Source organism: Mixta tenebrionis (genome assembly GCF_006517625.1).
GTDB lineage: Bacteria > Pseudomonadota > Gammaproteobacteria > Enterobacterales > Enterobacteriaceae > Mixta > Mixta tenebrionis.
The window spans coordinates 1-115343 of record NZ_VHQI01000011.1 but is presented as its reverse complement, the minus strand read 5'-3'; the positions used below and the strand labels follow the sequence as shown (position 1 = coordinate 115343).

Sequence of the window (115343 nt, the reverse complement as noted above, 5' to 3'; positions counted from 1 at the left end):
GCACCATCTGACTACCGATAATAAGCTGGCTTTTCTCTCCGGTAACGTTGATTTCAGCAAACGGAGGCTTAGCCATAGTCACTGAGTTTTTACCTGCCAGCGTAGTTGATGCGCTAACTCTGCCAGCGGACAACTTACCACCATCAGTGATATTGATAATACCGTTACCTATGAATCCTAAATACAAGGTTCCATTTTCAACCGAATCACCATAGTAGGGCGCGTTGTTTATCAGATGCAGAGCGCTACCAGCGCCGGAAATATTAATTATCCCGGTATTACTGATATTACCGGCACCGACGTATGCTTTATTATTAGAAAAGTTTTCGGCTTTTCCAACATTCATTACCGCGCCATCAACTATATTAAGCGTCCCTGTTACCGTGCTTTCCCGTTTTGTGTGCCAGTCAGAAAAACCGCTACTTCCTATATCGAGACCGAGCGTTGTCACTTCACCAATATCTGCCCCAACAAGGTTTAATACGCCTTCAGTATTACTGAGCGTCACATTCTCTTTAGTGACCGAGCCTACGGAGAAATAAGTAGTATCATTTACGTTACGAGAAAACTCTGAAATAGTCAGCGTGCCTTTACCTCCGTCCTTACCGGCAGAGAAATCGTGATCGTAACCTGACGTGCCTTTTAACGTCAGATCGCCGCTATTATTTTCTCCTGCGCCAATGATATATCCCAGAGATTGCCAGTCCCACATGCCTGCGCTATGTTCGCCGGTAGTGTTATAATAAAGGGTTTCAGCAAAAGCTGTGGAGGTACTATTTATTAGCGATACTGCTATAGCAGCAGACAGAACCTTTATTTTCAAAGTCATCAACATCTCCCTGTAAAATCTACCCTGCTTAAAAACACTCAAAAAGGATAACCAGCAATTATATTATCAACCCTGTTTCATCAGCGCTGATATAAGCGATGATAAACAATAATTCAAATTACCGCCTTCACAAAATATATCATACCCTTTTTAGGGATGATTCAAACTTCAAATCTCATTGTCCGTATATTGGCGCGCTTATCCACATCAGCCAGATGCCTCGCTGAGCGGGTAATTTATAAACAGGCAGCGGCCCAACCAGTAGAGAATCCTTTATCGGCGCTATAATCATACATCGCCTGAAAACCTGAGTATTGATCTGTTCAGCGTAAAGCAGCTCAATATAGCTTCACAAAGGCGGGAGACTCATTGCATCCAGCGCTATGGCAATTGATCATCGCCCGCTGGCGCAATCGCTTCGATTCCCTGTCGGGATAAATAACTTTGATATTGATCATTAATAGTGAAATCGGAAATCACCATATTAATCAGCCCGGTTGGACCAAGGGGATGTGGATGAACCACGCCGAATTTTGAGCTATCGGTTAATATTATATTTGTTGCCTGTTTTTGTAGCGCGCTGTTGACAATATCCGCTCGCAGCATATCTCTGCCGGTAAATCCGGTATCAATACGGAAGCCATCAATACCGATAAACGCCTTACTGAAATGAACGTTTTTCAGCGCCAGCTGGGTAAGAGGGCCAACCATGCTTTCGCTGCGCTTTTGCAATACTCCGCCCAACAGAATAATTTCGCACTGGCTGTGGCGCAGCAGATTAGCGATGTAGGAGCTTACCGTTACAATAGTTAAATCCCTGCGCTTACTTAAAATACGCGCCAGTATCGCATTGGTACTGCCGCTTTCAATAAAAATGGTTTCGCCGCTATTCACGATGGAGGCGGCATATTCGGCAAGGATTTTTTTCTGATTGAAGTTATTCAGCATCCTGGTATCAACGCTGTCGCTGTCAATTGCCACAGCGGAGCCGTGCACGCGGCGCAAATAAGCATTTTTCTCCAGCACGTTCAGATCGTGGCGAACGGTAACCACAGATACGCCGGTGAGTTTAGCAAGCTCCGCGACAGAAATTTTCCCGTTTTCTGTTACTGTCTGTAGTATCAACTGCTGCCTTGAATTCATCACCGTCCCAATCCATAACGTCCATTTAACGAAAAATCAATAAAACTCGAATTTTCAATCCGTTAGCAAGAATAACACAGATAATCAGAAGGACAAATCCTCACATAAGAAAGAGGATCACGTTTCGAAAGAAAGTTTGCTGCTACGGTGTTTAAAGTAATGAGGGTAATAACACCTTAAAACTTACTTTGTGAATACAGTCCGATAAGGGGAACCGATATGGCTAAGTTTGTATATTCATCACCGCGTAAATATGTTCAGGGTATGGGCGTAATCGCTGAACTGGGTAAATATGTCGCAGAGCTGGGAAATTCAGCATTTGTGGTTGCTGACGATGTCGTCTGGGGTATTACATCCGGTTGCGTAACGGAGTCCTTAAGCCAGGCACATATTAACTTTAAAAAAGAAGCCTTTAGCGGCGAATCCTCCGCTAACGAAATTTCCAGGCTGACTGAGCTGGCTAAAAGCTGTAAAACCACCACGGTAATTGGTCTGGGTGGTGGCAAAACCTTAGATACGGTAAAAGCGGTTGCCGATGAACTTAAGCAGCCGGTGATTATTGTTCCTACCGTCGCTTCCACTGATGCTCCCTGCAGCGCGCTTTCAGTGATTTATTCGGATGCCGGCGTATTTGAGAAATACCGTTTCTATACCAAAAACCCCGACCTGGTGCTGGTGGATACCGCTATTTGCGTTAAAGCGCCGGTTCGCCTGTTTGCCTCCGGCATTGCCGATGGTCTGGCTACCTATATTGAAGCGGCGGCCGTTAAGCGTAGCCATGCCAAATCGATGGTGGATGGAGCGCCTACCGTTGCGGCGATGGCCATTGCCGAAGCCTGCGAAAAAACCCTGCTTACATGGGGGAAAAGCGCTTATCAGGCGGTCAGCAAACAGCTGGTAACGCCGGCCGTTGAGGCGGTTGTTGAAGCAAATACTCTGCTTTCCGGGCTTGGCTTTGAAAACGCCGGCCTCGCCGGCGCGCACGCCATTCATAACGGCTTTACGGCGATTAACGGCGATATTCATCATCTGACGCATGGTGAAAAAGTTGCCTACGGCACGCTGACGCAGCTGGTTCTTGAACAGCGCCCCGATGAAGAGATCGCAAAATATATCGCTTTCTATCGCGCCATAAAAATGCCAACTACGCTTAAAGAGCTGCATCTTGAAACGGCCAGCTGGAGCGATCTGGTTAAGATTGGCAATCTGGCGAACAGCGCCGGCGATACCTTACGCAACCTTGACGCCACGCTCAGCGGGGAAGATGTCGCCCATGCCATACTGGCTGTTGACGCCCTCAGCCGTTCGCTGTAAAGCGCGGTTGTCTGGCGGTTAAGTTTTCGGCGGGGGGCGGCTGAAGGAAAGACTTCCGCCCCTGCCGTAAATATTCCCCGGCTATTTTTTAATTGCGGGCCGGGTATAATCCCATTGCATAACACTATCAAGCATCGCCTCACGCCGCGTGGCGCTAAACAGAATAGAAAACCAGTTCGTTGCATTTTCGGTAGCTGAGAAATAGGAACGATAAAATTTTTTGCTTTCGTTTTTCATATAAACTCCATATTGCGATAGTTGTCGGCTGTAAGCCGGCGGGTGAATATTCACGCCTTCCATAGTTCTTATTAACGCCGTTTTTAACCGCTGGCTGGCGTTACGTCATTTTGCCGCTATAAAAGTACGCTTAGCTGAAAACAGTTCTGTCCATCCCCTGAGGTAATAAGTGTGATCAAAAACGCGGAAGTAATAAACTGATGGGTTAAGCGAATGTTGTTCCCCTTTTTCGTCTCCTGTTGCACAGGCATGGGGCAGCGGGAGCAAGTTGAAATTATCCCTGCTGTGGCCGGTAGCAGTGATTTCAGAACAACATAGCGCAAGGCGTAGCGGGAGAAGCGCGCCGGGATAATATGGCAGGTTAGTCGGAACGGCCCTGCTCTTTCAGATAAGCGCAGCGTTAAAAACCTGGGCGGATAATTATGGCGCCAGGATCACGCCGCGCAGCAGGCTGTCAGCAACCACAGCCTGCTGCGGATATCAGAATGTGTAGGCCACGCTTAAATTACCGCTGAAGCCGTGACTGTGGTTGCCGCCGGCAACGTCCGCCTGCCCGCCGAGATTCAGGCTAAACGCCCCGCGCGTTACGCCAATATTTGCCCCGGCGTTAAAGGTGTCGCGGCTGTTGAATGCGGAGCGCTGGTCAACGTCGTAGCCGTGCAGCTGGGCGCGGCTGTGGGCGGAAGGCGCGCTGAAGCTATGCTCATAGCCAACAGACACGGCGGGAGTCAGGGTCCAGCTCCCGCTGCTGTAGGGATTAAAAGTGATATTGATATTAGCCAGGCCGCTGGAGCGGTTTTCGCTGATACCGTCAACGTTCAGCGCCAGTTCGCTGCCGTGTTCGCGGAAGCCGTCCATATGCAGATGCGTGAGCCGGGCGCCAACTGAAGTTTCAACGCTAAACATCTCATGCTGGCTGACATAGCCAACACGAAGCGCGCCGGAAAACAGCTGCCCATGCGTATCGCCTGCGGCCGTATCTAATCCTCCACCCAGACGACGGGTGCTGCTGTAGTCTACCCAGCCGGCGTTAATATCGGCGGCGGCAAAAGGACCATACGAGAGATCTTCGAAAGCGTATCTGGCGCCGGCGCCCAGCATCGTCGTATTGGCATCCGCCTCGGCGCCGGCGCTGCCCAGCGAGCCCCAGCTATACCCCAGCGCGCCATAGCCGCTAAGCCGGGCGTTAACCCGCTGGGTATAGCCGAGCAGCGTGCCGGTGCTGTGCTCATTACTGCTGGCCGCCTTGTCTGAGCCTTCGTTGCCCGTATAGCCGTTAAGGGCGGTGATCCACAGCTTCCCTTCCCCATTTTGCAGCTGACGGCTGTCAAGGTTTGGCGCCAGCGCTCTGTCCATCCGCGCACCGCTGCGCAGCAGATAGCTGGCCGTATCGGCATGGATCTGTCCGCCGATCCGGGCTTCCACGCCGCCAAGGCTTCCACTGTCAATCGCGGATTGCAGGTAATAGTTATATGCGGTATAGCGTCCTGACAGTTCGCTGTTTTGTAACGCGTTGAGCAGCGCTGCGCCCTGAGCGGCGTTCCCACGCAGCGCGGCCTGCCCCGGAAGCTGGCTATATTGCACCATCCGGCCGCGCAGCACGTAGATCGTCTCCTGTGATAGACCCAGCCCTTCCCTGATATAGTTATCAACTGAGCCGTACAGACGCGCCACCTCATCCAGGCCCGCCTGCAAATAGCTGGCGTCGGCATACAAAAACGGCGTGTAAATCTCAGCCAGCGGCGGCGGCAGCCTGGCGATAGTTGCTTCAATATGCTCACGCGAGTAATCATTGCTTGCCAGATAATCAGCCATAATCGCGCTATCGTCAGCTCCGGCGATGCTCATTAGCACCATTGAGATCCAGCCGGTACGATCTTTGCCCTCGGTACAGTGGAATACGGCGGCCCCATCGGTCAACGCCATGCTATTAAGCAATTTCGCAAACTGCGTATGCAGCCCGGTATCGCCGGCAAAGGCAATATTGGCCTGCAGCATCAACGATTTCGTCTCTTCACCGCTTTGCGGCATCGCGACGGGCAAACTTTCATCATCTCGTCCAAGTACCGCCATAATCACGTTGATATGGGTATAGTCAGCGCCATCAATTTTTGTATTAGGCGTTTTAGCGATTTCCTTCAGCGTTCGCAAATCGTAAATGTTGGTTATACCCAGTGAACCGAAGGCGGCCTTATCTGCTTCAGTTAAGGTTAGCGCGCTGGAACGGTAAAATACGCCGCTACGCATAAGGCCGCCGCCCCTGGTTTCATAAACAGACGTAGTACCGGCAATATCCCGGAAATTATCAACGCCTTTAAATATCGGGGTATTTACTGGCGCCGCATTAAGCGCGCCAGAGATAATAACTGAAATAAGTGACACAGGTATTGGAATATAGCGAATCAAAATAGACCTCAATTTTAAATTTCTGATTATGACAAAACATGGCTAAAAGCCATTTGAAATTTTTTCTTATCTGTTTCTGTTACAGAATGAATTTTTATTAATGTTGTTTTCGTTATTCGCGTTAATGCTTAACTTGCTGTTGTTGCTTCACCCGGTTTTACTACCATGCTGGATATTTTTCAGGACATTATTAGTTTCATTGCCGTAATTATCACCACATAATCCAGCTGCAGATATTTGTTACGACAGTAAATCAGGCAATACGGTCTTGATATACAGAAAAAATCGCTACAGTCATTAGCGGTAAAAACTAAATAGCATCTTTGCTATTTACGTATAAAATTTTTATTAAACTAATATAATTATTTCCATACGCTTACGCACGGCTATTACAACCTTAGCTGCTATTAATCAGATCATCAACGGCGTAGCGTTCTCTGTTTCCGGCGTCACGACATCATCAAATACATTGGCGTTTTTGCTTTATGTTGCTGATTTATCTTTAAACGTCTGCCGGCATGAAAAGCTGACGCCGCAGCCCTGTAGATTACTGGAGACAGACAAGCTGCCGGATCGCTACCGATATAACGAAACGAAAAGCGCTTGCCTGAGCCGCAAATTTCTATACCGCCTATTAAACGCCGACATCTTAAGTGAGTTTATTGCATTCGTGAGATATTTATTTTCGATATAAGTTTATCATTCTGCTTCATTAGTAATTTACTGATAATATTAATACATTAATAATGAGTTAATTAATTATATTTTATCTACGATGGCGGATAATTACTCATTGCTGAAGCATTCAAATAAGAGTTTTAAGGAATGACAGGCTCAGGCCAAAAAACGTCGCCTCAGCTTTTGCCAACGGCAACCGCCTGTGGACTGAGCCAGCTGCGCGCAGCGAGGGAAAATGGGAACACATCGGCACTTTGCCAGGCAGGAAGCAGGTCAGCAAAGAGGCCGCTGACCGCTGTATTTCCCTGGTGTTGGAAGAAAAGACAAAAAATTAAAAATTATTGTATAGCGAACGTACGCTTTATGTAGACAACCTAATATTTTATGGCATATAAAGTCAACACAAAAAGAGACAAAATGAAATTAAAAATGACCACCAAAGATAACAAACATTAGTTAACTTATTAAAATTTAAAGACAAAGTAATAAAATGGCGTATACATTAATTATGGCTAAATGTATAGTTCCTCTCAGATCTGAAAACAGTGCTTATTGAAACACAGCAGCTTTCTTTATAGCATGCCGTGCGCCACTACCGACGGGGATGTTTATCAATGAAGTTATCGGGTTCTCAAAGAAAAGAAAACATAATCAATAACATAGAATATATTATGAGAAGCCGGGGCGAGACCAAAGTCTCATTCGCCAATCGTACCGGCGTCACGCGCGCCACCTTATACAAGATCCTCGATGGTAAGGTGAACAATGTGCAGCGCTCCACCATCTCGCGCATTGCCGACTTTTTTGGCGTCCCCTGCGACGTTATCGAAAACTATGATTTAGAACATATTGAAACAATAGAAAACACGCTATCCCCGGAAGGAAATAAAAATCCCGCAGCGGTTCCGATCATTCCGCAATCCGCTTTTCTGATAAACGCAGGAAAAAGGGTTGGCGATCTGGCAACGCAATGTCCCTTAACCTGGTTTTTTGGCGATGTGTCGAATATGGTCGCCATGCGGGTAGAAAATAACATGAGCAACATTTTCTTCCCTGGCGATATTTTGCTTATAAAGAGAAATACCACGCCTAAAAACAAGCAGCTGGCGTTATACCATGCGGAAGGCAGGGGAATGTTCATTAAAAAAACGGATGACAGACTCCAGCCTTTTAACGCGGAGCAGGAATGGCTGTTAGGCACAATTATTGAAGAAAGAATCCAGTAACAGAGTATAGCTTTAATAATTTTAAGGATGAAAACAGGATGGAACAGAACCAAAAGTATAAGCTACTCGGCTTTAACCGGGCGGATACTATAACCGCTAACGTTATGGTGCTCGCGACCGGAAAACATATTACCATTGGGTTACAGGAACTGGAGAGCAGCGAAATTTCAGACGACTTTAATCCTAATGAGCTTAAGGCGCTTTACCGTCGGCTTTACGGCGATGGCAACACCGTTACCGCTTATGATCTTGGCGACAGACATGAACGTTCCTGGTACGCCTACCTGATATTAAGCGTTGCGCTAACGGTAATCTATCTGCTAAGTACCGTTAGCGGCGTGAAACCTATCCTGATTCCGGTGGTAAATTTTGTTGTACCACCCGCTATATTTATCTATCCGCTCTCGTTTATCTTTGTTGATATTATCAACGAGTTCTATGGCTTAAAGATGGCGCGCAGAACCATTCTTATTTCATTTGTTTCTAATACGCTTTTCGTGACCGGACTATGGATTACCAGCCTGCTGCCGGGCCTGGCGGAATGGGAGCTGAACGCCTCCTATAGCGCGTTTGTGCAAAGCATTATCGCGGTACTTTTCGCCTCTTCCGCCGCCTATCTGATATCTGAAAACATCAACTCAATGATACTGTGCAAAATTAAAGAGCTGACCAACTCCAGATATCTTTTTATCCGCGTTATCACCAGCAACGTCATCGCTTCGGCTATCGACAGCGTCATTTTCTGTACGCTGGCCTTTTATAATGTACTGAGTATCGAAACCATCAAGACGATGATTATATCTCAGTTCATTATTAAGCTGATGTATGCGCTGATCGGCGTTGGTCCGATCTACGCGACAAGGGCGCTATTCAGGAAATATATTAATAAGGAAATCACCTTAAGCCGTGTGAAACCCGCAAAAGAGTGTGTGGAAATCTAAATAAGCGGCGCGTTCGGGCAGGCTGCCGGCACGGTTGAAAGGCGGAATCTGGCATGGCGCGGGGCTTAAAACCGCTATGCCAGGCCAGCGGCTATAAAGCACGGCCCTGCCGATATCGCAATGTTAAGCCTGGTTCCACGCGCTTAAATCACCGGCTTTACGCCTCCTGCCGCCGCCACGACGTTACCGTGACTCCCGCCAGCAGCCCTTCCGGGCTAAATAAACGGGTTAGGGTCCGGCCCCGGACTCTTCTCGTTTAGCAGCCGGAAACCTTTCTCGCTGAGGCAGCGCGTTGCCGCATCGATATTGCTGACTTTAAATTCAATTCACGCCTGCGGTACGGGAAGAGCCGTTGGCCACTGCTCGCTGGCAATGCAGGAAGCGGCCGCCGGCGCCGGCGGCCCTTATCTGCCCGCGTCCGCAGAGCTTCCCGTTACCAGAATGACCTCAACGCCCGCTTTCTGCAGCTCCTGCAGGCTCTCTGCCGGTACGCCGCGATCGGTAATAATGGTATGAATACGTGGAATATCGATAATCTTGTGCAGGCTGGAGCGGTTAAATTTGCTGGAGTCGGTGACCACGATAATCCGCTCCGCCACCTCGCACATGCGGCGATTCAGGCGCGCCTCATCTTCATTGTGCGTGCTAACGCCGCGCTCAGCGTCAATGGCGTCCACGCCAAGAAACAGCATATCGAAGTGATAGTTTTGCAACGACTGCTCCGCCTGATCGCCATAGAAAGAGAGCGACTGACGGCGCAGGTGCCCGCCGGTCATCAGCAGTTCCACGCCTTCCGCCTCCAGCAATGCATTGCCGATGTTGATACCGCTGGTCATCACAATAACGTCCTGATGCTGACGCAGCATACGCGCCACTTCATAAGTCGTCGTTCCCGAATCGAGGATAATGCGATGGCCCGGCGCAATCAGCTTAGCCGCTTCCTGAGCGATTTCGCGTTTTAACGCGGGATTAAGCGAGCTTTTATCCTTAACGGACGGCTCAACGGCTGGCGTATTGCTGTCGCAGATCAGCGCGCCGCCATAGGCGCGAACCGCAATGCCCTGCTTCTCCAGAAACGCCAAATCGTTACGAATCGTCACGGTTGAGACATTAAATAGCGCAGAGAGATCGTTAACCTGGACGCTTCCCTGCTGCCGCAGCCGCTGAATAATCAGTTCACGCCGCTCGCTGGTTCCCACGACGCGCTTATCTAAGGAAATATCAGTGCTACCCATAACGGCCCCTTGCTAAAAACTTTCGTTTCATTTCGAACATTCTATTAACACCTTTCTTTGCGCAAAATGCAAGCCGCTTTCACCGCGTAAAGGTGACCTGCCTTACGTCTTACTGCTTTCATTATGCTTCTTTTGTGAAACAGATCGAAAAACCACTATCTTTCGTTTTGTTTTCATGACGCGCTAATGCAGCATAAATAAAAGGAATCGAAATGCAAGCATCCTGGCATCTGAGACGGAGACGAAAGTGAAACTTCTTACTGAAATGGTAACGCGGCACAAGCAGGGCGCAACGAACGGGATTTATGCCGTCTGCTCCGCCCATCCGCTGGTACTGGAATCCGCATTACGCTTCGCGCAAAAAAATCAGCACACCCTGCTGATTGAGGCGACGTCTAACCAGGTCGATCAGTTTGGCGGCTATACCGGTATGACGCCCGCAGATTTTTACGGTTTTGTCGGCCGGCTCGCCGATTCATTAAACTTCCCGCGAGCGCAGCTGATTCTGGGCGGCGATCATCTGGGTCCCAACCGCTGGCAAAACCTGCCGGCGGCAGAAGCGATGGCCAATGCGGATGCGCTAATTGAAAGTTACGTCGCCGCGGGCTTTAAAAAGATTCACCTTGATTGCAGCATGTCCTGCGCCGACGATCCGCTGCCCCTGACCGATGAAATTGTCGCTGAACGCGCGGCGCGACTGGCAAAAATAGCCGAAGAGACCTGCCAGCGCCACTTTGGCGCATCCGATCTGGTGTACGTTATCGGCACCGAAGTGCCGGTACCCGGCGGCGCGCATGAAACGCTGACTGAACTTGCCGTCACCACGCCTGAAGCGGCGCATGCCACGCTGGAGGCGCATCGTCAGGCTTTTGCGCGCCAGGGCCTGCAGGCGGTCTGGCCGCGGATTATCGCCCTGGTGGTTCAGCCTGGCGTAGAGTTCGATCACACCAACGTGATCGATTACCGGCCGCAGGCCGCCGCCGCGCTGAGTAAAGTAACCGAAGGCAGCGAGACGCTGATATTTGAAGCCCACTCCACCGATTATCAGACGCCCCATGCGCTACGTCAGCTGGTAAAAGATCATTTTGCCATTCTGAAAGTCGGCCCGGCGTTAACCTTTGCCCTGCGCGAAGCGTTATTCTCACTGGCGGCGATTGAACAGGAGCTGCTGCCGGAAAGCGCCTGTTCCCGGCTGCGCCAGGTGCTGGAAGAGGTAATGCGCAAACGCCCGGAATACTGGAAAAGCCACTATTTCGGCGACGATAATGCCTGCAGCCTCGCCCGCAGCTACAGCTATTCCGACCGGATACGCTACTACTGGCCGGACAGTGAAATTGATGAAGCCTTCTCCCGGCTGGTAAGCAACCTGGCGGAAAGCCCGATTCCGCTGCCGTTAATCAGCCAGTATCTTCCACTGCAATACCAGAAAGTACGCCAGGGCGAACTGCTGGCGACGCCGCACGAGCTAATTATCGATCGCATCCAGGATGTACTGCATCACTACTTTGCCGCCTGCCAGGGCGAGCCTCGCGATAACGCATAACAAATAAGAGGAATATGACTATGCCAAATATTGTTTTAAGCCGCATTGATGAGCGCCTGATTCACGGTCAGGTTGGCGTTCAGTGGGTTGGATTTGCCGGGGCGAATCTGGTGCTGGTCGCTAACGATGAGGTTGCTGAAGATAGCGTACAGCAGAATCTGATGGAGATGGTGCTGGCGGAAGGCATCGCCGTTCGCTTCTGGCCCTTACAGAAGGTGATCGACAACATTCATCGCGCCGCCGATCGGCAAAAAATCCTGCTGGTCTGCAAAACGCCCGCCGATTTTCTCAAGCTGGTAGAGGGCGGGGTGCCAATCGAGCGCATCAACGTCGGCAATATGCACTACGCCAACGGCAAGCAGCAGATTGCTAAAACCGTCTCGGTAGATGCCGACGATATCGCCGCGTTCCAGGGCCTGAAAGCCGCTGGCGTGGAATGTTTTATACAGGGCGTCCCAACGGAACCCGCTTTAGATCTCTTTAAAGCGCTTTAAGGAGCTGACGATGGAAATCAGTCTGTTACAGGCCTTTGCTCTTGGCATTCTCGCCTTTATCGCCGGTCTGGATATGTTCAACGGCTTAACGCATCTGCATCGCCCGGTGGTGCTTGGTCCGCTGGTCGGCCTGGTGCTGGGCGATCTGCAAACCGGTATCCTTACCGGCGGTACGCTGGAGCTGGTATGGATGGGTCTGGCGCCGCTGGCCGGCGCGCAGCCGCCTAACGTAATTATCGGCACCATTGTCGGTACCACCTTCGCTATTACTACCGGCGTCAAACCGGACGTCGCCGTCGGCGTGGCGGTGCCTTTCGCCGTCGCGGTGCAGATGGGCATCACCTTCCTGTTCTCGGTAATGTCCGGGGTGATGTCGCGCTGCGACCGTATGGCCGCCAACGCAGATACGCGCGGGATTGAACGCGTGAACTATCTGGCCCTGCTGGCGCTCGGCACCTTCTATTTCCTCTGTGCGTTCCTGCCGATTTACTTCGGCGCCGAACATGCCAAAACCGCCATTGACGTACTGCCGGAGCGCCTGATTGACGGCCTTGGCGTGGCGGGCGGCATTATGCCAGCCATCGGCTTCGCCGTACTGCTGAAGATCATGATGAAGAATGTCTACATCCCCTACTTCATCATCGGCTTTGTCGCCGCCGCCTGGCTGAAGCTGCCGGTACTGGCGATTGCCGCCGCCGCGCTGGCGATGGCGCTGATCGATCTGCTTCGTAAAAACCCGGAACCCGCCGTTTCTAAGCCACAGCAGGAGGAATTCGAAGATGGCATCTAATCAAACCACCCCGAGCAATGCCGCAGTAAACGAAACATCGCTGCTGACCGGCGTAAACGAAGATGTGTATGAAGATCAGTCTATCGGCGCCGATCTGACGAAAAAAGATATTAATCGCGTCGCATGGCGCTCGATGCTGCTGCAGGCCTCTTTTAACTATGAACGTATGCAGGCCTCCGGCTGGCTGTACGGCCTGCTGCCCGCGCTGAAAAAGATTCATACCAATCCGCGCGATCTGGCGCGCGCCATGAAAGGGCATATGGGCTTCTTCAATACCCATCCGTTCCTGGTGACCTTTGTGATCGGCATTATTCTGGCGATGGAGCGTTCCAAACAGGACGTCAACAGTATTCAAAGCACCAAAATCGCCGTGGGCGCGCCGCTGGGCGGCATTGGCGACGCCATGTTCTGGCTGACGCTGCTGCCGATTTGCGGCGGTATCGGCGCCAGCCTGGCGCTGCAGGGTTCGATACTCGGCGCGATAGTTTTTATGGTGCTGTTTAATGTGGTCCATCTCGGCCTGCGCTTTGGTCTTGCCCATTACGCGTACCGCATGGGCGTTGCGGCCATTCCGCTGATTAAGGCCAACACCAAAAAAGTAGGCCACGCCGCCTCAATCGTCGGTATGACGGTTATCGGCGCGCTGGTCGCCACCTATGTACGCCTGGCGACCACGCTGGAGATCACCGCTGGCGACGCGGTTGTTAAGCTGCAAACGGACGTGATCGATAAGCTGATGCCCGCCTTTCTGCCGCTGGTTTACACCCTGACCATGTTCTGGCTGGTGCGTCGCGGCTGGAGTCCGCTACGTCTGATTGGCATTACCGTACTTCTTGGCATCGTCGGCAAGTTCGCCCATTTCCTGTAAGCAGAAGGAGCTTCTATGTTAGGTATTATTCTTTGCGGTCATGGCGGATTCGCCAGCGGTCTGGCGCAGGCGATGAGGCAGATTCTGGGAGAGCAGCCGCAGTTTATCGCTATCGATTTTCCGGAATCCTCAACGACCGCGCTGCTGACCTCGCAGCTGGAGGAAGCCGTCGCCGCGCTGGACGCTCAGGAAGATATTGTTTTTCTCACTGACCTGCTGGGCGGCACGCCGTTCCGCGTCGCCTCCACGCTGGCGATGCAGAAACCCGGACGCGAGGTGATTACCGGCACGAATTTACAGCTGCTGCTGGAAATGGTGCTGGATCGCGACGGACTCAGCGGCGAAGCATTCCGGCTTCAGGCGCTGGAGTGCGGCCACCGCGGGCTGACCTGCCTCGCGGACGAACTGGGGCGCTGCCGCGAAGAGACGGTGGCTGAGGAAGGAATATGACCCAGCTGCTGCGCGCCAGACGTCTGCTGAGCGAGCAGGGCTGGCTTGATGACTGTCAGATTCGTATCGATAACGACACGATAACGGCGATTGAGCCGATTCCCGCTGGCGTGAAGGCGCGTGATGCCGAGCTGCTCTGCCCGGCCCTGATCGACATTCACGTGCACGGCGGCGCCGGGGATGACGTGATGGATGAGGCGCCGGAGACGCTGGACAGGCTGGCGATGCATAAGGCGCGGGAGGGGGTCGGCGCCTGGCTGCCGACTACGGTGACCGCGCCGCTGGCCGGGATCAAAGGCGCGCTGACGCGCATTGCCCAGCGCTGCCAAAGCGGCGGCCCAGGCGCAATGGTGCTGGGCAGCTATCTCGAAGGCCCTTATTTTACGCCGCAGAACAAAGGCGCTCATGCGCCGGAACTGTTTCGCGAGCTGCAGCTGACGGAGCTGGCGGAGCTGATCGCCATTTCGCAAAACACGCTGCGCGTGGTGGCGCTGGCGCCGGAGAAACCGGGCGCCCTGGAGGCGATTCGCTACCTTAAACAGCGCGGCGTCCGGGTAATGCTCGGCCACAGCGCCGCCAGCTATGCTCAAACCGTCGCCGCGTTTGATGCCGGCGCCGATGGCCTGGTTCACTGCTTTAACGGCATGACCGGCCTGCACCACCGCGAACCAGGGATGACCGGCGCCGGGCTTAGCGACAGGCGCGCCTGGCTGGAGCTGATTGCCGACGGCCATCATGTGCATCCGGCGGCGATGCAGCTGTGCTGCAACTGCGCGCCGCAGCGGCTCATCCTGATTACCGACGCCATGCGCGCAGCGGGTATGCCGGACGGCTCCTATACGCTTTGCGGCCAGGCGGTAGAAATGCGCGAGGGTATTGTACGCACCGCCGCCGGCGGACTGGCGGGCAGCACCCTGTCGCTGGATGCCGCCGTCAGAAATATGGTCAACCGCGTCGGCGTCCCGCCGGAGGAAGCCATACATATGGCCTCGCTGCATCCGGCGAAACTGCTGGGCATCGACCAGCGACTGGGGTCAATTCGCGAAGGGAAGCAGGCCAACGTTATTGCGCTAAACGACGAACTGCGTTTACAGCGGATCTGGATTCAGGGGCAGCCGGTCGCCCTGTAGCGTTATGGCGCTGTAGCGTTGCGGGTTTCTTTACCTTACTGGCGATAGCGATATCGCCAGCTTTCTTTTCCTTTAGGCGGGAAAACATCCTTTTCCTTTCAATTAATTTATTACTTATCAGCAAGTTATTTAACCACCTTTTACCCCGATCACAGTTTCCGCTTTCTTTCATTTTCCTTCGTTGAACTTTCTTTTTCTTTGCTATACATTGCCATTAATGATTTAAATGACTCAATAGAAATGAAACGAAAGCAGGGTTTCTCGCTTCGCTACCTGCCAGGTTTCATCCCACTAAGGATTGCGCTATGTCTGAAATCTATGTTCCCTCCCCCGCTGCCACCGGCACCTGGACAGAAGAAGAGATCCGTCAACAGCCCGCCAGCTGGATGCGATCGCTTGCCCATATCGATACGCTGCGTCATTCAATCGACGCTTTTCTTGCGCCGCTGCTGCAGAAAGAGGATTTGCGTATTGTCCTGACCGGCGCCGGCACCTCGGCCTTTATCGGCGATATCATTGCGCCCTGGCTGGCGAGCCATAGCGGAAAAAATTTCAGCGCTATCCCAACGACCGATCTGGTGACCAATCCCATGGATTATCTGGCGCCGGAAAAACCGCTGCTGCTGGTCTCCTTCGCCCGCTCCGGCAACAGCCCGGAGAGCGTGGCCGCCGTCGATCTGGCGAACCAGTGCGTTAAACAGTGCTATCACCTGGTGATTACCTGCAATGAAGCGGGCAGCCTCTATCAAAACGCGACCGGCAGCGATAACGCTCTGGCGCTGCTGATGCCTGCGGAAACGCACGATCGCGGGTTCGCCATGACCAGCAGTATCACCACCATGATGGCGAGCTGCCTGGCAGTGTTTGCCCCTGAGGTTATCAACAGCCATACCTTCCGCCAGGTGGCCGATCGCTGCCATGCGATTCTGACCTCGCTGGGCGATTTCAGCGGCGGCGTATTTGGCGACGGCCAGTGGAAAAGGCTGGTTTATCTCGGCAGCGGCGGCTTACAGGGCGCGGCGCGTGAATCGTCGCTGAAAGTGCTGGAGCTGACCGCCGGTAAAATCGCCGCCTTTTATGATTCGCCGACCGGCTTCCGCCACGGGCCTAAATCGCTGGTTGATAACGAAACGCTGATCGTGATGTTTATTTCCAGCCATCCCTACACCCGTCAGTACGATCTCGATCTGCTGGCCGAGCTGCGTCGTGATAATCAGGCGATGCGCGTGGTGGCGATCGCGGCGGAAACGGACGCCGTCATTGAGGCTGGCCCGCATCTGCTGCTGCCGCCGTCGCGCGCCTTTATCGACGTTGAGCAGGCGTTCTGCTTCCTGATGTATGCACAGGTCTTTGCGCTGATGGAGTCGCTCAAGGCGGGCATTACGCCGGATACGCCTTCCGCCAGCGGTACGGTAAACCGCGTGGTTAAAGGCGTGGTTATTCATCCGTGGCAGGCATAAGAGGATTACTGTATGGGAATTATCTCTACCAAATACCTGCTTCTTGATGCGCAGGCGAAAGGCTACGCCGTACCGGCGTTCAATATTCACAACGCCGAAACTATTCAGGCCATCCTGGAGGTTTGCCGCGAGATGCAGTCGCCGGTGATCCTGGCCGGTACGCCCGGCACCTTTAAGCATATCGCCTTTCAGGAAATCTTCGCGCTATGCGAAGCCTACTCCAACAGCTATGGGATGCCGCTGGCGCTGCATCTCGATCATCATGAAGCGCTGGATGATATCAGGCGCAAGGTTGATGCCGGCGTACGCAGCGCCATGATCGACGGCAGCCACTTTCCATTTGAGGAAAACGTCGCGCTGGTTAAATCGGTAGTGGATTACTGCCACCGCCACGATTGCAGCGTTGAGGCGGAGCTGGGACGACTGGGCGGCGTGGAAGATGATATGAGCGTTGACGAAGAGAGCGCCTTTCTCACCGATACGCAGGAAGCGCGCCGCTTTGTGGAGCTTACCGGCGTGGACAGCCTGGCCGTAGCGATCGGTACGGCGCACGGCCTCTATACCAAAGCGCCGAAAATCGATTTCCAGCGGCTGGCGGAAATTCGCGCCGTGGTTGATGTGCCGCTGGTACTGCACGGCGCCAGCGACGTACCGGACCCGCTGGTGCGGCGCGCCATTGAGCTGGGCATCTGCAAGGTTAACGTCGCTACCGAACTGAAAATCGCCTTCGCCGCGGCGGTAAAAGAATGGTTTGCGGAAAACCCGCAGGGCAACGACCCGCGTTACTACATGCGCGTGGGCATGGACGCGATGAAAGAGGTAGTCAGAAGCAAAATTAACGTTTGCGGATCCGCCGGACGGGCGCAGCTCGCAAGCGCTGCGGTAGCCTGATCGCCCGCGCGGGCGCGCTGACCATCAGCAGCCCGCACTCCCCGCCGCCAAACCCTGCGCTTAGCAGGGTTTTTCCATTAGCCGCCGACTTAAATCCGCTTCTTCTCCGCGCCGTTTTCAGACCCGCATCATAAAATAACGATTTCCTTTGGCTGCATAAGAAATTTCCATTGCCTAAAGATCGTCCCTGCATAACGATGAGTAGAACGTTCTAGTAAAACGTTTTACTCATCATAAAAAATCTCAGGCATCGCTGGCTATTCCACCGGGGGCACTATGCGGCTGTTCACAGGGTTATTCACCTCATTATCGAAGTTATCTATGATCGGACGCGCGCTAATGCTGCCGATTTCGCTGCTGCCTGCGGCGGGCCTGCTGCTGGCGTTTGGCGATAAGTTTCATTTACCGCTGATGATGAACGCCGGCGGAATCATTTTTGACAACCTGCCGATGCTGTTCGCCATCGGCTCTGCGGTGGGTCTTGCTTCGGAATCGGGTATTGCGGCGCTTTCCGCTGCGGTATCGGTGCTGATTACCAATGTCACCATCGGCACGGTGATGCATATTACGCCGGAGATGGCGGCCAGCGGCGGTAAATATGCGCTGGTGATCGGCATTCCCACGCTGCAAATGGGCGTGTTTGGCGGACTAATCTGCGGCATTCTGGCGGCGTGGTGCTTCAACCGCTTCCATACCCTGCAGCTGCCGGAATTTCTCGGCTTCTTTTCCGGCAAGCGCTTCGTCGCCATCGCCACCGCCTTTCTCTCCTTCCTGCTCGGCCTGACGCTGCCCTATATCTGGCAGCATATTCAGAACGGCATCGATGCGCTGTCGATGCTGGTAAACGGCGATAATCAGGCTGCCTCGACTTTTATTTTCGGGCTGGTAGAGCGCGCGCTGATTCCGCTGGGCCTGCATCACATCTGGTATCCTTCGTTCTGGTACTCCTTTGGCGATTACACCACCCAGGGCGGGCAGCTGATTCATGGCGACCAGACTATCTGGTTTAAGATGCTGGAAGAGGGGGTGAAATCGTTCAGCAGCGACAGCTATCACGACGCCGGTAAATTTATGCAGGGCGAATTCCCGCTGATGCTGTTTGCGCTGCCCGCCGCCTGTCTGGCGATGTACCACGAAGCGAACAGTAAAAATAAAAAGATCGCCTCCGGCATTCTGTTTTCCGCCGCGCTGACCTGCTTCCTGACCGGCATTACCGAGCCGGTGGAGTTCACCTTTATTTTTGTGGCGCCGCTGCTGTATATCTTTAACGCCGTAATGGCCGGGCTTTCCTATATGTGCATGTATCTGCTGCATGCCCATATCGCCAAATCTTTTTCCGCTGGCCTGATCGACTATATTTCCTTCGGCATCCTGCCTTCACTTAACGGCTTTCAGACAAACTATCTCAATGCAGCCATCGTTGGCGTGCCGATGGGGCTGATTTATTACTTCACCTTTCGTTTCGTTATTCGTCGTTTTGATATCAAAACGCCGGGGCGCATCGATGCCGCGGCTAACGCCGGCGCCAGGAGCGACGAAGCGCTGGCGCAGGAGATCGTCGGCCTGCTGGGCGGCGAACGTAACATTACCAGCGTCGGCTCCTGCATTACGCGCCTGCGCCTGGAGGTAGCTGATGGTCAGCCGGTTGATAAGGATGGCCTGCATAACCTTGGCGCGCGCGGCGTAGTTTTTGTCGGCGACAGGGGAATTCAGGTTATCTTCGGCGCAAGGGCACAGTTTATCGCCCAGCAAATGCATAAACTAACGGGGCGTTAAACAGAGCAGGCGTCCCTTTTCCGGCGCTGCCGGAAAGGGGCCATTACAGGGATCGCCATGAGAAAGGTGGGTATCATTGACGTGGCAAAAGCAGCGGGAGTGTCGGTATCAACCGTCTCGCTGGTGCTGCGTCAAAAAGGAAAAATCTCAGCGCAGACGATTGCAAGGGTGCAGGCGGCTATCGCCGATCTCGGCTACGTGCATAACGTTGCCGCCGCTAACCTGCGCGCCAGCACCTCTAATTTGATCGGCCTGATCGTCAGCGACCTGAGCGATACCTTTACGCTTAAGGTCATGACTCACCTGGTGCAGGCGCTGGAGCAGCAGGGTTATATGACGCTGCTGGCCCATCCACAGGATGAAGAGACACAGCTGGCGCAGTGCCTGCTGGCGTTCAACCGCCAGGGCGTGGCGGGCGTTATCTTTCTGAATGCCAACCCTCGCCGCCAGACCCTGCCGGAAGCGCTGCGTCAATCGCCGCTGCCGCAGGTGGTGGTTTCGCAGACGCAGATTAACGATCCCTGCGATCTGGTGATGCGTGATAACCGTCAGGCGGCGGCGCTGGCAACGCGCTATCTGATTGGCCGCGGTCACCGCAATATTGGCTATATCGGCGGCGAAGCGGGTTCGTTAATTCGTGAACAGCGGCTGGCGGGCTATCGCCTGGCCCTGCAGCAGCATGGCCTGCCGTTACGCGCCGAATGGACGCCCGCCTGCGCGGAAGAAACCGATGCCGCCCGGCTGGCAAGCCGTCGCCTGCTGGAGAGCAATAACAAAATCACCGCCCTGCTCTGTCATTCCGCGCACGCCATTATTGGCTGCCTGAGCGGTATTTATCAAACCGGACGCACCGTTGGTAAAGATGTGTTTCTTACCCAACAGGTTTCGCTGGTCGGTTTTGAGGATATGCTGCAAATTAATCTCAGCTCCCCTGCTTTTACCTACGTCTCCTCCGCCAGCGAAGAGGCGGGACGCCAGGCGGCCGCCGTAATCATCGGCAAACTCCGGCAGCCCTGTTTAACGCCGCAGCGTATTACGCTATCGGGAGAGCTGGTGCTACGGGAATCGGGCTAACTTAAAGGGCGCTTTACTCAACGGGACGCTTCTGAAATCAGCAAAAAAGTCTCTTATTAGCGCCTGTTTTCTCACGGTAATATTAGCGCCGGTTATTCTTTGGTGAAAACGGGCTGGCGGTCAGCCGCAGGTAAACCGGCTTTTAAACAGGCGCACGCGTTATTGTCGATGACTATTGCCGATAACCATCCGCTAATTTATTTCCGAACGGTTAGTAACTAAAAAATGAGCTGAGCGACGGTTCATATTTGGCGTTCGGCTTCCCCAGATTAAGTCGTCGGGCCATAGTGAAATAATCTGCCGCTCAGGTCCTGCTATTAGTGAAGAGTTAATATCCAGCCAGCTGGCTTAGCTTACGGCGAGATTTTCATTACCGGATATTCAGACGGGTTGATTTATTGCTCATCCCTTTTCTGTCGTATTACCGCTCAAATGCAACATTTTTGATCACAATATTTTACAGTGGATGCCATTTTGTTACTCGTCATTTTGTTACATTCATCACCCGCAAAACCGTATCTAACAAAACTATAACAATAGTTACTGTCTGGGTGGCAAAATGGGCGCAACGCAAAAAACGCAGTACATTCAGGATCTGATCGCGTGGATTGAAGATAATCTGACGGAAGCGTTGAATATCAACACCATTGCGCAAAAATCGGGCTATTCAAAGTGGCATATGCAGCGGCTGTTTAAGGAGATGACCGGCCAGACCGTTGCTGCCTACGCCCGCAAGCGGCGGCTCACCAAATCCGCGATGGCGCTGCGGCTAACGCGCCTGTCGCTGATCGATATCGCTCTGCGTTACGGCTTCGATACGCAACAGAACTTTACCCGCGCGTTTCGCAACCAGTTTGCCCTGACGCCCCATGCTTATCGCTACGCCAGCGAACTAAATACCGCCGCTTTTCACAGCCGTTTCCAGCCGGTACGGGATAATGCGCCGCAACCTGAGCTGGTCACGCTGCCCGAACAGGTTATTTATGGCGAGAAAGAAGAATATCACTGTCTGTATGGCGATTTTGTCGAGGATAAGCAGCGAATTCTGAGCCGTTATTTCAGCGATTTTATTCGCGATAATAAGGGAAGCCGCGCCTCAGCTTTCGTTACGCTGGAGTTTGGCGCCTGCGCGCAGCGCAAAGAGTATCACCGGGTTTCATTAATGCGCGGGCTGAAGCAGCGGGAAGGCGAATATTCGCTACAGGCACAGCGCGATATTTTAGCCGCCGGGCTTTGGTTAAAGCTTCCTTTTCAGGGCGATCCGCGCGATTTCAGCGCCTTTATTATCGAGGCCTATTACCGTCATCTGGCGCAGCCGGGTTTATCGCGCCGCCCCGGCCCCGATCTACAGACGTTCGACCTCATTAACTGCACGCCGGAACGGCTGACGGGATATTTCTTTATGCCGGTTAGCTGCCATTTGCCTGCCATAGTTCCGCTGGCTTCCTGAACCATAAATACCATCGGATAATTCAGCGCTGCGCTTTCTCTGCGGCGCAATAAATGAGCAAAAATAATCCGGCCTGCGATCGGGATAAAAAAACGCTTTCTCTTTGTTCATCAGCATAGCTGACGCTTATTTTTCGCCCACAAATCAGCCACAGCTGCTATATAAAAAAGCAACGAATGAATTTTTCGCCAAAAAAATCGGTAAAACGCAACCTTTGTTCATATAAAACTTAACATATCAGGAACATTAAGCTCACAGGAAGAGCGCTAACAGGAACACTGAACACCCGTACTTTATCTATCTGCTGGTACGCAACCGGACTGGTTGTTTACTTAAGTTTATGGCAACACTCAAGAGGACTACATTATGGGGAAAGACTCCTCATCTTTACGCGTGATACGGTTTTTGACCGTATTGTTCGCTGTGCTTTGCGGCGCGTATTTGCTGGTTGGCGGCCTGTGGCTCTCAACGGTAGGAGGTAGCTGGTACTACATCATCAGCGGCGTGGCGATGCTGGTGACGGCGTTTCTGCTCTGGCGACGTCACAGCGCCGCGCTGATCCTCTACGCGCTGCTGCTGCTTGGCACGCTGGCCTGGGCGGTATGGGAAGTCGGCTTCGATTTCTGGGCGCTGACGCCGCGTACCGATGTCTGGGTGATTTTTGGTATCTGGCTGATCCTGCCGTTTGTTTATCGCGGCATTTCTCAGCGCGGTAACAAAACGGCCGGCGTTGCGCTGATGGCTATCAGCCTGATTGTCAGCGCCGCGGTGCTGAGCTGGGCGGTGTTTAACGATCCGCAGGAGATCAACGGCACGCTGCCGACGGCGGATCAGGCGGCACCGGCCGCCGCTGACGGCGCCATTTCGCCAGGAGACTGGCCAGCCTACGGACGCGATCGGGCCGGCACCCGCTACTCCCCGCTGAACCAGATCAACGAGAAGAACGTGAAGGATCTGCAGGTTGCCTGGACATTCCGCACCGGCGATCTGAAAACCCCGAACGATCCGGGCGAGATCACTAACGAGGTGACGCCGATCAAGGTTCGCGACACGCTCTATCTCTGTACCGCTCACCAGATCCTGTTCGCGCTGGATGCGGTTACCGGCAAGGAAAAATGGAAGTTCGATCCGGGCCTGAAACCTAACCCAACCTTCCAGCACGTTACCTGCCGCGGCGTTTCTTATCATGAAGCCCCGGCGGCGGCCGATGCCGGGGCAGCGACGCCAGCGCTATGCTCGCGCCGCATTATTCTGCCGGTGAATGACGGCCGTCTGTTCGCGCTGGACGCGGAAAGCGGCAAGCGCTGCCCGGATTTTGCCGACAACGGCATGCTCGATCTGCAGCACAAACAGCCGGTCACTACGCCGGGCGCCTATGAGCCGACTTCTCCACCGATTATTACCGATAAGGTAATTGTGATCGCCGGCGCGGTAACCGATAACTATTCGACGCATGAGCCGTCAGGGGTGATTCGCGGCTTCGACGTTAATACCGGCGCCCTGCTGTGGGTATTCGATCCTGGCGCGAAAGATCCTAACGCTATCCCGGCGGACGGCCAGAGCTTTGTGCCGAACTCGCCGAACTCCTGGGCGCCGGCGGTCTATGACGCGAAGCTGGATATAGTTTACCTGCCGATGGGCGTCACCACGCCGGATATCTGGGGCGGCAACCGCACGCCGGAGCAGGAACGTTACGCCAGCAGCGTACTGGCGCTGAACGCCACTACCGGTAAGCTGGTATGGTCTTATCAAACCGTGCACCACGATCTGTGGGATATGGACCTGCCCTCGCAGCCGACGTTAGCGGATATTACCGATAAAAACGGCAACACCGTACCGGTGATCTACGCGCCGGCGAAGACCGGCAATATCTTCGTGCTGGATCGCCGCAACGGACAGCTGGTAGTGCCGGCGCCGGAAACGCCGGTTCCGCAAGGGCCGGCGAAAGGCGATCGTCTCTCGCCCACCCAGCCTTACTCTGAGCTGACCTTCCGCCCGCAGCAGCATCTGTCCGGTAAGGATATGTGGGGCGCGACCATGTTCGATCAGCTGGTGTGCCGCGTGATTTTCCATCGCCTGCGCTATGAAGGACCGTTTACCCCGCCGTCCGAGCAGGGCACGCTGGTCTTCCCTGGCAACCTCGGCATGTTTGAATGGGGCGGCATCGCGGTAGATACCGACCGTCAGATCGCTATCGCGAATCCAATGGCGCTGCCCTTTGTCTCTAAACTGGTGCCGCGCGGCCCAGGCAACCCGATCGAGCCGCCGAAGGATGGCGCGGGCGGTTCAGGTACCGAAACCGGCATCCAGCCGCAGTATGGCGTACCGTTCGGCGTAGAGTTGAATCCGTTCCTGTCGCCGTTTGGTCTGCCGTGCAAACAGCCGGCCTGGGGCTATATCTCCGCGCTGGATCTGAAAACCAACCAGGTGGTGTGGAAGAAACGTATTGGCACGGTACGCGACAGCTCGCCGCTGCCGCTGCCGTTCAAAATGGGGATGCCGATGCTTGGCGGTCCGGTAACCACTGCCGGCCATGTATTCTTTATCGCCGCGACAGCCGATAACTACCTGCGCGCGTTCAGCACCAATACCGGTGAGAAGCTGTGGGAAGGACGGCTGCCGGCGGGCGGCCAGGCCACGCCGATGACCTATGAAGCGAACGGTAAGCAGTATGTGGTTATCGCTGCCGGCGGTCACGGTTCTTTCGGCACTAAGCTCGGCGATTACATCATCGCCTATGCGCTGCCAGACGATAAATAAACGGTTCTGTGCTTAACCAACCCCGGCCTGCGCCGGGTTTTTTTTATCTCTGCGCCCCCGGCCGCCTGCTGAACCGGTATCCTCATCATCCATGGGATCTGTGCGCCCGCGCGTAAAGCTGCGCTTTGCAAGGCGTATAGCCAGGCCCTTCGTCTGTCTCTGTTTATTGCCTGGGTGTTGGTTTGCCGGTTTGCCGGTTTGCCGGTTTGCCGGTTTGCCGGTTTGCCGGTTTGCCGGTTTGCCGGGGCAGTTAATCAGACGGGCGGCGCCGGTCAACCAGCGGCGTCAGCAAAGAAGCGGAAAAGGCGGGCAAATTAAGTAATGAAGGAGGCCTGCGCGGGACAGAGCAGGGCCGCCCTGAGGCGGCCCGAAACGGCTATTTTTTCGGCTGCTTCAGATCGTCGCCCGGCGGCTGCGATCCCAGCTCGGTGCCGGTAGTCGGATTAATATCGGGATTCGAACGGGTACGCAGTACCATGCTTTCCAGATCGGCTTTTTCGCCTTCTGAAAGCATTACTGAGGCCAGCCCGTCGCCGCCGTCAACCGCCGGCTGCGGATTTGCCACGTAGTCGAAGTTCTCGTCGGAATTCCAGCTGCCGCGCACTTCCCCACCTTCAGACATATTAAAGTAGGTGTTCGCATACTGCTCAATCGGCGGCAGTTTGCCCGGCGGGAAGTTATTACGAATCGCGTAGAGCGCTTTCTCAAAGGAAATCTGATGCGCAACTTCGCGCGTCATCAGGAAGCCCAGCGCATCTTTCACGCCCGGATCGTCCGTCAGGTTGATCAGACGCTCATAAATAATCTTTGCGCGCGCCTCGGCGGCGATATTCGAGCGCAGATCGGCAGTCACTTCACCAATCGTATCGATATAAGCGGCGGTCCAGGGCACGCCGGCAGAGTTGGTCAGCGGCGGCCCGCCGCCGTACAGCAACGCGGTAGTATGGCTGTCGTTGCCGTTGCCGGTTAAAGAACGATAAAGCTCAGCTTCCTGTTCGGTTCCTTCCGCCAGGGCGCCTTTAGCCCCTTTGTTCAGCATCCCTACCAGCGAACCGATAATTTCAAGATGGCTCAGCTCTTCCGTTGCGATATCCATCAGCATATCTTTACGGCCGGCATCATCATCGCCAAGCCCCTGGGTGAAATAGCGGCAGGCGGCGGCCAGCTCGCCCTGCGGTCCACCAAACTGCTCAAGCAGCAGGTTTGCCAGCCCAGGATTAGGCTCGGCAACGCGTACCGTGTACTGCAATTGTTTGACGTGTCTGAACATTACTCACTCCTCTATTGGGATTGCCAACTACGGCAACCCCGATACAGTGAAATGCCATTTCTGGCTTTGGTTTTATTTTTTTGCTTCGGTGTCCGGCTGCGCCGAGCGCACCATAAACTGTTCGGTAACATCGGGCAGGTGCGTCAGCGCCCAGTCGGCCATCGCTTTTTCCTGCTCGCGGATCTGTTCGAATACGCGCGCGCCTTCGCTGTCGCCTGCCAGTTCAGCGGCGGCAATCAGAGAGGTATAGCAGGCGATTTCAAACTGTTCGAAGACATAGCCGCTGATAGCGCCTTTAACCACTTCGTCAGAGGCAAACATGCCGCCAACGGCCTGGCCCATCGCCGCCACTTTGCCCATCATGTCTTTCATGGTGGAGTTGGAGGTATCCTGACGATCGATAACCTGTTGCAGCATCTGCTGCTGTTGACGGGTTTCTTCAATATGCTGTTGCAGGCGGGCTTTCAGATCGGGGTAATGTTCCAGACGGGAGGACATTTTCTCCAGCATTTCTTCTGCTTGTTTTTCCATTGCATGCGCATCGCGCAACCAGCTGAGATAGTTTTCCTGATAAGTCATATATTCACCTCGTGATAAGTGAGTCAGAAAATAAAGCGGAAGCCGTTATAAAACCGGACTTCAGAATTATCTCTCTGTCATTATTCACCGATAATCAGCCAATAAAATTATATTTAACCCTTAAAAAGCGTAGGCAGGCGAGCCGCAAATAACAACCCTAACGGTAAATTTTTTGGCGGTTTGTTTCCTGACGCGGCAGGTTTAGGAATAAACCTAATGAGTAACGCAGAATGCATCGGGAAAGGGAAAGGATAAAATCCCGGCGCACGCGGAGGTGCGCCAGGAGGAAATAAAGCGTTTAGCAGGTTAAGAAATTAACTGCCCTGCGGACGTCCGCCGCCGTGGCTGTTCTGCCCGCCTTTTTTACCGGCTTCGGATGCTTTTTCACGGTCGTTTTTAAAGTTACCGCCGCTGTGCTGTCCGCCTTTCTTACCGGCTTCAGAAGCCTTTTCACGGTCTTCAGCGAAATTACCAGGATTGCCACGATGTTCAGCCATTGTATTCCTCCTCGATATTCCATAAATAATATTCTTATCCAGTACCAGAGCAGTGGAGAAGAATATCTGCGTCTTCGGATCTAAATCTAGTCGACGAGCAGAATAAAGCAAATGGCTAACGCAGCGGTAATAAGCTGATGATCTTAATAAAAACAGGGCAAAAAATACGCTGTTTTGAAAGATTTAATTACAATCAGACGTAAAAATAATAATATGCAGCCGACCGCTAAACAGACGCAGCGGTAAATAACGCATCAGCGTTCTGCTTATTCCATTGCGTGGGAAAGTTTTAAAATAGCCTGGCCCGACAGCCAGCTATATTGTCACAACGCATTACTGTCGACATTTTTGCCGAAACTCGCCGGGCGTCATACCATAGTGACGAACAAAGGTCTTATGAAAAGTATCGTGCGAAGAAAACCCATGCTGTACAGCAACATATTCAATGGTTACGTTATCTTCGATCAACATACGCGCTGAAGCAACCAGCCGCTTCTCCCGGCAAAAGGCAGCCAGGGTTTTACCGGTTGCGGCATGGAAATAGCGCTGCAAATACCACTTCGAATAGCCGGTTTTTTCCGCACAGTCATCTACGGTAATACGCCGATGCGGATTGCTTTCGATCCAGCGCATCAGCTCGCGGATCACGCCATAGGTAAATATTTTTTCATTTGCTACGCTTACGCCCATTATCCTCTCCCTTTACGATACGTCCATTGTTGGCTGTAGCTCCAGCCGGATAAGATGAAGCAGATTACTCTTCACGACATCCGGCTGGCCGTTCAGCATGCCGTGCATCGCCAGTGAATCCTGCCCCAGCGTCTGGCCTATTAATCGCCATGCCGTAGCCGACGGCGAGTCGTGGCAGCGCAACAGTTTCTGTCGCATACCGCGCTCAATAGTGCTGCTGACCGAACGGTGCCAAAGGTGCAGCGCGTACACAAAAATTTCATGCAGTTCTTTATCCTGCTGCGCCAGAATGGATACCTCGCGCCACAGCTCCATGCGGTGATCTTTCTTGTCAGGTTCGACCAACAGCGCCAGCACCGAATCTACGCCTTCCCGCGCGGCGCTGGCTGCCTGATGCTCGACGACTTTTTCATGAACGATGGCGAGAAAAGCCTGACACTTCAGCTGGTTGAGCGAAGTGAAATGACGATTGATATGTCCGATCGCCGCCCCGCTCGCCTGCGCGATTTTCCGGGCAGTGACGGCGGCATAGCCTTCCTTTTGAATCAGTGCGCGGGTGGCGTCGATCAGTAACTCCGTACGTGCATCCGCCTTTAAATAGCTCATCCTTTCGCCTCGTCTGTTTTCACCGGCCTACATTGTGCCGATTTTTGAACAGGCGTTCAATATTTTTCCTGAACATACGTTCAAGATTTTTGCGACATTATTTATCTACCGCTACATTCTGCCCGCTGTGGAGCGCGGGTAAAACGCCGACGATTAAACGTTTTCGTCCGCTACGTAAGCGTTTGCCTGTAGTTATAAACTGATTTTATGACGGCCGTTTTACTACTAATCGAACCGTTAGTGATCTGCATCACAAAACAACTGAATCAAAATGAAACAAACTTTGACAAACGTGAGCAATATCTATTTTCTAACGGCTGGATACGGGCACCCTAGGCGGGCTGCTCAGACATATCCGTAAGCCTTCCCTGGAGTGGCGTATAACAACATCTTCCCGTTCAGCAATGAACACTGGTTCGTGGCCATCTCTGACTCAGCAGAGCGGCCTTTAAGCATGTGGTAACCCATGAAAAAGAAATTATTGATGGCCGGCGCGCTGCTGGCAGCGTCCTATAGCCTCACTTCCCAGGCCGAAACCAACGGCCCTGACTACTTGTCAGACTGGTGGCATCAAAGCGTTAACGTCGTGGGAAGCAACCACACCCGCTTCGGGCCGCATCTGAACAACGACGTCTACCTGGAATATGAAGCCTTCGCGCATAAAGACTGGTTCGATTTTTACGGCTATATCGATATCCCTAACTTCTTCGGCGCGGCGAACAGCTATCAGCAGGGGATCTGGGATAAGGGTTCGCCGCTGTTTATGGAAATCGAGCCGCGCTTTTCTATCGATAAGCTGACCGGCACCGATCTGAGTTTCGGCCCGTTCAAAGAGTGGTACTTTGCCAACAACTATGTCTATGACATGGGCCGCAACAGCGCTAACCGCCAGAACACCTGGTATATGGGCCTCGGCACCGATATTGACACCCATACCAAAATGTCGCTGGCGCTGAACGTCTATGCAAAATATCAGTGGGAAAACTACGGCGCAGCCAATGAGAACAGCTGGGACGGCTACCGTTTCAAAGTGAAGTATTTCCTGCCGTTGACCACGCTGTGGGGCGGGAACCTGAGCTATATCGGCTTTACCAACTTTGACTGGGGCTCCGATCTGGCGGATAAAACGCCGGGCTCTTCCCGTAGCAGCAACTCTATCGCCTCCAGCCATATCCTGGCGCTGGGCTACGATCACTGGCACTACTCGGTAGTGGCGCGTTATTTCCATAACGGCGGCCAGTGGGCGGATGGCGCTAACCTGAACTTTGGCGACGGCCCGTTTGAAGTGAAATCGACCGGCTGGGGTTATTACCTGGTGGTGGGTTATAACTTCTGACCGGCGGCGGCCGGGACGAACATATCGTCCCGGCTACGCCTTTTGCCGCCGGGCTGGCCGCTGCCGGGCGGCGCCAGAATAGTCGTCAGCTGCCGCTGACAACGCGCCCGGTCGCTACAGCGATCGTCAGCGATAACTATTTTTTAAGCGCGTTAGATACTGTTCCCGGCAGAAGCAATAAATATTACTTTTCCTTATCTGTTATTTAAGACTTAAGCTAACCTGAGCGATGAATTATATTGCGTATATAATGATGAATATTAATTTTTGCAGCAGGCAGTCAGGATATACATAGCAGGAAATTTATTTACCCCGCCTAATTATAGTAAACCCATTAAGCGCGCCGGCATCCATCCGATGAAAATAACCTTTTATCCGCCATCAGAAGCGCCATTTTTTAGTGCTTCCCGGCACGCTTTAACGCATGAGGAAAATCACAGTTTCTATAAATAAGCGTGCAGGGCTATTTATTTTCTAAGCCACTGTGCTAGCGTAATTGCTCTGCGGATTGTTACTGTAATACAGGCAAAACCTGCTTTGCTGAACGAACTTCCCGGTGAACTTTCACCCGTGGGAAGCGTTCAGCAAGGCAGGTTTTTTTTCGCCTGCAGTACATCATTGCTCCTTTTATCGCTTTTTAAATAAGGAAGGTTATATGAAAAAGTGGCTTATTGCGTTTGCTCTGCTTTTTTCTACCGGTTCCGTCTGGAGTACGGAACCCATTCCTGCTTCGACGCCGGAAAACAGTGATGCCATTACCATCTGGCTGGCGCGCCACGGCGAAACCTGGCTAAACCGCTTTGGTCATGCGCAGGGCTGGGCGGATACCCCTCTTACCGCAGAAGGTAAGGAAACCACGCGCTATCTTGGCGAAGGCCTGAAGGGCATTCCTTTCGACAGCTTCTATACCAGCGATGCCGGGCGCCAGCGCGAAACCATGCAGATTGTAATAAAGCAGGCCGGGCTGCAGGCCAGCCAGGTCCGTGAATTAACCGGCCTGCGTGAAGTCTTCTTCGGCAGTTTTGAAGGCGCCCCCGATGAAGTGATGCAGGATGCCGGCGCCCGTAAAATGGGGCTAAGCGGGCGTGATGGGCTGTTTGCTCAGCTTAAGGCGGGCGCCTTCAGCATCGATCGCTATATTGACGGCATTGCCGCGGCCGATCCTCAGGGCTACGCGGAAAATTTTAGCCAGGTTAAATCCCGAACCCAGCAGGCCCTGCATACCATTATCGCTAACGCCAAACAGAACGGCGAAAAAAATGTGCTGGTCGTCTCTTCCGGCATGGCTTTGATGGTAATGATTTCCGATCTAACGGACGATCCACGTAAAAATCACCCGCTGGCCAATGCCGCCGTGATCAAAATGACTTATCAGAATGGCAAATTTAACGTTACTGAACTGGGCACGCAGCGCTATATCAATGAAGGAAAACGCGCGCTTGATAAAAATAGCGCTCGCCAGGCCAAAACGCTTTAGAAAATTTAACGGATAACATTACGTCAGCTACGTTTTTACGGCTGTGCGCATGGCAAAGAAGCGCGACAAATAACGGCGGAATTAATTATTCCCCCTTTACTCTGCACGCTACACCTGGCTAAAAAGTTAAGCTTATAAAATTATATCGCTCGTGCTTATCAGATCATATCAGTTAATTATTAATCATTATGGCCAGACATTCACCAGCAAAAAGGTAAGCCGGAGGGAAACAGAAATTTTCAACCACCAGCCTGTGATTTTTATGCTAAGTATTCATGAGGAGAATCACAAAGTTTACAAATAATCGCGCTGGCCCATTTATTTTTTTAAATGCTGTGCTAGCGTAACGGCTCTGCGGATTGTTACTGTATTTACAGGCAAAACCTGCGTTTCTGATTAATTTCCATGACAGACACTGTTTCTGTATTGGCGATATCGGAGGCGCAGGTTTTTTTATATCTGTCGACCGTCATAAAGCTCAATGCGGGCGGCAAAAAATAATAAGGAACAAGGTATGAAAAAATGGCTGATTGCGCTGACGCTGCTGCTGGCAGGTAGTTCGACATGGGGCGCTGAAACCACCGCGCCCTCTCCACAGGAAGAGGGCGAAACTATTACCTTCTGGTTTGTTCGTCATGGCAAAACGTTGCTTAATACCCTGGATCGCGTTCAGGGCTGGGCCGATTCGCCGTTAACCGAGGAAGGAAAACAGGTGGCGCGCTATTTAGGCGAAGGATTAAAACCCATCGCTTTTGATGGTTTCTATACCAGCGATGCGGGACGCCAGCGGGAAACGATGCAAATAATTTTACAGCAGGCAGGAAAAAACGGCATTCGTCCGATTGAACTGCCCGGCCTGCGCGAAGTCTTTTTCGGCAGTTTCGAAGGCGGCTTAAATAAGGATATGGCCGCTGCCGGCGCCGCTCAGCTGGGCCTGCCGGACGCCGCCGCGTTATTTGCCGCCATGAAGGCCGGTACCTTATCGATCGAACGCAATATTAACGCTATCGCCGCTGCCGATCCGGCCGGCCAGGCAGAAACCTATCAGCAGGTAAAAGCGCGTACTCAGGCGGCGCTGCAAATCATGATTGAGAATGCGCTGCGTGAAAAGCAGAAGAACGTACTGGCGATCTCTTCTGGTTCATCCATTCAGATAATGATTTCCGACCTTACCACCAATCCGCAAAAGAATAAGCCGCTCGCTAATTCCTCCGTAGTGAAACTTATTTATCACAACGGAAAAATAGAGGTGACTGAAATTGGCGACCTTTCCTGGATTGCAGCGGGCAAAAAAGCGCTGGAACAGGCATCCCGCCATTAAGCTCGACCATGATATTTCAGCGCTTATAAAGCTTAACCGGCACGTTTATTTCAACATCAGCTAACTTATTCGGCTAATAAAAACTGGCCAGCGAAACGTGCCGACATAATTAATCTGACGCAGTCTGTTTATCACTTTGCGGGCGGCGTCCTGCCGCCCTGTCACAGGGAAAAGAGATGAAAAAGAAAAAAATAGCTATATTATCCGCCAGCCTGCTGCCTCTGTTTTGCGCGGCGGAAAGCGGCGATAACCGTTTTATTGATCGTGTGGCCGCATTACCGTTATTAAGCGAAAGCTCGCTCGACGTATCGTTACGCAACCACTGGAAATATCTGAAGGAAGACGCCGCTAATCCGAAAACCGTTCATGCCGCCTGGGGACAGGGCCTGACGCTGGACTATAAATCGGGCTATCTGGCGGATGTTATCGGCTTCGACGCCTCATGGTACGGTGCGGCAAAGCTGGGAGCGAGCGATCACTTCGGCAGCCGCGGCATTTTATATAAGTCAGGCAGCGAAAATAAAAAAAGTAACGCCCACGGCTTTAATAAATTTGGTCAGCGCTACGTGAAGCTGAAATATGGCAGCGATGATTTTCAGCTTAAGGCGCAGGGCGGCTGGCAGCGGCTGAAAGAGCAAGGCGTGATTTCCACATCGCTGCGCCTTTCGCCAGTTACCTATCGGGGCTGGAGCGGCGACATGACGCTGGGTGATTTCTCCCTGCTGGGCGCCTGGGTCGATCGTTCCCTCTATCGGGATTCACCCAGGCAAAGCGTTTTAAAAACTAATGACGGACGCCCGATCGATCATCTTGCCAGCGGCGAACTGCGCTACAAAAGCGAAAGCTTCAGCGCGCGCTATGCGCTGGGCGAAAGCGATGGCTATTTGCGCCGTCAGCACATTTTTCTGTCCATGCCGCTAACATCCAATTTCACCTTAGGCAGCCAGCTCTACTTTACGCGCGCGCTGGAGGAATACCGCGCGATGGCGCCGGGCAAGCGCGATTTCGATCGCTCCGCGCGCCACTACGCGCTGGATTTGACCTGGCAACAGGAGAAGTGGCGTTCCAAATGGGGGCTGGGCTATACCGAAGCGGCGAAAAAAGACAGCATCGGCTTTTATCCGCGCCATATGAGTAAACAATCCTTTGGCACCTTTATCTCTATGGCCTCCGCCGGCGAAGACTATTTACATGATAAAGAGCTGATGATCGCCACCATGACCGATTACCGGCTGAACAAAGATCTGTTGGCGGGGATAGCGGCCAATGCCGGGCGTATTAATTATAACGGCCGCCCGATCGCCACCGCCGAAATTAATCTCTACGGACAGTGGACGCCCTCTCATCCCAGCCTGAAAAATCTGCGCGTCTGGGCAATGTTCGGCCCCGGCTGGTCGTATAAAAACATCAAACGTAAGCCGGTTATGCATAACGGCGACTACAGCCATTCTCACTTCCTGGCTGGCGAAGTCATCATCGATTACAAATTCAAGATGTTCTGACCGCCAGCGGCGAAGCGCCCCTGACTCCGGCCCCGGCTGCGCAGCCGGCAGCAGCGCTTCAGCCGAAGGAAGCAACGAACGGCAACCTGTCCCGCGCAAGGGAGCGCGCGGGCCGGCAGCGCCGTTTTGCCTCTCTGCACACGGCTCAGTCTCCTGCCAGCGCATAAACAAAAGCCAGCCCCTGGGGCTGGCTTTAAAGAGCGACTCGCGCTTAGCAGTAGCGGAAACTGGCTTATTTAGCCTGGCCCAGCACTTCGCGCACAAAGTTTTCGATCTCTTTATCCTGGCAGTTTGCAAAGAAGCACTGCTGGAAACGCTCGCCGCTAACGGCGGTTTTCACCAGTTCAGGATCGATAGCGCGCAGCGTATCCAGATAGTTCTCTTTCACCACGGCCGCTTTCACCTGGTTCAGAATACCGGCATTACGCACCTGCGGTTCTTTACGTTCCGGCGGATAACCCTGGCCTTTAACGCCGCTGAAGGCTTTTTCAAAGATAAAGCGCAGGTTCAGCTCGGCGCCCCAGCCAAAGCCCTTAGCAAAAGGCAGCGACAGCGCATTGCCGTTATTGATTTGCGCGAACAGATAGGCATCCGCCGGATCGATACAGTAGCCGCACACTACGCCAGGATGAATATTCAGCGACATCAGCGCGCCCTGACCGGTGCCGCAGCCGGAAACAACAAAATCCACCGCTTTAGAATTCAGCAGGATGCTGGCCATAATCCCCAGATGGATATAGGTCAGATGATGATCCTGTTCATCGCTCATGCCAACGTTGAATACCGGGTAATCCAGCCCGCTCGCGACCTGCTGCAATTCTTTCAACACGATGGCATTTTTCGCCGCCTGGCTGTTCTCCATCATCAACGCAATTTTCATCATTTATCCTCTTCGTTACCTAGCGTTTATCAGGCCGACAGAACTCAGAGTTCCCCGCCCACGTTTCCTGCATCATACTCATCCAGGCGCAACCGCCGCTGCTACCGCTACGGTCGCCCTTTATAATTATGAAACAACGTTTCATAAATTAAGATTCGACGTTCCTTATAGAGATCGGCTGGCTATTTTGCTGTGACTACACTCACATTTCCTTTGATATGCCTTTTTGTAAAGTGCGTTTTGCGAGCCAGGCAACACTCTTTTGCGGCATAAAAATTTATGTGATCCGCCTTACATTTTCCGTTGAGGCTATGCCGCAACTTTGCCGAACAGGTTATTATCGCAAATTATGAAACATCGTTTCATTTTTAAACAAGGCTGAATGTGGAAATAGTATGGCAGGCGAGGCTTATCGCCGATAACGCAGACCAGCGGGCGCCCATCAGCGATAATTTTTTAGCTCAGCAGAATAACGGATAAGCGAATGTTTACTTTCAAAAAAGATACCAAACTGGAAACCGTAGGCGAAGGCGTTACGCGCCGCGTTCTGGCGCACGGCGGCGGCATGATGGCGGTTGAGGTGACCTTTGAGAAGGGCGCCATCGGCCCGCTGCACCATCATCCGCATGAACAGCTAACCTATGTGCTGTCGGGCCGTTTCTCCTTTACTATCGATGGCGAAACGCATGAGGTCGGCGCGGGCGACACGCTGTATAAAAAACCTGACGTGGTTCACGGCTGCGTCTGTCTGGAAGCGGGCGTGCTGCTGGATACCTTTACCCCGCAGCGCGATGATTTCCTCTCCTGACAGCAAAAGGCGGCGATGCGCTAAACATCGCCGCCGTTAGTTAGCGGCGGGCCGTAGCGCTTTGCCGCCTGGCTTCGGCGGTCAGCGCGCCGCCTGCGGCAGCTGCTCAATGTCGACGCTGCCCTGCCGCCGCGCGACAAAACTCTCTTTACGCACTTTAGCAACCTCGCCTGCCGTTACCGGTTTCTGCGCCTTATTGCCCCAGCTGGTGCGAATAAAGTTCACCACCTCAGCCACCTGACTGTCGTTCAGGCGCCAGCCGAAGGCGGGCATCACCACGCTGCTCGGCGCATCCTTTACACCCGGCAGCGTACTGCCGCTCAGCACGATGTGGATCAGCGAAGTGGCATCGTCGGCCAATACCACCGGGTTGCCGCGCAGCGCCGGGAAAAAGCGCTGATAGCCGCGGCCATCGGTACGGTGGCAGGCGGCGCAGCTGTCCACATACTCCGCCGCGCCCGCTTTACCGTCATCGCCTTTCCACAGCGCCTGGGCGACGGTATCGTCAGGCTGGAAGCCGGTTTGCGCCGGATCCTTCGCCCCCAGCGATTTCAGATAGCGCGCAATCGCCCGGATATCCTTATCGTCAAGATATTGCAGACTGTGCGCTACCACATCGGTCATGCCGCCAAAGGCCGCGGTATCGTTATTGCGTCCGGTGCGCAGGAACTGCACCAGATCCTCTTCGCTCCAGCGCCCCAGACCATCGCGGTTATCGCCGCGCAGATTGCGGGCGGTCCAGCCGTCGATCGGCGCATTGCTGCCGGAAAGGTAGTCGCTGCCCTTGTCATCGCTGAGCGCCTTTTCCTGCATGGTGATGCTGCGCGGCGTATGGCAGGCGCCGCAGTGGCCCAGCCCTTCTACCAGATAACGCCCGCGCGCCAGCTCGCGATCTTCACCGCTGCGCGGCTGAAAAGCGGTGACGTCCGGTGCGAAGATCCCACGCCAGATCGCCAGCGGCCAGCGCATGGAAAGCGGCCACGGAATATCGCTCTGCCGGTTCTGCGCCGCTACCGGCGCTACGCCATGCATGAAGTAGGCGTAAAGCGCCTGCATATCCTCATCGCTTACCACCGCATAGGAGGGATAAGGCATCGCCGGATAGAGCGTATCGCCGTTTTTCGCCACGCCGTGACGCACCGCCTGCTGAAAATCATCGTAGCTATAGTCGCCGATACCGCTCGCTTTATCCGGGGTGATATTGGTGGAGTAGATGGTGCCGATCGGCGTCGCCATCGCCAGGCCGCCCGCAAAGGGCTTGCCATCCTTGCTGGTGTGGCAGGCGATACAGTCGCCGGCGCGCGCCAGATATTCACCGCGCTTAATCAGATCGCCAGCCTGCTCGTCAGCCGCAATCGCGCCGGTAGCGCTCGCCAGCAGGCAGAACGCCAGTAATAGATTTTTCATCGCCATCGTCCTTATGCCTGCACCAGCGGCCCTGGATTTTTCAGATACTGTTCACGAATCGCCTGTGCTGACCAGTAAGTGAGCGCGGCGACCATGCCGGTAGGGTTATAGCCCAACCCTTGCGGGAAGGCGGAGGCGCCCGGCACAAAGACGTTGGGCACGTCCCAGCTTTGCAGATAGCGGTTCAGCGCGCTGGTTTGCGGATCTTCGCCCATAATGGCGCCGCCGTTCATATGGGTGGTTTGATAAACGGTAGTGTCAAAATGAGCGCCCTGCGTTTTCGGCGCGCCGATGATCTCTTTCGGATTCATCGCCACGGCGATTTTATGCATCCGATGGTGCATAAACTGCGACATTTTGATGTCGTTATCCTGCCAGTCGAAAGTCATACGCAGCAGCGGCTGCCCATAAGCATCCTTATAGTTAGGATCGAGATCGAGGTAGTTGTTGCGGTAGGACTGATGCGCGCCGTGCGCATCCATAGAGACATGGTGCGTGTAGTGATCGGCCACCGCCGCTTTCCATTTGCTGCCCCAGCCCGGCGTGCCCTGCGGCACCGGCAGGCCGGAGATCGGCTTCACGCCTGCCTGGTTAACCCAGAAAGGCGAGCCGCCGACAAAGCCATATTTGCCGTGATCAAAATTATCGGCGTTGAAATCATCCACGCCGACGCCCGCGCCGCCGGCGCCGATAAAGTTATTGGTATGCACATCCTTGCCGAAAAACGCCTTGATAGTGGAGATATTCTGATAGGCGAAATTGCGCCCTACTACGCCTTCATTGGTTATCGGGTTGTAGGGCTTGCCGATGCCGGAGAGCAGCATCAAATGAACGTTATGGAACTGGAAGGCGGAGAGAATCACCAGATCGGCTGGCTGCTCAACCTGACGTCCCTGGGCATCCACATAGGTCACGCCGGTAGTTTATCGTCGGTCAGGTTAACGCGCAGCACGTGCGAGTTATCACGCAGCTCGAACTTCGGCTCCTGGCGCAGCGCAGGCCAGATATTCACGTTCGGCGACGCTTTGGAATACATATAGCAGGCGTAGCCGCTGCAGTAGCCGCAGAAGTTGCACGGCCCCATCTGCGCGCCATAGGTGTTGGTATAGGGACCGGTGGTGTTGGCCGAAGGCAGATCGTAAGGATGGTAGCCCACCGACTCGGCGGCTTTGGCGAACAGCTGGGCAGAATAGGTGCGCTTTTGCGGCGGCAACGGGAAATCATCCGAGCGATCCGGCGCAAAGGGGTTGCCTCGTCCCTGACCGACGATTTTGCCTCTGATACTCCAGGCGGAGCCGGAGGTGCCGAACACCTTCTCCGCCTTAGCGAAAAACGGCTCCAGCTCGTCATAGGTCACGCCGAAGACCTGAATGGTCATGCCTTCAGGGATAAAGTTCTTGCCGTAGCGCTCCTCATAGTGGCTGCGCATCCGCAGCTCAATGGGATCGACGCGGAAATGGACGCCGGACCAGTGCAGGCCCGCGCCGCCGGTGCCGGTGCCGGGCAAAAATGCCGCCAGCTGGCGGTAAGGCTGCGCGGTCTGCGAGACGTTGTGGCGAATAGTGACGGTGCTTTTCGACAGATCCTGGAACAGCTTTTTGCGTATGTTGTAGGTCAGCTCATCGATGACCTGCGGATAGGCGCCGTCCGGGTAAGTATCGCGACGCGGCCCGCGCTCCAGCGCCACCACCTGCAGGCCGGCTTCCGTTAGCTCTTTCGCCATAATAGATCCGGCCCAGCCGAAGCCGACGATCACCGCATCCACTTTTTTCATTACCTTTGCCATGCTTACGCTCTTTCTCCACGAATCGATACTGCCGGGAAGGGATAGCGCTCGCCGCGCTCCACCCAGTCCATAAAATCAGCGCGCGCGCCGGGAAAGCCGATCAGCTTCCAGCCCGCCATATGCTGATTGCCGCCGTGCAGCGGATCGCAGAAAAAGCCCTCACGGGTGTTTTGCAGCAGGTAGGCGAAAAAGGTTTTCGCCGGTAGCTGTTTAAAGCTGGCTTTATTGCTTTCGAAATCGCCCAGCAGCGTATCCTGCTGCTCCGGCGCTAGCGCGGCAAAGGCTTTACCGTGCTGCTGTTGCGCCCAGGCATCCGCTTCGGCAATACCCAGACGATAGATCTGCTGCGGCACCAGCGGCAGCTGGTAGCCCAGCTCTTTCGGCGCGTCAGGATCGAACGGCCCCTGCATATACCAGTTGTTGCCGATGGCGTAAGGCGTATTCATTTGGCGATCGATAAACTCCGGCACGCCCGCTTCCAGCGCACCTGGGCCTCGTTCATCGGCTGGAATGAGCCGAGCGACCGCCGCTTTAATAAAGGCGAACTCTTCCGCTGAAAACCACGCTGGCTGATAATCTCTGGCGGTTTGCGCCCCGGCTGGCGGCGTATCTTCCTGCGCCTGGGCGCTCTTGCCGAGGCCCAGCGCTGCTATTCCGCTACCGCCCATCGCGACGGCGGGCGCCAGCGTAATAGTTTTCAGAAGAAAATCTCTTCTGGAGGTGCTTGTTTTTTCTTTCGACATGACATTGCCTTAGCGCGCGTCACCATACGACGCAACAGTTGATCGTTTCGGATTTATTGTAGTTAGGGATAAATACAGGGTTTTCCCGAATGGAAAAAACCAGACTGTTACCGGTAACAATGACGCGCATTGTAACAGCATTTATGCAAAAAATTCAGCTTAAGAAAACAAAACAGAACAAATTAATTAACATTATTCCTTCTACAGCGGAGATTTTTCCGCCCTTCCCGCGGGCACGCTTTTGGCAGGTTGATTTGCGCCATACCCGAACACCATGAACATCAAATTAGCGTCTGGTCTGCACCGCGCGTGCCTGAGCTTCATGCCAGGCAGATTCGCCGCAAGATCATATGGTGAAGATGGCGCCCAATATCAGGAGGAACTGATGATTGATCATTTTACCCTCACCCTTAGCGGCGTAAACGCCAGCACGCCAGGGCTGGAAGATGCGCTGTTTGAAAGCGGCTGCGATGATGCGCTGCTTTGCTTCTATGACGATAACGTTTATCTGGAATTTGACCGCGACAGTAAAAGCGTTGAACGGGCAGCGCTATCGCTAATATTGAAAGCGGCGTGCCGTTAGCGCGGGGCATGTCTGTTGATGCTACCCCTGCCCGGCCGGAGTGATATCGCCCAGCGTAGCCAGCTTTCCCGCCAGGCGATTGCGATGTTAAAAGACGGCGCCTATTTAAGCGCGGCGAACACGCGCTCTACCGCGTAAGCGCCCGGATCCTTGACGCCGTTAAGGCTCTGCTGGTTAAGGTAAGAGGAGCGGCCCGCTTTTGCGGCGCTCATGCTGGCCGTCGCGTCTGCGCCTTTTTCCGCCGCCGCCGCCGCCTCGCTCAGCCCTTTACCTGCGATAAGCTGCTGTAACGCCGGCTCCAGCGCATCAATCAGGGTACGATCGCCAACGCGCGCGCCGCCGTAGTGCTTCATGCGATCCAGCCCGGCCATCAGCGCCTGCGCCAGCGGCTTGCCCTCTGACAGCTGCTGTCCGGCGGCGGTAAACATAATCGACATCAGCACCCCGCTGGAACCGCCCATCACCACCGCCAGCTGCTCACCAATCAGCGTTAACAGGCGGGCAGGCTCATTCAACGGCAGCGCCTTTTGCTGACAGCCCTGCAAAATTTTACGCGCGCCGGCGGCAAAGGTGGAACCGGTATCGCCGTCGCCGACTTTAGCATCCAGCTTATTCAGCTCGCTTTCCAGATCGATTAATGTCTGGCAAGCCGTCATCACCACGCGCTGCGCCGCCGCATTTTCAGAAGGCGTCGCTTCCTGCCGGCGCGCTATCGCCGCGCCCTTTATTACTTTCGGCGCGCTCAGCGCCTGTACCGGCTGCCAGCCGCTCGCCTCAACCGGCGCCTGAAGCGCCCGCAGCCGCTCTTCATCCAGCAGCAGCGTCGTCAGAGAAAAACCTTTCATATCCAGCGAGCTGACCAGCGTTGCGGGGCCGATAAGGTGGCTGACGCGCTCGCCCAGCGGCGTGCGCAACGTTTCACGTAACAGTACGCCCAGCTCCAGCACAGAGAAGCCGCCGAGGTTATTGATTAACAGCAGCGCCTTTTGCCCCTGAGCAACCTTTTCCGCCAGTTTTTCCGTCATAATCTTTACGATTTCACGACTGTTCTGCGTTTTTAGCGTAGAGACGCCCGGCTCGCCGTGGATACCCATCCCCAGCTCGCTTTCCCCTTCCGCTACGCGGTTATCCGGCGCTTCGCCGGGAATATGGCAGGTGGAAAACGCCAGACCGATACTGGCCGTAGCTTCAATCGCCTGTTGCGCACGGCGCGCCACCTCTTCCAGCGTTGCACCCTGTTCGGCGTAGTAGCCCGCCAGCTTATGGATCAGCACGGTGCCCGCCAGGCCGCGCGGCTGCGGATTCTCCGGCAGAGCGATATCATCCTGCACAATCGCCAGCTCAACTTTGTAGCCCAGCGCGCGCGCTTTCTCTGCCGCCAGGCCAAAGTTAAGGCGATCGCCGGTATAGTTTTTCACAATCAGCAGGCAGCCCGCCTCGCCGGTAACGTTGATAATGGCGCTCAATACCGCATCCACGCTGGGCGAAGCGAAAACGTCACCGCAGACCGCAGCGGTCAGCATGCCCTTGCCGACAAAGCCGACATGAGCAGGCTCATGCCCGGAACCACCGCCGGAAATCAGCGCCACCCGGCTTTTATCCCAGTCGTTACGCACTACGACGCGAATGTTGTCGCCCACCTCAAGCCAGCTGAGGTTATGCCAGGGGGTGCTCAGCAGCGCGCCTTCAATCGCTTCGTTGACCAGTTCGCTTTTAGCATTCATGAAAAACTGACTCATCGCTTCCTCTCTTAGTGTTGGTTCGCCCGGACGCAGCGGCGCAAAAGATTAACTGTAGTTGAAAAGCGATCGGCCAGGTACGGGCACGCCAGGCAGCGGGCGACGGGCGGTAAACAACAGCATGCGTCGGGCAGGGCCGACGCGTAAGGGCTAACGCTAATCGCCGCTGGCTAACGGAAAACGCTAATCGCCTCTACCAGGCGAGTCGCCTGACGCGTCATGCGTCCTGAAGCTTCAGCGCTCTCCTGCACGCGCGCGGCGTTGTGATGGGTAATATCATCCAGGTTTTCGACTGCGGTACTGACCTCGCTCAATGCGGCGGCCTGCTCCGCCGTTGCGGCGCTAATCTGACCAATCAGCGTCGAGACATCCTGCACGCGTGCCACAATCTCCTGCATGGTGCTGCCGGTCTGATTAACCTGCCCGGCGCCCGCCTGCACCCGCTGCACGCTGGTTTCCACCAGCGCTTTGATTTCGCTGGCCGCTTTGGCGCTACGGCTTGCCAGGTTACGCACTTCTCCGGCAACCACGGCAAACCCTTTCCCCTGTTCGCCGGCCCGCGCGGCTTCAACCGCCGCATTCAGCGCCAGGATATTGGTCTGAAAAGCTATGCTGTCGATCACGCTGATAATGGTAGCGATTTTCTGCGAACTGTCGGCGATATCCGCCATCATACTAACCATTTCCTGCATCGCCGCGCCGCCTTTTTGCGCCGCCTGGCTGGTGCTGGCGGCAAGACGATCGACTTCATCCGCGCTCTGCTTATTGCTTTTTACCGTTGCGGTCATCTCATTCATCGTGGCGGCCGTTTGCTGTACGTTGGCCGCCGCCTGTTCAGTCTGCTGGCTGAGCTCATCGTTGCCGCGCGCTATGGCGTCGCTGGCGCCCAGCACGTTTACCGCCTGCCCGCTGACATCATCCACCAGCCAGCGGAACATCAACCCCAGCTGGCCGATAGCGCGCAGCGTCATACCGATTTCATCGACGCGATCGAGCGGTTCCACCTTATGACAACTGCCGGTAGCGACGTTCAGCGCCTGCTGGCAGACGCGTTCAAGCGGGCGCGCAATCTGCTGCTCCAGCCAAAGGCCCGTCAGCAACAGCAGGCTGGACATACCGGCGCTGAACAGGCCCAGCACGCCGGCATCCACCCCCAGCGCCCAGACGCCGCCGATGCTGAGCGGCAGCAGCGTCAACAGCGCGGCGCGAATACGCCAGCGCAGCGGCATGGTTTTACCTGCCGAGCGCCAGCGCCGCCAGCCGCTGTAAACCAGCAGCCCGCGATGCAGCTTGCGCCCCTTTTGCCGCCCGGCGCGAAAGTCAGCATAAAGCCGCTCCGCCGCATCGATTTCTGCAGCTTCAGGACGGGTGCGTACCGACATATAGCCGTGAATGGCGCCGTTACGCATTACCGGAATGGTATTGGCGCGCACCCAATAGTGATCGCCGTTTTTACGTCGATTCTTAACCAGCGCTGACCAGGGCAGCCCCTGCTTCAACGTCGCCCACATATCGGCAAAGGCTTCCGGCGGCATATCGGGATGGCGTACCAGATTATGCGGCTGACCGGCGATCTCCTGTGGCGTAAAGCCGCTGACATCGATAAAGGCGTCATTGGCATAGGTTATATAGCTGTTAAGGTCGGTCGTTGACATCAGGGTCGCATCATCGCTGAACGCAAACTCCTGTTGGGTGACGGGTTGATTGTTACGCATGAAATAATCCTTGAACGGAGTATGCAGCCAGTCGCGGCGAATAGATTACGTTTTTTTATATTTTCGGCACCCTGCGCCAGGATCTTTAGCGCTAAAAAAGCGGATTATTTCGAGGGAGATCGCAATTCTCTGCCTTCGGGCCGGCAGCACAACGCGTTTTAGCGCGTCTGCGACTTAACGCTGAACGGTAAATTTTTATTCAGGATAGATAAAAAGTAAGCTCAGAATGTTGATGATAAAAAGAAACGCCCCGCCAGCTGCATATGGCGCCATGATAAAAAGGCCGTCTGCGGCTTATCGCAACGGCCTGCTGCTGGCGTTCCTCTGCCGCTGGCGGCTGCCGCGCGGATTAACGTTGTGGCCTGGCGGCCTGACGCAGCGCCTGGCGGATAAACCCCTGATGCTGAGTCAAAAGCCGGGTCGCCTCCGGCGCGGAAAGCTGGCCCAGCACCATTAAAATAGCGGTTTTACAATGACCGTTGCAGGCCGCCAGCGCCGCCTGCGCCTCTTCTGCGCCGCAGTCGGTCGCCTGACGAACAATATTGATCTGACGCTGCACCAGCTTCTGGTTGGTCGCCTCAACATCCACCATCAAATTGCCGAACACTTTACCGCTGCGGATCATCGCCCCGGTGGTCAGCATATTGAGCACCAGCTTCTGCGCCGTTCCGGCCTTCAGGCGCGAGGAGCCGGTTATCACTTCCGGTCCCACTACCGGCGTTAAGGCGATATGCGCCACGCGCGCCATTTCGCTGTCAGGATTGCAGCTCAGCGCTACGGTAGTCGCTCCCTGTTGCCGCGCATAGCCCAGCGCCCCCAGCACATAGGGCGTGCGTCCGCTGGCGGCGATGCCCACCAGCACGTCGCGGGCGCTAAAACCGATATCCTGCAAATCAGCCGCTCCCATTTCCGCTTTATCTTCCGCGTTTTCTACCGCCTGCAGTATGGCGCGCTGTCCGCCGGCGATTAATGCCACCACCTGCTCGCGCGGCGTACCGAAGGTGGGCGGGCATTCGCTGGCATCCAGCACGCCCAGCCGCCCGGAAGTACCGGCTCCGCTGTAAATCAGCCGTCCGCCCTGTTGAAAGGCGGCGCTGATAGCCTCTACCGCGCTGGCGATTTGCGGCACGATGGCCTCGACCGCCAGGGCCACTTTTTTATCTTCATTGTTGATAACCCGCAGCATCGCTTCCGTGGTCAGCTCATCGATATTTTCGCTGGCCGGATTGCGGCTTTCGGTGATCATACGTGACAGATCGAGACTCATCGCTACTCCTGAATAGTGCTGTTACCCATGGTGGGCGCATCGTTCGCCCGGCGCCTTATAATGAGCAACTTGCCGCCAGAGTTAAACCACTTAAGCCGCAGAAACCGGCGCCAGCTGGCGAAGATATAGCGACGCGGGCAAAAAAAATGCCGCCCGAAGGCGGCATGACAAGATAAAACGACTTAGTGAGCGGAGCGCGGATGCAGCATCTGCCGCTCATATTTCTCCGCCTGCAGATCGTCAAACTGATCTTCCCATTTGGCGATAACCAGCACCGCCAGCGCGTTGCCTACCACGTTCAGCGCGGTACGCGCCATATCCATGATACGGTCGACGCCGGCGATAAACGCCAGGCCTTCCAGCGGAATGCCGACGCTGCCCAGCGTCGCCAGCAGCACCACAAAGGAGACGCCCGGCACGCCGGCGATACCCTTCGAGGTCACCATCAGCGTCAGCACCAGCACGATCTCATCGGTCAGCGAGAGATCGATGCCGTACAGCTGCGCAATAAAGATCGCCGCGATGCTCTGATAAAGCGTGGAGCCATCGAGGTTAAACGAGTAGCCGGTCGGCACCACGAAGCTGGTGATCGCCTTCGGCGCGCCGTAGGCTTCCATCTTCTCCATAATACGCGGCAGCACCGTTTCAGAGCTGGAGGTAGAGTAGGAGAGGATCAGCTCATCCTTCAGGATGCGCATCAGCGTGGTGATTTTCAGCTTACAGAAGCGCGCCACCGCGCCCAACACCACGAAAGCGAAGAACAGGATGGCGGCATATACCAGCAGCACCAGTTTCGCCAGCGGCCACAGCGAGGCAAAACCAAAGTTCGCAATGGTCACGGAGATCAGCGCAAAGACGCCGATCGGCGCATAGCGCATGATCATATGCGTCACTTTAAACATGGTTTCTGAAACGGAACGGAACACTTTCACCAGCGGATCGCGATGTTCCGACGGCAGTGAAGAGAGCCCCAGACCAAACAGCACCGAGAAGAAGATAATCGGCAGCATATCGCCTTTGGCGAACGCCGCGAAAATATTCTGCGGGATCAGCGACAGAATGGTCAGCACCAGACTGTGCGCCCCGCTCTGTACCTGTTCGGTAGTCGCTTCATATTTAGAGATATCCACCGTTGCCAGCGTCGACATATCAATGCCGGTGCCAGGCTGGAAAACGTTCGCCAGGGTAATCCCTACCACGATGGCAATGGTGGTAATCACTTCAAAGTACACAATTGTTTTGACGCCGATTCGTCCAAGCTTCTTTGCGTCGCCCACGCCAGCGATACCCACCACCAGAGTGGAGATTACGATAGGCACAACAATCATCTTAATCAGATGAATAAAGATATCACCGGCAGGCGAGAGGATATTGGTGATTAACCATTCACGATCCCCAGGCTGATTATGCAAAATCGCACCAACGATGACACCCAGCACCAATGCAATCAGTATCTGCCAGGCAAGGCTGATTTTAAAACCTTTCATAGTGTTTCATTTCCTTAACAAACCCTGTTACCGCAGTGAGATAGCGGACATTTACACACTTAAGGGAAATGGACAAAGTCCGGTAAAATCGAGGGTTATTGATGGTAACGCCCGGAAAAGGGCATTTGATAAGTACCATTATCAATGGGCGAAAAGCAACCTTTGCCGCTATCTCTTTCGTCAGGTTGAGCTATGGCGCGATAAATTCCTTCAGGTTATCAATTCACTAACTCTATGTTCTAAAAAGTAATATAGCTGACGCTTTTGGCATAGCTATGCAATAAGGACCACAAACCGTTTGCTGTTTTTTTCAACAACTTCTTCCCCGCTTACCTACACTTTATTGAAAACTGAAAAATAAAACGCCCACCCCTGGCTGTTAAAAAAAGCAGCTTGTTCTACCGCAACGGGTAATCACGTGATCTGTCGCGCAAAAAGGAAACAAAGCGCAGCTCCCCGCTGTTATTAACCTTTGTTTGACATATCATTAACATATCCAAGGAGATCAGCCATGAGCCAACTATTCAAACACCCGATTCCCGCCGCTATTGCGGAAAGCGCCCTGATAAACGCAGAGCAGTATCAGGCGATGTATCAACAATCAGTACAGGATCCTGACGCTTTCTGGGGCGAGCAGGGCAAAATTCTGGACTGGATTAAACCCTACACCAGGGTGAAAAACACCTCTTTCGCCCCCGGCAATATCAATATCCGCTGGTATGAAGACGGCACGCTGAACCTGGCGGCAAACTGTCTTGACCGCCATCTGCACGAGCGCGGCGATCATCCGGCGATTATTTGGGAAGGCGACGACGCCAGCGAAAGCAAAACATTGACCTACCGCGCCCTGCATCGCGAAGTATGCCGTTTCGCCAATGTGCTGAAAGAGCTGGAGATCAAAAAAGGCGACGTGGTGGCGATTTATATGCCGATGGTGCCGGAGGCGGCAATAGCAATGCTGGCCTGCGCCCGCGTCGGCGCGATCCACTCTGTTATTTTCGGCGGCTTTTCGCCGGAGGCGGTGGCCGGACGTATTATCGATTCCAGCGCCAGACTGGTGGTGACGGCCGATGAAGGCATTCGCGCTGGCCGCGCCATTCCGCTGAAAAAAAATATTGATGAAGCATTAAAAAATCCTGGCGTGACCAGCGTTGAGCAGGTGATCGTGCTGAAACGCACCGGTAGCGAGATCGGCTGGCAACACGGCCGCGACAGCTGGTGGCATGAGCGCATGAACAGCGCCTGCGCGCACCATCAGCCGGAAGAGATGAACGCGGAAGATCCGCTGTTTATTCTTTATACCTCCGGCTCTACCGGCAAGCCAAAAGGCGTGCTGCATACCACCGGCGGCTATCTGGTTTACGCCGCCGCCACATTTAAATATGTTTTTGATTACCACCCCAACGACATTTACTGGTGTACCGCCGACGTCGGCTGGATCACCGGGCACAGCTATCTGCTGTATGGCCCGCTGGCCTGCGGCGCCACCACGCTGATGTTTGAAGGCGTGCCGAACTGGCCGCAGCCAAGCCGCATGGCGGAAGTGGTGGATAAGCATAAGGTGACGCTGCTGTATACCGCGCCCACCGCAATTCGCGCTCTGATGGCGGAAGGCGATAAGGCGGTTGCCGGCACCAGCCGCGCCTCGCTGCGCATTATGGGTTCGGTAGGCGAGCCGATTAACCCGGAAGCCTGGGAATGGTATTACCAGAAGATCGGCAACGGCCGCTGCCCGATTGTCGATACCTGGTGGCAAACCGAAACCGGCGGCTTCATGATCGCTCCCCTGCCCGGCGCTACCGAACTGAAAGCGGGCTCGGCCACTAAACCTTTCTTTGGCGTCCAGCCGGCGCTGGTGGATAACGAAGGCACCTGTCAGGAAGGCGCCTGCGAAGGCAACCTGGTAATTGTCGATTCCTGGCCTGGCCAGGCGCGCACGCTGTTCGGCGATCACGATCGCTTTGAGCAAACCTACTTCTCCACCTTTAAAAATATGTACTTCAGCGGCGACGGCGCACGACGCGACGAAGATGGCGACTACTGGATCACCGGGCGCGTGGATGACGTGCTGAATGTCTCCGGCCATCGTCTGGGCACCGCCGAAATTGAATCCGCGCTGGTTTCCCATGCAAAAATCGCCGAGGCGGCGGTGGTGGGCATTCCCCACAGCATCAAGGGCCAGGCGATCTACGCCTACATTACGCTGAACCACGGCGAAGAACCCACGCCGGAACTCTATGCCGAAGTGCGCGGCTGGGTACGCAAGGAGATCGGGCCAATCGCCACGCCGGATGTGCTGCACTGGACCGACTCCCTGCCGAAAACGCGCTCCGGCAAAATTATGCGCCGCATCCTGCGCAAAATCGCCGCCGGCGACACCAGCAACCTGGGGGATACCTCAACGCTGGCCGATCCGGGCGTGGTGGAAAAACTGCTGGAGGAGAAACAGGGCATCACCATGCCATAACCCGTCAACGGCATACGCCGTCTACCCTGAGCAACAAGCGGCACGGCTGGCCCTGCGCCAGCCGGTAAAACAGACGTCAAAACCCTATAAGATCCCCCAAAAGGTTGCTGCAGCCTTTGATACCCTGGAGACGCTGTAATGAACGACGCTATCTACGCCCGGATAGAGAAGAGCGCGCGCTTTAAACAGCTGGTGCATAAGCGCCAGCGTTTCGCGCTGATCCTCTCCATCATCATGTTAATCCTGTACGTCGGCTTTATTTTACTCATCGCTTTCGCCCCCGGCTGGCTGGGCGCCCCGCTGCATGAAGGCACCAACGTCACGCGCGGTATTCCTGTCGGCATCGGTCTGATTGTGATCTCCTTTTTGCTGACCGGCGTCTATGTCTGGCGCGCCAACGGCGAGTTCGATCGTTTGACCAAACAGATCATTGATGAGGTGAAATAATGCGCGTGTTGAAACGCTTTGCCACGGCGGGCGCCCTGCTGCTGCCTCTGCCGCTGCTGGCCGCTGACGCCATTAGCGGCGCGGTGCAAAAACAGAGCACCAACTATCAGGCGATTATCATGTTTCTGATATTCGTCGCCGCAACGCTGGGCATTACCTGGTGGGCTTCTAAACGTACCCGCTCGCGCAGCGATTACTATACCGCCGGCGGCAATATTACCGGTTTTCAGAACGGGCTGGCGATGGCCGGCGATTTTATGTCCGCCGCCTCGTTTCTCGGCATCTCCGCGCTGGTCTATACCTCCGGCTACGACGGTCTGATCTATTCGCTGGGCTTTCTGGTCGGCTGGCCGATTATCCTGTTTTTAATCGCCGAGCGGCTGCGTAACCTGGGGCGCTACACCTTTGCCGACGTCGCCTCTTACCGTTTACAGCAGAAGCCGATCCGCACGCTTTCCGCCTGCGGTTCGCTGGTGGTGGTAGCGCTTTACCTGATTGCGCAGATGGTCGGCGCCGGCAAACTGATTCAGCTGCTGTTCGGCCTGGATTATCACGTCGCCGTGGTGATGGTCGGCATCCTGATGGTGCTCTACGTGCTGTTCGGCGGCATGCTGGCCACCACCTGGGTACAGATTATCAAAGCGGTGCTGCTGCTGTTCGGCGCGACTTTTATGGCGGTGATGGTAATGAAGACCGTCGGCTTTAGCTTTAATTCGCTGTTTACCGAGGCGATGGCGGTGCATCCGAAAGGCGCGGCGATTATGCGTCCTGGCGGGCTGGTTAACGATCCGATATCCGCCCTGTCGCTGGGGCTGGGGCTGATGTTCGGCACCGCCGGCCTGCCGCATATTCTGATGCGCTTCTTTACCGTCAGCGATGCCCGCGAGGCGCGGAAAAGCGTATTCTGGGCTACCGGCTTTATGGGCTATTTTTATATCCTCACCTTTATTATCGGCTTCGGCGCGATTCTGCTGGTGGGCGCCAACCCGGCATTTAAGGATGCCACCGGCGCGCTGATCGGCGGCAATAATATGGCGGCGGTGCATCTGGCGAACGCGGTAGGCGGCAGTACCTTCCTCGGCTTTATCTCCGCGGTCGCCTTCGCCACCATTCTGGCGGTCGTCGCCGGGCTGACGCTGGCGGGCGCCTCCGCCGTATCGCACGATCTTTACGCCAGCGTGGTACGCAAAGGTCAGGCGACCGAACGTGAAGAGCTGCGGGTATCGAAAATTACCGTACTGGCGCTGGGCGTGGTGGCGATTGCGCTGGGCATTCTGTTTGAGAAACAGAATATCGCCTTTATGGTCGGGCTGGCCTTCTCCATCGCCGCCAGCTGTAACTTCCCGATCATCCTGCTGTCGATGTACTGGGCGAAGCTGACCACGCGCGGCGCGATGACCGGCGGCTGGCTGGGCCTGCTGACGGCGGTGCTGCTGATGATCCTGGGGCCGACGGTATGGGTACAGGTGCTGGGCCACGCCGCGCCGGTTTTCCCCTATGAGTACCCGGCGCTGTTCTCAATGCTGGTAGCCTTTATCGGCACCTGGTTTTTCTCGATTACCGATAGCTCGGCACAGGGCGCGCAGGAGCGCCAGCTGTTCCGCGCGCAGTTTGTGCGCTCACAAACCGGTGTCGGTATCGATCGGGGGAAAGCGCATTAATGATGGTGATGGACAAAGGCCGCTGATGCGGCCTTTTTTCTGACGCTTAGCCAGCGGCCCACATCAGCTGGCTGATTAACGGCGCGGCGACCACGGTTAACACGCCTGACAGCATCATTACCAGACTGGAGACGACGCCCTCCTGCTGACCGATTTCATAAGCCCGCGCCGTGCCGGCGCCGTGGGAAGCGGCGCCAAAACCCGCGCCCTTCGCCACCCCGGCTTTCACCGCCAGGCGCAGAAACAGCACGTCGCCTGTCGCCATGCCAAAAACGCCGGTGATAACCACAAACAGCGCCACCAGATCGGGCTGCCCGCCGACCTGCGAGGCCGCCGCCAGCGCAAACGGCGTAGTAATCGAGCGTACCGCCAGGCTGCGCTGGATCACTTCCGGCAGCGCCAGCAGCCGCGCCAGCCAGACTGAGCTACATACCGCTACCAGCGTCGCGGTCACCACTCCTGCCGTCAGCGACAGCCAGTGGCGACGAATAATCGCCAGGTTTTCATACACCGGCACGGCAAAGGCCAGCGTCGCCGGGCCAAGCAGCCAGATCAGCCAGTGGCTTTCACCGATATAGTCCTGCCACGAAATATGGGCGATCAGCAGCATGGCTACCAGCACCAGCGGCGTCAACACCAGCGGCATCAGCACCAGCTTGCGCCAGCGCCGGTAAAGCCGTTTATTAAGAAAATAGATGCAGAGCGTGGCGATAAAACAGAGCAGGCTCAGTATAAGATCAATCATGGCGCGCCTGCTTACGCTGCGCCAGCCGCATTTCCAGCCGGTAAAAGCGATCAACCACCAGCGCCGTAGCGCCTAAAACCATTATCGTGCTGAGGGCGATCACCACGCAAATGCGCCAGCCTTCCACCTTCAGCAGATCGCCATAGTTCACCACCGCCACTACCGCCGGGACGAAGAACAGCAGCATCTCGGCCAGCAGCCAGTTGCCGCCGGCTTTAACCCACTGCAGCGGCACAATGCGCAGCATAATCAGCGCCAGCATCAACAGCATACCGACGATATTGGCCGGCAGCGGCAAATGCAGCCAGCTCACCAGCTGCTGGGCGAAAATAAACAGAACGATATAAATTCCCACCTGTAACGGCACCTGCAAACGCTGTAGCCAACCCGTGCGTTGCGGGCTTATTGCAACCGCCATAATTCGCTTCTCCTGCTCTGTCTATGACGGCTGTCATTATACGGCGCGGTGAAAGGGTGAAAAAAATGAATTAATATTATTCGAACTATTCACTATTGGAATGATTTATGGACGTTCGGGCGCTACGTTATTTTGTGGAGGTGGTACGGCAGCAAAGCTTTACCCGCGCGGCGGAAGCCCTGTTCGTCACCCAGCCGACCATCAGCAAAATGCTGCGTCACCTGGAGGAGGAGCTGGGCTGTACGCTACTGCTGCGCGAGGGACGTCGACTGCATCTGACCGACAGCGGCGAAGTGGTCTACCAGCGCGGCCAGCTTATTTTGCAGGAATTCAAACAGCTGGAGATGGAAATCGCAGATATCAATCAGCTTAAAACCGGCGAGCTGCGCCTTGGCGTGCCGCCGATGGTGGGTATGCAGATCGCCGGCTCCGTTTCCGCCTTCCGCCAGCGCTATCCCGGCATTGCGCTGAAAATTGTCGAGGCGGGCGGCCTGGCGGTACAGGAGGCGCTGCTGTCCGGCAGCCTCGATCTCGCCTTAACCGCGCTACCGGTAGATGCGTCGCTGCCGCTGAATACGCTGACGCTGATGCGTCATCCGCTCTGCGTGCTGGTGCCGCACGCTACGCCCTGGCGCACGCGCAAAAGCATCTCGCTGGCGGAGGTGGCTCAACATCCGCTGCTGATTTTTAATGAGGAATTCTCCCTGAACCGCCAGTTAAAGCAGGCGTTCCAGCGCGCCGGCCTGGCGCCGCAGATTGCGGTGCGCAGCGGCCAGTGGGATTTTCTCGCCGCGATGGTCCAGGCGGGAATGGGCGTAGCGATTTTGCCGGAGCCGATCTGTCAGCGGCTGGATCGCCATTCGCTGCTGTGGCTGCCGCTGGAGTCTGATTTAACCTGGACGCTGGGGTTAATCTGGCGCGAGGGGAGCTATCTTTCCCGCAGCGCCCAGGCCTGGATTGACTGCTGCCGCGCCTTCTGGCCGGACGAGGCGCCGAAGCTGTCGGTATAAAAAAACGGGCGGCCTGGGCCGCCCGTGATGACGTTGAAGGTTAGTGATCGTCTTTTTCTACCAGCAGCGCTTCCATCAGATCGAGATCGCGCAGCAGCTTCTGCATGGTCTCATTGCTGATCTGCTGCGTTGCCCGCAGGTGATAAAGCTCGGCGCGTTCAGCGCGCAGCGCGGTAAGGCGGAAACGGCGCTCCAGATCCTCGGCGATATGCGCGTTCTCCAGATCGCTTTGCCCATCGGCGCGGCGGCGCAGGTTGCCGATCACGCGCGAACTTACCTCTTTCAGCAGCTCGTTATCGATGTTCTCTTCCGTATCATGCGTCAGGCGCTCTTCCATCTTATAGAGGCTTTCGATCGCCACGCCCGCCATCATCGCCCGCGCCTGCTGCAACTCACGGCGATCGCTGCTCTTATCAACGCCGCCAACGCCGCGCAGCAGCATCGGCAGCAGGATAACGCCCACCAGCAGCGAGAACAGGATCACGCCGGTCGCCAGGAACACCAGCTCATAGCGCCCAGGAAACGCATCGCCGTTGGGCAGAAACAGCGGAATAGACAGCACGCCCGCCAGCGTAATCGCCCCGCGCACGCCGGCAAAAGAGGCTACCAGCAGCTCGCGCGTGCTGTAGTTGCCAAACTCCATCGGCTTTTTCGCGAGGAAGCGTTTGCTGAAGCGCTGCATCGTCCACAGCCAGCCGAAACGCACCACCATCAACGCGGCGTAAACCAGCAGGATATCGGTAAACAGCATCCACAGCTGCACGTTCGGATCGGCGTTCGCTTCGGTAATCGACGTTTCCAGAATGCCCGGCAGCTGCAGGCCCAGCATCAGGAACACCATGCCGTTAAACACAAACTCCAGCATCTGCCAGACGCTGTTGGCGCGCAGGCGCATCGCCAGCGGCGCACGGCGCATAATGCCGGAGCGGGTAATCATCATGCCGGCGGCGACCGCTGCCAGAATGCCCGATACGCCCAGATGCTCGGCAATCAGATAAGAGGCGAACGGCAGCAGCAGCAGCAGCACGGTTTGCGTGGCGGGATCGTCGCCGCTCAGGCGGCTGAAGAGACGCAGCGATTTACCGAACAGCCAGCAGACCGCAGCGCCGGCCAGCAGGCCGCCGATGGCCACTTTGAAAAACTCCACCGTGGCGCCGGACACGGTAAATACCATCGTCCCCATCGCCACCGCCACGGCAAATTTCAGCGATACCAGACCGGAGGCGTCGTTCATCAACGCTTCGCCCTGCAGAATAGACATGATTTTTTTCGGGATGCGTCCTTCGCCGACGATGCCCGACAGCGCCACGGCATCGGTAGGCGACAGCACCGCCGCCAAGGCAAAGGCCGGCACCAGCGGAATGCCCGGCACCATCCAGTAAATCAGGTAACCGATGCCCACCACGGTAATCAACACCAGCACCAGCGCGAGGCCGATAATTTCTCGTCCGTGATGCAGGAATTCATTAACCGGCGTTTTCCAGCCGTCCGCAAACAGCAGCGGCGGAATAAACAGGACCAAAAACAGTTCCGGATCGAAGTCGACATGCAGGCCGAAAGTCGGCCAGGCAAGCAATGCTCCCGCAGCGATTTGCACCAGCGGCAGCGGAATCTGGAACGGAATAATGCGTGCGGCGACACCGGATAGCGACACCACCAGCGTCATAATGAGAATAGTAAAAAAGATTTCCATGCTTTCCTTATAGCCTCTTCCAACAGGCGTTATGAGTCGATTACCCTGGGTTGCCCCTCCGCAGTGTAAAACAAAACGCTAAATCTGTTAAAAACAAGGCGTGCGATCGCGGAAGCTTCAGGATGATTCTCTGTTTATCAAGCGGAAGGCAGGAAATGCCACGGGAGCGCGGCGGCAGGCGCGGCATTATGCTGCCGCGCCCAATGCGGTTACAGCGCCCAACCGCCGGCGTAAAACACCACCAGCGCCACGGCGATAATCACGGTACCGACGTTCAGCCTGCGCCATTCGCCGGCGAACAGGCGGCCAATAACCAGCGAACCGAAACCGAACATAATACCGGTAACGATATTACAGGTCAGCACGATAAAGACCGCCGTCAGCAGCCCCGACATCGCATCGACAAAATCGTTAAAGTCGATTTTCGCCACGTTGCTCAGCATCAGCAGGCCGACATACATCAGCGCCGGCGCTGTCGCATAGGCTGGCACTAAATAAGCCAGCGGCGACATAAACAGAATCAGTAAGAACAGCAGACCGACAACGATCGCCGTCAGGCCGGTTTTACCGCCCGCCGCCGTTCCGGCCGCCGATTCAATATAAACCGCCGCAGGCGAGGCGCCCACCAGGCCGGCGAAAATGCTGCTGACGGAGTCGGTAGTCAGCGCCTTGCCGCCGCTGATGATCTGCCCGTCTTTATCCAGCAGGTTAGCCTGCCCCGCCACCGCGCGAATGGTGCCGGTGGCGTCAAACACCGCCGTCATTACCAGCGCCAGCACGCTGGGCAGCACCGCAGCCTGCAGCGCGCCGCCGATATCCAGGCTGAACAGCAACGACTGGCCGTTAGCATCATTCAGGCTCGGCATCGCAAACAGCCCTTTAAAGCTGACCGCCGGATCCACCGCCAGGCCAATCAGCGAAATGACGATAATCGTCAGCAGGATGCCGCCCGGCACGCGGCGTTTTTCCAGACCGAAAATCGCCGCCAGCCCCAGCAGGGACATGATGACCGGAAAAGAGGTAAAGTGGCCCAGCGCTACCGGCAGGCCCGCCGCCGGATTTTTTACTACCAGACCCACGCCGTCAGAGGCGATCAGCAGCAGAAACAGACCGATACCGATACCGGTGCCGTGCGCCACGCCCATCGGCAGGTTACGCAGGATCCAGGCGCGAATGCCGGTGGCGGAAATCAGCGTAAACAGCACGCCCATCAGGAATACCGCGCCCAGCGCTACCGGAATGCTGATCTGCTGCCCCAACACCAGACTGAAGGCGGTAAAGGCGGTAAGCGAAATCGCACAGCCAATCGCCATCGGCAGGTTAGCCCACAGCCCCATAATGATCGAGCCAACGCTGGCTACCAGGCAGGTTGAAACAAATACCGCCGCAGGTGGAAAACCAGCTTTGCCCAACATTCCCGGCACGACGATAACGGAATAGACCATCGCCAGAAAGGTGGTCAGGCCAGCGATAATCTCCTGGCGCACGCTGCTGCCGCGCGCGGAGATCTGAAACCAGGCGTCGAGCGAGCGACGCGCGGGTTGTGATGGAGTCGACATGAAAAACCTCGTTATTGTGGATGGCGGCCTGCGCGACGCGGCGTAACGCTGCGTTGTCTTGATCCCTGGAAAGACCAGCGTGAAAAGGTTCGCTCTACGCCAATGAAAAAAAGCAAACGTTTACCTCGCCGCGCGAAAAAGGGCCGAATAGCGACCTGTAAAAAGGCAAACGATTATCCTGTCTTTGCTAACAGATTTTCAACTGCTCTTTACCCTTGATTCAGGATAATTCGCGAGTAGAGGCGTCGGAGGAAGGGGATCAGCTAGCGGAGTCCGCCAGATTCAACTCGCCGCCCTGCTGTACAGCGCGTTGCCAGGCAGGGCGACGGGTAATCTTATCCAGCCACGCCTGAGTAGCGGGCATCTCATGCAGCCCGCCGCGCGCCGCCAGCCCCTGCACGGGAAAACTCATCTGAATATCCGCCAGCGATAGCCGCTCGCCGGAAAACCACGGGCGGTTTGCCAGATGTTGCTCAATAAACTGACGGTGCGTCGCCAGCTGTTTATCAATAAAGCCCTTACGTACGCCGTTGCCCAATGCCGCGCCGATCGGACGCAGCAGCCAGGGCACCGGCGGCTTGCCCAGACGGCTAAAGATCAGACGCATCACCACCAGCGGCATCAGCGATCCCTCCGCATAGTGCAGCCAGTAGCGGTTCTCCAGTTTCGCCGCTTCATCCTGCGGCAGCAGCAGACGCTGTGGGTCATAACGTTCGGCAAGATATTCCAGAATAGCGCCCGACTCGGCCACTACCCGATCGCCGTCGGTGATAACCGGCGCTTTTCCCAAAGGATGCACTTTTTTCAGCGCCTCAGGCGCCAGCATCGACGCCTGACGCTGGTAGCGCCTGATTTCATACGGCAGCGCCAGCTCCTCCAGCAGCCAGAGAATGCGCTGAGAGCGGGAATTGTTCAGATGGTGGACCACAATCATACAAGGCTCCGGCAACGAGGCGTCAGCCTCCAGTATAGCGGCTACTCCTCATCGCGGTGAGGATCGAGCAGGATAGCGCCGGTGCCCTCCTGCGCCAGCTTATCGCCGGGATTGCGCAGCGGGCAGTCGCGCATCGATAAGCAGCCGCAGCCGATGCAGCCGTCGAGGTCGTCGCGCAGATGGGTCAGGGTTTCAATTCGCCTGGTCAGCTCCTGCCGCCACTGCTCGGTCAACGCCTCCCACGCTTTAGTGGAAATACGCTTATCGCCGGGCATATGCGCCAGGTTTTCGCTGACCGTAGAGAGCGGAATACCGATGCGCTGGGCGATTTTAATAATCGCCACCCGGCGCAGCACGTCACGGTTGTAGCGTCGCTGATTGCCGGCGTTACGCGTACTGGTAATCAGCCCCTTCGATTCATAGAAGTGCAGCGCCGAAACGGCCACGCCGCTACGCTTCGCCACTTCCCCCGGCGTCAGCATCGGTTTGGGATAGGAGTTTTTTTTCATTTTGCGCTTTACCTCAAGTTAACTTGAGGAATTATACTTCCCCACCATCAACCCGCAAAGCGCAAAATCTCATCAAAGGACGTAGTCATGATGCATAACGATATTATTCATTCTCTGACTGACTGGATTGATCGGAATCTGGACAAGAACCTTTCTATCGACGAAGTCGCAGCCAAAGCTGGCTACTCCAAGTGGCACCTGCAACGTATGTTCCGTACCGTAACGAAACAGACGTTGGGCAGCTACATTCGTGAACGTCGCCTGACCCTGGCGGCCGAAGCGCTCACAATGACCCAACGCCCGGTATTTGATATCGCCATGCAGTATGGCTTTGATTCACAACAGACTTTTTCGCGCGTTTTCCGTCGTCAGTTCTCTCAGACGCCAACGGCCTATCGCCACAGCATGCGGCGGCAGAACGCGCTGCGCCAGCGCCCGGTCAGCTTTCCCCGCGTTGAGAATATGGGCAGCTTTACCCAGCGCACTACCGGCGTTTGCTGTCCGGTAAGCGGGTAAGCGTCAGGCCGGTTCAGCCTGCGCCTGGCTCTGCCTGAGCGGCGACAGATACCAGCCGCCGCCCAGCATCTTGATGTGATACATGGCGGCATCGGCCTGAGCCAGCAGCCCCTCCGCCGAGCGCGCGCTTTTACCCAGCGCGATACCGATGCTTAGCGACCAGACGATCGGCTGACCATCCGGCAAAATTAGCGGCTCTTTCATCGCGCGCATCAGATGCCGCACCACGCGCGCAACCTGCTCCGGTTCGCTGATATCATGCAGCAGAATGGCGAACTCATCGCCGCCCAGCCGCGCCACCATATCCGTTTTTCTCACCTGCGCGCGCAGCCGTCGCGCCGTCGCGGTAATAATAGCGTCGCCGGCGGCGTGACCCCAGGTATCATTGATCTCTTTAAAACGATCGCCATCGATAAACAGCAGCGCCAGCTTTTGACGGCGATCGCCGTCGGCGAAAGCGCGTTCCAGCGCGCGCTCGAAAGCGATACGGTTGGGCAGGCCGCTCAGCGCATCGTGGCTGGCCTGATGCGCCAGGCTGGCGTGCTCCTGTTTAATACTGTGCTGCCACTCCTCCAGCTCCTGCAGCAGGCTGTTGAAATCGTGGCTCAGCGCATCCAGTTCGGCAATCTGCGCGGCGGGCACCCGCTGTGCGAAAGCGCGGCGCTGCCGTACATCGCGCGTCACCGAGGTAATGCTCTGCAACGCCTGCAATATTCCGGCATGCATACGTCGCGACAGCAGCGAGGCGAGCGTGGCGGTCATCATCAGGCTGGCCGCCAGCCAGGCAAAAGTTTTGTACAGGTACTCAATCACGTTGCAGGCGTCGCCGATCAGCCAGATGCGCCCAATCGCCTCTCCGGCATGGATCACCGGCACGCTAACCGGCGCCGGGAAAAGCCAGCGCGTAATCAGACGTTCGACGCCATTTTGTCGCTGCCGCGGCGAAGCATGCCAGCTTGCCAGCAGTTCGCCACGGCGGTTGTAGACGCGTCCGTAGGCAAAACTGCCGCGTCTGCCGATTTCCGCCAGCGCCTCGCGCACGGTTTGTGCGTCGTTCCTGAGCACCGACGGCTGTACGGTAAAACTAAGCGTCGAGGCGAGCAGCTCCAGATTGTTTTCCGCATAGTTACGCAGCGCGATCAGCGAAAGCGTGGAAAGCGAGATGCCGGAGATGGTCATCGAAACGATGATGATGATCAAATGGATACGCTGCAGCGATTTACGCAGCGTGGGGCGTGCAGGCGGCGCGCCAGCGTCTCCCTCGCTCAGGCTACGTTCGATCATTACATCCTCCATCCATTTTGCCGCCAGATACAGCGTTATTCGGTAACAGACAGCGCCCCTGGACAGCGTCAGAGGCGGCAAGCAAGCTGGTCATAATAGCGTCCAATAAGATAGATGATGCTGTGTGATAACGCTGGTCCTGTTTTCCACCGCTTCAGCTAATGCTGTCGGCGCAAAACGCGGCTTCGAAAGCCTATCCGGCCGCCATCATGCGTACAACGACTCCGACGGTCAGATTCATCCCAAAGCCAGCGGTCACGCTAAAAATAGTTTGTGATAACAGCGACCTGCGCGCCTTTTCTCAGCGATCGCTTCCTGCGGATCAGGATTTATCCTGGACCGATCCATTTAATAGTTAAGAGGTTTCTGTTTCCGGCACGAAGGCCGCTATTAAGCTCCATTCTCTGGCGGAAAAAGGATGTCAGCTCTCCGAGCTCTGGAACGAAATCCGTTTAATCTTTTGAATAATATATATTTTTACGCAAAGTGCTATTCAGTTTCGCATGGCGTAAATTTCGTTCAACTTTTAAAAAGCGGTGATATAATGTGACTCAAGTCACACTTTGGTATGGCAGGTCATGACCGGTAAAGACTCCCTGGCATCTTTATCGCGTCTCTTCTTTGGGACGTCAGGGTTGATAAAAAACAGAGGTTGCATGTTATGGCTACGCTTACCGCCAGCCTTGTTGTAATGCGTTGGGAGTTGCTGAGCGCCGTTCTGATGTTTTTCGCCAGCACGTTTAAAACAAAGTGTCGCCAGACAAGCCATCCGGTAATGGCTTTTATGTTCAGCGGCATCGGCGTTGGCCTGACCTGCTGGTTTGTTGCCGGGCTGCTTGGCATGACGTTCAGCATGGAAAATATCAATAATTTCCTGAACATTACCAAAGATGCGTTTGTTAATATTATGAGTCAGACGCCGCCTGAGTGGCCGATGCCCTGAGCGGATGCGCATAAAAAAGCGAGCATGCCAGCTCGCTTTTTTTATCTGCGATAAGATCCAGCCAAACGCCTACACCTTTTTTAACATTGCCGGCAGCGTAACATCCGCCACATCAGCAGAGCTCGGCGGCAGCATGGGAATAATACGATCCTGCAGCCACATCTCACCCATCATACGATTCAGACCACGATCGAGACCGGTTACCAGCCCGGCCCCCGGCGTGAACGTTAATTCGCCGAACCAGATCTGCTCTTCATGGATATACCAGTCGACACGCACGTAATCAAAATCTTTTGCCAGCGTTTTACTCAGCGCTAACGCCTGCTCCAGCTTCGGCAGCGTCTGACTGATATCCAGCCCCGTATCGCGAATTTTATACCAGGCTTCATGCAGATTATTGACGTAGAAATTCATCGACAGCGCCGGATTGCTGCGGTTATAAATTACCTGCAGCACATACTCAAAGCTGCCGTCCTTTTTATTGAACATATGAAATTTATAATCGATCGGCGCGCTCTTACCATCGCCAATATATTTTTCCACCAGGATACGCGGCTTAATATAGCGGTAGTGGATCTCGCGCGCCTCTTCGGAAAAATCTTTGCGTAGCCACTCATGACAGCGATTAACGATCAGCTGCTTTTGCAGGCTGTCCGGCTCTTCCAGCAGGATTTCTACCATATTGGAGCCGTGGTTCGGCTTAACTACGGTATTTTTCAGGCCAGGCAAACTCAGCAGGGTCGCAGGATCGCAGGTTTCATGCACTAACGGAATCAGGTACTCGCTACCGATCGTATTAGCGATATAGTCGCGTACGGTAAACTTGTCAGACAGCTTGCTGTAGCGCGCATAGTCACCGTTAACAAACTTACGGTAGAGCACTTTTTCGTTGAACAACTTGGGTTCACGAATATTAGGTAGTCTTTTAAACTTACGAAAATAGTGAATGCGATCCTGGTATGCCCACGGCATTTTTCTAACAAAATAGAGAACGCTTCTTCTTAATTCATCTTTAAACTTAGACATCTTAACCTCATTTGTAAGTTTTGTAGTTGAGTGAGGAAACGTGAATCTTGCGTATGACGCCATGTTTGAAGAAGTAATTCATTACGGTCAGGGACAGAATTTCTGTGAGTAAAACACTCCACGCGGCGCCCTTCAGTCCGAAACCGGTAATCAATAACCAGGATAGCGGAACGCTGAATAACATCAGGCAGAGAATTTTCTTCAACAGGTAATTAAAACCTCCTTCTTTGACCATATAACGATATGCGACTGTCCCCATCGACGAAAAGCAGGTTGCTAACGACAATAACGTAATGAGACTTCCCGACTGTGTGTAATCTTGCCCATAAAGGGTAATAATGAGTTGCTCACCGTACAGAGAGACGATGAGAAACATCAATAGCGAAACAACCATGACATAGCCATTCAAACGCGCGGTCAGTTTTAAAGCTCGCTCTGACTGCTCTCTGAATATTTCAGTAAAGCTGGAGGTAATAATCGCTGCCGGAATAAATATCCAGGATGCGGATATCATATTCGCAGCGGTAAACAGCCCAACATCCTTAGCGGTTCCGACGCCCACCAGGAAAAATTGCGCCATTTTAATCTGCACTGAGATAAATATGCTGGAAATGGCTAAAGGCAAACCGGCATAAATTAAATAGCGCAGGTAGCTGCCGCTTTTGCCGCGCGGCGGCGCCTCATCATTGAAGCATTGATAGAAGTTGCGCCTTTTTATCATGTATGGCACCAGCGTCACCGCTACGATCGACAGGGTCAACCAGAGCGGACTCAGCTTCAGCCAGGCAATGCTAAAGCTGATAGCAAAGCTCAGCAGCATACCGGCGGTATTCGCGATGGTGTTTAACCGCGACGCGAGGCGCGCGTTGTTAAAAACGCTAAAGGTATCCTGCGTGACAAACAGCGCCGATAAAAAAGAGGCCAGCGCAAATGCGAGATAGTTCTCGCGCATGTTGTAGTACATCCATACCAGCAAGGGCAGCGAGAGCAGCAGCAGCAGCGTCAAACGCAGCTTTTTAGCAATCGTCATCAGCCGCACCCCTTTCTGCGCGCTTTTGCTGATGCGCTTAAACAAGATGGTTTCAGTGCCGAAAATGGCGATAGTTTGCACTACCGAAAACAACGACACAGAAAAAGACATCTGGCCAAATATCGTGGGTCCAAACGATTTCGCCACATAAGAGGTGACAAATATAACGCCAAATATGGAGACAAATTTTTCAGATATCATCCAGGCGGCGTTGGACATCACACTGTATTTCATCGACGCATCCTTTGTATTTCCACTACTCACACTTACGAAAACCACATCCATGTCTACAACGTACAATTACGCACAGTGAACACCGGAAAAACATTAAAACAACACGCCTGACTGGTAGCTATTTTAATAACGGCAGTCAGCTCTTTATTAAGATAAATCTCAGATATTATCTGATAAAAACTGGCCTGTTGTTTTCCCTGTAAACGATTTCACAGAAATTATTTTGAAGGACAACCCTGGCACACTTTTACCGTTACGCAAGTTGCCTGATCACCTTCGGTTTATCAAAATCGTTTCAACTGTTCGGGAGAGAATCTATAACAAAACTTTGTTTTGAGGAAGGTATGGGAGGAGGCCAAAGTTAAAATAAGAGAAATCCCATGATGATATTTCTACAGGATAACTTAACTTATTGCTTGCCATTCAAATCGCGCACTTTAATACGCTGCTTTAATATTCCAGGGGAACAGATCCATTTATTATTGCAGCTTTTCTCATCCATTAATTGATTAGAAAGGTAACAGCATTTATGAGAAAGTCACGATACACCGAAGAGCAAATCACCAATGCGATTAAAGCTTCTGAGTGTGGCGTCAAAGTTAAGGATATCTGTGAAGATCTGGGCATCTCAGAAGCCACCTTCTATAGCTGGAAGAAAAAATATGCGGGCTTATCCTCAGAGGAAGGAAGGAGAATCAAAGAGTTGGAGGAAAAAGTTCAGGCGCTCAGCCGGGAATTACAGACGCTGACCTCGGACAAAGCGATGCTGCAAAGCGTAGTGAAAAACTTTTTCACTACTAACGATAAACGTCAGGCGGTGAACTATTTGCAGGATACTTTTGAGATTGGTACGCGTCGCAGCTGCCGCCTGCTTGATATCAGCCGCAGCGTTTATCATTATCCTTCCAGTCAGTGCGATAACCAATGAATAAGGACAGTTAAGCGGGTTCCTGTGTCGTCAGACTATAATGTGTAAAGTTAATAAAAATTTTAAGAAGCAGCCACTTGTACCACTTTCCCCTGAACTGTTTCTTCCGTTCAGGCGTAATCGATTTTCGGGCTTTCTTTTATCACTCTCACATTAAATCCCTTCAATTCAGACATTTCCCGGTTTGTTTTCCTCTTACGAAAGGAGAGAAACAGGCCGGGAAGCACTTTACTCCCGTAGATAAATAACACTATTAACGCCTGCTCATTTTACCCGACGCCAGGTTTTTTCCCGATAAATATCAGCCCGTTACCCTTACAAACCTGACGAAACAGACCTCTGTTTTCCGCCTCACCGCAGATCACCGCGACACAGGCCGGCGCGCCCGTCCGCATACGGCGGACTTAGTTTATTAATATTAATGTATTTGCGGTAATTTAAGGCTATTCAGCGCCTGCCTCAGAGAAACATTTCAATACGGCTAATGTTTTTTATCGGCGACAGCTCCACCACCTCTTACCCGACAGCCTGCGCTCAAGCTAACGCTGGCTCGCGCTTTAGCGCTAATTGCGATAAGGATCACATTAGCAATATAGTAGTAAAAGTAGACATTTCTCCACGCCGGTTGAATCCTTTTAGCGACTATTCCGATAGCGCTTCGCAAGCCAGTTATGGCAAGACAATCAGTCAGTTAGTAAAGAAAATATCTTTTTAACGCTGCCTGTTATTATCAGCATAATCTTAATAACAGGTCCAGTTTTTATCCTGACCAATATTAGCCTGCTTTCAGCATAAATTTTATTTCTGTGCCGGGTATTTTCCGGTGGAAAAACAGCGCTGAATGAAAATCAAAGCAAAAGCCACCGCTACGCTCTGAGGCTTTTCTTAAAATCATCGCCCGGCGCGCAAAAAACAGGTAACGAAAATAGCAGCGCCGCAGTCAGAATATTGCGCCATTAACATTTACCGCTGCGCTAATAATGCCAGCAGGTAGCCGATAACGCGGCAGCTGTCGTTATCAGAGGTCGGGCCGCGCTAATAACCGGGCGCGTTAACGCAGACGGAACAGCCCCATTGAACCGTACCGGCCAATAACAGGCCTGGCCTGACGAGCAAAGAGCAAGCCAGGTAACCGCTTATAGCCAGCATGCCGCAGGATACGCCCGATGCAGCCCGCGCGGCGCCCTGCTCTGCCGAAGCGGATAGCAGCAGGATAGAGAGGCAAACGTCGGAACAGTAATTAACCGCAGCTACAGCCATAACCACAGCCACAGCCGCAGCCGCAGCCGCAGCCACAGCCACAGCCGCAGCCGCAGCCACAGCCACAGCCACAGCCACAGCCACAGCCACAGCCACAGCCACAGCCACAGCCACAGCCACAGCCACAGCCACAGCCACAGCCACAGCCACAGCCACAGCCACAGCCACAGCCACAGCCACAGCCACAGCCACAGCCACAGCCACAGCCACAGCCACAGCCACAGCCACAGCCACAGCCACAGCCACAGCCACAGCCACAGCCACAGCCACAGCCACAGCCACAGCCACAGCCACAGCCACAGCCACAGCCACAGCCACAGCCACAGCCACAGCCACAGCCACAGCCACAGCCACAGCCACAGCCACAGCCACAGCCACAGCCACAGCCACAGCCACAGCCACAGCCACAGCCACAGCCACAGCCACAGCCACAGCCACAGCCACAGCCACAGCCACAGCCACAGCCACAGCCACAGCCACAGCCACAGCCACAGCCACAGCCACAGCCACAGCCACAGCCACAGCCACAGCCACAGCCACAGCCACAGCCACAGCCGCAGCCACAGCCACAGCCGCAGCCACAGCCGCAGCCATAACCACAGCCATAACCACAGCCGCAGCCGCAGCCACAGCCATAACCACAGCCGCAGCCATAACCACAGCCATAACCACAGCCGCAGCCGCAGCCGCAGCCGCAGCCGCAGCCACAGCCATAACCACAGCCGCAGCCGCAGCGCTTAGCGCGCAGGCAGCTGGAAAGCCGCCACGGTTTTTTTCAGGTAGTTTACCTGCTCTTCCAGCGAAGAAGCCGCCGAAGCGGATTGCTGTACCAGCGCCGCGTTCTGCTGCGTCACGCCATCCATTTCCGTTACCGCCTGCTCAATTTGCAAAATGCCGCGATTCTGCTCATCCGAAGCGGTGGAAACTTCATTCATCAGCGCATTTACCCGTGAAACGGCATCGATAATATTAGCGATCGCCTCGCCCGTTTTACCCACCTGCTGCGAACCCTGGCTGATACCCGCAACCGAATCCTTAATCAGCCCCTCAATTTCACGCGCCGCAGCGGCGCTGCGCTGCGCCAGGCTGCGCACTTCACCCGCAACCACCGCAAAGCCGCGCCCTTCCTCACCGGCACGCGCCGCTTCAACCGCCGCGTTTAGCGCCAGAATATTGGTCTGAAAGGCTATGCTGTTGATCACTGAGGTAATCTCTTCGATCTTATGCGAACTCTGCGTAATATCGCTCATGGTCATAATTACCGCCTGCGCTACTTCTTCACCGCTGTGCGCTGCCTTAACCGCCTCCTGCGTCAGACGAGTCGCCTGGCAGACGTTGTCGGTATTCTGTTTGACCGTCGCGCTCAGCTCTTCCATGCTGGCGGCGGTTTGCGTCAGCGCTGACGCCTGCTGTTCGGTACGGGAAGAAAGATCGATATTACCGGCGGCAATTTCCTGCGAGGCAGTGGCCACGCTGTGGCAGGAATCGCGTACCTGGCTGATGATTTGGATCAGCTCCAGGCGCATCAGCTCAATGGAGCGCAGCACGTCGGCAATTTCAGTGCGCGACGAAGCGCTTACCGCAACGGTATGCTGCAGCTGTCCCGCCGCGATTTTACTGCACTGCTCTTTGGCCGCCAGCAGCGAATCGAGCAGGTATTTCTTCAGCAGAAAGTAAATCAGGCCAATAATCAGCACAAAAATTACCGCAAAGATGCTCAGCACCATCACCGACAGGGTAAAGTTCTGCTGTGCGGTAGCGTTAAGCTGCCGGGCATAGTCCTCATGCAGCGCCAGCACATTATCCAGCGCGATTTCATACTGACGATCCAGCCTGCCTACGCTGGCGATCTGCCTGGCGAATCCTGCCTGATCGCCATTGCGCGCGGCGGCAATTAACGGCTCGATTCCCTGCTGTTTATAGGCCTGCCAGGCGTTGCGGTAGCTTTCCAGCGCCGCCGCTTCATTTGCCAGCCGCGGCGCCTGTAGGTAAGCGCTAAAGGCGTCGTCCATTTTACGCACCAGCGCATCCACGCCGCTCATTCTGGCGTTGGCTTCCGCCACATCGCCCTGCTCCAGCTGCTTCATATACTCCATCAGATGCACGCGCAGGTTACGGCTGTGGTTAATCGGATCGATGATCGCCAGCACCACGCGAATTTCTTTATTCACGCTGTCAAGGGAGTGATTGCTACGCACCAGCAGCCAGGCGCTGGACAATGAACTGATAAGAAATAGCGTCAGCAAGGTAAAAAGGATAAACAGTGAACAACGTTTAATGGTCATTAAGGAGATCTCTGTACAGAACCGTACCTTATATATCGGCAAGACACGAGAAGGGTTTAAGTCTCCTTAAGGTTAAAAGCGCGCTTTTACCGCCGCTACGTCACTGCAGCCCGGTTATCCTGCCAGTAAGTTAAATCCTGTTTATATTTTGGTCAGTATCTCTCGCTTAATCATCCGCTGCGCTGTCGCCACGCCCGCAACAGCGCGACTGATGCGCCAGCTAACAGGCGAGGCTCTTCATTCCCGTGCCGTCGGCGCTTTGCCGCACCGCCGCTCAGCGATGCCTGACGGCAGAGCTTCGCCGTTTTAACGGCATCAGGCGGCGCGCCGTCAGACAGCGATTAAATTACCTATACTTGCTATTTGCTCAACAGGAGTTACCGATGGCGGAACTACAACTGATTGATACGCTGGAACCAGGCGATGATGCGGCGCCTCTCTGTAAATACGAGATTTATGGCGTTGATGAATCCATGCCGGAATATGCGCTGATTTTTATCCGTCAGGGAGAGGACGGAGAGTGGCAGCAGCAGGGTAAACTGTCGTTTGCCGCAGCGGATGAAAAGCAGGAGGCGACCAGCGGCGCCATGGGCTACGGTTCCGGCGACAGCCTGCCCGATCTGCGCGATTTACGCCAGCAGGCAAAGGAGCGCTGCGAACAGCATTACAGAGAAAACCGCGAAGCCAGATAAAAAAACCCCGCTTCGGCGGGGTTTCGTAATGCTTCAGTTCGTTGCCTGACGCCGCGCTGCGGACAGAGACGCCTGGCGTTTAAACCGTGATTCTTCGTCAGAACGGGATATCGTCGTCGAAATCCATCGGCGGTTCGCTGCTGGCGGGCGCGCTCTGCTGCTGCGGGCGAGATGGCGCCTGCTGCTGGCCGCCGCCGCTGAACTGGTTGCCGCCCTGCGGCTGCTGCGGCTGGCCCCAGCCGCTATTGTTGCCGCCGCCCATGCCGCCGCCGGCCTGACCGCCAGCGCCGCCGTTCTGACGGCCGCCCAGCATCTGCATGGTGCCGCCAACGTTCACTACCACTTCCGTGGTGTAGCGTTCCTGACCGCTCTGATCCTGCCATTTGCGCGTTTGCAGAGATCCTTCGATATAAACCTGAGAACCCTTACGCAGATATTCGCCTGCCACTTCCGCCAGTTTGCCGAACAGCACAACGCGGTGCCATTCCGTTTTCTCTTTGGTCTCCCCGGTCTGCTTGTCACGCCAGCTTTCAGAGGTCGCCAGCGTAATATTCGCTACGGCTCCGCCATTCGGCATATAACGCACTTCCGGATCCTGACCCAGATTCCCGACAAGAATCACTTTGTTAACGCCTCTGCTGGCCATGTTCGCGTCTCCCGATGAGTATTCACTAAAGTCTAAACGGTAAATTCTACCACGCTAGCCTGCCCGATCATACTTCCGAGCGAGCTTCCAATAATGAAGATCTTTTTGCACTGTTGCAACAGACTACTGGATATACATTCAGTTATTTTTTGTGCCATAATGACCTGTTCAATCCTGCCGTATCGTTACGGGCATGGTGAGTCTGCGTTAATCCGGGAAATGTGAATGGATAAGATCGAAGTCCGGGGTGCCCGCACCCACAACCTGAAAAACATCAACCTGATCATCCCTCGCGACAAACTGATCGTTGTCACCGGCCTGTCAGGTTCCGGTAAATCCTCGCTGGCGTTCGATACGCTTTATGCCGAGGGGCAGCGCCGCTACGTGGAATCGCTTTCCGCCTACGCGCGTCAGTTTCTTTCGCTGATGGAGAAACCGGATGTCGATCATATTGAGGGGCTGTCGCCCGCTATTTCGATCGAACAGAAGTCAACCTCCCACAACCCGCGATCCACGGTCGGCACCATTACCGAGATCCATGATTACTTACGCCTGTTGTTTGCCCGCGTCGGCGAGCCGCGCTGCCCCGATCACGACGTGCCGCTGGCGGCGCAGACCGTGAGCCAGATGGTGGATAACGTGTTGGCGCAGCCGGAAGGCGCGCGCCTGATGCTGCTGGCGCCGGTAGTGAAAGAGCGTAAAGGCGAACACACCAAAACGCTGGAAAATCTGGCGACGCAGGGCTATATCCGCGCCCGCATCGATGGCGAAGTGTGCGATCTCTCCGATCCGCCGAAGCTGGAGCTGCAAAAGAAACACACCATTGAAGTCGTTATCGATCGCTTCAAGGTGCGTGAGGATCTGGCGACGCGCCTGGCGGAATCCTTTGAAACCGCGCTGGAGCTTTCCGGCGGTACGGCGATCGTAGCGAATATGGATGACGCCGATGCGGAAGAGCTGCTGTTCTCCGCCAACTTCGCCTGTCCGATCTGCGGCTACAGCATGAGCGAGCTGGAGCCGCGCCTGTTCTCTTTTAACAACCCGGCGGGCGCCTGCCCAACCTGCGACGGGCTGGGCGTACAGCAATATTTCGACCCTGATCGCGTGGTGCAGAATGCCGAGCTGTCGCTGGCCGGCGGCGCTATTCGCGGCTGGGATCGCCGTAACTTTTACTATTTTCAGATGCTGCGCTCGCTGGCGGATCATCTGAAATTCGATATCGAAGCGCCGTTTAACAGCCTGAGCGAAAAAGTACAGCAGGTGATCCTCTATGGATCCGGCAAAGAGAGCATCGAGTTTAAATATATCAACGATCGTGGCGATACTTCGGTACGTCGCCATCCATTTGAAGGCGTGCTGCATAATATGGAGCGCCGCTATAAAGAGACGGAATCGAGCGCGGTGCGCGAGGATCTGGCGAAGTTTATCAGCAACCGCGCCTGCGCTACCTGCGAGGGCACCCGCCTGCGCCGTGAAGCGCGCCACGTCTATGTGGAAAACACCACGCTGCCGACCATCTCTGAGATGAGCATCGGCCATGCGATGGATTTTTTCCGCAACCTGAAGCTGAGCGGTCAGCGCGCTAAGATTGCGGAAAAAGTGCTGAAAGAGATCGGCGATCGCCTGAGCTTCCTGGTCAACGTCGGCCTGAACTATCTCTCGATGTCGCGCTCGGCGGAGACGCTCTCCGGCGGCGAGGCGCAGCGTATTCGTCTGGCGAGCCAGATCGGCGCGGGCCTGGTCGGCGTGATGTACGTACTGGATGAGCCTTCTATCGGCCTGCATCAGCGCGATAACGAACGCCTGCTGGATACGCTGATCCATCTGCGCGATCTCGGCAATACGGTAATTGTGGTGGAACATGATGAGGATGCGATTCGCGCCGCCGACCACATTATTGATATCGGCCCCGGCGCCGGGGTTCACGGCGGCCAGATCGTCGCCGAAGGCACCGCCGAAGAGATCATGCAGGTAGAAGATTCACTTACCGGCCAGTATCTGAGCGGCAAGCGTAAAATCGCAGTGCCGGAACAGCGCGTACCTGCCGATCCGAACAAGGTGCTGAAAATTACCGGCGCACGCGGCAATAACCTGAAGGATGTGACGCTGACGCTGCCGGTAGGCCTGTTTACCTGCGTGACCGGCGTCTCCGGCTCCGGGAAATCAACCCTGATTAACGATACGCTGTTCCCCATCGCGCAGCGCCAGCTGAACGGCGCCACCATTGCCGAGGCCGCGCCCTATCGCGAGGTGATCGGCATGGAGAACTTCGATAAGGTTATCGATATCGATCAAAGCCCGATCGGACGGACGCCGCGCTCCAACCCGGCGACCTATACCGGCATATTTACCCCGATTCGCGAACTGTTCGCGGGCGTGCCGGAATCGCGTTCGCGCGGCTACAACCCAGGCCGCTTCAGCTTTAACGTCCGCGGCGGACGCTGCGAAGCGTGCCAGGGCGACGGCGTGCTGCGCGTTGAGATGCACTTCCTGCCGGATATCTACGTGCCGTGCGATCAGTGCAAAGGCAAGCGCTATAACCGCGAAACGCTGGAGATTAAGTACAAGGGCAAAAGCATTCACGAAGTGCTGGATATGACTATCGAAGAGGCGCGCGATTTCTTTGACGCCGTTCCGGCGCTGGCGCGTAAGCTGCAAACCCTGATGGATGTCGGCCTCTCCTATATCCGCCTCGGTCAGTCCGCCACCACGCTTTCCGGCGGCGAGGCGCAGCGCGTTAAGCTGGCGCGCGAGCTGTCGAAGCGCGGCACCGGCCAGACGCTCTATATCCTTGATGAGCCGACCACCGGCCTGCACTTCGCCGATATTCAGCTGCTGCTGACGGTGCTGCATCAGCTGCGCGACCAGGGCAACACTATCGTGGTGATTGAGCATAACCTTGACGTGATCAAAACCGCCGACTGGATTGTCGATCTCGGCCCGGAAGGCGGCAGCGGCGGCGGCCAGATTCTGGTAGCGGGTACGCCGGAAACCGTCGCGAAGTGCAAAGAATCGCATACGGCGCGCTTCCTGAAGCCGCTGCTGGAAAAAAGCTAATCGCTTCGCTATCCGCCCCTGTCGCCCACGCACAGGGGCTTTTTTCCTGCCGCCGCGCGGTTATGCTTTTCCGCCGGCTTCATGCCTCTTTTCCCCTTGTTGCCTTATTCATGGTTAAGCTTGCAGGAACAGGCAAGATTTAAACACTATCGGGTCTGGCTGCTCTTGCTTTCGCTGCTTATCCTTAACCTTCGCGCTTTTTCTGTCGCAGACGCAGCGCGTTCCGCTTTATCCCAGGCGAGCAGCCGGTTTGCTCGTCTCTAACCGCTTCATCACGGGAGACACCATGAATATTACGCACGCTTATGCAGCCCAGGACGCAAAATCCAGACTCGCGCCTTTTGATTACCAGCCGCGTGAACTGCGCGCGCATGACGTACAAATTGAAGTATTATTCTGCGGCGTTTGCCACTCAGACCTGCACCAGGCCCGTAATGAATGGCAGAACACCATTTTCCCGGTAGTGCCGGGCCATGAGATCGTGGGGCGCGTTACCGCTACCGGCGGCCAGACGCAAAAATACCGCGTTGGCGATCTGGTTGGCGTCGGCTGCATGGTTGATTCCTGCCGCAGCTGTCCAGGCTGCCAGGAAGGGCTGGAGCAATACTGTGAGCAAGGCTTTGTGCCCACCTATAACGGCCAGGACCGCGAAACCAAAGCGATAACCTACGGCGGTTACGCTACCAGCGTGGTGGTACACGAAGATTTCGTTCTGCGCGTACCGGAAAATCTCGATCTGGCAGGCGTTGCGCCGCTGCTGTGCGCCGGCATTACCACTTACTCTCCGCTGCGTCACTGGAATGTCGGACCGGGTAAAAAAGTGGGCATTGTCGGCCTCGGCGGCCTGGGACATATGGGCGTCAAGCTGGCGCACGCAATGGGCGCGCACGTGGTGCTGTTTACCACCTCCCCGTCTAAAATCGAAGATGGCAAACGTCTGGGCGCTGACGAAGTGGTGATTTCTAAAGATCCCCAGCAGATGGCGCAGCATACCAACAGCTTCGATTTTATTCTGAACACCGTCGCCGCCCAGCACGATCTTAACCCGTTTATTAACCTGCTGAAACGCGACGGTAATCTGACGCTGGCGGGCGCGCCAGAGCACGATCATCCGGCGCCGCACGTTTTTGATCTGATCTTTAAACGCCGCAGCGTGGCAGGTTCACTGATTGGCGGAATTGCGGAAACCCAGGAGATGCTCGATTTCTGCGGTAAGCACAATATCACTTCCGATATCGAACTGATTGCGATGAATCAGATTAACGAAGCCTACGAGCGTATGCTGAAAAGCGACGTGAAATATCGCTTTGTGATTGATATCGATACGCTGCGTCAGGAAAGCGCCGCGTAATCTCTCTGTCGCTGCGGGCCTCCGCAGCGACAGCCTTTCAGCCGTGATGACCGCCTTTGGTCGCCAGCGCCTGCTGTAGCGACGCATCAACCAGATAGTAGATTTGCGAATCTTTCAGCTCGCCATCCAGATAAAGCGTGCTCCAGTGCGTTTTATTAAGGTGCGCGCTGGGAAAAACATCCGCATGCTGCTCACGCAGCAGATCGGCCAGCGCCGGCGAGGTTTTCAGCGTCAGCGCCGGACGCTGGTTCACCTCGTGCAGCATGGCAAACAGCACGTCCGCCACCTTAATCTGCGTCGCTTTCCAGTCGTCGTAGACATTCTGTTCCGCTCCGGGCTTCGCCATACAATACTGCAACAGCTGAGAGCTGGTCATTGATTATTCCCCCTGAGGTAACGCACCGGGCCGCAGGCCGCGCCGCTGATAGAGTTCCTTCAGCATTTACCGGCGCGGGCGCCATAAATAAGATTCCGGGAATAAGGTTGGCAGAGCGGCCGGCAGGCCCGTTCAGCATTGTTTTTCCCCGGAAGCCAGTAATGTTCACTGAGTATAGCTAAATGTCGGCGCTTCACGGCCCGCAGCAACCTTTGCGCGCCCGGCCGGCATCCACATTCCGGTTCAGCCGCCGCTATTCGCCCTGCAACGTAGCGACAATATGCCGCGGGCCGCCGTGAATACGGTGTTCGCCCAGCCAGATGCCCTGCCATCGTCCTAAAACCAGCCGCCCGCGCCCGATCGGCAGCAGCAGCGAAACGCCCAGCAATGAAGATTTGATATGCGCCGGCATATCATCCGCGCCTTCGTAATCATGCTGATATGGCGCCTCTTCGGGCACATGGCGCAGAAAATGCTGCTCCATATCGCCGCGCACCGTAGCATCGCAGTTCTCATTTAGCGTGAGCGATGCCGAGGTATGCTGCAGCAACAGGTGCAGCAGGCCGATATTAATCTCGCGCAGCGCCGGCAGCTGCTGCACAATCTCATCGGTAACCAGATGGAAGCCGCGCGATTTCGCGCTAAGGGAAAGGGTTTGCTGATGCCACACAGGCGTTGCTCCTTCTCGGCATAGCAGCCCCGACGCGCAGGCGACGGGGCGTGCAGGTTACATCACGGCGGCGAAAGCTTCCGCAACCTGGTGAACGTTGCGGCGGTTAAGCCCGGCCACGCACATGCGTCCGCTGTGAATCAGATAGACGCCGAACTCTTCACGCAGGCGATCAACCTGCTGCGCGCTCAGGCCAGTGTAGCTGAACATACCGCGCTGCTTCAGCAGATAGTCGAAATTCTGACCGGGCGCCGCCTTGCGGAGCACCGTTACCAGCGCCTGGCGCATCTCCAGTATGCGCAGACGCATCGCCTCCACTTCCGCCAGCCAGCTGGCTTTTAGCGCCTCGTCATTCAGCACGCAGGCTACCAGCTGCGCGCCGAAGTTCGGCGGCGAAGAGTAGTTGCGACGTACCGTGGCCTTCAGCTGTCCCTGCACGCGCGCCGCCTCTTCCGCATCGCTGCATACTACCGACAGGCCGCCGACGCGTTCGCCGTAGAGTGAGAAAATCTTTGAGAAAGAGTTGCTGACCAGCGCGGAAATGCCCGCTGCGGCGATGGCGCGGATAGCGTAGGCATCCTCCTCCATACCGGCGCCAAAACCCTGATAGGCGATATCCAGAAAGGGGATCAGCCGCTGCGTCTTCAGCACTTTAACCACCCGATCCCATTGATCGTTGGTTAAATCCGCGCCGGTCGGGTTGTGACAGCAGGGATGCAGCAGCACGATGCTTTGCGCCGGCAAGGTTTCCAGCGTGGCGAGGAAGGCGTCGAAGCGTACGCCGTTGCTCTGCGCATCGTACCAGGGATAGGTGTTCACCTCAAAACCGGCGCCCGCAAAGATAGCGATATGGTTTTCCCAGGTGGGATCGCTGACCCACGCCTGCGACTGCGGGAAATAGCGTTTCAGGAAGTCCGCGCCCACCTTCAGCGCGCCGGAACCGCCTATGGTCTGAATAGTCGCGATGCGCTGCGCCTGCAGCGCAGGATGCTGCGCGCCAAACAGCAGCGGCGCGATCGCCTCACGATAGCCGGCCAGCCCGTCCATCGGCAGATAGAGCGAAGCCTGGCGCGGCCGCGCGTTCAGCCGCGCCTCCGCCTCCTCTACCGCCTGCAGCTGCGGAATAATGCCCTGTTCGTTGTAATAGAGGCCAATGCTCAGGTTAACCTTATGCGGACGCGGATCCTGCCTGAAGGTTTCCATTAAAGTCAGTATCGGATCGCCAGCGTAGGCATCAACTTTCTGAAACACGGTGAATCTCCCTGGTAATCATTGAACGACCGCAGCCGATGGAAGCGGACTTTATAACGCCCTGAGCCAGGCGACATAGCGGTTGAATATCAGCGCGCGTTGCCGCAGGGCAAACCTGTGAATACCGCTCAGGCGGGTCTGATGGCGAAACAACACTATAAACCGAACGCTCATTATAAGGTTACCGCGCAATGTCGCCTAAAACGGCTTCGGCGCGCCGAACTGAATCAGCAGCGAAGGTCATGAGCGGAATAAAAAGTACAGCGCGCCGGCAGGCAACTAAGGCGCTGACGCGATAAGGAGCGCGTCCGCAGCAAGAGATACGCAATAGCCGCGCCTTTCATGCACAAAATGTGCATATCGCCGCGCAACCGCGCATAACTGTCGGCGCAACGCTTATTCGTTCCTTTTTTCATGTCGGACGGAGCCGGAACTGGCCGGCCCCGCCGTCATCATCATCCCGTGCTCTTTAATCCTTTCCAGCACTACCGCCGTTTTCACATGCGCTACGCTACGATGGCCCGCCACCAGCTCGCTGATCAGGGCGCTCAGCTCCGTCAGGCTGGCGACCGCCACTTTAAGCAGGTAATCCGCATCGCCGGTGGTTTTATACACGTCGACAATAGCGTTCTGCTCCGCCGCCATGCGGTGAAAGCTCTCTACGTAGTCGCTGGTGTGGTTAATCAGGCGAACTTCAATCAGGCCGATCATGCCCAGCCCTACCGCCTCCGGCGCAACGCGCGCGTGATAGCCGAGGATCTGGTTCGCCTGCTCCAGGCTGATGCGACGACGCGAACACTGCGAGGCGGAAAGCCCCACCAGATCGCTAAGTTCCTGGTTGGTCAGGCGGCCATTATTTTGCAGCAGATGGAGAATTTTCAGGTCGTAATTGTCAATCTGTGTCATAGCATGTTGCCGTTCTTCGCGCTGTTATCGTGACAGATAAGCGTAAATAAGCGGCAATTGTCCAACACAATTTTCTGATGAGGCGGCGAAAATGCACAAAACGTGCAGGCTATTCGTCGTCGTACTGCGGGCCCGCGTAGTTGTCAAAGCGCGACCACTGGCCGTTAAAGGTCAGGCGTACGGTGCCGATCGGGCCGTTACGCTGTTTGCCGATAATGATCTCAGCAATGCCTTTCAGATCGCTGTTTTCGTGATAGACCTCGTCACGATAGATAAACATGATCAGGTCAGCATCCTGCTCGATCGATCCAGACTCACGCAGATCCGAGTTAACCGGGCGCTTATCGGCACGCTGTTCCAGCGAACGGTTAAGCTGCGACAGCGCCACTACCGGCACGTTCAGCTCTTTCGCCAGCGCTTTCAGCGAGCGGGAGATCTCAGCGATTTCCAGCGTACGGTTGTCGGAGAGCGACGGCACGCGCATCAGCTGCAGATAGTCGATCATAATCATGCTCAGGCCATCGTTTTCGCGGAACACGCGGCGGGCGCGTGAACGCACCTCGGTCGGCGTCAGACCGGAAGAATCATCGATATAGATATTCTTTTTCTCCAGCAGAATGCCCATGGTGCCCGAAATTCGCGCCCAGTCCTCATCATCCAGCTGCCCGGTACGAATGCGCGTTTGATCGACGCGCGACAGCGAGGCCAGCATACGCATCATCAGCTGTTCGCTGGGCATCTCCAGGCTGAAGATCAGCACCGGCTTATCCTGCAGCATTGCCGCGTTTTCGCACAGGTTCATGGCGAAAGTGGTTTTACCCATCGACGGGCGCGCCGCCACGATAATCAGATCGGAACCCTGTAAGCCGGCGGTTTTCTTGTTCAGATCCTGATAGCCGGTATCGACGCCGGTAACGCCGTCGTGCGGCGTCTGGTATAGCGACTCGATGCGCGAAACCGTCGCTTCAAGGATTTGCTCTATGTTTTGCGGCCCTTCATCCTTGTTGGCGCGCTGTTCGGCGATCTTAAATACGTTGGATTCGGCGAAATCGAGCAGATCTTCACTGCTGCGCCCCTGCGGATCGTAACCGGCATCGGCAATCTGATTCGCCACCGCGATCATTTCGCGTACTACCGCACGTTCGCGCACAATATCGGCATAGGCGTTGATATTCGCCGCGCTGGGGGTATTTTTCGACAGCTCGGCCAGGTAGGCAAAGCCGCCGACCATTTCCAGCTCGCCGCGTTGCTCCAGCGAATCGGAAAGCGTAATCAGATCGATGGGCTGGCCAGACTCCAGCAGCCGCTGCATTTCACTGAATATCAGACGATGCGGGCGGCTGTAAAAATCCTCGGCCACGACGCGTTCTGAGACATTATCCCAGCGCTCGTTGTCCAGCATCAACCCGCCCAGCACCGACTGTTCCGCTTCCAGCGAATGGGGCGGCAATTTCAGCCCTTCTACCTGGCGATCGCGAACCTCGTTGGATTTGTTGGTGGGTTTATTTCCTGCCATAGTGAATGCAATACCGAATATGTGAGTGACGCGCAAGTATACCTGTTTTTTACCGCTTTTACGCCCGCTTACAGGTAAAAGCGGCGCCCGAAAACTGAAGGAGCGAACATGGCAAAACGTATCCAAATCGCCCGCCACGGCGGCCCGGAAGAGCTACAGTGGGTCGATTTCGAGCCTGGCGAACCGCATGCTGATGAAGTACAGGTAGCAAATAAAGCTATCGGCATCAACTATATCGATACCTACGTACGCAGCGGCCTTTATCCGGCCCCGACGCTGCCTTCCGGCATCGGCACCGAGGCGGCGGGCGTGGTGATCCGCGTCGGCAGCGACGTGACCGCGATTAAGCCCGGCGATCGCGTGGTTTACGCCCAGTCGCCGCTGGGCGCCTACAGCGAAGTGCACAATGTGCATCAGGATAAGGTGGCGCTGCTGCCGGACGCCATCTCTTTTGAGCAGGCGGCGGCCTCGTTTTTAAAAGGGCTAACCGTTCATTATCTGCTGCGCCAGACCTACGAAGTGCAGCCGGACGAGATTTTCCTGTTTCACGCGGCGGCGGGCGGCGTTGGCCTGATCGCCTGCCAGTGGGCGAAAGCGCTGGGCGCGCATCTGATAGGCACCGTCGGCTCGGCGGAAAAGGCGCTGCTGGCGAAAGAGCGCGGCGCATGGGCGACGATCAACTACCGCGAAGAGGATATCGCCCGGCGCGTTAGCGAACTAACCAACGGTAATAAAGTACGGGTGGTTTACGATTCAGTGGGTAAAGCAACCTGGGAGGCCTCGCTGGATTGCCTGCAGCGTCGCGGCCTGATGGTGAGCTTTGGCAACGCATCCGGCCCGGTTACCGGCGTAAACCTGGCGATTCTGAATCAGAAAGGTTCGCTTTATCTGACGCGCCCGTCGCTAAACGGCTATATCACCACGCGCGATGAGCTGCAGCGGGCCAGCAACGATCTCTTTTCGATGATTGCCAGCGGAGCGATTAAGGTGGAGGTGCCGGAAAATCAGCGTTTTCCGCTGCGGGAAGCACAGCGGGCGCACAGCACGCTGGAGAGCCGTTCAACGCAGGGTTCCAGCCTGCTTATTCCTGACTGACGCGGCGCCTGAAAAACAGTGGGGCCTCCCGCAGGAAGCCCCTTTTTTATTTTTTGCATTCGCGCTGTGGTTGTAGGGTACAGCGATGATGAATGACTTTAATTCGACCTGACTAGTCTCGCAGAATTCATAAGTAAAAAATATGTTTAATTACGAAATTGCCAGAGTAAAGTGTGACTCTGTGATCCAGCGCGCAAGTTGTCGATTAACTTCAATTCAAGTTATTGATAGCTAAGGGTCATTATTTCACTCACGCTTTTTTTTCAGTAGCGCGCCAGAAAAAAATCTTACGGCGCCCAGACGCCATTAACATAAAAATCACAACTCAGGCGCTGACATTTATCTTATCGGCAACCAGCGACAACGCTTTTTCTACCACTTCGATATCAGCTCCCGGCTTATGCGCGTTCTCACTCAGATAGCGACGCCATTGTCGCGCGCCCGGTATCCCCTGGAACAGGCCGAGCATATGGCGCGTAATATGTCCGAGATAAGTGCCCTGCGTCAGCTCGCGCTCAATATAGGGATACATGGCGCGTACTACGGCGATGGGATCGGCGTCCGGCGCCTCGCTGCCAAACAGCACGCGATCGACCTGCCCCAGCAGACCGGGGTTCTGATAGGCTTCACGCCCCATCATGACGCCATCGATATGCTGTAAATGGGTCTGCGCCTCTGCCAGCGATTTAACGCCGCCGTTTAGCGCCAGCGTCAGCTGCGGGAAGTCACGCTTGAGCTGATAAACGCGTGGGTAATCCAGCGGCGGGATCTCGCGGTTCTCTTTCGGGCTCAGCCCGGAAAGCCAGGCTTTACGGGCATGGATAATAAAAGTATCGCAGCCGCCCTGCTGCGCAACGGTGCCGATAAAGTCGCACAAAAATTCATAGCTATCCTGGTCATCAATACCGATGCGGGTTTTTACCGTCACCGGGATGGACGCCGCGTCGCGCATCGCTTTAACGCAGTCGGCGACCAACGCGGCCTCGCCCATCAGGCAGGCGCCGAAACGGCCATTCTGTACGCGATCTGAAGGGCAGCCTACGTTCAGGTTAATTTCATCGTAGCCGCGCGCCTGCGCCAGCTGCGCGCACTGCGCCAGCGCCGCCGGATCGCTGCCGCCCAGCTGTAACGCCACCGGATGTTCTTCTTCGCTGTATGCCAGATAGTCGCCTTTGCCATGAATAATGGCGCCGGTCGTCACCATCTCGGTGTAAAGCAACGTATTTTGCGTCAGCTGACGATGAAAATAGCGGCAGTGGCGATCGGTCCAGTCGAGCATCGGCGCGATGGAGAAACGTTGAGAAGGGAATTGCTGGGACATAAAGCGAGAGGCCCGAATCGTTCGTGGAAATTATGCGCGATGATACCACAGCTTCACCGCAAGGCTGTAGCGGCTGCGCCGCTTCTGGCGCAGCCGCACGATCAGAAAGAGAAGCCCAGCTGCGCCATCGCGCCCCAGCTGTTGTCTTCTCCCACCGAACCGGCAAGATCGAGATGGACGCGGTTGTTGAAAGGCGCAAGGCCAATACCGGCGCTGACCACGTCAGTATCATTAGATTTCATATCGGCATGATAGCCGCCGCGCAGCTGCAGCCAGTCCAGCACGCGGTATTCTACGCCTACGCCCGCATACTGGCTGTCACCCTGCGACTTAAAGCGTTTTGTCACCGTGGCGTCAACATCCAGGCTGGCGGTCAGCGTTTTGCTATGCCAGGCGGCGCCGGCGGTGACCAGCGGGCGGATCTGATAAGTATCGCGATAGCCTGCCACTTCTTTGGTCTCGATATTGCGCGATATCAGGTTCTGCGCGCTCAGGCCAAAGGTCCAGCTATCGCCGACGTCGGCAGACAGCCCCGCATCCAGGTTAAATCCGGTATCGTTGGTGCGATATTCGCCGTTGGTGACCTTATCCTTATCGAAGTTATAGATCGTGGCGCGATAGTTATAGAGGTATGTCTGCTGCAGCTTCGGCGTAATACCGACCGAAACCGCCTGCTCGCCAATTTTAAACTGATGGGCAAAGGCGATGCCATAATCCGCTACCACGGCAGCAACGCCCGTGGCGCTGGAACGCAGCAGATACCGATCGCCTGGAGCAGGAATGCGATCGCCAGCGGCTACCGCATCGAGATAGTCGATATCGCTTTGCGCCACATCAGTTTGCACATGTGCCGTACCATAGGCTTTCGCCACAAAGGCGAACGGCAGGGTTTCGTTCGGCACCGCCGCCACGATTGCCGCGCCAGCAGAACCATCGGCCCGGTTGCCGCGCAGGTCGCGCAGCTGGCTGGCTAACTCGCCGGAAGCGGAGCGAACTCTGGCATAGCTCTCCAGCAGCGCGCCCAGATCGCCCAGATTGCTCGCATCAAGGCCTTTGAATACATTGCGGTAGTAATTCACCGTGTCGTTAACATCATCGATCTTATCGAGCATTTTATCTTTATCGCCGATCTGCACGCCAACGGAGGGCAGAATCAGACTGACGCTATCTTCAGCGCGTCCTTTAGTTAACAGCGCGGGGTTCGCCAGCGGTGCGGTGGCGAAAGTTGACGACGCTACGCCAGTTCCGCCCATCGCATCGTTACGCGCATCAAAATAGCTGCCGGCCGCCTGCGAGGAAAACGGCGTTAACATAATCGTAGTTAATGCAGTTACAGTAGAAATTTTAAAACATTTAACATTTTTCATTGCCATCATCAGACGCCATCCAAAATAATCTAACAGTAAGCAGGAAACCACTGACCGAATTATGACCAATAAATTCCTGATTTATTGCCCCGAACTCAGGGCATTTCCCCCGGCTTATCAATGAATTGCCGGTTTAATAACCAGATTATTACTTAAAGTTTCTTATTGGTGCGGCTTTTATTTAACCTTTGCCGCTTAAGACTTATTGAACATTAGCCCTGGTTAGATACCGCTGCAATTAATAATCGCTTATTAAGAATGGTGCTAAAGGGCGGCGTTTCATTTTGTCCGGTCGGAGTTTTGCTGGCGCTTAACGACAGTGGAATAAGAAGGCGTGAAAACCACCCGAATTGGGCTTTTTCAGGGAAGTTAAGGAAGGAGTCGGCGTTTTTTGCGCAGCGTGATAAGATAACATCTCAATCGCCGGAGAATACTTATGGTCTCACCTTCACAACAGATTCTGTCGCAGGCGGAGAAAATCTGTCAGCAACGCAACGTGCGCCTGACGCCGCAGCGTCTGGAGGTGCTGCGTTTAATGAGCGAGCGAAACGGCGCTATCAGCGCTTACGATCTGCTCGATCTGCTACGCGTATCCGAGCCGCAGGCGAAACCGCCTACGGTGTATCGCGCGCTCGATTTTCTACTGGAGCAGGGCTTTATTCACCGGGTGGAATCCAACAACAGTTATGTGGTCTGTCATCACTTTGAGCAGCCGCCCCATACTTCGGCGATGTTAATTTGCGATCGCTGCGGGGCGGTAAGCGAGCAGCAGGCGCATGGCGTGGAATCTATTCTGGAACTGCTGGCGCAGCAGAGCGGTTTTGCCTTAAGCTCCAGCGTGATTGAAGCGCATGGCCTGTGCGCAAGCTGTAAGGAAGTGGAAAGCTGCCAGCATCCCGAAAGCTGTACGCACGATCATCGCCCGCTAAGCAAAAAGCGCGGACGCTGAGCAACAGCAAAGCGATCCAGATAAAGCTGGAGTAAACAAAACCTTAGCGTGAACGTCATTAATCAATCAGCGTCATAAAACGCCATATCGACAATGGAAATATGCGCGGCGCTAAAAGCAGGATTTATCGTCAGGGAGAGCGGCACACTCCGTGTGCCAGGGTAGGAGCATCGTCCTGAAAGGCTAAAATTTTACCAGCGATAATCGTGGTTTTGGGTTTCCCAGTCGCTTACTTCTTTTTCCGCTTCGTCTTTTGCATAGCCGTAGCGTTCCTGAATTTTACCAACCAGCTGATCGCGTTTACCTTCAATCACGGTCATATCGTCATCGGTCAGCTTGCCCCACTTTTCCTTCATCTTACCTTTAAACTGTTTCCAGTTACCGCCGGCTTCGTCTCTGTTCATAGTTGTTTCCTCTACCTTAGGTGTTAGCAGCTCGATGAATATCAGCATCGTTGCGTTCTGCAAAATAAAACGCTGATTCCTTGTTTCTCGCCCTTTAACTATAGCAGGAAGCGACAGTTCTGCCCGAAAACGCAGAAGGATGAACTAATAAACAGGCAATAAACCTGTTGAATTCGCCAAAAAACCAGCGGATTCAGGTAATAAACGCAACCGTTAGCAAGTATGTCAAATCGTGAACCAGTCGCCGCGCCGTTGATAACGGCGCCATATCCAGCCCAGCGTTAAGCCACGCAGCAGCAGGAAAACCGTGACCGCCAGCCACAGGCCATGATTACCAAGCCGCGGCAGCGTGAGCAGCGTTAAGGCAAAGCCCAGCGCGGCCAGCGCCATGCTGTTACGCATTTCACGTCCGCGCGTGGCGCCGATAAACATGCCGTCCAACAGATAGCACCAGACGCCGGCCAACGGCAAAATCATCTGCCAGAACAGATAGCGATCGGCCAGCGTTTGCAGAGCGGGCAGAGAGGTAAGCAGCGCAACGATCTCCCGCCCCCATATTCCCCAGGCGCAGGCGAACAGCAGCGCCACCGCGCCGGCCTGACGACAGGCGGCGCGCCAGACGTGATGCAGTTTATCCGCATCGCGCGCGCCGAAGGCTTCGCCTGATACCGCCTCTACCGCATAGGCGAAACCGTCCAGCGCATAGGCGGTAAAGGTCAGGAACATCAGCAGCACGGCGTTCACCGCGACAATCTCGCTGCCCATGCGCGCGCCCAGTATTGTTACCGACGCAAAGCAGGCCTGTAGCAACAACGAGCGCACCATAATATCGCGGTTCAGACGCAGCAGGCGGCGCATATCTCCGCACAGCGCCCGCTTCAGCAGAGCAAAAGAAACCTGACGCAGACGCATGACGTGCCGCACCATCATCAGCCCTACCGCCAGCGTAACGTATTCGGCAATAGCCGTTGCCGATGCGGCGCCGGCGACGCCCCAGTCAAGACCGATCACAAACCACAGATCGAGCAGGATATTCACCAAGTTGCCCGTCACCAGCAAAATTACCGGCGCCCGCGCATACTGCACGCCCAGCAGCCAACCAAGAATCACCAGGTTCGCCAGGGTGGCGGGGGCGCTGAGCCAGCGCACCTGGATAAAAAGCTGCGCCTGCTCAAGCACCTGCGGGCTGCCGCCTACTACCTGCGCCGCCAGGCTACTGAGCGGATAGCGCAGCACGACAAACAGCGCGCCGGCCGCCAGCGCCATCAGCAGCGGCTGAACCAGCGCGCGCGCCAGGCCTGCCTTATCGCCGGCGCCGAACGCCTGCGATGTCAGGCCGGTCGTGCTCATACGCAGGAACAGCAGCAGCATAAACAGAAAGCTGGTCGCGGTGGCGCCAACGGCCACGCCGCCGAGATAAACCGGACTGTCAAGATGACCAATAACGGCAGTATCAACCAGGCCCAATAACGGAACGGTAATATTGGAAAGAATCATCGGCAGCGCCAGCCGCCAGAGTTTTTTATCAGTTGCTGAAAAGAATTGCATGACCATCCGTGATAACTATATGGCGACAGGCCACAGCGGTTATCGCCGGAGAAAAAGAGAGGAAGCGAAATGGGGTGGCGACCATAGCCGCCACCGCGCCGTCAGAGCCAGTCACCATTACGAATAACGCCGACGGCAAGGCCTTCAATCGTCAGCGTCTGCTGCTGCAGATCGACCACGATCGGTTGGAAATCGCTGTTTTCTGGCAGCAGCTGCACCGTATTACCCTGTTTTTTCAGGCGTTTTACGGTTACTTCATCGTCAATACGCGCGACAACTACCTGCCCGTTGCGCACATCCTGCGTTTTATGCACCGCCAGCAGATCGCCATCAACGATGCCAATATCTTTCATCGACATGCCGCTTACGCGCAGCAGGAAATCCGCATGGGGCTTAAACAGATTAGGATCGACCTGGAAACGGCTTTCAATGTGCTCCTGCGCCAGCAGCGGCTCGCCGGCGGCGACGCGCCCGATGAGCGGCAGACCGTTTTCTTCTTCCGCCATCAGGCGGATACCGCGCGACGCGCCGGACACCATCTCAATAACGCCTTTACGCGCCAGCGCCTTCAGGTGTTCTTCAGCAGCGTTAGGGGAGCGAAATCCCAGCTGGGAGGCGATTTCCGCACGCGTAGGCGGCATCCCCGTCTGGTTAATATGATCGCGAATCAGGTCATAAACCTGCTGCTGCCGAGCCGTTAAGGTTTTCATCCCGCCCCCTGGTTGTTTATACAGTCGCTGTGAGTATATACAGGTATTGGCGGAATGGAAACCAAATGCCGTGTAAAAAACGACACTTTGTCTATTACGGAAGCGCTATCGCAAATATGACCAGAGCAAGGTTACCCAGACAAAGAGCGCCAGTATGATGCTGAGCAAAACGGCGGCGGAGCCCATGTCCTTCGCCCGCCCGGCCAGCGGATGGAATTCATTGCCGATACGATCTACAACCGCCTCGATAGCGCTGTTAAGGATTTCAACAATCATAACCAGCGCTACTGAACCGATCAGCATAACCCGCGTGACGGCATCAATATCCAGCCAGCAGGCGATAACTATCGCCACCAGCGCCATAACCGCTTCCTGACGAAATGCCGCCTCATGTTGCCAGGCAGCGCGTAAACCTTGCCAGGAATAGCCGGCCGCTTTAATGATGCGCACCAGGCCCGTTACGTTATTTGCCATCTTCAGGGAACCCTTTGCCATGTTTAACGTCAATGTCAGGGTGGAGCACTAACTGCAACACCACAGATCTTCAATACACTTTCTGGTATGCTTGCCGCGCTTTGCTAACAAGAGGCTTCATGTTGTCTATGTCAGGTTGGCGTAAACTTTATTATAAGTTACTGAATTTACCACTTACATTTTTAGTTAAAAGTAAGGCGATACCGGGCGATCCGGTCACCGAACTGGGCCTGGATACCTCGCGGCCCATTATGTATGTGCTGCCTTACGATTCAAAGGCCGATCTGCTGGCGCTGCGTACCCAGTGCCGTCTGCACGATCTGCCCGATCCGCTTGAGCCGCTGGAGATCGACGGCACGCTGCTGCCGCGCTACGTTTTTATTCACGACGGCCCGCGCGTTTTCCCCTATTTCGTGCCCAATCAGCAATCGGTGAAGCTGTTTCACGACTATCTCGATCTGCACCGCAATAACCCCGATTTAGATGTGCAGATGGTGCCGGTTTCCGTGATGTTCGGCCGCGCGCCGGGACGCGAGGTGCAGGGCGAACAGACGCCCCATCTGCGCGAGCTGAACGGGGTGCAAAAATTTTTCGCCGTGCTGTGGCTTGGCCGCGACAGCTTTGTTCGCTTTTCAGCAATGGTTTCGCTGCGCCGCATGGCGACGGAACACGGCACTGATAAAACCATCGCGCAAAAGCTGGCGCGCGTAGCGCGCATTCACTTCGCCCGCCAGCGGTTAGCCGCCGTAGGGCCGCGCCTGCCGGTGCGTCACGATCTGTTTAACAAGCTGCTGCAGTCGCCGGCTATCGCCAGGGCGGTAGAGGATGAAGCGCGCAGCAAGAAAATTTCGCAGGAAAAAGCGCAGCAAAACGCCATCGAACTGATGGAAGAAATCGCCGCCAACTTCTCCTATGAAATGATTCGCCTTACCGATCGCGTTATCGGCTGGACGTGGAGCAAAATTTACCAGGGCATCAACGTCAGCGGCGGCGAGCGTGTGCGCCAGCTGGCGCTGGACGGGCACGGGCTGGTTTACGTGCCCTGCCACCGCAGCCATATGGATTACCTGCTGCTTTCCTACGTACTCTATCATCAGGGCCTGGTGCCGCCGCATATCGCCGCAGGCATCAACCTTAACTTCTGGCCCGCCGGGCCGATTTTCCGCCGTCTGGGCGCGTTCTTTATCCGCCGCACCTTTAAAGGCAACAAACTCTACTCCACGGTATTTCGTGAATATCTGGGCGAACTGTTCAGCCGCGGCTATTCCGTAGAGTATTTTGTCGAGGGCGGTCGCTCGCGTACCGGACGCCTGCTCGATCCGAAAACCGGCACGCTGGCGATGACCCTGCAGGCGATGCTGCGCGGCGGCAATCGTCCGATTACCGTGGTGCCGGTTTACATCGGCTATGAGCACGTCATGGAAGTGGGCACTTACGCCAAAGAGCTGCGCGGCGCGGCGAAAGAGAAAGAGAGCTTTATGCAGATGGTGCGCGGCCTCAGCAAGCTGCGCAACCTCGGACAGGGTTACGTTAACTTCGGCGAACCGCTGCCGCTGGTAAGCTACCTTAACAAGCAGGTGCCGGAGTGGCGCGACTCCATCGATCCGATCGTAGCGCAGCGCCCACAGTGGCTGACGCCGGCGGTTAACGATATCGCCCAGCAGGTGATGGTGCGCATTAATAACGCCGGCGCCGCCAACGCGATGAATCTGTGCGTAACCGCCCTGCTCGCTTCGCGTCAGCGCTCGCTGACCCGTGAACAGCTGCTGGAGCAGTTAGAGTGCTATCTCGAACTGCTGCGCAACGTGCCCTATTCGCCGGATGCGACCGTGCCGGCGATGACGCCGGAAGCGCTGCTGGACCATGCGCTAAGCATGAACAAATTCGAAACCGAACAGGACAATATCGGCGATATCATCATTCTGCCGCGCGAGCAGGCGGTACTGATGACCTACTACCGCAACAACGTGCACCATATGCTGGTTATGCCGTCGCTGATCGCCGCAATTATCCAGCAGCACCGGGAGATCGCCGCCGCGGAGCTGCTACGTCAGGTTGAGGTAATCTATCCGCTGCTGAAAAGCGAGCTATTCCTGCGCTGGGATAACGCGCAGCTGCCGCAGCTGCTGCAGTCGCTGGCGGCGGAGCTGGCGCGTCAGCAGCTTATTACGGTTGAAGGCGAGACAATGCGCCTCAATGCCGCGCGCTTCCGTACGCTGCAGCTGCTGGCTGCCGGCATGCGTGAAACGCTGCAGCGTTATGCCATTACCTTCTCGATCCTTAGCGCTAATCCGGCAATTAACCGCGGTTCGCTGGAGAAAGAGAGCCGTACGCTGGCGCAGCGCCTGTCGGTGCTGCACGGTATCAACGCGCCGGAGTTCTTTGATAAGGCGGTATTCTCGACGCTGGTGCTGACGCTGCGCGATGAAGGCTATATCAGCGATACCGGCGATGCGGCGCTGGAAAAAACGCAGAATACCTCGCGTCTGCTGTCAGAGCTGATTACCAGCGATGTGCGCCAGACCATTGAAAATGCCGTCGCGCACAGCTGAGTCGAACTAACGCGAAAAACAACAAGGGCGCCCAGGGGCGCCCTTTTTATTAAGCCTGGGCTACCACTGGCTAAACGGCGGCATATTCAGCGCCACGCCGACAAATATCACCAGCCCGACATAGTTGTTATTGAGAAAAGCCTGGAAGCAGCGTTCGCGTTGGCGCTCAGCGATTAACTTCTGCTGATGCACAAAGAGCGCGCCGGCAATCAGCAGCGCCCAGTAAAAGGCGCCGTCCAGCGCCATTCGCAGCCCCACCCACGCCAGCAGCAGCAGCGTCGCCAGCTGCAGCAGCCCAATAATCAGCTTATCGAAACGGCCAAACAGAATCGCCGTTGATTTTACGCCGATTTTTAAATCGTCATCGCGGTCGACCATGGCATATTGCGTATCGTAGGCCACCGTCCAGCAAATATTGGCCGAAAACAGCAGCCAGCAGTTAAGCGGCACGCTGCCGCTGACCGCCGCCCAGCCCATCGGTATCGCCCAGCCGAAGGCCGCGCCCAGCACCACCTGCGGCAGGTGGGTATAGCGCTTCATAAAGGGGTAGACCCACGCCAGCGCCAGTCCGGCAAACGACAGCCAGATGGTCAACGCGTTCATGGTCAGCACCAGCGCGAAAGAGATCAGCGCCAGCGTGACAAACAGCACCTTCGCCTCTTTTTCCGTTACCGCGCCGCTGGCCAGCGGACGCATCTGGGTACGCTTTACATATCCGTCAATTTTCCGATCGGCAAAATCGTTTACCACGCAGCCCGCCGCGCGCATAAAGAAGACGCCGAGCACGAACACCAGCAGCACCTGTAGCGGCGGCACCGCCTCGCCCGCCAGCCACAGCGCCCACAGCGTCGGCCATAGCAGCAGCAGCGAGCCGATAGGTTTATCGATACGCATCAGGCGGCTGTACGCCTGGAGCCTGGTCAGCGTCACTCCTTTTTCGATATTAGTCACGGGGTTCTCCAGACAGACTTTGGTAGAGCGGCGAAGCGGGCAAAAAGAGTTCGGTCAGCAGCAGCGGCTTGCCTGACAGACGCAGGCGTGAGCGACGTCCCCACTGCGCCGCGACGATGCCGGGATCGATAAAGTCCCGCGTCAGCGTTGAGGAAGAAAACAGATAGCGCCCCAGCGGGCAGGAACCCAGCTGGCTAAGTTTCATTTCCGGTCCGGTCAGCGTCGATTCCGGCACCACCGTGCGCCCAACCAGCCAGGGCGCGCCGTCGCCAAAAAGGATGACTTCGCGCAGCCAGTAGCGCGGCTCCTGCGGCAGAAACGGCAGCTCTGCGGCAATCGCCTCGGCGGTGACGAAACCTTCGCGGCGCGGTTCAACGGTAACTTGCCGACAGTGGCGTTCGAAGCGCTTCGTCATCGAGTCCTCTTCCAGCAGCCAGTCCAGCAGCGCGGCGGAGAGCAGCGGCGATGAAGCGGGAAGCCATTCGATGGCGCGCAGCAGGGAAAGCGCGTTATCTGACATACGGCATCTCCGTTAAGAAATCAGGTGCCATAGTGTAGCGCAGAGACCGGCGCAGAACACGCGATGCAGCGGAAAAAGCGTTCGGGCAGAGAGCGAAAAAGGGTGCGCCAGCGGCGCACCAATCGTCCAGCAAGATCAGCAATATGGGGATCTGTTATCCCTTGCCTTTCACACTGCTGATAAAGGTTGCGCGCGCCGATGAGGAACCGAGACGCTCCGCCTCATTCATCAGCTTCAGCGCCTTATCGATATCCCCGGCTTTCACCGCCTTACGGATACCGTCGTTGAAATATTTTTCCGTATCGTTGAGCATCGGCTCCGCTTTGGTCGTCGGCGTCGGCGCCGGCGCGCTGACAGCGGGCCGGGCTGAGGCGGCGCTGCCTACCACCACCGGTTTGGCGTTATCGGAGCCAAACAGCTTGCCGATCATAATATTGCCGCTGTTCTGTTCGCTCTTCACTTTCAGCGACAGGGTGCCGCTGTTCACATGGCGCACAACAGGATCGGGCACGTCGGGAATGGCGTTGCTGGCCCCTTCCGCGTAGAGCTTCGCCGGGTTAACCATGGTCGAAGTTTGCGCCAGATCGCGGCTGGTGGTGTAGATCAGCAGATAGATCTGTTTTTGCCCCAGTACCGGCGTCAGCTTCATGGTGCCTTCCAGCCGGTTGGTGGCGATAACGCCGGGCTTCTGATAGGCGAAATAGCTGCTGGGAAAGAAAGCCGCCGGCTGCAGCTGGCTGTCCAGCACCAGCACGTTAGGCGCATAGACGCGCTGATCTTTCATTATGCTGGCTAAGGTCACCTCCAGCGATCCCCGATCGGCGGGCAGCGCGATGGCGGCCACCGGCCCGCTGATATCGCCCTCGTTAAGGGTCAGCGAAGCGGCGTCCAGCACGATATCCTGCTTCACCGGCGGCGACAGCGGCAGCCAGGAGAAGCGTTGCAGCTTATCGGGCGCTACGGTTGGCGCAGTGGCGACGTTTTGCGGATTCACGCCGGCATCGGCAGCCAGGCCGGGCAGCGCGGTAAAGCTCAGAGCCGGAAACAGGCAGAGCGCAAGCAGATGTTTTTTCATTTTTTTATCCTCAGGAGAAACCCGCCTCTCTCAGGCAATAGAGAGGCGGGCTAAGGTAGATCGCAGAGCTAGTGGCTGGGTTTGTTACCACCAGGCTTCCATCTGAATACCGAAGGAGAACTCGTCGCTGTCGCCGCGGCTGAAGGTACGACTGCTGGTATCGCTGAAGGCGGTATTGTTAGCCACGTTGGCAACGTAGTTATCGCTGCTGGTGTCGTTGGATGAATAACCCCACTTCTCATCCCACTTGGCGTAGCTGGCGAAGACGCGGATCGCCGGGCGCGACCAGATGCTGTTGCCCGCCTGCCACTGCTGCGCCAGGGTCACTTTGTACTGGCTGTTGCGATCGCCGGTACGCTGCGACTTGACGTTGTCATAGCCCGCTTCCAGCAGGGTGCTCATAATCGGCGTCCATTTGTACATCGGGCGCACGCCGACGGTGTACCAGGTGGTGCCGTTGTTGTTATCGCGATCCACATCCTGGTACATACCGACATACATCAGGCTCCAGGTATCGTTGAAGTCGATAGCGCCGTGGTCAATCACGCGGATCATCGAACCGTTGTTATTCTCGGCAGTACCCGGACGGCCGTTGCGGTTTTGCGTCATGGCGTCAGTGGCGTACTGCACGACGAATTTATTCAGGCTGGTGCCGTAGAAGGTCTGGGTATGTTCCAGCGTCGCCATCCAGCCGTCGTTGGATGCGGCGCTGTCGTTCGGGCTGTAGCCGTCGGTATCGTTGGCGCTGCCGTAATCGAAGCCCAGCTCCAGCGAGCCGCCGGGGTTAACCTGCATCCCACCGAGGCGCACATCGAAGATATCGTTAGCGCGATCTTTGGCGTCGCCGCGGGTATTGCCGGAGACAAACGCTGAAGAGCCGCCCGCTTCGCTGCTGCGGGTAGCCGCCAGCGAGAGTTTACCGAAGCCGAGATCGATATCTTCGATACCGCCGCCAGGGCCGGAGATATCCCAGTAGTAAAAGTCGATCATATGTACGTCGTGGCGTTTGTAGTAGCGCTTACCGGCCCAGATATTGGCGCCCGGCAGGGCATCAAACAGATTTTTACCCACTACGTTCGCCTGACGCACCGCCGGCGAATCTTCTTCATAATCGTTCTGCTGCGAAACGCTGTAGCCGATCATGGTATCGACATAGAAGCTTTTTTCGCCTTCTTTCCATACTTCCTGGCCCAGCTCGACTTCCAGATAGGTTTCACATTCATTGCCAAGACGATATTTAGAGTTGGCGCCGGTCGCCTGGAAACACTGCTGCTCGCCGCCGCTGCCGGTCCAGCCGATACCGGAACGGGCATAGCCTTTAAAATCCACCGCATTCGCATGCGGCGCCACGACAGCAAGGGCTACGGCCACGGCCAGAGGGTACTTAGAGCGCGTTATCATCGCGATTCTCCTGTTAACGTTCTGCTGTTATTGTGTGCTTCTACGCCAGGTTCGCTGTGTAACCGACGGCAGGCGCGGCCATCCTCACGGAACAGATGGCAACGCTGAGGCGGCAGGCCAATGGCGTATTGGGCACCTTCTTGAACCAGCACCACATCGTTCTGGCGATAGACCAGGTTCTGACGCAGCGCGGGGATTTGGATATGGATTTGCGTTTCATGGCCAAGCTGCTCAACCACCTGCACGGTGCCCTGCAGCGTGACGTCCGCCACCTCGCTGGGCAGCAGATGTTCGGGGCGAATGCCTAATGACATATTGGCGCCGGGCTGGACGCCGGTGCTGTCAACCGGCAGCCAGACCTGCTGACGATTCGGCAGTTCCACCTGAACCTGATCGATAGCGGTGGCGGTCACCTTCACCGGCAGGAAATTCATCTTCGGCGAACCGATAAAACCGGCGACAAAACGGTTAGCGGGATAGTGGTAAAGCTCCAGCGGCTTGCCGACCTGCGCAATGCGCCCGCCTTCCAGCACCACGATTTTGTCCGCCAGCGTCATTGCCTCAACCTGATCGTGGGTGACGTAAATCATGGTGCGCTGCAGGCGCTTATGCAGACGGGAGATCTCAATGCGCATCTGCACGCGCAGCGCGGCATCGAGGTTGGAGAGCGGCTCATCCAGCAGAAAAACCTGCGGTTCGGCCACCAGCGTGCGGCCAATCGCCACGCGCTGACGCTGACCGCCGGAGAGCGCCTTCGGCTGACGATCGAGCAGATGCGCCAGCTGTAAAACTTCCGCCACCTGCGACACGCGCTGCTGAATTTCACGTTTGCCGACGCCCGCCAGCTTCAGACCAAAAGACATGTTGTTCGCCACCGACAGGTGGGGATAGAGCGCATAGGACTGAAACACCATGCCCACGCCGCGTTCCGCGGGCGGCACATCGTTCATACGTTTGCCGCCAATGGTCAGCTCGCCGGCAGTGATATCTTCCAGCCCGGCGATCATGCGCAGCAGCGTTGATTTGCCGCAGCCTGACGGCCCGACAAATACCACGAACTCCCCTTCGGCAATGGACAGATTGATATCTTGCGATACCACCACGTCGCCCCAGGATTTGGTGACCTCTTTCAGCACCACATTCGCCATTGCTTTCTCCCGTCTCGTCACAACTTCCTTCGAATGGCTGGGAGTGTACGCGAAGGCCGGCAAGGAGAAATCCTCCACCGTGCGCTTTTTTACGGGGGAGGAGGCAGGAGGATGAGATCGCCGGCTGCCGGGAGGGTGGGCAGGCCAGACAGGCTTTTTCGTGATCGAATCGGCAGGAAAACAGACGAATTTATGTGTCCCGGCACGCATAAAGCGGCAAAAAAGCTACAGAGATCACATTTATTAACCACAGGGCGTAGAAACAGGGAGGATGAGTCAGCCGTCGCTTAACAGCAGACTTCTGCCTGACGACAACCACTCACGTTTAGAGGAAAGGGAAATGTCAAAGTTCAAACTGAATGGCAAAACTCTGCTGTTATGCGCGCTGACCGCCGCGCTGCTGCCCGGCGCGGCGCTGGCGAAAATCGAAGAAGGCAAGCTGGTCATCTGGATTAACGGCGATAAGGGCTACAACGGCCTGGCGGAAGTGGGTAAGAAATTCGAACAGGATACCGGGATTAAAGTGACCGTAGAGCATCCCGATAAGCTGGAAGAGAAATATCCGCAGGTCGCGGCGACCGGCGACGGCCCGGATATTATTTTCTGGGCGCACGACCGCTTCGGCGGCTATGCGCAGTCCGGCCTGCTGGCGGAAATCACGCCGGATAAGGCGCTACAGGATAAAATCTTTCCTTTCACCTGGGATGCGGTGCGCTACAACGGCAAGCTGATCGGCTATCCGGTGGCGGTGGAATCCCTGTCGCTGATTTATAACAAAGATCTGCTGCCCAACCCGCCGAAAAGCTGGGAAGAGATTCCGGCGCTGGATAAGCAGCTGCGCGCCAAAGGCAAGAGCGCGATAATGTTTAACCTGCAGGAACCCTATTTTACCTGGCCGTTAATTGCCGCCGACGGCGGCTACGCCTTTAAGAAAGAGAACGGCAGCTACAACCTGAAAAACGTCGGCGTTAATAATCCGGGATCGCAGGAGGGGCTGAAGTTTCTGGTCGATCTGATTAAGAATAAACACCTCAATGCGGATACCGATTACGCCATCGCCGAAGCTGCGTTTAATAAAGGCGAAACCGCCATGACCATTAACGGTCCCTGGGCGTGGAATAATATCGACGGCGCGAAAATTAATTATGGCGTAACGCTGCTGCCTACCTTTAAAGGTAAACCGTCGAAGCCTTTCGTCGGGGTACTGAGCGCCGGAATCAACGCCGCCAGCCCGAATAAAGAGCTGGCGAAAGAGTTTATCGAAAACTATCTGCTGACGGACGACGGGCTGGCGAAAGTCAACGCTGACAAACCGCTGGGCGCCGTGGCGCTGAAATCCTGGCAGGAGAAGCTGGCGAAAGATGAAAAGATCGCCGCCACCATGGAAAACGCGCAGAAAGGCGAAATTATGCCGAACGTGCCGCAGATGTCCGCCTTCTGGTACGCCGAACGCAGTGCGGTATTAAACGCGATTAACGGCCGCCAGAGCGTGGAAGCGGCGCTGAAGGATGCGGAAACCCGCCTTACCAGGTAAGGACTTGCTATCACTTTAACTCATGCCGCGGACGACGAGCGTCGTCTGCGGGCTGAGTGTTATCCGTCGCGTTTCCGGTGTGGATCGATATCCACGCCTCTTTTTATCTGTTGCAGAAGGATCCTGAAATGGCAAAATCCGCATTGTGGTGGCAGCGTGACGCCCTGAAGTGGCTGGTTATTGCCCTCTGCGTGTTAGTAACCGGTTATCTGGTTGTGCTGATGTATGCTCAGGGCGAATACCTGTTCGCTATTGTTACGCTGCTGCTGCTCAGCAGCGGCCTGATAGTCTTCTCCTGGCGGCGCGCGCAGGCGTGGCGCTATGTCTGGCCCGGTCTGGCCGGCATCGTGCTGTTTATCCTGTTTCCGCTCGCCTGTACTATCGCTATCGCCTTTACCAACTACAGCAGCACCAACCAGCTCACCTTTGAACGGGCGCGTCAGGTATTGCTGGATCGCCAGTTTCAGGCTGGCGAAGGCTACGCTTTCTCACTCTGGCCGACGACGGATAACCGCTGGCGCCTGCTGTTAAACGGCGCAGAGAATAAACAGTTTATCTCGCCGCCCTTTTCGCTCTCTTCTCAAAGTGAGCAAACGCTTACTCTTACTGAAACGCAGCAGCCTCCTGAAGGGGAACGCGCGATGCTGCGCGTGATTACCCAGAATCGCCAGGCGCTTTCCCGGCTGACGGCACGGCTGCCGGACAACACTCAGCTACGGATGAGTTCGCTGCGCCAGTTCTCCGGCACCCAGCCGCGCTATCGCCCCGGTGAAGATAATAGCCTGACCGATAAACAGACCGGTCAGATATGGTATCCCAATGATGATACCGGCTTCTGGCAGACCAAAGATGCAAACCAGCAGTGGACCAGCGAAAAGCTCAGTCCGGGCTATACCGTCGCCATCGGCTGGAAAAACTTCCTGCGCGTAATGACCGATCGGGGCATCCAGCAGCCGTTTATCGCTATTTTTATCTGGACGGTGGTGTTCGCGGCGCTGACGGTGCTGCTGACCGTCGCGCTTGGTATGGTGCTGGCCTGTCTGATGCAGTGGGAAGCGCTGAAAGGGCGTGCGGTTTATCGGCTGCTGCTGATTTTGCCCTACGCCGTGCCCGCTTTTATCTCCATCCTGATCTTTAAGGGGCTGTTTAACCAGAGCTTTGGCGAGATCAATATGATGCTTGATAGCCTGTTCGGCATCAAACCCGCCTGGTTCAGCGATCCGACCATGGCGCGCACCATGCTGGTAATCGTTAATACCTGGCTTGGCTATCCCTATATGATGATCCTCTGTATGGGGCTGTTAAAGGCGATCCCGGACGATCTCTACGAGGCTTCCGCGCTGGATGGCGCCACGCCGCGGCAAAACTTCCTGCGCATTACGCTGCCGCTGCTGATTAAGCCGCTGACGCCGCTGATGATCGCCAGCTTCGCTTTTAACTTTAATAACTTCGTGCTGGTGCTGCTGCTGACCAACGGCGGACCGGATCGTCTCGGCACTACCACGCCTGCGGGCTATACCGATCTGCTGGTGAGCTACACCTGGCGCATCGCCTTTGAAGGCGGCGGCGGTCAGGATTTCGGTTTGGCGGCCGCTATCGCCACGCTGATCTTCCTGCTGGTGGGCGCGCTGGCGCTGGTCAATCTGAAATTCACCCGCATCAGGACCGAATAAGGAGCAAACTATGGCGATGGTGAAACCTGCATCGCAAAAGCTACGGCTGGCGCTGACGCATCTGCTGCTGCTGGGCTTTATCGTGCTGATTATGTATCCGCTGCTGATGGTGTTCGCCATCTCGCTGCGCCCCGGCAACTACGCTATCGGCAGCCTGCTGCCGGAACATATCTCCTGGGATCACTGGAAACTGGCGCTCGGTTTTGCAGTAACCCATGAAAACGGCAGCGTAACGCCGCCGCCCTTTCCGGTGCTGCTGTGGCTGTGGAACTCGGTTAAAGTGGCGGCGATTACCGCCGTCGGCATTGTGGCGCTTTCAACCACCTGCGCCTACGCTTTCGCGCGTATGCGCTTTCGCGGCAAATCAACGCTGTTGAAAGGAATGCTGATATTTCAGATGTTCCCGGCGGTGCTGTCGCTGGTAGCGCTCTATGCGCTGTTCGATCGTTTAGGGCAGTACATTCCTTTTATTGGCCTGAATACCCATGCCGGGCTGATATTCGCCTATCTCGGCGGTATCGCTTTGCATGTCTGGACGATTAAAGGCTATTTCGAAACGATCGACGGTTCGCTGGAAGAAGCCGCGGCGCTTGACGGCGCGACGCCCTGGCAGGCGTTTCGCCTGATTTTGCTGCCGCTTTCGGTGCCGATTCTCGCCGTGGTGTTTATTTTGTCGTTTATCGCGGCGGTCACCGAAGTGCCGGTCGCCTCGCTGCTGCTGCGTGACGTGAACAGCTACACGCTGGCGGTAGGAATGCAGCAGTACCTGAACCCGCAGAACTATCTGTGGGGAGATTTTGCCGCGGCGGCGGTACTTTCCGCCCTGCCGATTACGTTGGTCTTTTTGCTGGCGCAGCGCTGGCTGGTGAGCGGTCTGACCGCCGGCGGCGTAAAGGGTTAGCTAATGATTTTCCTCGGTTGTTGCCCTGGTTGTTATTGCCACTGTTAAGTTGTTTCCTGTGTTTTTCCGGCGGCCTGACGGCCGCCTTTTTTTACGGTTCTACAGCGGCGCTGGCGCAGGAAATAAGAGAGCACAGATAAATACGGGCGCATAGCGTAAATGGAAAGGTTAACCTTGCTGCCGTCGCCTCTGGCTGCGGACGGCTGATAAACCTGCCTGACGGGCCATTCAGCTGCTACTTTCAGGCGAAAGCAGGCCGCCATTATTACTCACGCTTCAGGCGGTTACTGTTCGCCAGCCACAGCGTTACCACTAAAATAAGAATCGCTGCGGAATAGCAGAGCGTATCAAACGGATTTTTATGATCGACAACGATGAGCCGGATAATCGCCGTAATGCCGATATAGACAAAATAGCGCAGCGGGAAATGAAATCCTGACTGGAAATATTTTACGATCAGCGCGATGAATTCAAAATAAAGGAACCAGATAACGATGCCTTCCACTAACAGATAGGCAGAGGCCGCCTCGCCGGTATTCAGCAATACGTTTGCCAGGTGAATCGTCTCTTTTCCTAAAAAAACAATTAAAATAATCGCCAGAATCAACAGGCCGGCATTTAATACCCACTGTAGCGCCGCGGCGATGAATTTTTCGCTTACCATAAAAGCTTCCTGTTAAAGATGGCTCAACGCGTCAGCTAAGCCGGACGGGCATCATGACATAACGTGAGCAAGATCACAGTATAGTCACAATAAAATAAAAAACGCCCTTAATAACCTTATTGTTGTAAAGGTTTAATGGCTAGCGGAAGTTTATGTCGCGATCGCTGGTCATATCATACAGGCGATGCTTACGCATCAGCATCTGCCCACCATCTCGCGTCAGCGGCTCCCAGCCAATCCGCGCTTTTCCACGGTTATGCGTGGCGGTAAACAGCTCCATCGGCACTGAAATATAAAAACCTTTGGTAAAATCGCCTTCGCCATACTCCTCACGGGAGACGTTAGTCAGCGTGACATAAGCCCCCACGCTAACGCCGCTGGCGAAGCGCTTCGAAATATCAAGCGTGCCGCCTTTATCCTGCGCCAGATATTGTCCCACGCTCATTTTCACCAGTACGTCATCCATAAATCCGGGCTGCCAGTAAGCGGTAAGATGTCCCGTTGACGCCCTGTAGCGGGTAAAGCGCATCATATTGTCCCAGTCGCGCTGCTTCACGTAGTTTGCATCCAGGCCAACCGCCCAGCGGCTGTCCAGCGGCCGATAAAGTACCTCGGCGCCCGCGCCGCCGTACATGGTCTCCAGATAACCGCCATAGAGCTGCGCATAGATACCGTTACCGAGATAGCGGAACCCGTTCATTTGCAGGTTATTCAGATAGAAATCATTTTTCACATAGTCACGAATATGGGTACGCACCCGCGGCAGCGCGGAGTCGGCGGGCCGTCCATCATATTTAAAGCGGTCATAATTATTCGTCACGTCGGCAAAGAAGCCGCCGCCCACCAACAGCTGCCGGCTCAGCCAGTAGTCGGCATGGCCGCCAATGCCGGCCTGATACATGTAAAAGCTTTCCGGGCCGCCAAACGACTGGTTCAGTACCGGCGCCAGGCCATAGCTAAAGCGATCTTTTTCGATGTAATAGCCCTGCTCGGTTTTTCCCGTCTCGACAGGATCGATGCGTCGCTGTTGCAGCGGCTGTTCATGCCCCAGCGGGTAGCCATCAAGCTGCTGATACAGGCTGCTCACCTGCGTTTCCGTAGTCACCTGCGGCAGGTTGTAACGTGTCTGCGTCACGCGTAGCGTATCGATATCTGCCGGCAGATGGTTGATTAAAATCAGGTTGGCCCGATCGACGCCCTCCTGCGTATCCCGATATTTAACCTGCTCGCCCGTGACATACAGCGTGCGCTGTTTAATTTGCAGGTTTGGCGCATCGAAACCGGCATTATATTTCAGCGCCATTAGCTGACTGGCGACCACCGTATGCTGCAGGATTGCCGCCTGCGGCTGCGGCCGCCACTCTGGTTTCGCCTGGTCAAAATGGGGCGTATGCAGTTGGTTAAAGTTGGTATGCAGCGTAACGCCAAAGGTTAAGGTGTCGCCTCGCTGATAGCCGACGTTGATATCGGCCCAGTCGCTAAGGCGGTAAATAGCGCCGACGTTTATCCGGCTGCGCTGAGCCAGCTGCCCGGCATAGTCATCGCGATAATCATTGCCCTCATACTCCAGCTTCAGGCGCAGCGGCTGCCACGGCGTTTGGTACTCCATACCGCCAAAGATCGAGGCGGGACCTTTAAACAGCTCATCGCCGTTAACCGCAGTGGTCGATCCCGAAACGTTGCGGCGGCGACAGAACTTATCGTCATAGCGACAGAATGGATTTTTAATGTTGCCGCCGTTACCGATATAACCCCAGCCGATGCCCAGCGTAAAATCGAGCGGACCCCAGGCTTTGCTGGCAACCAGATATTCACTGTCAAACAGTCCGGTTCCGGCCAGATCGCGCGTTCCCGCCGCCACTTCCGGCAGCCAGTAATCTTCCTGCCACAGGCGTAGCTTAAAATCGAACGCTTTATCTTTATAGGTTTGATCGCCGCTGAAGCTGGCGGAGCTGCTGTACCGCCGCGTACGAACATCGCTATAGCGCACGCTGGCCTCCAGCCAGGGGAAAACCGCCATCGATACGGAATAGAAGCGGTACTGATCGTTATCGCGATAGTTAAGGCTGAACTCGCCCTCTTGCGCCATGCGCGCCGTTGGCGTCTGCAGCAGGCCGACGCCGCCGAAATCGGACTGGGAGGGCCGCAGCGGTTCATCCCAGGCGGCGGCCTGCACGTGACAGACGGCGGCGACAGAAACAGCCATCAGGCTGGGAAGCAGATATTTCTTCATCAGTCAGGCACCCGCTGCGTCAAAATGGTCACAATCTGTGAATTCAGATCGCGCAGCTCATCCGGCAGCGCCGGGCGCGAGAAGCCGATAAAAATAGTGCTGCCAGGCATCACTTCAACATGGCGATGGTTCCAGTAGGCTACCGGCACCGTCTGGGTAGCGCCGTCTGGCGCAATAACGATCGCCTGATTCATCTCCGCGCCGCTTAACCGCGTATGGCCTTGCAGGTAGTCGCGCGTATCGCCTCCCGGCCGCCAGCTCGTCTTGCCGTCGTTGCTGATAGCGCCCATCAGCGTAACGGTATCGGGACGACGCAGCGTGTAGAGGTGGTATTCGCCTTCCAGGCGGCGATTTGCCTCTGGATGCAGCCGTATCCAGTCAGGATCGAGCACGGTAAATTGCCGCCCGGTTACCCGCACCTTACTCAGCTGCTGAATAACGGCATTGACGGCGGCGGCACGGTCGCCCTGTTCGCTTGCCGCCCAGCCACGCAGGCGCGCGAGCGTTTGCCGATAGTGCTGTTGCGCCGCCGCGCTCGCCAGAGGCTCAGCAATTACCGTGCCGGGCCACCAGCTGCGCTGCGCCAGCGCCGGGCTGGTAGTCAGCTGCAGCAGCCTTTCGGCATCTTTCACCACGGCGGCGGCGGCGGTATGGGGGTAATGGACGATCACCTGGCTTGCCGCCAGCGCATCAGACGTCAGGCCGCATGCCATTGCGGTCAGAAAGAGAGAGATTCTCATGATATCACCGGCTTCAGCAGGGTAATATCAACCGTCAGCGCCCCAGCGCCGGGGTTTTGCACGCTCTGGCGCACCTCGCCGCTGGCGCTGTCGATCCAGAAGGTGTTCTGCCAGCGGGCGCCGCTGGCTGCCACACTAACCTTTTCATGCCAGACGCGGCAGGCGATATCCCGTCCGGCGATGTGCAGCACTTGATCCTCGCCGCGCTGGAAACGCGAGGTGGCCAGCGCCGATCGCAGGCGGTTTTTTGTCGTCCAGCTCAGAACGCGCGTCCAGCCGTCGCCTTCCTGTATCAGCAGCGGCCGGGCGAGCGGATCCTGCGTCAGATTAGTCACTTCCAGCAGGTTATCGCTCAGTCCCAACGTTTTGATCAGCCGCCCGTTTTGCGTAACCAGCATCGCACGGTCCTGCGTGATCCACTTATGCTGGCCGTTTTCGGCATAGCCGAGCACCAGAAAGAGACGCTGACCCTGATTAACACGGAGATAGATGCTGGCATAAGGCAGCGACTGAATGCGTTCAACCGGTACGGTGACATCATCCAGCCCGGCAAATGCCTGCTTAACACTTTCCATCAGTCCCTGCTGCGCTGGCGTACAGGCCTGGAGCAGCAGGCAAAAAAACAGCAACAGAATATGGCGCACTCTGGCATCCTTGCGTCGATGGTGCGAAATGAAAAAACAGCCGCGTCAACGTGACGACGGTTAATAAACTAGCGTCTTGTTCCTGTGGTGGTGGTAGTGGTGCCGGTATTGGCGCTATCGCCGCCGCCGATAGCCGCCACGCCGGCGCCTAACAGTGAACCAGTGACGCCGACCCCGGCGTAGCTGGCGCTGCCTGTAGAAATGGCGCCGGCCTTTTCACCCGCCGCGATACCGGCGACGTCCCCTGCCGCAGCTCCCGCGGCTGCCGCCGATGTAGTCAAAAAAGTAGCTAAAACCAGCGCAATGGCGCTAACGTCAGATAAATTTTTCATAGTAAATTTCTTACAGTTTTTATAATGAGCACTCCTTTATCAGCTGAATGAATAAAGGAACCGATTACTTTCGGCGCTCTGCCGTTTCGGGCATAAACTATCAGAAATTATGAGATCGCCAGAAAAGAGAATAAGAGTTATTGATAGTGAAACATTCTTAATTATCTTTATTTTTTAGCGCAACAGTAGTTAATCAAGAGATAAGATTGAATTATTGTCCTGCCAAAAACTTAATTATTGAAATAACGTAAATTAATTTCTTTTTAGCTTAACAAACAGGTACTGCGGGTAATTTCATAAGCAACCTTTACTAAATGAGGCTGTCTTTCAAAAAGTTACGTTAATTTCCTGGTAGTTTTGACGACATCTTAGCGGTGGGATTGAGAAATAACAGGCTGGCGGTTTGCGCTATTTATCGTCGTTTCAGCAGCTCTCCGCAGCTGAATTTTCACTAACTTCAGGACGCAGGATATTGGGCAGGCCTTAGCCGATCGCCAGAGTAAAAAAAGATATTATCGTGCCGGATAAAAAAGGCGCCGCAAAGGCGCCCTTCAGAAGGAGTGCGGCAGCTTAACGCCAGGCTTTATAGCGATTAATCAGGCCGTTAGTTGAGCTGTCATGGCTGCTGACATGACCTGCATCTTTCAATTCAGGCAGGATACGGTTCGCCAGCTGTTTGCCCAGCTCTACGCCCCACTGATCGAAAGTGAAAATGTTAAGAATCGCGCCCTGGGTAAAGATCTTATGCTCATACAGCGCAATTAATGCTCCCAGGCTGTAGGGCGTAATCTCACGCAGCAGAATAGAGTTCGTCGGGCGGTTGCCCTCAAACACCTTAAACGGCACGATGTGCTCGACGGATTTAGCATCCTTACCCGCATCGGCAAACTCTTTCTCCACTACTTCGCGGGATTTACCGAAGGCCAGCGCCTCGGTCTGCGCAAAGAAGTTAGAGAGCAGCTTGTCGTGGTGATCGCCTAACTGATTGTGGGTAATGGCCGGCGCGATGAAATCGCAGGGAACCAGCTTGGTGCCCTGATGAATCAGCTGATAAAACGCGTGCTGGCCGTTGGTGCCCGGCTCACCCCAAATGATGGGGCCGGTCTGCCAGGTAACCGGGTTGCCTTCGCGGTCAACGTATTTACCGTTGGATTCCATGTTGCCCTGCTGGAAATAAGCCGCAAAGCGATGCATGTACTGATCGTAAGGCAGAATCGCTTCCGTTTCCGCGCCAAAAAAGTTGTTGTACCAGATGCCGATCAGTGCCAGCAGCACCGGCAGATTCTGTTCCGCCGGCGTTTCTGCAAAATGCTTGTCCATCGCGTGCGCGCCGCTCAGCAGCTGCACGAAGTTATCAAAACCGACTGACAGGATGATAGAAAGACCGATCGCAGACCACAGAGAATAGCGACCGCCAACCCAGTCCCAGAATTCAAACATGTTGGCGGTATCGATACCGAACTTCGCCACTTCTTGCGCATTGGTAGAGAGCGCGGCAAAGTGTTTCGCCACATGCTGCTCATCGCCCGCCGCCTTCAGGAACCAGTCGCGCGCGCTATGGGCGTTGGTCATGGTTTCCTGAGTGGTAAACGTTTTAGAGGCCACGAGGAACAGGGTGGTTTCCGGGCTGACTTTTTTCAGCGTTTCCGCGATATGGGTGCCGTCGACGTTGGAAACAAAATGCATGTTCAGGTGATTTTTGTACGGGCGCAGCGCTTCGGTCACCATATAGGGGCCGAGATCGGAGCCGCCGATGCCGATATTCACCACGTCAGTGATCGGTTTGCCGGTATAGCCTTTCCATTCACCGCTGATGATGCGTTCCGAAAACGCCTGCATTTTATCCAGTACGGCGTTCACTTCCGGCATCACATCTTTACCATCAACCATAATCGGCGTGTTGCTGCGGTTGCGCAGGGCAACGTGCAGTACCGCGCGATCCTCGGTGCGGTTGATTTTCTCGCCGGCGAACATCGATTTGATCGCGCCTGCCAGATCGGTTTCCCGCGCCAGCGCCTGCAGTTTATCCAGGGTTTCGGAAGTGATGCGGTTTTTTGAGAAATCCACCAGCATCTGGTCGTCAAAGGTGGCGGAGAATTTCGCAAAACGATCGCTGTCCTGAGCAAACAGCTCGGCAATGCGTACATCTTTCATCTGTTCGTAATGCTGCTGCAGGGCTTGCCAGGCAGCAGTTTGCGTCGGATTGATATTTTTCATGGCAACACTCTTATGTTTAACAACCGTAATTCAGGCTGCGGCGATGTCAGCCGCCAGGTATTTCAGTATGACGACTCTTACCGTTGAAGGAAAAATTTTTATACCGCTTTCTGCTTCGCCGCTGCCGGCCAGTATCCGCATCAGCGCGGCAAACGCCTGACGGAGAGCCTGGCCGCCGCGGCTTGCGGCTATCCGATCGCGGCTGGTTTTCGGAATCCTACCCGGTTCGATAACGCACATTTTGCTCGCCGATGCGCTCGCGCCCGCTGAAAGCGCGCGCCGCACCGCTGCCGTTACGGCAGCAATAACGAAAGCGAAGGCCGCCGTTTGCTGGCGCTATTTTTACGCAGCCGCGGCCGTCTTTCATTGTGCTGCATCAGCAAGCTGAATCATTTCAACAAGGTAATTTAACGCCAGATAGTGCTTAAATTCCCTTAAATTAGCCAGCGCGCCGCCTTTAACCGGCGGCAGCGCCGGATTAACCCACACGCAAGGGTAAGATGAGAAATCTTCAAACGCCAGGCGTTGACAGCGGAACCATAACCCGATATTTGTAAATGGTTACTTGCGCAGCAGTGCGCAAGCCAGAAGAGGCGCGTCGCCCAGGCAGTGTGTTGGAGGAGCCGTATCCGGTGAAAACACATCAGGGGGAGCGACGCCGAGGCGGAAAATCCACGGCGGAGGATCTGTCGGCTGCAGGGGCTGAATCCCCTGGGTTGTCACCAGGCGCGTGCGACAGTCGGACGCGCCGCAAGGTGGAGCGCTTCTGGGTGCTCGTAGCTGTTCCTCTCTACGCCTGCTCCCGTCTCTGCTTCCCTTGTGCCAAGGCTGCCAGAATAAACCTGACACGGGGTCACTATGTCTCACACTGATTTGATCGTTGCAAAATTTGGCGGCACCAGCGTTGCCGATTTTACCGCTATGAGCCGCAGCGCCGGGGTGGTGCTGGCTGACGCCAGGGTACGCCTGGTGGTGCTTTCCGCCTCCGCCGGTATTACCAACCTGTTGGTTGCGCTGGCCGAAGGCCAGCCGCCGGCGCAGCGCGATGCTCTGCTTGAAGATATCCGTAATATTCAGTACGCGATTATCAATCGGCTACAGCAGCCGCAGGTGATTCGCGAAGAGATCGATCGGATGCTGGAAAATATCGCCATACTGGCGGAAGCGGCAGCGCAGGCCGCTTCCGCCGCGCTGACCGATGAGCTGGTCAGCCACGGCGAGCTGATGTCATCCCTGCTGTTTGTAGAGATCCTGCGCGAACGCAACGTCGCCGCCGAATGGTTCGACGTGCGCAAAATTATGCGCACCAGCGATCGTTTTGGCCGCGCCGAACCGGACGTTAACGCGCTGGCCGAGCTAAGCCGCCTGCAGCTGCGCCCGCGACTGGCAGAGGCGCTGGTAATTACTCAGGGCTTTATCGGCAGCGAGGCGAAAGGCCGCACTACCACCCTTGGCCGCGGCGGCAGCGACTACACCGCCGCGCTGCTGGGCGAAGCGCTCCAGGCGCAGCGTATCGATATCTGGACCGACGTACCGGGCATCTACTCTACCGATCCGCGCATTGTGCCGGCGGCGCGCCGCATCGATCAGATTACATTTGAAGAAGCGGCGGAAATGGCGACCTTCGGGGCGAAGGTGCTGCATCCGGCGACGCTGCTGCCGGCGGTACGCAGCGACATTCCGGTATTTGTCGGCTCCAGCAAAGATCCTGAGGCTGGCGGCACCCTGGTCTGCAACCGCACGGAAAATCCGCCGCTGTTCCGGGCGCTGGCGCTGCGCCGCAAACAAACGCTGCTTACCCTGCACAGTCTGAATATGCTGCACGCCCGCGGTTTCCTCGCCGAGGTTTTCGCTATTCTGGCGCGCCACCATATTTCCGTCGATCTGATTACCACCTCGGAAGTGAGCGTCGCGCTGACGCTGGATACCACCGGCTCTACTTCAACCGGCGACAGCCTGCTGACGCAGGCGCTGCTGACCGAGCTTTCTTCGCTCTGCCGGGTTGAGGTAGAAGAAAATCTGGCGCTGGTAGCGTTAATCGGCAACAAGCTGTCGCAGGCGTGCGGCGTAGGCAAGGAGGTGTTCGGCGTGCTGGAGCCGTTTAATCTGCGCATGATTTGCTACGGCGCCAGCAGCTATAACCTCTGTTTCCTGGTGCCGGGAAACGACGCCGAGCAGGTGGTTCGTACGCTGCATCATAATCTGTTTAAATGCTGAAACCAGCGCGGGTGCCGGTCACTTTCCGGCATCCTTTCTTTTTATCCCGTTCACAACGCCACCGTTTATTTTTCCCTTTTCCTGCGCTTTTCCCGGCGGCAAAAAGCAAGACTTGTCTCGAATATCGCCCTACGGGCCGCTAACCGACGGCAAAACACGTATAAAGATTGCAGTCTTTGAACAGACAAAGATAATGCGCTGCGCTGGATATAAATAAAATGAGGGATCATGATGCAAAAATTATTGGCTGAATTTTTAGGGACGTTTGTGCTGGTTCTGGGCGGTTGCGGCAGTGCGGTACTGGCCGCTGGCTGGCCTGAACTGGGAATCGGTTTTGCTGGCGTTTCGCTGGCGTTTGGTCTGACGGTACTGACGATGGCTTACGCCGTCGGGCATATTTCCGGCGGACACTTCAACCCGGCCGTAACGCTGGGACTGTGGGCCGGCGGACGCTTTAGTGCCGCGCAGATCCTGCCCTATATTATTTTCCAGGTGCTGGGCGCCATCGCCGCCGGCGGCGTGCTGTGGCTGATCGCCAGCGGCAAAGCGGGATTTGACCTTGATGTTCACGGCTTCGCCGCTAACGGCTACGGCGACTACTCGCCCGGCGGCTATTCGCTGTTCGCCTGTATGTTAGTAGAAGCCGTACTGACCGCCATTTTCCTGGTGGTGATTATGGGCGCTACCGATAAACATGCGCCGGCAGGCTTCGCGCCGTTGGCTATCGGCCTGGCGCTGACCCTGATCCATCTGGTCAGCATTCCGGTCACCAACACTTCCGTCAACCCGGCGCGCAGTACCGGCGTTGCGCTCTATCAGGGCGGCTGGGCTATCGAGCAGCTGTGGATGTTCTGGTTGATTCCGCTGGCTGGCGGCGTCGTTGGCGGTCTGGTTTACCGTTTTCTGCTGCAAAACAAGGCATAAACTCGCTTTTCCGGGGCGGCGTCCGGTCGCCCCTTTACCCTTTCTTCCTTAATGCTATGATTTTTGTTCGCTTTTTACCCAGATTCCGGGTGCAGGCGCACGTTGTCTACTGGCAAACCAACATCTCATTCTTATAAGGAAGTCTGGCCTATGCTCGCCAAAATCACCCGGCTGTTCCCGCTGTGGGCTGTGTTGCTCTCTGCGGCAGCCTGTTATTCACCCTCCACCTTTCTCGGCATCGGCCCCTGGGTATCTTACCTGCTGATGATTATTATGTTTGCCATGGGCGTGACCCTGAACATTAATGATTTCAGGCGCGTGCTGGTACGTCCGGCGCCGGTTATCGCCGGCACCTTTCTGCACTATCTGGTGATGCCGCTGGCCGCCTGGCTGCTGGCGAAACTGTTTCAAATGCCGCCCGATCTGGCGGCGGGCATGATTCTGGTCGGCAGCGTCGCCAGCGGCACCGCCTCCAACGTGATGATCTATCTGGCCAGGGGCGATGTGGCGCTGTCGGTAACCATCTCGTCAGTTTCCGCGCTGGTCGGTATTTTCGCTACCCCGCTGCTGACGCGTCTGTATGTTGATACCCGAATAGCAGTGGATGTGATGGGTATGCTGCTCAGCATTATAAAAATCGTGGCGATCCCGATTGCTCTCGGCCTGATTATCCATCACAGCATGAACAAGCTGGTTAAACGTATCGAACCCTGGCTGCCCGCTTTTTCAATGATCGCCATTCTGCTGATTATCAGCGCCGTGGTAGCCGGCAGCCAGGGATTTATCGGCTCGGTTGGGCTGGTGACCATTGTTGCAGTGATGCTGCACAACGCCACCGGCCTGCTCGGCGGCTACTGGGGCGGCAAACTGTTTGGCTTTGATGAATCCACCTGCCGTACGCTGGCGCTGGAGGTCGGTATGCAGAACTCCGGGCTGGCGGCAACGCTGGGCAAACTTTACTTCTCGCCGCTGGCGGCGCTGCCCGGCGCGCTGTTCTCCGTCTGGCATAATCTCTCCGGCTCGCTGCTGGCAGGCTACTGGTCAGGTAAGCCGGTTACCGATAAGCAGGCGTAAAACCTGGCGGTTCGTCCCGCGCTGCGCTGCGCGGGATATTTACGTCCCAGCATGCCTTCTTACTCTTCATCCCGCTCATCGTCCGGCTGCTCCAGCACGCTGTAGGCCACCGCGCAAAACAGTGAATTCAGACGCTTCATATCGCCCAGCAGCCCCAGATGCAGCGAGCTGGTTTCAATACTCTGCACGTTTTTTTGATGCAGCCGATCGACATGGGCGTGGGAAAAACGACGGATCATCATGCGCAGGCGATGCTTGGCGCGGCGCAGCCGCTTCGCGCTGGCGATATCGCGCGACAGAAACACTGACAGCGCCAGCCGCAGGTTATTCAGTAACTGTTCCTGCAGCTGATCCAGCTCTTTTAGCCCTTCCGGTGAAAAGGCGCGGCGCGCCGCCAGCGACTTATCGGCCACATCGCCGCTCATGCGCTCAATGATATCGCCCGCCTGCTCCAGGTTCAGCGCGGTTTCGATGATTTCCGCCCAGCGGCGCGAATCCTCTTCCGGCAGATCCTCTTTCGGCATGCGCGCCAGGTAGAGCTTAATCGCGGTATAGAGCACATCCACGTCATCATCCAGCCGCCGGATCTCACGATCCTGACGCGGTTCGCCGTGAATGACCTTACTGAAGTTGAACATCATCTGCTCCAGCACATCGCCCATGCGCAGCGTTTCGCGCGCCGCGTTTGCCAGCGCCAGCGCGGGCGTATCCAGCGCGCTGCGATCGAGATGCTTCGGCTTCAGGCGTTCGTCATTCTCCTGATCGTCACGGATCAGCCGTTTGCACAGCCGCGCCATCGGATCGGTAAAGGGCACCATAATGACGCAGCGGATCAGGTTGTAAAAGACGTGGAAGAAGATCACCAGCTCTTCATCATCTACCGGCAGCTTATCGAGCCAGGGCGCCAGCACATGTATAAAAGGCAGCACCAGCACGCAGCCGATCGCTTTAAACAGCAGGCTGCCGAGCGCGACGCGCTTGCCGGCGGCATTAGAGCCGCTGTTGTTCAGCATCGCCAGCAGGCCGCTGCCGAGGTTGGCGCCGATCACCAGACAGAGCGCCACCTGAAACGAGATCACGCCGGTAGCGGTTAAGGTGGCCGTCAACAACACCGCCGCCAGGCTGGAATAGCTGATAATGGCAAACACCGCGCCGATCAGCGCATCCAGCATGATATCGCCGGTCAGCGAGGAGAAAAGAACCTGCACGCCCGATGCCTGGGTAATCGGACGCGCCGCCTCCACCACCAGCTGCAGCGCCAGCAGAATCAAGCCTAAGCCGATACTGGCCCGCCCCAGCTGGCCGGCGCGCGACTGTTTGCGCCCAAGGAAAAACACCACGCCGAAAAAGATGAACAGTGGAGAAAGCCAGGAGAGATCGAAGGTCAGCACGCGCGCCATAATCGCCGTACCGACATCGGCGCCGAGAATAATAACCAGCGCGGGCGTCAGCCCCACCAGATTTTGCGCCACGAATGAGGTAACCAACAGCGTGGTGGCATTGCTGCTCTGCACCAGCGCCGTCACGCCGATGCCGGCAATAAAGGCCATCGGCTTCTTTTCTACGCTGCGGCTGAGCACGCGCCGCAGATCCGCGCCGTAAACGCGCATAATGCCGGTACGGACAATATGGGTGCCCCATACCAGCAGCGCGACGGCGGAAAGCAAATTAAGCAGGGTTAACACGACTATCAACTCCTTCGCGCCGGGCTAAAACCGTATCTGCTGCCTGCCTGGCGGAAAAGCTCAGCAACTGAAGAGACGCCTGCCCTTAAGCACGCCACAAAGGCATATTTTTAGCTTATTTTTCAGGCAAGTTAATACGGCGGCACTATTAAATGTAGACCAATCGCGCTAAGTGGAAGGTAAAGATAAGTTCAGCGGCAGACGGGCGCAGGTAAAGAAGCTATGCGCCAGCCGGGGCTGGCGTACAGGAACAGAAGGTTATCATGAGACATCAGGCCGGCGAGGCAGGCCTGATGTGGCGTCTTAATCCGCATCATAACCGAGATGCGGAGCCAGCCAGCGCTCTACTTCGCTGACCGCCATTCCTTTGCGCCTGGCATAGTCTTCAATCTGATCGCGCTGCAGCTGCGCCACGGCGAAGTAGCGGCTGTCAGGATGGCTGAAATACCAGCCGGAAACTGAGGCGCCGGGCCACATGGCGAAAGACTCGGTTAGCTTCATGCCGGTATGACGCTCCACCTCCAGCAGCTGCCAGATGGTGGCTTTCTCGGTATGCTCCGGACAGGCGGGATAGCCGGGAGCCGGGCGGATTCCCTGATAGTTTTCGCGGATCAGTTGTTCATTGCTCAGATTCTCATTGGCCGCGTAGCCCCAGATAACCTTGCGCACCCGCTCATGCAGGTACTCGGCAAAGGCTTCCGCCAGACGATCGGCCAGCGCTTTCACCATAATTTTATTGTAATCGTCGTGCTGACGCTCCCAGGCCTGCGCCAACGCATCCTCTTCCAGACCGCCGGTGACGGCGAAAGCGCCCAGATAGTCCGCCTTTCCGCTCGCCTTCGGCGCCACAAAATCCGCCAGGCAATAGTTCGCAAAGCCCACCTTTTCCGTTTGCTGGCGCAAATGATGGCTGACGGCGATAACCTGCGAGCGTGACTCATCGCGGTAGATTTCAATATCATCGCCTACGCGGTTGGCTGGAAAGATCCCCACCACGCCGCGCGGCGTTAAGCTGCCCTCCGCGCTCAGGCGATCCAGCATGGCGTTGGCGTCGGCGAACAGCCGCTGCGCCTCTTCTCCTACCACCTCATCTTCCAGAATGCGCGGGTATTTACCCGCCAGCGACCAGGTCATGAAAAAGGGCGTCCAGTCGATATAGTGACGCAGCGTGTCGATGGAGGCCCGTACTTCGCTGACGCCCAGACGATGCGCTACCGGCGGCGTGTAGCGCGTCCAGTCGAAGGCAAAATCATTGTCCCGCGCCGCCTGTAGCGTTACCGGCGGCGTACGCGGCTTTTTACGTCCGTGCTGTATGCGCACCGTTTCATACTCTTTACGCGTGCGGGCGATGAAACCGTCGCGCTGCGTTGGCGACAACAGCGCAGAGACCACGCCTACGGTGCGCGAAGCATTCTGCACGTAGACCGTCGGGCCGCTATAGTTCTGCTCAATTTTAACCGCGGTATGCGCCTTGGATGTGGTAGCGCCGCCAATCAGCAGCGGCAGCGTAAATCCCTGGCGCTCCATCTCTTTGGCGACGTTAACCATCTCATCCAGCGAAGGCGTGATCAGCCCCGACAGACCAATAATATCCGCCTGCTCTTCGCGGGCGGTTTTGAGAATTTTTTCGGTCGGCACCATAACGCCAAGATCGATGATTTCATAGTTATTGCACTGCAGCACCACGCCCACGATATTTTTACCGATATCGTGCACATCGCCTTTTACCGTCGCCAGCACGATCTTACCGTTGCTGCTGCCGACCGCCTTGCTGGCCTGAATGTAGGGTTCCAGCCAGGCCACCGCCTGTTTCATAACGCGCGCCGATTTCACCACCTGCGGCAGAAACATCTTCCCTTCGCCGAAGAGATCGCCGACGACGTTCATCCCGGCCATTAGCGGCCCTTCGATCACTTCAATCGGCCGATCGGCTTCCAGCCGCGCCGCCTCGGTATCCTCTTCGATAAATTCGGTGATACCTTTAACCAGCGAGTATTCCAGCCGCTTCGCCACGTCCCAGCTGCGCCATTCCGCCTGTGGCTTGTTGCTCTCATCCTCGCCTTTACTGCCGCGATATTTTTCCGCCAGATCCAGCAGGCGCTCGGTACTGTCGGCGCGCCGGTTTAAAATAACATCCTCAACCGCATCGCGCAGTTCGGCAGGCAGATCGTCATAGATTGCCAGCTGACCGGCGTTGACGATGCCCATATCCATACCGTTGCGGATGGCGTAATAGAGGAATACCGCGTGAATAGCTTCGCGAACCGCATCATTGCCGCGGAACGAGAATGAAACGTTGGAGACGCCGCCAGAGATCAGCGCGTGCGGCAGCTCGCGTTTGATATCTTCGCAGGCGCCGATAAAATCCATCGCGTAGTTATTATGCTCATCGATGCCGGTGGCAACGGCAAAGATGTTAGGATCGAAAATAATGTCTTCCGGCGGGAAACCCACCTTTTCCGTCAGGATCTGATAGGCCCGGCGGCAGATTTCAATTTTACGCGCTCGCGTGTCTGCCTGACCTTCTTCATCAAAGGCCATGACCACCATCGCCGCGCCGTAACGCCGCACCAGCCGCGCATGTTCGATAAAGGCGGCCACGCCCTCTTTCATTGAGATGGAGTTGACGATGCCTTTACCCTGGATGCAGCGTAAGCCTTTTTCGATCACTTCCCATTTGGAGGAGTCGATCATAATCGGCACGCGGGCAATATCCGGCTCGCCGGCAATCAAATTCAGGAAACGCACCATCGCCGCCTCGGCGTCGAGCATCCCTTCATCCATATTGATATCGATGATTTGCGCGCCGTTTTCTACCTGCTGCCGCGCGACGTCCAGCGCCTCGCTATATTTTTCTTCTTTAATCAGCCGCTTAAATTTCGCTGAGCCGGTAACGTTGGTACGCTCTCCGACGTTAACAAACAGCGAATCAGCGCCGATATTCAGCGGTTCAAGGCCGGAAAGACGACAGGCTACCGGCAGCTTTGGCAGTTTACGCGGCGCGATGCCTTCCACCGCGCGCGCCATCGCGGCGATATGCGCAGGCGTGGTGCCGCAGCAGCCGCCAACGATATTCAAAAAGCCGGCACGCGCCCATTCGCCAATCTGCTCCGCCATGACGGCGGCATCCAGATCGTACTCGCCAAAGGCGTTAGGCAAGCCGGCGTTGGGATGCGCGCTAACACAGCATTCGGCAAGACGCGACATCTCCGCCACATACTGACGCAGCTCATCCGGCCCCAGCGCGCAGTTCAAACCAAACGACAGCGGTTCGGCATGGCGCAGCGAGTTATAAAAAGCTTCGGTTGTCTGACCCGACAGCGTGCGCCCGGAGGCATCGGTAATGGTGCCGGAGATCATCAGCGGCAGCGTGACGCCCAGCGCTTCAAATTCGCTTTGGATAGCGAAAATGGCGGCTTTGGCGTTCAACGTGTCGAAGATGGTTTCGATCATCAACAGATCGACGCCGCCTTCGATCAGCGCGCGCGTGGATTCGCGGTAGGCAACAACCAGCTGTTCAAAGGTGATATTACGAAAGGCGGGATCGTTAACGTCCGGTGAAATAGAGCAGGTACGGTTAGTGGGGCCTAATACGCCAGCCACATAGCGTGGACGATGCGGCGTTTTAGCGCTCCATTGGTCAGCGCAGGCGCGAGCAAGCCTGGCCGCGGTGTAGTTAATCTCTGCCGATAGCGATTCCATCTGGTAATCCGCCATGGCGATCGTGGTGGCGTTAAAGGTGTTGGTTTCCAGAATGTCGGCGCCGGCTTCCAGATAGGCGCTGTGAATAGCTCGAATGATTTCCGGCTGCGTCAATACCAGCAGATCGTTATTCCCCTTCAGATCGCTGGGCCAGTCGGCAAAGCGCTCGCCGCGGTAATCATGTTCCTCCAGTCGATAGCTCTGGATCATGGTGCCCATCCCGCCATCCAGCACCATAATGCGCTGTGCCAGCTGCTGATGCAGCGCGTCGATTCTGTTATTCACTCTTATTTCACCTGTCTCATTGTACTTATCTCGCCTGCGACATATTGCAGCCCAAAGATAGCGAATCATACGCCGCGCTGCCTTGTTGTCGCCGATAACAATCGGCGCTCCGAAACGGCTGGCTGCTGCGCTTTTTCATTAGCGCAGCCTTTTTACCTAGTCGAGCGTGGGATTCATATGGCGTAAATCATAAGGTGTGATCTGGTAAACGTAATAGTTAAGCCAGTTGGAAAACAGCAGATTGCCGTGGCTGCGCCAGCTGGCGCGCGGCGGCAGCGCCGGGTTATCCTGCGGAAAATAGTTGCAGGGAATTACCGGGTTCAGCCCGGCCTCGCAGTCGCGCTGATATTCACCCGCCAGCGTTAGCGCATCATATTCCGGATGGCCGGTAACAAAAGCCAGGCGCTTATCCTTGCTGCCTAACAGGTAAGGCCCTGCCAGTTCAGATTCAGCGAAAATTTCCAGATCGGTATAGTCCCTGATCAGCTGCGCCGGAAAATCAGCGTAGCGTGAGTGTGGAGCAAGAAAGGTATCGTCGAAACCACGGGTCAACAACGCATGCGGTTGCAGCGTTTGATGCTCATAGACGCCTGACAGCTTGGTAGCCCTGGTCTGTTTTGGCAGCCCGTAGAGAATGTTGAGCGCAGCCTGTACCGCCCAACAGACAAACAGAGTTGAGGTGACATGCTCTTTAGCCCAGTGCAGTACGCGCTGGATCTGCGGCCAGTAGGCGACATCCTGAAAATCGACCAGGCCTAACGGCGCGCCGGTAACAATCAGGCCATCAAAGTTATCGTGAGCGATGTCCTCAAAATTACAGTAGAAGTTATTGAGGTGCTCCATCGGCGTATTACGCGATTCACGGCTGTCGATACGCAACAGCTGAATATCGATTTGTAGCGGCGAGTTAGAGAGCAGGCGCAAAAACTGGTTTTCCGTCTCGATCTTCTTCGGCATCAGATTCAGTACCAGCACTTTGAGCGGTCGAATTTCCTGAACGCTGGCGCGGGAATGGGTCATCACAAACACATTCTCATTACGCAGACAGTTTACGGCTGGCAGTTCATCGGGCACCCGAATCGGCATAACCTGTTTTCCTCACAATACACGTTTATACGTTTAGACATCCAGATGCCCAAAAATAACCTGTAGCGAGTAAAATGTCGAGTCTTCAGGCAGAAATTGAAAATGTTTCATACAA

At 55.7% G+C, this 115343-nt stretch carries 95 protein-coding genes, 1 pseudogene and 1 riboswitch (1 of these 97 running past the window's edge); of the genes and pseudogenes, 41 read left to right on the top strand and 55 right to left on the bottom strand.

All coding sequences use genetic code 11. The annotated features are described in order from the left end of the window. Positions 1-76: the beginning of an autotransporter outer membrane beta-barrel domain-containing protein gene (locus FKM52_RS16945; RefSeq protein WP_246085548.1), read on the bottom strand. The gene continues 2375 nt to the left of window position 1, outside the view; the window shows 76 of its 2451 coding nt (coding positions 1-76); the start codon lies at positions 74-76; the stop codon falls past the left edge of the window. 1134 nt (positions 77-1210) lie between these two features. Further along, positions 1211-1972: a DeoR/GlpR family DNA-binding transcription regulator gene (locus FKM52_RS16940; RefSeq protein ID WP_141177364.1), complete on the bottom strand. Its 762-nt coding sequence runs from the start codon at positions 1970-1972 to the stop codon at positions 1211-1213. Positions 1973-2191: 219 nt separating this feature from the next. On the opposite strand from FKM52_RS16940, the gene FKM52_RS16935 reads away from it, so the two are divergent. Further along, positions 2192-3286 (top strand): glycerol dehydrogenase, encoded by a 1095-nt coding sequence (locus tag FKM52_RS16935; RefSeq protein ID WP_141177334.1) that lies wholly within the window; start codon positions 2192-2194, stop codon positions 3284-3286. An 81-nt stretch (positions 3287-3367) separates the two neighbouring features. On the opposite strand, the gene sgrT is transcribed toward FKM52_RS16935, so the two are convergent. Continuing rightward, entirely contained in the window at positions 3368-3523 is a 156-nt protein-coding gene (gene sgrT / locus FKM52_RS16930; RefSeq protein ID WP_141177333.1) for a glucose uptake inhibitor SgrT, read from the bottom strand. Between the two features lie 480 nt (positions 3524-4003). Then, positions 4004-5905 (bottom strand): tyrosine-protein phosphatase, encoded by a 1902-nt coding sequence (locus tag FKM52_RS16925; RefSeq protein WP_246085547.1) that lies wholly within the window; start codon positions 5903-5905, stop codon positions 4004-4006. A gap of 1316 nt (positions 5906-7221) precedes the next feature. Between FKM52_RS16925 and FKM52_RS16920 the strand changes: the two genes are divergently transcribed. Both FKM52_RS16920 and FKM52_RS16915 read left to right on the top strand, forming a co-directional pair. Next, the gene (locus FKM52_RS16920; protein WP_141177332.1) at positions 7222-7833 is read left to right on the top strand and encodes a helix-turn-helix domain-containing protein; all 612 of its coding nucleotides are present in this window, start codon (positions 7222-7224) and stop codon (positions 7831-7833) included. Positions 7834-7871: 38 nt separating this feature from the next. Next, positions 7872-8774 (top strand): queuosine precursor transporter, encoded by a 903-nt coding sequence (locus FKM52_RS16915; RefSeq protein ID WP_141177331.1) that lies wholly within the window; start codon positions 7872-7874, stop codon positions 8772-8774. A 404-nt stretch (positions 8775-9178) separates the two neighbouring features. On the opposite strand, the gene FKM52_RS16910 is transcribed toward FKM52_RS16915, so the two are convergent. Then, positions 9179-10009 carry a DeoR family transcriptional regulator gene (locus FKM52_RS16910; RefSeq protein ID WP_141177330.1) on the bottom strand — a complete coding sequence of 277 codons (831 nt, stop codon included), beginning with the start codon at positions 10007-10009 and terminating at the stop codon, positions 9179-9181. Between the two features lie 247 nt (positions 10010-10256). On the opposite strand from FKM52_RS16910, the gene kbaZ reads away from it, so the two are divergent. The 12 genes from kbaZ (at position 10257) to FKM52_RS16850 (ending at position 24695) form a co-directional block, all read left to right on the top strand. Beyond that, entirely contained in the window at positions 10257-11552 is a 1296-nt protein-coding gene (kbaZ, locus tag FKM52_RS16905; protein ID WP_141177329.1) for a tagatose-bisphosphate aldolase subunit KbaZ, read from the top strand. A 20-nt stretch (positions 11553-11572) separates the two neighbouring features. Then, positions 11573-12046: a PTS N-acetylgalactosamine transporter subunit IIB gene (gene agaV / locus FKM52_RS16900; protein WP_141177328.1), complete on the top strand. Its 474-nt coding sequence runs from the start codon at positions 11573-11575 to the stop codon at positions 12044-12046. 10 nt (positions 12047-12056) lie between these two features. Beyond that, positions 12057-12836 (top strand): PTS N-acetylgalactosamine transporter subunit IIC, encoded by a 780-nt coding sequence (agaW, locus tag FKM52_RS16895; protein WP_141177327.1) that lies wholly within the window; start codon positions 12057-12059, stop codon positions 12834-12836. Beyond that, complete coding sequence (gene agaE / locus FKM52_RS16890) at positions 12826-13704, top strand: PTS N-acetylgalactosamine transporter subunit IID (RefSeq protein WP_141177326.1); 879 nt, start codon at positions 12826-12828, stop codon at positions 13702-13704. Before agaW ends, agaE begins: the two co-directional genes overlap by 11 nt. A gap of 15 nt (positions 13705-13719) precedes the next feature. After that, on the top strand, positions 13720-14154 hold the full coding sequence (gene agaF / locus FKM52_RS16885; RefSeq protein ID WP_141177325.1) for a PTS galactosamine/N-acetylgalactosamine transporter subunit IIA: 435 nt from the start codon (positions 13720-13722) through the stop codon (positions 14152-14154). Next, on the top strand, positions 14151-15284 hold the full coding sequence (gene nagA / locus FKM52_RS16880; protein WP_141177324.1) for an N-acetylglucosamine-6-phosphate deacetylase: 1134 nt from the start codon (positions 14151-14153) through the stop codon (positions 15282-15284). Before agaF ends, nagA begins: the two co-directional genes overlap by 4 nt. Positions 15285-15589: 305 nt before the next feature. Next, a complete protein-coding gene (locus tag FKM52_RS16875; RefSeq protein WP_141177323.1) occupies positions 15590-16744 on the top strand; it encodes an SIS domain-containing protein in 1155 nt (384 codons plus the stop codon). Positions 16745-16756: 12 nt separating this feature from the next. Continuing rightward, complete coding sequence (gene kbaY / locus FKM52_RS16870; RefSeq protein WP_141177322.1) at positions 16757-17635, top strand: tagatose-bisphosphate aldolase subunit KbaY; 879 nt, start codon at positions 16757-16759, stop codon at positions 17633-17635. Positions 17636-17911: 276 nt separating this feature from the next. Then, complete coding sequence (locus FKM52_RS16865; RefSeq protein WP_141177321.1) at positions 17912-19411, top strand: PTS transporter subunit EIIC; 1500 nt, start codon at positions 17912-17914, stop codon at positions 19409-19411. 57 nt (positions 19412-19468) lie between these two features. Further along, positions 19469-20485, top strand: coding sequence for a Mal regulon transcriptional regulator MalI (malI, locus tag FKM52_RS16860; RefSeq protein WP_141177320.1), 1017 nt, complete (start codon positions 19469-19471; stop codon positions 20483-20485). 559 nt (positions 20486-21044) lie between these two features. Further along, positions 21045-21935, top strand: coding sequence for a helix-turn-helix domain-containing protein (locus FKM52_RS16855; RefSeq protein WP_141177319.1), 891 nt, complete (start codon positions 21045-21047; stop codon positions 21933-21935). A gap of 366 nt (positions 21936-22301) precedes the next feature. Further along, the gene (locus FKM52_RS16850; RefSeq protein WP_141177318.1) at positions 22302-24695 is read left to right on the top strand and encodes a glucose/quinate/shikimate family membrane-bound PQQ-dependent dehydrogenase; all 2394 of its coding nucleotides are present in this window, start codon (positions 22302-22304) and stop codon (positions 24693-24695) included. Positions 24696-25071: 376 nt separating this feature from the next. On the opposite strand, the gene FKM52_RS16845 is transcribed toward FKM52_RS16850, so the two are convergent. From FKM52_RS16845 to FKM52_RS16825, 5 genes are all read right to left on the bottom strand, one after another. After that, positions 25072-25965: a manganese catalase family protein gene (locus tag FKM52_RS16845; protein WP_141177317.1), complete on the bottom strand. Its 894-nt coding sequence runs from the start codon at positions 25963-25965 to the stop codon at positions 25072-25074. A 72-nt stretch (positions 25966-26037) separates the two neighbouring features. Beyond that, positions 26038-26544 (bottom strand): ferritin-like domain-containing protein, encoded by a 507-nt coding sequence (locus FKM52_RS16840; RefSeq protein WP_141177316.1) that lies wholly within the window; start codon positions 26542-26544, stop codon positions 26038-26040. 314 nt (positions 26545-26858) lie between these two features. Next, a complete protein-coding gene (locus tag FKM52_RS16835) occupies positions 26859-27041 on the bottom strand; it encodes a con-10 family general stress protein (protein ID WP_141177315.1) in 183 nt (60 codons plus the stop codon). 333 nt (positions 27042-27374) lie between these two features. Continuing rightward, on the bottom strand, positions 27375-27731 hold the full coding sequence (locus FKM52_RS16830; protein ID WP_244316900.1) for a helix-turn-helix transcriptional regulator: 357 nt from the start codon (positions 27729-27731) through the stop codon (positions 27375-27377). A gap of 12 nt (positions 27732-27743) precedes the next feature. Further along, positions 27744-28337 (bottom strand): TetR family transcriptional regulator, encoded by a 594-nt coding sequence (locus FKM52_RS16825; protein ID WP_141177314.1) that lies wholly within the window; start codon positions 28335-28337, stop codon positions 27744-27746. Between the two features lie 466 nt (positions 28338-28803). Here FKM52_RS16825 and FKM52_RS16820 point away from each other — a divergent pair, with 466 nt between their 5' ends. The 4 genes from FKM52_RS16820 (at position 28804) to FKM52_RS16805 (ending at position 33973) form a co-directional block, all read left to right on the top strand. Next, complete coding sequence (locus FKM52_RS16820; protein ID WP_141177313.1) at positions 28804-29673, top strand: nucleoside-specific channel-forming protein Tsx; 870 nt, start codon at positions 28804-28806, stop codon at positions 29671-29673. 655 nt (positions 29674-30328) lie between these two features. Then, complete coding sequence (locus FKM52_RS16815) at positions 30329-31150, top strand: histidine phosphatase family protein (RefSeq protein ID WP_141177312.1); 822 nt, start codon at positions 30329-30331, stop codon at positions 31148-31150. A gap of 514 nt (positions 31151-31664) precedes the next feature. Beyond that, entirely contained in the window at positions 31665-32471 is an 807-nt protein-coding gene (locus FKM52_RS16810) for a histidine phosphatase family protein (protein WP_141177311.1), read from the top strand. 176 nt (positions 32472-32647) lie between these two features. Continuing rightward, positions 32648-33973, top strand: a complete 1326-nt coding sequence (locus FKM52_RS16805) for an OprD family outer membrane porin (protein WP_141177310.1) — start codon at positions 32648-32650, stop codon at positions 33971-33973. A 232-nt stretch (positions 33974-34205) separates the two neighbouring features. Here the strand turns inward: FKM52_RS16805 and FKM52_RS16800 are convergent, their stop codons facing one another. Continuing rightward, complete coding sequence (locus FKM52_RS16800; RefSeq protein WP_141177361.1) at positions 34206-34853, bottom strand: RpiB/LacA/LacB family sugar-phosphate isomerase; 648 nt, start codon at positions 34851-34853, stop codon at positions 34206-34208. A 484-nt stretch (positions 34854-35337) separates the two neighbouring features. Between FKM52_RS16800 and FKM52_RS16795 the strand changes: the two genes are divergently transcribed. Continuing rightward, complete coding sequence (locus FKM52_RS16795) at positions 35338-35661, top strand: cupin domain-containing protein (RefSeq protein WP_141177309.1); 324 nt, start codon at positions 35338-35340, stop codon at positions 35659-35661. A gap of 81 nt (positions 35662-35742) precedes the next feature. Here the strand turns inward: FKM52_RS16795 and FKM52_RS16790 are convergent, their stop codons facing one another. The 3 genes and pseudogenes from FKM52_RS16790 to FKM52_RS16780 form a co-directional block, all read right to left on the bottom strand. Further along, entirely contained in the window at positions 35743-37068 is a 1326-nt protein-coding gene (locus FKM52_RS16790; protein WP_141177308.1) for a c-type cytochrome, read from the bottom strand. A gap of 11 nt (positions 37069-37079) precedes the next feature. After that, positions 37080-38854: pseudogene (locus tag FKM52_RS16785) on the bottom strand (GMC family oxidoreductase). A gap of 2 nt (positions 38855-38856) precedes the next feature. Beyond that, a complete protein-coding gene (locus tag FKM52_RS16780) occupies positions 38857-39597 on the bottom strand; it encodes a gluconate 2-dehydrogenase subunit 3 family protein (RefSeq protein WP_141177307.1) in 741 nt (246 codons plus the stop codon). A gap of 89 nt (positions 39598-39686) precedes the next feature. On the opposite strand from FKM52_RS16780, the gene FKM52_RS16775 reads away from it, so the two are divergent. Together FKM52_RS16775 and FKM52_RS16770 are read left to right on the top strand one after the other, a co-directional pair. After that, positions 39687-39875 carry a hypothetical protein gene (locus FKM52_RS16775; RefSeq protein ID WP_141177306.1) on the top strand — a complete coding sequence of 63 codons (189 nt, stop codon included), beginning with the start codon at positions 39687-39689 and terminating at the stop codon, positions 39873-39875. 107 nt (positions 39876-39982) lie between these two features. Next, complete coding sequence (locus FKM52_RS16770; RefSeq protein WP_141177305.1) at positions 39983-40180, top strand: hypothetical protein; 198 nt, start codon at positions 39983-39985, stop codon at positions 40178-40180. Positions 40181-40281: 101 nt separating this feature from the next. On the opposite strand, the gene FKM52_RS16765 is transcribed toward FKM52_RS16770, so the two are convergent. The 4 genes from FKM52_RS16765 to gltP all read right to left on the bottom strand — a co-directional run bounded on the left by FKM52_RS16765 (position 40282) and on the right by gltP (position 46388). After that, the gene (locus FKM52_RS16765) at positions 40282-41919 is read right to left on the bottom strand and encodes a dihydroxyacetone kinase subunit DhaK (RefSeq protein ID WP_141177304.1); all 1638 of its coding nucleotides are present in this window, start codon (positions 41917-41919) and stop codon (positions 40282-40284) included. A 170-nt stretch (positions 41920-42089) separates the two neighbouring features. Continuing rightward, the gene (locus FKM52_RS16760; RefSeq protein ID WP_141177303.1) at positions 42090-43634 is read right to left on the bottom strand and encodes a methyl-accepting chemotaxis protein; all 1545 of its coding nucleotides are present in this window, start codon (positions 43632-43634) and stop codon (positions 42090-42092) included. Positions 43635-43983: 349 nt separating this feature from the next. Next, positions 43984-44901 (bottom strand): N-acetylmuramic acid 6-phosphate etherase, encoded by a 918-nt coding sequence (gene murQ, locus FKM52_RS16755; protein WP_141177302.1) that lies wholly within the window; start codon positions 44899-44901, stop codon positions 43984-43986. Between the two features lie 182 nt (positions 44902-45083). After that, positions 45084-46388, bottom strand: coding sequence for a glutamate/aspartate:proton symporter GltP (gene gltP, locus FKM52_RS16750; RefSeq protein ID WP_141177301.1), 1305 nt, complete (start codon positions 46386-46388; stop codon positions 45084-45086). A 511-nt stretch (positions 46389-46899) separates the two neighbouring features. Here gltP and acs point away from each other — a divergent pair. From acs to actP, 3 genes are all read left to right on the top strand, one after another. Then, entirely contained in the window at positions 46900-48855 is a 1956-nt protein-coding gene (gene acs, locus FKM52_RS16745; RefSeq protein ID WP_141177300.1) for an acetate--CoA ligase, read from the top strand. A gap of 138 nt (positions 48856-48993) precedes the next feature. Continuing rightward, positions 48994-49302 (top strand): DUF485 domain-containing protein, encoded by a 309-nt coding sequence (locus tag FKM52_RS16740; protein ID WP_141177299.1) that lies wholly within the window; start codon positions 48994-48996, stop codon positions 49300-49302. After that, positions 49302-50963, top strand: a complete 1662-nt coding sequence (gene actP, locus FKM52_RS16735) for a cation/acetate symporter ActP (protein ID WP_141177298.1) — start codon at positions 49302-49304, stop codon at positions 50961-50963. Before FKM52_RS16740 ends, actP begins: the two co-directional genes overlap by 1 nt. 46 nt (positions 50964-51009) lie before the next feature. On the opposite strand, the gene FKM52_RS16730 is transcribed toward actP, so the two are convergent. Continuing rightward, on the bottom strand, positions 51010-51708 hold the full coding sequence (locus FKM52_RS16730) for an LrgB family protein (RefSeq protein ID WP_141177297.1): 699 nt from the start codon (positions 51706-51708) through the stop codon (positions 51010-51012). Then, positions 51701-52126: a CidA/LrgA family protein gene (locus FKM52_RS16725; protein ID WP_141177296.1), complete on the bottom strand. Its 426-nt coding sequence runs from the start codon at positions 52124-52126 to the stop codon at positions 51701-51703. The genes FKM52_RS16730 and FKM52_RS16725 overlap by 8 nt, the downstream gene beginning before the upstream one ends. Before the next feature lie 107 nt (positions 52127-52233). Here FKM52_RS16725 and FKM52_RS16720 point away from each other — a divergent pair, with 107 nt between their 5' ends. Continuing rightward, positions 52234-53136 (top strand): LysR family transcriptional regulator, encoded by a 903-nt coding sequence (locus tag FKM52_RS16720; protein WP_141177295.1) that lies wholly within the window; start codon positions 52234-52236, stop codon positions 53134-53136. 40 nt (positions 53137-53176) lie between these two features. Here FKM52_RS16720 and FKM52_RS16715 read toward each other — a convergent pair whose 3' ends face one another. The 4 genes from FKM52_RS16715 to soxR all read right to left on the bottom strand — a co-directional run bounded on the left by FKM52_RS16715 (position 53177) and on the right by soxR (position 57831). Then, positions 53177-54829 (bottom strand): Na+/H+ antiporter, encoded by a 1653-nt coding sequence (locus tag FKM52_RS16715; protein ID WP_141177294.1) that lies wholly within the window; start codon positions 54827-54829, stop codon positions 53177-53179. 209 nt (positions 54830-55038) lie between these two features. Further along, entirely contained in the window at positions 55039-56388 is a 1350-nt protein-coding gene (locus tag FKM52_RS16710) for an NCS2 family permease (RefSeq protein ID WP_141177293.1), read from the bottom strand. Between the two features lie 259 nt (positions 56389-56647). Further along, positions 56648-57322 carry a glutathione S-transferase family protein gene (locus tag FKM52_RS16705; protein WP_141177292.1) on the bottom strand — a complete coding sequence of 225 codons (675 nt, stop codon included), beginning with the start codon at positions 57320-57322 and terminating at the stop codon, positions 56648-56650. 41 nt (positions 57323-57363) lie between these two features. Continuing rightward, entirely contained in the window at positions 57364-57831 is a 468-nt protein-coding gene (gene soxR / locus FKM52_RS16700) for a redox-sensitive transcriptional activator SoxR (RefSeq protein WP_141177291.1), read from the bottom strand. Between the two features lie 87 nt (positions 57832-57918). Here soxR and soxS point away from each other — a divergent pair, with 87 nt between their 5' ends. Next, positions 57919-58347, top strand: coding sequence for a superoxide response transcriptional regulator SoxS (soxS, locus tag FKM52_RS16695; protein WP_141177290.1), 429 nt, complete (start codon positions 57919-57921; stop codon positions 58345-58347). Positions 58348-58350: 3 nt separating this feature from the next. On the opposite strand, the gene dgcN is transcribed toward soxS, so the two are convergent. Then, entirely contained in the window at positions 58351-59631 is a 1281-nt protein-coding gene (gene dgcN, locus FKM52_RS16690) for a diguanylate cyclase DgcN/YfiN (RefSeq protein WP_141177289.1), read from the bottom strand. A 661-nt stretch (positions 59632-60292) separates the two neighbouring features. Here dgcN and FKM52_RS16685 point away from each other — a divergent pair. Further along, positions 60293-60574: a YjcB family protein gene (locus FKM52_RS16685; RefSeq protein ID WP_141177288.1), complete on the top strand. Its 282-nt coding sequence runs from the start codon at positions 60293-60295 to the stop codon at positions 60572-60574. Between the two features lie 69 nt (positions 60575-60643). Here FKM52_RS16685 and FKM52_RS16680 read toward each other — a convergent pair whose 3' ends face one another. After that, positions 60644-61600 carry an ATP-grasp fold amidoligase family protein gene (locus tag FKM52_RS16680; protein ID WP_141177287.1) on the bottom strand — a complete coding sequence of 319 codons (957 nt, stop codon included), beginning with the start codon at positions 61598-61600 and terminating at the stop codon, positions 60644-60646. Positions 61601-61607: 7 nt separating this feature from the next. After that, the gene (locus FKM52_RS16675; RefSeq protein ID WP_141177286.1) at positions 61608-62864 is read right to left on the bottom strand and encodes an oligosaccharide flippase family protein; all 1257 of its coding nucleotides are present in this window, start codon (positions 62862-62864) and stop codon (positions 61608-61610) included. 529 nt (positions 62865-63393) lie between these two features. Between FKM52_RS16675 and FKM52_RS16670 the strand changes: the two genes are divergently transcribed. Beyond that, a complete protein-coding gene (locus FKM52_RS16670) occupies positions 63394-63792 on the top strand; it encodes a transposase (RefSeq protein ID WP_141177285.1) in 399 nt (132 codons plus the stop codon). A 1035-nt stretch (positions 63793-64827) separates the two neighbouring features. Here the strand turns inward: FKM52_RS16670 and FKM52_RS21735 are convergent. Together FKM52_RS21735 and FKM52_RS16660 are read right to left on the bottom strand one after the other, a co-directional pair. Then, positions 64828-65766, bottom strand: coding sequence for a hypothetical protein (locus FKM52_RS21735; RefSeq protein WP_181407952.1), 939 nt, complete (start codon positions 65764-65766; stop codon positions 64828-64830). Between the two features lie 23 nt (positions 65767-65789). Next, the gene (locus FKM52_RS16660) at positions 65790-67337 is read right to left on the bottom strand and encodes a methyl-accepting chemotaxis protein (protein WP_141177284.1); all 1548 of its coding nucleotides are present in this window, start codon (positions 67335-67337) and stop codon (positions 65790-65792) included. Between the two features lie 383 nt (positions 67338-67720). Between FKM52_RS16660 and FKM52_RS16655 the strand changes: the two genes are divergently transcribed. Beyond that, entirely contained in the window at positions 67721-68029 is a 309-nt protein-coding gene (locus tag FKM52_RS16655) for a hypothetical protein (protein WP_141177283.1), read from the top strand. 97 nt (positions 68030-68126) lie between these two features. Here the strand turns inward: FKM52_RS16655 and FKM52_RS16650 are convergent, their stop codons facing one another. Then, positions 68127-68675 carry a single-stranded DNA-binding protein gene (locus FKM52_RS16650; RefSeq protein ID WP_141177282.1) on the bottom strand — a complete coding sequence of 183 codons (549 nt, stop codon included), beginning with the start codon at positions 68673-68675 and terminating at the stop codon, positions 68127-68129. Between the two features lie 225 nt (positions 68676-68900). Here FKM52_RS16650 and uvrA point away from each other — a divergent pair, with 225 nt between their 5' ends. Both uvrA and FKM52_RS16640 read left to right on the top strand, forming a co-directional pair. Continuing rightward, entirely contained in the window at positions 68901-71732 is a 2832-nt protein-coding gene (uvrA, locus tag FKM52_RS16645; protein ID WP_141177281.1) for an excinuclease ABC subunit UvrA, read from the top strand. A gap of 286 nt (positions 71733-72018) precedes the next feature. Continuing rightward, on the top strand, positions 72019-73083 hold the full coding sequence (locus FKM52_RS16640) for an NAD(P)-dependent alcohol dehydrogenase (protein ID WP_141177280.1): 1065 nt from the start codon (positions 72019-72021) through the stop codon (positions 73081-73083). A 37-nt stretch (positions 73084-73120) separates the two neighbouring features. Here the strand turns inward: FKM52_RS16640 and FKM52_RS16635 are convergent, their stop codons facing one another. From FKM52_RS16635 to dnaB, 5 genes are all read right to left on the bottom strand, one after another. After that, a complete protein-coding gene (locus FKM52_RS16635; protein ID WP_141177279.1) occupies positions 73121-73459 on the bottom strand; it encodes an MmcQ/YjbR family DNA-binding protein in 339 nt (112 codons plus the stop codon). A gap of 253 nt (positions 73460-73712) precedes the next feature. After that, positions 73713-74129 (bottom strand): secondary thiamine-phosphate synthase enzyme YjbQ, encoded by a 417-nt coding sequence (locus tag FKM52_RS16630; RefSeq protein WP_141177278.1) that lies wholly within the window; start codon positions 74127-74129, stop codon positions 73713-73715. A gap of 57 nt (positions 74130-74186) precedes the next feature. After that, on the bottom strand, positions 74187-75380 hold the full coding sequence (locus FKM52_RS16625) for an amino acid aminotransferase (RefSeq protein ID WP_141177277.1): 1194 nt from the start codon (positions 75378-75380) through the stop codon (positions 74187-74189). Positions 75381-75776: 396 nt separating this feature from the next. Continuing rightward, positions 75777-76286, bottom strand: a complete 510-nt coding sequence (locus tag FKM52_RS16620; protein WP_141177276.1) for an Lrp/AsnC family transcriptional regulator — start codon at positions 76284-76286, stop codon at positions 75777-75779. Positions 76287-76395: 109 nt separating this feature from the next. Beyond that, positions 76396-77802, bottom strand: a complete 1407-nt coding sequence (dnaB, locus tag FKM52_RS16615; RefSeq protein WP_141177275.1) for a replicative DNA helicase — start codon at positions 77800-77802, stop codon at positions 76396-76398. 108 nt (positions 77803-77910) lie between these two features. Here dnaB and FKM52_RS16610 point away from each other — a divergent pair, with 108 nt between their 5' ends. After that, positions 77911-78897, top strand: a complete 987-nt coding sequence (locus FKM52_RS16610; protein ID WP_141177274.1) for a quinone oxidoreductase — start codon at positions 77911-77913, stop codon at positions 78895-78897. Positions 78898-79222: 325 nt separating this feature from the next. On the opposite strand, the gene dusA is transcribed toward FKM52_RS16610, so the two are convergent. Next, complete coding sequence (gene dusA / locus FKM52_RS16605) at positions 79223-80218, bottom strand: tRNA dihydrouridine(20/20a) synthase DusA (RefSeq protein ID WP_141177273.1); 996 nt, start codon at positions 80216-80218, stop codon at positions 79223-79225. A 101-nt stretch (positions 80219-80319) separates the two neighbouring features. Next, on the bottom strand, positions 80320-81591 hold the full coding sequence (locus tag FKM52_RS16600; RefSeq protein ID WP_377090336.1) for a conjugal transfer protein TraF: 1272 nt from the start codon (positions 81589-81591) through the stop codon (positions 80320-80322). A 430-nt stretch (positions 81592-82021) separates the two neighbouring features. Between FKM52_RS16600 and zur the strand changes: the two genes are divergently transcribed. Beyond that, positions 82022-82534, top strand: coding sequence for a zinc uptake transcriptional repressor Zur (gene zur, locus FKM52_RS16595; protein WP_141177271.1), 513 nt, complete (start codon positions 82022-82024; stop codon positions 82532-82534). A gap of 191 nt (positions 82535-82725) precedes the next feature. Here the strand turns inward: zur and FKM52_RS16590 are convergent, their stop codons facing one another. The 4 genes from FKM52_RS16590 to FKM52_RS16575 all read right to left on the bottom strand — a co-directional run bounded on the left by FKM52_RS16590 (position 82726) and on the right by FKM52_RS16575 (position 85670). Further along, a complete protein-coding gene (locus FKM52_RS16590) occupies positions 82726-82938 on the bottom strand; it encodes a CsbD family protein (protein WP_141177270.1) in 213 nt (70 codons plus the stop codon). A 225-nt stretch (positions 82939-83163) separates the two neighbouring features. Next, complete coding sequence (gene dinF / locus FKM52_RS16585) at positions 83164-84486, bottom strand: MATE family efflux transporter DinF (RefSeq protein WP_141177269.1); 1323 nt, start codon at positions 84484-84486, stop codon at positions 83164-83166. 101 nt (positions 84487-84587) lie between these two features. Next, positions 84588-85196: a transcriptional repressor LexA gene (gene lexA / locus FKM52_RS16580; protein WP_141177268.1), complete on the bottom strand. Its 609-nt coding sequence runs from the start codon at positions 85194-85196 to the stop codon at positions 84588-84590. 105 nt (positions 85197-85301) lie between these two features. Continuing rightward, positions 85302-85670, bottom strand: coding sequence for a diacylglycerol kinase (locus FKM52_RS16575; protein WP_141177267.1), 369 nt, complete (start codon positions 85668-85670; stop codon positions 85302-85304). A gap of 128 nt (positions 85671-85798) precedes the next feature. Here FKM52_RS16575 and plsB point away from each other — a divergent pair, with 128 nt between their 5' ends. Continuing rightward, positions 85799-88222 carry a glycerol-3-phosphate 1-O-acyltransferase PlsB gene (plsB, locus tag FKM52_RS16570; protein WP_141177266.1) on the top strand — a complete coding sequence of 808 codons (2424 nt, stop codon included), beginning with the start codon at positions 85799-85801 and terminating at the stop codon, positions 88220-88222. Between the two features lie 60 nt (positions 88223-88282). Here the strand turns inward: plsB and ubiA are convergent, their stop codons facing one another. From ubiA to malK, 5 genes are all read right to left on the bottom strand, one after another. Beyond that, a complete protein-coding gene (gene ubiA, locus FKM52_RS16565) occupies positions 88283-89146 on the bottom strand; it encodes a 4-hydroxybenzoate octaprenyltransferase (protein WP_141177360.1) in 864 nt (287 codons plus the stop codon). Between the two features lie 19 nt (positions 89147-89165). Beyond that, the gene (gene ubiC, locus FKM52_RS16560) at positions 89166-89693 is read right to left on the bottom strand and encodes a chorismate lyase (RefSeq protein WP_141177265.1); all 528 of its coding nucleotides are present in this window, start codon (positions 89691-89693) and stop codon (positions 89166-89168) included. A 154-nt stretch (positions 89694-89847) separates the two neighbouring features. Continuing rightward, positions 89848-90768, bottom strand: coding sequence for a maltose operon protein MalM (gene malM / locus FKM52_RS16555; protein ID WP_141177264.1), 921 nt, complete (start codon positions 90766-90768; stop codon positions 89848-89850). Positions 90769-90852: 84 nt separating this feature from the next. Further along, the gene (locus tag FKM52_RS16550; RefSeq protein ID WP_141177263.1) at positions 90853-92169 is read right to left on the bottom strand and encodes a maltoporin; all 1317 of its coding nucleotides are present in this window, start codon (positions 92167-92169) and stop codon (positions 90853-90855) included. Continuing rightward, on the bottom strand, positions 92166-93317 hold the full coding sequence (gene malK, locus FKM52_RS16545; protein WP_141177262.1) for a maltose/maltodextrin ABC transporter ATP-binding protein MalK: 1152 nt from the start codon (positions 93315-93317) through the stop codon (positions 92166-92168). Before malK ends, FKM52_RS16550 begins: the two co-directional genes overlap by 4 nt. 340 nt (positions 93318-93657) lie before the next feature. Between malK and malE the strand changes: the two genes are divergently transcribed. From malE to malG, 3 genes are all read left to right on the top strand, one after another. Next, on the top strand, positions 93658-94851 hold the full coding sequence (gene malE / locus FKM52_RS16540; RefSeq protein ID WP_141177261.1) for a maltose/maltodextrin ABC transporter substrate-binding protein MalE: 1194 nt from the start codon (positions 93658-93660) through the stop codon (positions 94849-94851). A 128-nt stretch (positions 94852-94979) separates the two neighbouring features. Further along, positions 94980-96524, top strand: coding sequence for a maltose ABC transporter permease MalF (gene malF / locus FKM52_RS16535; RefSeq protein ID WP_141177260.1), 1545 nt, complete (start codon positions 94980-94982; stop codon positions 96522-96524). A 10-nt stretch (positions 96525-96534) separates the two neighbouring features. Beyond that, on the top strand, positions 96535-97425 hold the full coding sequence (gene malG, locus FKM52_RS16530; protein ID WP_141177259.1) for a maltose ABC transporter permease MalG: 891 nt from the start codon (positions 96535-96537) through the stop codon (positions 97423-97425). Between the two features lie 265 nt (positions 97426-97690). Here the strand turns inward: malG and psiE are convergent, their stop codons facing one another. From psiE to pgi, 6 genes are all read right to left on the bottom strand, one after another. After that, positions 97691-98089 carry a phosphate-starvation-inducible protein PsiE gene (gene psiE / locus FKM52_RS16525; protein ID WP_141177258.1) on the bottom strand — a complete coding sequence of 133 codons (399 nt, stop codon included), beginning with the start codon at positions 98087-98089 and terminating at the stop codon, positions 97691-97693. 139 nt (positions 98090-98228) lie between these two features. Beyond that, positions 98229-100322 (bottom strand): YjbH domain-containing protein, encoded by a 2094-nt coding sequence (locus FKM52_RS16520; protein WP_141177257.1) that lies wholly within the window; start codon positions 100320-100322, stop codon positions 98229-98231. Beyond that, complete coding sequence (locus tag FKM52_RS16515) at positions 100322-101065, bottom strand: capsule biosynthesis GfcC family protein (protein ID WP_377090333.1); 744 nt, start codon at positions 101063-101065, stop codon at positions 100322-100324. Before FKM52_RS16515 ends, FKM52_RS16520 begins: the two co-directional genes overlap by 1 nt. Continuing rightward, entirely contained in the window at positions 101059-101706 is a 648-nt protein-coding gene (locus tag FKM52_RS16510; RefSeq protein ID WP_141177255.1) for a YjbF family lipoprotein, read from the bottom strand. The genes FKM52_RS16515 and FKM52_RS16510 overlap by 7 nt, the downstream gene beginning before the upstream one ends. Positions 101707-101774: 68 nt before the next feature. Beyond that, positions 101775-102038, bottom strand: a complete 264-nt coding sequence (yjbE, locus tag FKM52_RS16505) for an exopolysaccharide production protein YjbE (RefSeq protein ID WP_141177254.1) — start codon at positions 102036-102038, stop codon at positions 101775-101777. Between the two features lie 570 nt (positions 102039-102608). Then, on the bottom strand, positions 102609-104255 hold the full coding sequence (pgi, locus tag FKM52_RS16500; protein WP_141177253.1) for a glucose-6-phosphate isomerase: 1647 nt from the start codon (positions 104253-104255) through the stop codon (positions 102609-102611). A gap of 580 nt (positions 104256-104835) precedes the next feature. Then, positions 104836-105029, top strand: a riboswitch (Lysine riboswitch). An 84-nt stretch (positions 105030-105113) separates the two neighbouring features. Between pgi and lysC the strand changes: the two genes are divergently transcribed. From lysC to panS, 3 genes are all read left to right on the top strand, one after another. After that, entirely contained in the window at positions 105114-106472 is a 1359-nt protein-coding gene (gene lysC, locus FKM52_RS16495; RefSeq protein WP_141177252.1) for a lysine-sensitive aspartokinase 3, read from the top strand. A gap of 228 nt (positions 106473-106700) precedes the next feature. Further along, a complete protein-coding gene (aqpZ, locus tag FKM52_RS16490; RefSeq protein WP_141177251.1) occupies positions 106701-107396 on the top strand; it encodes an aquaporin Z in 696 nt (231 codons plus the stop codon). A 150-nt stretch (positions 107397-107546) separates the two neighbouring features. Continuing rightward, entirely contained in the window at positions 107547-108470 is a 924-nt protein-coding gene (gene panS, locus FKM52_RS16485) for a ketopantoate/pantoate/pantothenate transporter PanS (protein ID WP_141177250.1), read from the top strand. A 59-nt stretch (positions 108471-108529) separates the two neighbouring features. On the opposite strand, the gene FKM52_RS16480 is transcribed toward panS, so the two are convergent. From FKM52_RS16480 to metA, 3 genes are all read right to left on the bottom strand, one after another. Continuing rightward, positions 108530-110155 carry a Na/Pi cotransporter family protein gene (locus tag FKM52_RS16480; RefSeq protein ID WP_141177249.1) on the bottom strand — a complete coding sequence of 542 codons (1626 nt, stop codon included), beginning with the start codon at positions 110153-110155 and terminating at the stop codon, positions 108530-108532. Positions 110156-110458: 303 nt separating this feature from the next. Then, the gene (metH, locus tag FKM52_RS16475) at positions 110459-114142 is read right to left on the bottom strand and encodes a methionine synthase (RefSeq protein WP_141177248.1); all 3684 of its coding nucleotides are present in this window, start codon (positions 114140-114142) and stop codon (positions 110459-110461) included. A 156-nt stretch (positions 114143-114298) separates the two neighbouring features. Beyond that, the gene (gene metA, locus FKM52_RS16470) at positions 114299-115228 is read right to left on the bottom strand and encodes a homoserine O-acetyltransferase MetA (RefSeq protein WP_141177247.1); all 930 of its coding nucleotides are present in this window, start codon (positions 115226-115228) and stop codon (positions 114299-114301) included. Positions 115229-115343: the final 115 nt, after the last annotated feature.

What these genes read in the sequence shown, in the direction of transcription:
- FKM52_RS16940 (WP_141177364.1), bottom strand. Translation starts at nt 1,972, where the DNA reads ATGAATTCAAGGCAGCAGTTGATACTACAGACAGTAACAGAAAACGGG.
- FKM52_RS16935 (WP_141177334.1), top strand. Translation starts at nt 2,192, where the DNA reads ATGGCTAAGTTTGTATATTCATCACCGCGTAAATATGTTCAGGGTATG.
- sgrT (WP_141177333.1), bottom strand. Translation starts at nt 3,523, where the DNA reads ATGAAAAACGAAAGCAAAAAATTTTATCGTTCCTATTTCTCAGCTACC.
- FKM52_RS16920 (WP_141177332.1), top strand. Translation starts at nt 7,222, where the DNA reads ATGAAGTTATCGGGTTCTCAAAGAAAAGAAAACATAATCAATAACATA.
- FKM52_RS16915 (WP_141177331.1), top strand. Translation starts at nt 7,872, where the DNA reads ATGGAACAGAACCAAAAGTATAAGCTACTCGGCTTTAACCGGGCGGAT.
- FKM52_RS16910 (WP_141177330.1), bottom strand. Translation starts at nt 10,009, where the DNA reads ATGGGTAGCACTGATATTTCCTTAGATAAGCGCGTCGTGGGAACCAGC.
- agaV (WP_141177328.1), top strand. Translation starts at nt 11,573, where the DNA reads ATGCCAAATATTGTTTTAAGCCGCATTGATGAGCGCCTGATTCACGGT.
- agaW (WP_141177327.1), top strand. Translation starts at nt 12,057, where the DNA reads ATGGAAATCAGTCTGTTACAGGCCTTTGCTCTTGGCATTCTCGCCTTT.
- agaE (WP_141177326.1), top strand. Translation starts at nt 12,826, where the DNA reads ATGGCATCTAATCAAACCACCCCGAGCAATGCCGCAGTAAACGAAACA.
- agaF (WP_141177325.1), top strand. Translation starts at nt 13,720, where the DNA reads ATGTTAGGTATTATTCTTTGCGGTCATGGCGGATTCGCCAGCGGTCTG.
- nagA (WP_141177324.1), top strand. Translation starts at nt 14,151, where the DNA reads ATGACCCAGCTGCTGCGCGCCAGACGTCTGCTGAGCGAGCAGGGCTGG.
- FKM52_RS16875 (WP_141177323.1), top strand. Translation starts at nt 15,590, where the DNA reads ATGTCTGAAATCTATGTTCCCTCCCCCGCTGCCACCGGCACCTGGACA.
- kbaY (WP_141177322.1), top strand. Translation starts at nt 16,757, where the DNA reads ATGGGAATTATCTCTACCAAATACCTGCTTCTTGATGCGCAGGCGAAA.
- FKM52_RS16865 (WP_141177321.1), top strand. Translation starts at nt 17,912, where the DNA reads ATGCGGCTGTTCACAGGGTTATTCACCTCATTATCGAAGTTATCTATG.
- malI (WP_141177320.1), top strand. Translation starts at nt 19,469, where the DNA reads ATGAGAAAGGTGGGTATCATTGACGTGGCAAAAGCAGCGGGAGTGTCG.
- FKM52_RS16855 (WP_141177319.1), top strand. Translation starts at nt 21,045, where the DNA reads ATGGGCGCAACGCAAAAAACGCAGTACATTCAGGATCTGATCGCGTGG.
- FKM52_RS16850 (WP_141177318.1), top strand. Translation starts at nt 22,302, where the DNA reads ATGGGGAAAGACTCCTCATCTTTACGCGTGATACGGTTTTTGACCGTA.
- FKM52_RS16845 (WP_141177317.1), bottom strand. Translation starts at nt 25,965, where the DNA reads ATGTTCAGACACGTCAAACAATTGCAGTACACGGTACGCGTTGCCGAG.
- FKM52_RS16840 (WP_141177316.1), bottom strand. Translation starts at nt 26,544, where the DNA reads ATGACTTATCAGGAAAACTATCTCAGCTGGTTGCGCGATGCGCATGCA.
- FKM52_RS16835 (WP_141177315.1), bottom strand. Translation starts at nt 27,041, where the DNA reads ATGGCTGAACATCGTGGCAATCCTGGTAATTTCGCTGAAGACCGTGAA.
- FKM52_RS16830 (WP_244316900.1), bottom strand. Translation starts at nt 27,731, where the DNA reads ATGGGCGTAAGCGTAGCAAATGAAAAAATATTTACCTATGGCGTGATC.
- FKM52_RS16825 (WP_141177314.1), bottom strand. Translation starts at nt 28,337, where the DNA reads ATGAGCTATTTAAAGGCGGATGCACGTACGGAGTTACTGATCGACGCC.
- FKM52_RS16820 (WP_141177313.1), top strand. Translation starts at nt 28,804, where the DNA reads ATGAAAAAGAAATTATTGATGGCCGGCGCGCTGCTGGCAGCGTCCTAT.
- FKM52_RS16815 (WP_141177312.1), top strand. Translation starts at nt 30,329, where the DNA reads ATGAAAAAGTGGCTTATTGCGTTTGCTCTGCTTTTTTCTACCGGTTCC.
- FKM52_RS16810 (WP_141177311.1), top strand. Translation starts at nt 31,665, where the DNA reads ATGAAAAAATGGCTGATTGCGCTGACGCTGCTGCTGGCAGGTAGTTCG.
- FKM52_RS16805 (WP_141177310.1), top strand. Translation starts at nt 32,648, where the DNA reads ATGAAAAAGAAAAAAATAGCTATATTATCCGCCAGCCTGCTGCCTCTG.
- FKM52_RS16800 (WP_141177361.1), bottom strand. Translation starts at nt 34,853, where the DNA reads ATGAAAATTGCGTTGATGATGGAGAACAGCCAGGCGGCGAAAAATGCC.
- FKM52_RS16795 (WP_141177309.1), top strand. Translation starts at nt 35,338, where the DNA reads ATGTTTACTTTCAAAAAAGATACCAAACTGGAAACCGTAGGCGAAGGC.
- FKM52_RS16790 (WP_141177308.1), bottom strand. Translation starts at nt 37,068, where the DNA reads ATGAAAAATCTATTACTGGCGTTCTGCCTGCTGGCGAGCGCTACCGGC.
- FKM52_RS16780 (WP_141177307.1), bottom strand. Translation starts at nt 39,597, where the DNA reads ATGTCGAAAGAAAAAACAAGCACCTCCAGAAGAGATTTTCTTCTGAAA.
- FKM52_RS16775 (WP_141177306.1), top strand. Translation starts at nt 39,687, where the DNA reads ATGGAAAAAACCAGACTGTTACCGGTAACAATGACGCGCATTGTAACA.
- FKM52_RS16770 (WP_141177305.1), top strand. Translation starts at nt 39,983, where the DNA reads ATGATTGATCATTTTACCCTCACCCTTAGCGGCGTAAACGCCAGCACG.
- FKM52_RS16765 (WP_141177304.1), bottom strand. Translation starts at nt 41,919, where the DNA reads ATGAGTCAGTTTTTCATGAATGCTAAAAGCGAACTGGTCAACGAAGCG.
- FKM52_RS16760 (WP_141177303.1), bottom strand. Translation starts at nt 43,634, where the DNA reads ATGCGTAACAATCAACCCGTCACCCAACAGGAGTTTGCGTTCAGCGAT.
- murQ (WP_141177302.1), bottom strand. Translation starts at nt 44,901, where the DNA reads ATGAGTCTCGATCTGTCACGTATGATCACCGAAAGCCGCAATCCGGCC.
- gltP (WP_141177301.1), bottom strand. Translation starts at nt 46,388, where the DNA reads ATGAAAGGTTTTAAAATCAGCCTTGCCTGGCAGATACTGATTGCATTG.
- acs (WP_141177300.1), top strand. Translation starts at nt 46,900, where the DNA reads ATGAGCCAACTATTCAAACACCCGATTCCCGCCGCTATTGCGGAAAGC.
- FKM52_RS16740 (WP_141177299.1), top strand. Translation starts at nt 48,994, where the DNA reads ATGAACGACGCTATCTACGCCCGGATAGAGAAGAGCGCGCGCTTTAAA.
- actP (WP_141177298.1), top strand. Translation starts at nt 49,302, where the DNA reads ATGCGCGTGTTGAAACGCTTTGCCACGGCGGGCGCCCTGCTGCTGCCT.
- FKM52_RS16730 (WP_141177297.1), bottom strand. Translation starts at nt 51,708, where the DNA reads ATGATTGATCTTATACTGAGCCTGCTCTGTTTTATCGCCACGCTCTGC.
- FKM52_RS16725 (WP_141177296.1), bottom strand. Translation starts at nt 52,126, where the DNA reads ATGGCGGTTGCAATAAGCCCGCAACGCACGGGTTGGCTACAGCGTTTG.
- FKM52_RS16720 (WP_141177295.1), top strand. Translation starts at nt 52,234, where the DNA reads ATGGACGTTCGGGCGCTACGTTATTTTGTGGAGGTGGTACGGCAGCAA.
- FKM52_RS16715 (WP_141177294.1), bottom strand. Translation starts at nt 54,829, where the DNA reads ATGGAAATCTTTTTTACTATTCTCATTATGACGCTGGTGGTGTCGCTA.
- FKM52_RS16710 (WP_141177293.1), bottom strand. Translation starts at nt 56,388, where the DNA reads ATGTCGACTCCATCACAACCCGCGCGTCGCTCGCTCGACGCCTGGTTT.
- FKM52_RS16705 (WP_141177292.1), bottom strand. Translation starts at nt 57,322, where the DNA reads ATGATTGTGGTCCACCATCTGAACAATTCCCGCTCTCAGCGCATTCTC.
- soxR (WP_141177291.1), bottom strand. Translation starts at nt 57,831, where the DNA reads ATGAAAAAAAACTCCTATCCCAAACCGATGCTGACGCCGGGGGAAGTG.
- soxS (WP_141177290.1), top strand. Translation starts at nt 57,919, where the DNA reads ATGATGCATAACGATATTATTCATTCTCTGACTGACTGGATTGATCGG.
- dgcN (WP_141177289.1), bottom strand. Translation starts at nt 59,631, where the DNA reads ATGATCGAACGTAGCCTGAGCGAGGGAGACGCTGGCGCGCCGCCTGCA.
- FKM52_RS16685 (WP_141177288.1), top strand. Translation starts at nt 60,293, where the DNA reads ATGGCTACGCTTACCGCCAGCCTTGTTGTAATGCGTTGGGAGTTGCTG.
- FKM52_RS16680 (WP_141177287.1), bottom strand. Translation starts at nt 61,600, where the DNA reads ATGTCTAAGTTTAAAGATGAATTAAGAAGAAGCGTTCTCTATTTTGTT.
- FKM52_RS16675 (WP_141177286.1), bottom strand. Translation starts at nt 62,864, where the DNA reads ATGAAATACAGTGTGATGTCCAACGCCGCCTGGATGATATCTGAAAAA.
- FKM52_RS16670 (WP_141177285.1), top strand. Translation starts at nt 63,394, where the DNA reads ATGAGAAAGTCACGATACACCGAAGAGCAAATCACCAATGCGATTAAA.
- FKM52_RS21735 (WP_181407952.1), bottom strand. Translation starts at nt 65,766, where the DNA reads ATGGCTGTGGCTGCGGCTGCGGCTGCGGCTGCGGCTGCGGCTGTGGTT.
- FKM52_RS16660 (WP_141177284.1), bottom strand. Translation starts at nt 67,337, where the DNA reads ATGACCATTAAACGTTGTTCACTGTTTATCCTTTTTACCTTGCTGACG.
- FKM52_RS16655 (WP_141177283.1), top strand. Translation starts at nt 67,721, where the DNA reads ATGGCGGAACTACAACTGATTGATACGCTGGAACCAGGCGATGATGCG.
- FKM52_RS16650 (WP_141177282.1), bottom strand. Translation starts at nt 68,675, where the DNA reads ATGGCCAGCAGAGGCGTTAACAAAGTGATTCTTGTCGGGAATCTGGGT.
- uvrA (WP_141177281.1), top strand. Translation starts at nt 68,901, where the DNA reads ATGGATAAGATCGAAGTCCGGGGTGCCCGCACCCACAACCTGAAAAAC.
- FKM52_RS16640 (WP_141177280.1), top strand. Translation starts at nt 72,019, where the DNA reads ATGAATATTACGCACGCTTATGCAGCCCAGGACGCAAAATCCAGACTC.
- FKM52_RS16635 (WP_141177279.1), bottom strand. Translation starts at nt 73,459, where the DNA reads ATGACCAGCTCTCAGCTGTTGCAGTATTGTATGGCGAAGCCCGGAGCG.
- FKM52_RS16620 (WP_141177276.1), bottom strand. Translation starts at nt 76,286, where the DNA reads ATGACACAGATTGACAATTACGACCTGAAAATTCTCCATCTGCTGCAA.
- dnaB (WP_141177275.1), bottom strand. Translation starts at nt 77,802, where the DNA reads ATGGCAGGAAATAAACCCACCAACAAATCCAACGAGGTTCGCGATCGC.
- FKM52_RS16610 (WP_141177274.1), top strand. Translation starts at nt 77,911, where the DNA reads ATGGCAAAACGTATCCAAATCGCCCGCCACGGCGGCCCGGAAGAGCTA.
- dusA (WP_141177273.1), bottom strand. Translation starts at nt 80,218, where the DNA reads ATGTCCCAGCAATTCCCTTCTCAACGTTTCTCCATCGCGCCGATGCTC.
- FKM52_RS16600 (WP_377090336.1), bottom strand. Translation starts at nt 81,591, where the DNA reads ATGGCAATGAAAAATGTTAAATGTTTTAAAATTTCTACTGTAACTGCA.
- zur (WP_141177271.1), top strand. Translation starts at nt 82,022, where the DNA reads ATGGTCTCACCTTCACAACAGATTCTGTCGCAGGCGGAGAAAATCTGT.
- FKM52_RS16590 (WP_141177270.1), bottom strand. Translation starts at nt 82,938, where the DNA reads ATGAACAGAGACGAAGCCGGCGGTAACTGGAAACAGTTTAAAGGTAAG.
- dinF (WP_141177269.1), bottom strand. Translation starts at nt 84,486, where the DNA reads ATGCAATTCTTTTCAGCAACTGATAAAAAACTCTGGCGGCTGGCGCTG.
- lexA (WP_141177268.1), bottom strand. Translation starts at nt 85,196, where the DNA reads ATGAAAACCTTAACGGCTCGGCAGCAGCAGGTTTATGACCTGATTCGC.
- FKM52_RS16575 (WP_141177267.1), bottom strand. Translation starts at nt 85,670, where the DNA reads ATGGCAAATAACGTAACGGGCCTGGTGCGCATCATTAAAGCGGCCGGC.
- plsB (WP_141177266.1), top strand. Translation starts at nt 85,799, where the DNA reads ATGTCAGGTTGGCGTAAACTTTATTATAAGTTACTGAATTTACCACTT.
- ubiC (WP_141177265.1), bottom strand. Translation starts at nt 89,693, where the DNA reads ATGTCAGATAACGCGCTTTCCCTGCTGCGCGCCATCGAATGGCTTCCC.
- malM (WP_141177264.1), bottom strand. Translation starts at nt 90,768, where the DNA reads ATGAAAAAACATCTGCTTGCGCTCTGCCTGTTTCCGGCTCTGAGCTTT.
- FKM52_RS16550 (WP_141177263.1), bottom strand. Translation starts at nt 92,169, where the DNA reads ATGATAACGCGCTCTAAGTACCCTCTGGCCGTGGCCGTAGCCCTTGCT.
- malK (WP_141177262.1), bottom strand. Translation starts at nt 93,317, where the DNA reads ATGGCGAATGTGGTGCTGAAAGAGGTCACCAAATCCTGGGGCGACGTG.
- malE (WP_141177261.1), top strand. Translation starts at nt 93,658, where the DNA reads ATGTCAAAGTTCAAACTGAATGGCAAAACTCTGCTGTTATGCGCGCTG.
- malF (WP_141177260.1), top strand. Translation starts at nt 94,980, where the DNA reads ATGGCAAAATCCGCATTGTGGTGGCAGCGTGACGCCCTGAAGTGGCTG.
- malG (WP_141177259.1), top strand. Translation starts at nt 96,535, where the DNA reads ATGGCGATGGTGAAACCTGCATCGCAAAAGCTACGGCTGGCGCTGACG.
- psiE (WP_141177258.1), bottom strand. Translation starts at nt 98,089, where the DNA reads ATGGTAAGCGAAAAATTCATCGCCGCGGCGCTACAGTGGGTATTAAAT.
- FKM52_RS16520 (WP_141177257.1), bottom strand. Translation starts at nt 100,322, where the DNA reads ATGAAGAAATATCTGCTTCCCAGCCTGATGGCTGTTTCTGTCGCCGCC.
- yjbE (WP_141177254.1), bottom strand. Translation starts at nt 102,038, where the DNA reads ATGAAAAATTTATCTGACGTTAGCGCCATTGCGCTGGTTTTAGCTACT.
- pgi (WP_141177253.1), bottom strand. Translation starts at nt 104,255, where the DNA reads ATGAAAAATATCAATCCGACGCAAACTGCTGCCTGGCAAGCCCTGCAG.
- lysC (WP_141177252.1), top strand. Translation starts at nt 105,114, where the DNA reads ATGTCTCACACTGATTTGATCGTTGCAAAATTTGGCGGCACCAGCGTT.
- aqpZ (WP_141177251.1), top strand. Translation starts at nt 106,701, where the DNA reads ATGATGCAAAAATTATTGGCTGAATTTTTAGGGACGTTTGTGCTGGTT.
- panS (WP_141177250.1), top strand. Translation starts at nt 107,547, where the DNA reads ATGCTCGCCAAAATCACCCGGCTGTTCCCGCTGTGGGCTGTGTTGCTC.
- metA (WP_141177247.1), bottom strand. Translation starts at nt 115,228, where the DNA reads ATGCCGATTCGGGTGCCCGATGAACTGCCAGCCGTAAACTGTCTGCGT.